Raw genomic sequence first — 100507 nt, 5'->3', positions numbered from 1 at the left:
GCCCCCCTTGAGGGGGGTGACGCGAAGCGGCGCAGGGGATGCCTCATTTACCCAGCACATCGGCCTTAACGATCTTGGACCAGCGAACGATTTCCGCGCGCACGAAGGCGTCGAACTCGGCCGGCGTGCCGGTCTGCACGACCATGCCCTCGCTCACCACCTTGGACTTGAAGATCTCGCTGCTGGCGGCCTTGCGCGTGGCGGCGTTCAGCTTGTCGATCACGGCCGCGGGCGTGCCGGCCGGCGCATAGAAGCCGTACCAGCCTTCGGTGGCGTAACCGGGCACACCGGCCTCGGACACGGTTGGCACACTGGGATATGCAGTGGAGCGCTCGGCCGAGGTGACGGCCAGTGCGCGCAGCTTGCCGCTGTCGATGAAGCCGCCCACCGAGCCGGAGGTGGCAAAGATCATGTCGGTCTGACCGCCGAGCAGGTCGGTGAGCGCAGGGCCCGACCCCTTGTAGGCGACGTGCTTGATCTGGACCTTGGCCATGTCGGCGAACAGCGCACCGGCCAGATGGGACGAGGTGCCGTTGCCGGGCGACGCATAGGTCAGCTTGTCCGGATCGGCCTTCGCGGCGGCGATGACGTCCTTGAGCGACTTGAAAGGGCTGTCGGCGCGGACCACCAGCACGTTGGGCGAACGCACGATCATGGACACGGGCGCAAAGTCCTTCTCGGTCGAGTAGGGCATCTTCGCCATCAGGCTGGGGTTGACCGCGTGCGCGATCGACGAAACCACCAGCGTGTAGCCATCGGGCGCACTCTTGGCCACCAGGTCGGTGCCGATGATGGTGCTGGCGCCCGGCTTGTTGTCCACCACCACGGGCTGCCCCAGCTCCTTGGCCATCTCCACCGCCAGCGTGCGGGCGATCAGGTCCGTGCCACCGGCCGGGGCGAACGGCACCACCAGCTTGATGGGTTTGTCGGGAAAAGCGTGGGCGCTGGACAGACCCACGATCAGTGCGGTGGTGAATGCCGTCGCGGCCTTGGCAAAGGCCTTGAAGCCGAGCTTGGGAAATGGGTTCATGAATGTCTCCGGTGTTTGTAGAAGGAACAGTGGTCACTCTAGAGGTCGGGCCTGATCGGCGCACCCTATCAATTCCACCCAATGGAAGAGGAAAAATCCCTCAAACCCTTTCCAGCACCACCGCAATGCCCTGCCCCACCCCGATGCACATGGTGCAGAGCGCGTAGCGGCCCCCGCTGCGGCGCAGCTGGTTGACGGCGGTGGTGGCCAGGCGGGCGCCGCTGGCGCCCAGCGGGTGGCCCAGGGCGATGGCGCCGCCGTTGGGGTTGACGCGGGCGTCGTCGTCGGCCAGCCTCAGGTCGCGCAGCACGGCCAGGCCTTGCGCGGCAAAGGCCTCGTTGAGCTCGATCACGTCCATCTGCGCCAGCGACAGGCCGGTGAGCGCCAGCACCTTGCGCGTGGCCGGTGCCGGGCCCATGCCCATGATGCGCGGCGGCACGCCGGCGGTGGCCATGCCGACCACGCGGGCCCGCGGCGTGAGGCCGTGGCGGGACGCGGCGGCTTCGCTGGCGAGCAGCAGCGCGGCGGCGCCGTCGTTCACGCCCGAGGCGTTGCCGGCGGTCACGCTGCCGTCGGGTCGCACCACGCCCTTGAGCTTGGCCAGGGCCTCCAGCGAGGTGGCGCGCGGGTGTTCGTCGCGGCTCACCACCAGGGCATCGCCCTTCTTCTGCGGCACCTGCACCGGCACGATCTCGGCGTCGAACACGCCGGCCTCCTGCGCCGCCAGGGCCTTGGTCTGCGAGGCCAGGGCCATGCGGTCCTGGTCGGCGCGCGAGACGTTGAACTCGGTCGCCACGTTCTCCGCCGTCTCGGGCATGCTGTCCACGCCGTACTGGGCCTTCATCAAATTGTTGACGAAGCGCCAGCCGATGGTGGTGTCCTCGACGCTGTTGGCGCGCGAGAACGCGCTGGTCGCCTTGGGCATCACGAAGGGTGCGCGGCTCATGCTCTCCACGCCACCGGCGATCATCAGTTGTGCCTCGCCGCTCTTGATGGCGCGCGCCGCCGTGCCCAGCGCATCCAGGCCTGAGCCGCAGAGGCGGTTCACGGTGGAGCCGGGCAGCGACACGGGCAAGCCCGCCAGCAACGCGCTCATGCGCGCCACGTTGCGGTTGTCTTCGCCGGCCTGGTTGGCGCAGCCGAAGATGACGTCGGCCACCGCCTCCCAGTCCAGTTGAGGGTGGCGTTCCAGCAAGGCCCGCAGAGGAACGGCGCCGAGATCGTCGGCGCGCACGCCGGAAAGGACACCGCCATAGCGGCCAAAGGGGGTGCGCACGGCGTCGCAGATGAAGGCGTGGGTCATGGTGTGTCTCTTCAGGGAAGGATTTCGCTCTGGTGCAGTTGCCAGATGCGGCCCAGCAGTGCATGGGCTTCGCCCTCACCGATCACCGGCGTGGCCAGCTCCATGAGCTTGCCCTCCAGGTCGGCGTCGGAAAGCGGCAGTTCCGGGTCGCCCTTGCGGTCGAGTTGCAACAGGGTCAGCTGGCGACCATCGCGCAGGGTGATCGTCACGCGCGCACCGCGCCGGCCCGGGAAGGCCGCGTCCACTTCGGGGTCCAGCGCCTTGTGGATGCGCTGCATGAGCGCACGCGTGGCCGGGTCGTTCAGCCGGTCCGGCTCGAAGGCCGAGAGGCGCACGCTGCCGTGCACCAGCGCCGTGGCCACCATGTAATGCAGGCTGAAGCGCGCCTGGTCGGCGTTCTGCGGGTCCACGTGGGGGGCGATGTCCAGCGTGGGCTGGTAGACGCCGAGCGCCACGCGTTCGATGTTGGCGTGGGTAAAGCCGTGTTGCTGCTGCAACGCCTGCGCACCGTCGATGGCCGCAAAGGTGTGGCCACAACCGATGTGGTTCTTGAAGGTCAGGCGAGTGATGTGAAAGTCGGTGCCCAGCGTGGCGCCCACGGCGGACCAGTCGGCCCCTTCGCTCATCGCTTTGCCCAGCCCGGATTCGCCTTCCAGCACATCGAGCGAGCTGCGCATGCCGCCCGCGGCCAGCTGCGCCGCCAGCACGCCCGCCTCGGCCGCGCGGCCCGCGTGCAGCGGTTTGGCCATGGCTTCCAGGCGGAAGGCCTGCTGCAGACCGGCCGAGAAGGTGGCAGCGATGGCGAGGGTGTTGGCAAAGGCCGCTTCGTCCAGCTTCAGCAGGCTCGCCGCCGCCGCTGCTGCGCCAAAGCTGCCCATGGTGCCGGTGTTGTGCCAGTACCTGTAGTGCGGGCGCCCCATCACCACGCCGATGCGGGTGGAGATTTCGTAGCCCAGCACCACGGCGCGCAGGAACGCGGGGCCGTCCGCTCCTGTGGATTGCGCCACAGCCAGCGCGGCAGCGATGGTGGCCGCCCCCGGGTGGTACATCGCATCGCGGAAGCTGTCGTCCACCTCAGCTGCGTGCGCGGCCGTGCCCTGGATCAGCGCGGCTGCGCGCGTGGTGGCTTGTCGCCCCTGCACCAGCTGGGCGGCGCCCCGGTCCAGGTCGTCGGCCATGGTCTGCATCAGCACCTGCACTGCGGGCGTGTCCAGGCCGGGGTAGATCGAGGCGTACCAGTCGATCACCGCGCGCTGGGCGTGGTGCGCCACTTCGGCCGTCAAGGGTGTCCGGGCAAAGCCGGTGGCGAAACGGGCCAACACTTCAACGGCGTTCATGTTCAGTTCTCCGGTGTGAGCAAGTGGCGCAGGTCGCCGGTCACAAAGCCCGGTCCGCTGAGCTGGGCCAGCCAAAGCATGTCTTCCTGCAAGGCGGCTGCCCCGCGCTCGCGTGCCCAGAACACCGGGCCTCCTTCCCAGCGCGGGAAGCCGTAGCCGTTGACCAGCACCACGTCCACGTCGGTGGCGCGTTCGGCCACGCCTTCGGCCAGCAGCAGCGCGGCCTCGTTGACGATGGCCAGCAGCGCGCGGCGCACGATCTCGTCGTCGCCCAGCTCGCGAGGCTGCAGGCCCTTGTCCGCACGGGCCTGCGCGATGAGTGCGTGCACCGCCTCGTCCACCTGCGGGCCCTGGTCGCCTTCCGGGTAGCGGTAGTAGCCCGCGCCGGTCTTGCGGCCCAGGCGCCCGGCTTCGCACAGGCGGTCGGGGATGTGCACGTAGCGAGCCTGCGGGTCGCGCGTGGCGGCCTGGGCCTGGCGCATGCGCCAGGCGATGTCCAGCCCCGAGAGGTCGGCCACCGCGAACGGCCCCATGGCAAAACCGAAGGCCCGCAGCGCGGCGTCCACCTGCTCGGGCCAGGCACCCTCTTCCACCATGCATTCGCATTGGCGGCGGTAGGCCGCGTACAGCCGGTTGCCGATGAAACCGAAGGCGTTGCCGGTCAGCACCGGCATCTTCTTCAGACGCTTGCCCACCGCCAGCCCCGTGGCCAGCGCGTCGGGCGCGGACGACTGGCCGCGCACCACTTCCATCAGCTTCATGACGTGGGCCGGGCTGAAGAAGTGCAGGCCGATCACGTCGTGCGGCCTGGAGGTGGCCGCTGCGATGGCATCGAGATCCAGGTACGAAGTGTTGGAGGCCAGCACGGCGCCCGGGCGTGCCAAGGCATCGATGCGCTGGAACACCTGCTGCTTCACTCCCAGTTCTTCGAACACCGCCTCGATGACCAGGTCGGCACTGGCCAGGTCGGCCCAGTCCAGGCTGGTCTGCAGGCGGGCTTCGCAGGCCGCGGCGGCACTGGCGCTGAGCTTGCCGCCCTGCACCCGCGAGGCGTAGTGCGCGTGGATGCGCCCGGTGCCGCGCTCCAGCGCAGCGGCGTCCTGCTCCAGCAGCAGCACGCGGTAGCCGGCGTCGAGTGCGGCGATGGCGATGCCCGAGCCCATGGTGCCGGCGCCGATCACCGCCACCCGCTCCACCGGGCGCGCTGTGGCTTCACCCAGCGATGGATGCTTGGCGCTCTCGCGCTCGGCAAAAAACTGATGACGCAGGGCAAAGGCCTCGCGCGAGACGCGCAGTCGCTGGAACACCGCACGCTCGTCGGCCAGACCGTCGTCGAAGCCGACCTGGGCCGTAGCCGTGATGGCGTCGATGGCCGCCTGCACCGCAGGCCGGCGCTTGCCGGCCTGCGGTGCCGCGGTGGTGGCCGTGGCCACGTCTGCGCTTGAAGCCGGCGGCACCTGCCGGTCGCGCACCAGCCGCTTCTGCCCCTTGAGCTGTCGGGCATGCGCCACCGCTGCGCTGCGCAGATTGCCGGTGGCGATCAGATCCACCAGCCCTGCCTCCAGGGCCGCCGCGGCCAGCACCCGTTCGCCTGAGCAGATCATCCGGATCGCGGGGGGAATGCCCACGATGCGCGGCAACCGCTGCGTGCCACCCGCGCCCGGGATGATGCCCAGCGTCACCTCTGGCAGGCCGACCACGGTGCCCGGTGCGGCCACGCGGGCGTCGCAGCCGAGCGCCAGCTCGAAGCCGCCACCCTGTGCCGCGCCGTGCAGCGCCGCCACCACCGGCTTGCCGCAGGCTTCGATGGCGGCGATCACGGCAGGCAGCTGAGGTTCGGTCAGTGGCTGGCCGAACTCGCGCAGGTCCGACCCGGCGATGAAGGTATTGCCAGCCCCGATCAGCACCGCGCCTTCCAGCGTGTCGTCATTGCGCAGGGTCTCGATGGCGGCCATCAGCCCCTGCCGCACGGCGGCCGAACCGGCGTTGATGGGCGGGTTGTCGATCACGATGACGGCGATCCCGCCATCCCGTTCCAGGTACACACGTGGCGTCATGCGAGTTCCTCAGGCCAGCACCACCACGCCGTCGGCGGCGCTCACGCCCTGGCCTTGTGCGCGCACGAACACGGGGTTGATCTCGGCCTCCACCAGGCGGTCGCCGAGCTGCGCCGCCATGCGGGAGAACGCCACGATGGCATCCACCAGCGCTTCCACGTCGGCCTTGGGCCGGCCCCGGAAGCCGTCGAGCAGCGGCCAGGTCTTGAGGTCCTTCGCCATGGCCAGCGCATCGGCGCGGCTCAGCGCGTGCAGGCCCTGCGCGTCCTGCGTCAGCAGGCGCATGGTGGTGTCCTTGAACAGCTCGGCCGTCACGCCCCCCATGCCCAGCAGCACGGCGGTGCCCAGCGCGTCGCGGTGCATGCCCAGGATCAGCTCGGTGCCACCGCCCACCATTTCCTGCACGAGGAAGCGGTCGGGACGCACGCCGGCTTTGGCCTGCACATCGGCGGTCATGCCGATCAGGCGCTCCCCCACCGTCTCGGGCGTGAGGCCGATGGCCACGCCACCGACGTCGCTCTTGTGCGTGATCTGCGACGAGAGGATCTTGAGCACCACACGGCCACCGAGCTCGCGCGCGGTGGCCTCGGCCTCGGTCGGGGTGGTGACGATGCGCTCGGCCGCACAGGGCACGTTGAAGCGCGTGAACAGCTGCTTGGCCTGGGCCTCGTCCAGCGAGCCCGAGGGCAGTTCACCCAGGTCGACGAAGCCGACTGCATCCGCTTCTTCGACCGGTGCGGCAAAGCTGCCGACCTTGAACATGGCGGCCAGCGCCGCGGTGCAGCTCTCGGCCGCGGCAAAGGCGGGCACGCCATGGCGCGTGAGCAAGGCGCCGACTTCGGGCGCGTGCGGACTCACGTAGGCCATCACCGGCTTGTCCGAATCGGGCAGGCAGTCGCGGATGGCGTTGGCCATCAGCTCGGGCATGGCCAGGCTGGACGATCCGACGATGATCACCAGCGCGTCGTAGCTCGGGCTGGCTAGCAGGGCGCGGATCGCGCCGCGCAGCAGGTCGGGCCGCAGGCCGGCCAACGTCACGTCGATCGGGTTGCGGTCCAGCACGGCCTCGCTGCCGGTCTGCAGCGCGCGCAGCGCCTCGGCCGTGGCGACATCCGGTGCCGGGGTCTCGAAACCGGCCACGCCCAGGTCGTCGGACACCAGCGTGCCCGCGCCGCCGGTGCTGGTGAGAATGGCCACACGTTTGCCACGCAGGTGGCGCCCGGTGGCCAGGGCCACGGGAATGTCCAGCAGGTCGTTGAAGGTCTGTGCGCGGATCACGCCCACCTGTTTGAACAGCGCGTCGTACATGCGGTCGGCACCCGCCATCGCACCGGTGTGCGACACGGCAGCCTGGGCGCCCGCTTCCGAGCGGCCGATCTTGAAGGCCACCACCGGTTTGCCCTTGCGCGCGGCCTTCAGGCAGGCGGCCCGGAACTTGGCCGGATCGCGCACGGTCTCGATGTAGAGCGCGATCACCTGGGTGGCCGGGTCGTCGGCCAGGTGGTGAATGAAGTCGGCCAGCTCCAGGTCCACCTCGTTGCTGGTGGAGATCAGCTTGGAGAGGCCAATGCCGCGCGCCGCGGCCCGCGAGAGCAGCGAGCCCAGGATGCCGCCGCTTTGCGACACCACGCCGATGCCGCCCACCGGGAACTCGTCCATCTCCAGCGCGCCGGTGGCCGAGAGCACGATGGCGTCGGTCAGGTTCACCAGTCCGATGGTGTTGGGCCCCAGGATGCGCATGGACCCGGCCGCGTCTACCAGCTGCTTCTGGCGGCGCGCGCCCTCTTCGCCGGTCTCGGTGTAGCCGCTGGCCAGCACGATGGCGGCCGCGCAACCGCGCGCCGACAGTTCCTTGACCGCGAGGTGGGCACGCTCGGCGCCGAGCAGCACGATGGCGACATCGGGCGTTTCCGGCAACGAGGCGATGTCGGCGTAACACGGCAGGTCGCCGATGCGGTCGGCCTTGGGGTTCACCGGCAGGATGCGGCCGGCAAAGCCGTGCTTCTGCAGGTAGGCCACCGGGCGGCCGGCGGTTTTCCCGGGGTCCGCCGAGGCGCCGATGATGGCGACGCTGCGCGGCTGCAGCAGGCGGGAGATCGCGTTGATGGGGGCGTCCATGGTCTTCACTCCTTGCCTGCGGCCTTGGCCAGAAAGGCTTCCACCGACGCACGGTGCTCGCTGCTGGTGTAGCAGATGCCCTGCGCCTGGCTGCCCTGCGCGAACACGTCGTGCGAAGTCAGTTCGAAGCTCTGGTTGAGGATGGTCTTGGTCAGTGCGATGGCCGTGCCCGACGCCTGGCTCAGCTCCGCGGCCCAGGCCTGCGCGTCGGCCAGCAGCGTGTCCGCGCTGGTCTTGCAGTCCACGATGCCCAGCGCCAGCGCCTCGTCCACCTTGACCTGTCTGCCGGTGAAGATGAGTTCCTTGGCCTTGGCCAGGCCCACGCGGCGCGGCAGGAAATACATGCCGCCGCCGTCCGGGACGATGCCGCGTAGCACATACGACCAGGCGAAGCTCGCCCACTCGCTGGCGATGATGAAGTCGCAGGCCAGCGCTGTATCGGCGCCCAGACCCGAGGCCGCGCCGTTCACGGCGGCGATCACCGGCTTGGGACAGGTGTGCAGCAGCGACTGCGTGTGGTGCACGCGCTGCTGGCGGTGCCAGCCGTTGAAGCCCACTTCGCCGGCCGGGGCGTTCATGCGCTTTTGCATGCCCGCAATGTCGCCCCCGGCGCAGAAGCCCTTGCCGGCGCCGGTGAGCACCAGGGCGCGGATCGCCTTGTCGGCCGTCACCGACTCCAGGGCGTGGATGAATTCCGAGCGCATGCCGTCGCTCATGGCGTTGCGCTTGTCGGGCCGGTTCAGCGTCAGCGTGGCGATGCCGCTGCTCACCTGCAGTTCGATCAGGGTGTGGTCCATGGTGTTGCTGGTTCGCTCCGGGTTCGGTCGCTCATTCGGCCTTGATGCCGTTTTCCTTGACGATCTTTCTCCAGCGGGCTTCTTCGGCCTTCACATAGCGGTCGAACTCGGCGGGATCGCTGGCGGTGACGATCAGGCCTTCGTGCTCCACTTTCTTCACGAACTCAGGGCTTTGTGCGGCCTTCTTGACCGCGGCATTGAGCTTGGCAATCACGGGGGCCGGTGTGCCGGCAGGCACAAAGAAGCCATACCAGCTTTCCACCGAGTAGCCGGGCACGGTGGCCGCGACCGTGGGGATGCCCTTGAACGCGGGCGATGGCTCGAGCGTCGTCACCGCGAGCGCGCGGAGTTTGCCCTGACCGACCATGCTGGACACGGCGGCTGCCGTGCCAAAGAACAGGTCCACCTGACCGCCCAAAAGGTCGGTCATGGCAGGGCCCGCGCCGCGGTAGGGGATATGCAGGATATCGGCCTTGGTCAGGTTGACGAGCATTTCACCGGCCAGGTGAGCCGACGTGCCGTTGCCCTGCGATGCGTAGGTCAGCTTCTTGCCTGACTTCACGGCGTCCAGGATGTCTTTCACGGTTTTGTACGGGCTGTCGGCGCGCACCACCAGCACGTTCGGACCCTTTCCGATCAGACTCACCGGCGCGAAGGCGGTCTCGTTGTTGTAGGGCAGTTTGGGCAGCAGACTGGGATTCACGGCGTGCGCCATCGTGGCGATCACCAGCGTGTAGCCGTCGGCAGGGCTCTTGGCGACGAGGTCGGTGCCGATCACGGTGCCCGCACCGGGCTTGTTCTCGACGATCACCGTCTGACCCAGTTCTTTGGACATGCCCTGACCCAGGGTGCGTGCGATCAGATCGGTTCCGCCCGCCGGGGCGAATGGCACGACGATGCGCACGGGCCTTTCGGGGTAGTCGGCGTAGGCGCCTCCAGCGATGGCCGCCAGGCTCAGGCACAGACCGCTGGCAAGGCGGCGCAGGGAAATGGGGAACGATGTCATGGGATGTCTCCGTGATGGAAGGTTTCGGGCACGGCCTTCGATGAGGCGCCGCATCGACCTGTTGGCCGAATCCAGAGCTTAGAACCGCAAGACGTTTTTGAGATCCATGTAATTCCATTGAGTGGAATTTAGAATGGGCCGCAGAAAGAGAAGAACCCCGCAGAAACACCGGGGCGAACCTTCGAAAGGCACGCCATGAACCCCCTTGAAGAAAACCCCGGCCGCTCAACCTCGAACCGCTCGCTGCTGCGCGGCGCCGACATCCTGCGCGCCTTTCGGCCGGGATCGGATCTGCTGGGCAACGGAGAGATCGCGGAGCGGACCGGCCTGTCCAACTCCACGGTGAGCCGCCTGACCCAGACCCTGGTGGCTGCGGGCCTGCTGCAGCAAGACCGCGCCCGCCGCGCCTACCGGCTCGCGCCGCTGGTGCTCAGCCTGGGGCACGCCATGCGATCGGGCTCACAGGTGCTGGCCATCGCCGCGCCGCGCATGCGCGCCTTGGCAGAGCGCGAGCGCATCAACGTCGGCCTGGCCTACCCTGATCGCGACGAAATGGTCTACCTGGAATCGATCCGCTACAACCGCCGCGTCGCCCTACGCAACGTGGTGTCCGGCCAGCGGGTTCCGATGGAACTCACGTCGTTGGGGCGCGCGTACCTCGCCACGGCACCCGTGGAACGCTACCGTGTGCTGGAGCCCATCTTCAAACGACGCAACGGCCGGCACTGGCCAGAGATCAAACTGGCGATCGAAGCGTCGATGGACAGCATGAAGTCCAAAGGCTATTGCTGGGCCAGCTGGCAGCCGGAGGTGGTGGCATTGGCCACGGCCTTCCCAACCGCCGAGGGCATTTGTGTCGTCAACGTCAGCGTGTCCACGCAGGAGCATGCCGACCGCTGGGTCAAGACCCTCGCGCCCCATTTGCTGCGCCTGAAAGAGGACATCTGTCTGGCCTTGTCGAAGCTTCCCGTGCCCTAGGGGAAGCCATGTTCGCGTGCCTGGTCGGCCGCCGCTTCAGAGGGTCCTGAGCCCCTCGCCGAACACGTCCAGCGCCTTGAACAGCAGCTTGCGCGGAATGGTCAGCGATGGCATCACGCGCATCACGTTGGTGTAGCGGCCGCAGGGCACCATCAGCACGCCGTGGCTGAGCACGTACCCCATCAGCTTGCCCAGCTTCTCGCCACTCAGCGGTTCCTTGGTGGCCTTGTCTTCGACCAGCTCGATGCCGATCATCAAGCCGCGGCCGCGCACCTCACCGACGTAGGGGTTGTTGAAGCCGCGGATGTATTCCTGCGCCTCCAGGCCCAGTTGGTGGGCGCGGTTCAGCAGGTCCAGCTCCGGGTCCTGTAGCAAGCCGATGTTGGTCAGCGCCACCGCGGCCGACAGCGAGTTGGCGGCGAAGGTGTTGGGCACCGAGCCGTCGGGAATCTTGGCCGCCAGGTCCGAGCGCATCACCAGGCCCGCCATGGGCACGTCACCGCCCATGCCCTTGCCGAAGGTGAGCATGTCGGGCTTCACGCCCGAGTGCTCGACCGCCCACATCTTGCCGGTGCGGCCCGCGCCCGCCTGGACCTCGTCCACGATCAGCAGCGCGCCGCTCTTGTCGCAGGCCTTGCGCAGCAGCTGCAGGAATTCGGGCGACGGCGGCACGTAGCCGCCCTCGCCTTGCACCGGCTCCACAATCACCGCGGCCACGTCGTCTGCGGCGGTGTAGGGCGTGTTGAGCAGGTAGTCCACGTACTCGCCGGCGATCTGCTCGGCGCTCTTGTGGGTGGTGTCGAAGGGGAAGCGGTAGGCGTAGGGATATGGCGCGTGGATCACACCGCCCATGAACGGTCCGTAGCCCTTGCGGTAGGCCGTGCCAGTGGTCAGCGCGTTCGAGGCGTTCCACACGCCGTGGTAGCCGCCGTGGAAGGCGATGATCTGGTGTCGGCCCGTCACGCGCTTGGCGAATTTCACCGCTGCCTCCAGCGCGTCGCTGCCGCTCTGCGCGAAGAAGGTGATGCAGTCGCCGCGCAGCCCCTCGGGCATGATTTCGGAGATCTTGGCCGCCAGCTCGGTGCGCTTGGTGCTGTTGACCTCCATGGCGTGCATCAGCACCCCGGACTGCTGGTGGATGGCCTCGACCACCTTGGGGTGGCAGCGCCCCACGCTGCTGACGCCCACGCCGGCCGAGAGGTCGATGAAGGTGTTGCCGTCCGGGTCTTTGATGGTGACACCAAAGGCGCGGTCCATCACGACCGGCATGCGGCCGCCGCCGCGCGCCATCGACTCCGTGCGTGCGGACAGCGCCAGCGCCTCTTGCGCCTTGGGGCCGGGGAAGGTGGCCGACACCATCTTGGGCGCATCGGCAAAGCTCAGGGATTCAAAGAGAAGTTCGTTCACGGAGACACCTTGGAGAAACTGTGGTCGGCGATGCTCCGCCACCATGGGCGGTTGCATCGAAGGACACAGAGCCGCGCGGCTCTGGTGAGGAGGATTCTGTGGGTGCCCCCGCGAGCGGGGTTAGCCCGAATCGGCAAGCTTTTGGTTGGCCTGCCTTCGGGCGAACGGCCAAGGGGGCCGGCGCGCAGCGCCGACAGGGGTCAGGCCGTGGCGGCGGCGGCCCGCACGGGTGGCGCGCTGACGGCGCGCTGCGTCTGCGAGGGCAGCTCCATGAACAGCTCCTGGTACTCCGACGCGAAGTGGCTCAGGTGGAAAAAGCCCCACTTCGCTGCCGCATCACCGATCGAGAGCTGCTGGGGCGTGGTGGACATCAGCTCACGCCGCACGCCGTTGAGGCGCACGCTGCGGATGTAGTACACCGGGTTGGTCTCGGTCACGCTCTGGAAGCTGTTCTGCACCGTGCGGCGGCTGACCCGCAGCCGCTTGCACAGGTCCACCACGCTGGGGGCATTGGCGGCGTCCGACACCGTCAGGCGGTGGCACTTCTCCACGATGAAGCTGCGTGACGAACTGCCGTGGCGCTGCGTGCGGTCGCATGCGGGGTCCGAGATCAGGCGCATCAGCTCGCCCAGCATGGCCTGTTCGACCTGCTGCTCCGCCTCGGGTGTGAACACCTGCTCGGGGGCGGCGATCACCTCGTTGAACAGCGCCAGCAGGCGCCTGCGGCTTTCCGCCAGACGGTGGCCGGGCACCTGCACCACGGGCTGTCTGAGCAACGCATCAATGCCGGTGGGCCAGGGCGCGCCCGACATCATGCGTTCGAAGGCCTCGCGCTCGAAGGTGATGGACAGCATGTCCATGTGCATGGGCATGTGGAACATGAACTCGTCGCCGCCCTGCAGCACGAAGATGCACTTGTCGTCCGCCGCCCGGCCCTGCACCCGCGCCGCACCGGGCACGACCAGTGGCACCGCGAAACAGATCTGGCCGCGCGGCGCCTCGCCGTGCTGGACCACGCGCTGGTTGATGTGCTCGCGGAACGCATGGATCCGAGCGTTGGAGAACTGGGACAGCGCGCATTGCGCGGCGCCAGCCGAGATCTGGCTGTAGGTCTGGCCCCAGCCGTGCACCGATGTGGCGTGCAGATGCACGTCGTTGAAGCGATCTGTTCGGGTGTTCATGAGACCTCTGGTCAACGTGGTCCGAATGCGGGCATCTGGCGGCCCGTGACGAAGTGATCCCTGGTGCCGCAAGAAGTGTGCCTCTGGTCCCTTGGGGGCAGGTACCCGTGCTAACCCGCAGTTGCGGGCGCCGGGCGCGACGACTTGCTGATTTGGGCTAATGAAACGCGGCAGGCCAGACCGACACTCGCCGCTCATTCGGGGGCCTCGTCCCTGTCGCCAACCCTCGAAGCCCACCCACCACACGAGCATTCACCATGCCCCAGCACCTCAAACACTTCATCGAAGGCGCGCACACCGACTCGTCGGACGACGGCCGCCTGGACCTGATCAACCCCGTGGACGAGCAGGTCTACGCCACCGTGGCCAGTGGCACCGCGCAGGACGTGGACCGCGCCGTTTCGGCTGCCCACGCCCAGCTGTACGGCGGGGCCTGGAGCAAGCTCAACGGCTCCCACCGCGCGGTGCTGCTGAACAACCTGGCCACCCTGGTCGAACGCGATCTGGAGATCCTCGCCGACATGGACGCCCGGGCCATCGGACGCTCGCGCATGGAGCCGCGCATGATGGACGTGCCCAATGCCGTGGCCCACCTGCGCGCTGCTGCGGGCTGGGCCAACCATCTGGAAGGACGGACCATCCCCAGCAGCGGCTACATGGGTGTGCGCACGCTGTCTTACACGGTGCGGGAGCCGGTGGGTGTGGTTGCGGCCATCGTGCCGTGGAACGCGCCCCTGATGATCACCACCTGGAAGCTGGCTGCACTGCTGGCGGCGGGTTGCACGGTGGTCATCAAGCCTTCAGAAGAGACGCCCCAGTCGGCCCTGCACCTGGCCGCCCTGTGCCAGGAAGCGGGCTTTCCGGACGGTGTGGTCAACGTGGTGATGGGCGTGGGCGAGGTGGTGGGCCGCGCACTGTGCGAACACCCGAAGGTGGCCAAGATCAGCTTCACCGGCAGCCCCGAGGCAGGTGCCGCCATCCAGCGCATCGCGGCGCCGCTGTTCAAGCGCGTGACCCTGGAACTGGGCGGCAAGAGCCCGCAGATCGTGTTCGACGATGCGCGCTTCGACGACGCGGTGCGTGGCTGTGCCATGGGGCTGTTCATCAACCAGGGACAGGTCTGCGCCGCGGGCTCGCGCATCCTGGTGCAGAAAGGTATCGCCTCGAAGTTCTCGGCCGCACTGGCGCAGGCGGCGAAGTCGGTCAGCGTGGGCGACCCTTCGCAGGAAGGTGTGCAGATGGGACCGGTGGCCAAGAAAGCCCAGTACGAGCGGGTGAACCGTTACATCCGGCAGGGCATCGACGAAGGCGCCGAGTTGCTGGCCGGTGGCGTGTCGGACTCGGCCAAGGGCTGGTTCGTCAGGCCCACCATCTTCGGCAAGGCCAGCAACCGGATGAGCATCGCGCGTGAGGAAATCTTCGGCCCGGTGGGCACGGTCATCGAATTCGAGACCGAAGAAGAAGCCATTGCGCTGGCCAACGACTCGGCCTACGGCCTCGCGGCCACGGTGTGGACCAGCAACCTCGAACGCGCACACAAGGTCGCCGGCGCGATGCGGGTGGGCGCGGTCGGGGTGAACTGCTGGAGCCCGCTCGACGCCAACCTGCCCTGGGGCGGCCTCAAGACCAGTGGCATCGGCCGCGAGGGCGGATTGCCCGGTGCGCTGGCCTACACCGAAGAAAAAGTCATCACCGTGCTGCTGCCCTGACCCGCAACGCTTTTCCACACCAACCTCCCCTGGAGAACACGACATGAAGCATCAAGACAAGTACCCGGCCAGCATGCGCGTGCTGCACTGGCTGATGGCCATCCTCATCCTGGGCCAGATCTTTGGCGGCTGGTTCATGACGCCCTACGACGAGGCCCGCGAGCCCCTCGTCGGGCAGCTCTACTGGTGGCACAAGTCCTTCGGTCTGCTGGCCTTCCTGTTCATCTTCATCCGCCTGAGCAACCGGCTGCGCTACGTGCCGCCCGAACTGCCGGCGGGCCTGCCCGCCTTCGACCGCAAGCTCGCGCACTTCGCCCACTGGGCCATCTACGCCCTCATCGTGATGCTCCCCATCACCGGCTACACCCTGTCGAGCACCTTCGAGTACAGCGACGGCGTCACCTTCTTCGGCATCCACGTGCCCGAGCTGTTCCCGAAGAACGAGGCCGTGTACGAAGCGGCCGACTGGTTGCACGGCATCCTGGCCTACACCCTGCTCGCGGTGGTGGCGCTGCACCTGGCCGGCGTGGTCAAGCACCGCTACTTCGACAAGAACCCCGACAACGATGTCCTCCAACGCATGCTCTGAGAAACCCATGTCCCTGCAACTCCCCTCTTGCCCCCAGGCGCTGGAACTGATCCGCGCGCGCGTCTCCACTGGCCACTTCAATCCGGCGTTCGAAATCGACGACGACGTCGTCGCCGACCTCATCGGCTACGCCTGCGAGGCACCCAGCGCCTACCACCTGCAGAACTGGCGCTTCATCGCAGTCCGCTCCGGCGCTGGCAAACAGAAGCTGTGCGAACGGGCCTACGGCCAGCACCAGGTGAAGGACGCTGCGGTGACGGTGATCGTGATCGGCACGCTCAACGGCCACGAGCGCATACGTGCCAACCTGCAGCCCCTGGTCGACGCCGGCCACATGAAGCCGGCGGATCTGGACGCCTGGGCCAACGACACCCACCGGGGCATGCACGACAGGCCGGTGAAGCAGCGCGACGAGGCCGTCCGCTCGGCCTCGCTGGCGGCCATGAACCTGATGACGGCGGCCCAGGCGCTGGGCCTGGCCAGCGCCCCCATGGGCGGGTTTGACGCAGCGGCCGTCAGCGCCGAATTCGGCCTGGCGCCGACCGAGCTGCCGGTGATGCTGGTGGCCATCGGCCGGCCCGCGCCGGGCAACTGGCCGCGCAAGCCGCGCCGGCCGGTGGGCGAGGTGCTGTCCTTCGTCTGAGGGCCCGGATTCAGCTGAACCGGATGGGCGCGAGCTTGGCGATCAGCTCCGAGCTGGAGCGCACACCCACCTTGGTATAGATGTTCTGCACATGGCTGCGCAGCGTGGGCAGCGAGATGCCCAGGTGCCGGCACAGCGCCTTGTTGCTGATGCCGGTGACCGCAATCTCCACCACGTCCAGCTCGCGCGCCGTCAGGTGGAACTGAGCCGAGAGGCTGGTGCGGCTGATGACGCGGCTGGCCACGTGGATGGCGCCCAGGCTGAACTCCACGAAGGGCTGGACCCTGTTGAGTTCCGCCACCTCGGCCTCGGTGAAGGGCTGCGCGGCGTCGCGCCGCACCAGCGAGAGCACCGCCACGATGCGGCCCTGCTGCCGGAAGAACACATCACAGTTGTGGAAGTAGCCGTTGGGCTGGTAGAAGCCGGTGTAGATGCCGCTCTGGCGCCACTCATCGTCGGACATCAGCATCGAGTTCGACACCACCGCCGTGTCCTGGTCCTCATAGCGCGAGGGGTGCATCGGGTCCTGCGCCCACCAGGTCTCCGAATACTGGCGCAGCATGGTGTCCAGCTGCGCGTGCGAGGCGCTGTCCTGCTGCAGCTGCGCCCAGGGCACGTAGATAAAAAACCGGATGCCGTCCACCGGCATCAGCCGGTGGACCAGGGCGAACAGGGCCCGTTTGAAATCGTCCGAGACATCCGTGTTGGTGCTCACCCCGTTGGCTCCGTGTTCAATGCGTCACCGGACCCGCAAGGCTTGGCGGCGCAGGTCGCGGCTTCAGAACTGGCTCTCGGGCAGGTGCACCGTCAGGCCGTCCAGATCCGCATTCAACGCGATTTGACAACACAAACGGCTGGCCGGGTGGTCGGCCGCGGCCGATTCCAGCATGGCGCTCTCCATGGCCTCGGGTGGCGGCAGCCGGCCCACCCAGGCCGCCTCGACCTGGCAGACGCAGGTGGCGCAGGAGCAGAAGCCCCCGCACTCGCCAACGATGCCGGTGATGTGGTTGTCCACGGCCGCCTGCATGAGCGAGCTGCCGGGTGCGGCCTGCACGGTGGTGGCCTGCTGCTGGTGGTCGATGAAGGTGATGGTGATCATGGTGTGGTGGTGAGGGGTGTGGTGATCCAGTGGCCGAGGTCCTGCGATTCGTCGGCCAGCGCGTCGGCGGGAATTTCGGCGGCGGCCGCGATCAGTTTTTTGCCGAGCATGAAGTCCCTGGGCCGGTTGACGCAGTCCACGGCCAGCAGGCGGCTGCCCGCCAGGTAGTACACCGAGAAGCTGCGGCCCTGGCGGCTGTCGCCGCGGACCACGGCCTGGTCGTGGCCCTGCGACAGGCCGGCCATCTGCAGCTTGAGGTCGTACTGGTCGGACCAGAACCAGGGCTGCGCCTGGTAGGCCACCGGCTTGCCGCACAGCGTGGCCGCCGCACAGCTGGCCTGGGCCATGGCGTGCGGCACCGACTCCAGCCGCATGGAGCGGCCATGGGCCTCGCTGAAGAACTCGGTGCAGTCGCCGGCCGCGACGATGAGCGGATCGCTGGTCTGAGCGAAGGCGTTGGCGCGGATGCCGTTGCCCACATTCAGCCCCGCCGCCGCGGCCAGCTCCACATTGGGCAGCACGCCGATGCCGACGATGACCAGGTCGGCCGGGAAGGTCTCTCCGTCCTCGCACTGCACCGCCGAGACCGCCGTCTCTCCCAAGATGGCCTGCACGCTCTTGCCGCAGCGGATGTCCACGCCCTCTTCGGTGTGCACGCGCTGGTAGAAGGCCGAGACTTCGGTGCTGGTCACGCGCTGCAGCAACCTTGGCATGGCTTCGAGCAGGGTCACCGCGAGGCCCAGCTGGCGCAGGCCGGCGGCGGTTTCCAGGCCGATGTAGCCCCCGCCCACGATGACGGCACGCCGTCCGGTGCTGGTGGCGACATGGGCCTTGATGCGGTCCAGGTCGGCCAGGGTGCGCAGGCAGAAGACACCGGGCAGAGTGGCGCCCGGCACCGCAAGCTCGCGCACGCGCGCCCCCAGCGTCAGGGCCAGGCCGCTGTAGTCCAGCACCTCGCCGGTGCTCAGGTGCACCTGCTGCTTCGCCCGGTCGATGCGCTCGGCCCGCACGCCCAGGCGCAGGTTCACACCGGCCCTTTCGTAGGCCGCGGCGTTCTTGATCAGCATCTGTTCGGCGCTCATCTGGCCCGCGAGGTAGGCCTTGGACAGCGGCGGGCGCTGGTAGGGCAGCACCGGCTCTTCACCCACCAGGGTGATGTCGCCCTGCCAGCCTTGCTGGCGCAGGCTGGTCACGAGCTGCGCCGCCGCGTGGCCGGCGCCCAGGATGACGGCATGGGGGGTGCGCATGGACACCTCAGGCCGGGGTGAAGGCCACGGGCAGGCGCTTGATGCCGTGCACGTGGTTGCTGCGCAGGCGGTCGGCCGGCCCGGTGAGCGACATGGAGGCGACGCGCTTGGCCATCTCTTCGAGCAGCACGCTCACCTGCAGCTTGGCCACGTGCGTGCCCAGGCAGAAGTGTGGCCCGCCGCGGCCAAAGGCCATGTGGTGGTTGGGCGTACGGTCGATGCGAAAGCTGTGCGGCGCGTCGAAATGCGCCTCGTCCCGGTTGCCCGAGGCGTAGTACATGGCCACCTTGTCGCCACGGGCGATCTGGGCGCCGCCCAGCTCGACGTCGGCGGTGGCGATGCGGCGCACAAAGTGCACCGGGCTGGCCCAGCGGAAGATCTCGTCGGCGGCGACCCGCGCATCGACACCACCCGCGCGAAAACGCGCCCACTGGTCGGGGAAGTCGCAGAAGGCCTTGATGCCGTGCGAGATGGAATGCCGCGTGGTCTCGTTGCCCGCCACCACCAGCATCAGGAAGTAGTTGCAGAACTCCCCGTCGGACAGCGGCCGGCCGTCAAAGCTGCCCAGCGCCAGCCGGGTGACGATGTCGTCCGTGCCCTGGTGGCGGCGCTCCTGCGCCAGCTGCAGACCCAGCTCGAAGGCCTGCAGCGAGGCCGGGTGGCCGAAGGGCAGCATCCGCCGCTCGGCCTCCGGCACCGCGGCCACGGCCGGGTCGACGAACTCCGGGTCGTCGGATCCGATCAGCTGATCGCTCCAGCGGATCATGTCGTCCCGCCGCTCTTCCGGAATGCCCAGCACGCGGCACAGCGTGACGATGGGCAGCTGTTTGGCCAGCACCTCCACCACGTCGACCTGCGGCGACTGCAGCACCTCGTCGAGCAGGCGCGCGGCGGTGCAACGCACCGACGCTTCCAGTGCCGCCACCGCGCGCGGCATGAAGCCGGGCACGGTGATCATGCGCATCTTGGGGTGCTGGGGCGCGTCCATCTCCAGCAGAGTGCGGCGCGCGTCGTTCTGCGCGTCGTCGAAGTCGTCCAGGCTGATCACGCCGTTGCGCGATGAGTACACCGCGGTGTTGCCCGAGACGGTGACGATGTCGTCGTAGCGCGTCACGGCCCAGAAGCCCTTCTGCCCGTCGGTGCGTTCATTCCAGGCCACTGGCGACTCGCGGCGCAGGCGCGTGAATTCTTCGGCGGGCACGGCCTGGTGCCAGACGCCGGGGTCGGTGAGGTCGACGCGGGTGGTCGGCCGGGTGGTGGTGAGCGATGTCATGGGGTGTTCCCTTCAGCGGGTTTGTGGGGTGGTGGCCGCGAGGCGGGCCAGGCGGTGGCGCACAAAGGCCAGCACCCAGTGCGCCGCGGGGCGGCTGTCGATGCGGGTCTGCAGGCTCTGCACGGCGGCGTCGGTGATCGCGTCGCCCTGTTCGGCACGCTGCGATTCGTAGATGTCCCGCGCCAGGCGGGTGGTCATCTCGGGGTGGGCCTGGATGGTCAGCACGTTCTCGCCGATGGTGGTGATGCCCAGCGGGCAGAAGCCGTTGCCCGCCAGCACGCGGGTGTCCGGGGCCGGCGTCGTCACCTGGTCCTGGTGCAGGGCGATCAGGTGGAAACGGTCGCCGTCCAGCGCGCCAGGCGGCGCCCAGTCGGGCACGGTCTGCAGCGGGTAAGCCTGCACGCCCACGCCCCAGCCCTTGCCGGAGCGCTGCACCACGCCCCCCAGCGCGTCGTGCAGCAGCTGGTGGCCAAAGCAGATGCCCACCACCGCCCGCTGCTGCGCCGCACCGACCAGAAACTGCGCGAGCGCGGGCTGCCAGGGCAGGCGCTCGTGCACGCTGGCCGGACTGCCGGTGACGAGCCAGGCGTCGCACTCGGTGGCCGTGGCCGGCAGCTCGTGCCGGTGCGCCTTGTAGACCTTGAATTCGAGCGCGGCGTCGGCGCTGCGCAGGAAGGGCGGGAACGGTGCGGCCATCTCACCGTGTTCTTCGATCCAGTCGGGACTGGTCTGGCCGCATTCGAGGATGCCAATGAGCATGCTGACCTCACCCCAGTTCAAAGAAGCGGCGGCGCTCGTCGATCAGCGACTTGCCGGCGAAGGACTTGCACTGCGCCTCGCGCGTGGCGCTGAAGGTCTCGACGAAGCGCTCACCCAGCCAGTCTTTCGCGCAGGCCGACTGGCGCAGCGCGTGCACGGCCGCCAGCATGTTCGGCTGCAGCGGTGGTCCCTGGCGCGCGTCGGACAGGTAGCCATTGCCCACGGTGGGCGCGCTGGGCTCCAGCTTCTGTTCGATGCCGGCCAGGCCCGCCGCGATGCTGGCGGCCGCCGTCAGGTAGTGGTTGGCGTCGGCACACGGCAGGCGGTTCTCCACCCGGATCGATGACGGGCTGTGCCCCACCACGCGCAGGCAGGTGGTGCGGTTCTCGATGCCCCAGGTGAAGGCCGGTGGCGCGAACGTGCCTTCGGCGAAACGGCGCCAGCTGTTCACCGTGGGCGCGAAGATCAGCATGAACTCCGGCAGGTAGCGCTGCACACCGGCGATGAAGTGGCGGAAGCGCCGGGACATGTGGTGCTCGGCCTCCGCGTCCCAGAAGCAGGGCCTGCCCTTGCCGTCCAGCAGCGAGATGTGGATGTGGCTGGACTGGCTGTCGGCCTGCTCCGACCAGCGCGGCATGAAGGAAATGGTCTGGCCGCGGCGCATGGCGAACACGCGCAGGAAGTTCTTCAGCAGCACCGCTTGGTCGGCCGCGGCCATGGCCTTGTTGGCGGCGATGCAGGCCTCCATGAAGCCGCCACCGATCTCCTCGTGCATCTTGGCCAGCTGGATGCCCAGCGGCTCGCAGAAATCGGCCACGCCGTTGTAGAACTCCGACTGCGCGGCCTGGTAGATCACCAGATCGTGGCTGGCGTGCGCAGTGGCCGTGCGCAACTGGTCGTACTGCTTGGCCTGCAGGGTCTCGGCGGTCTCGTTGAACAGCGTGAACTCCAGCTCGTAGCCGAGCTTGGGAAAGACGTCCATGGCCGCGGCACGGTCGAGCACCCGGCGCAGCACGCTGCGCGGGCAGAAGGCCTGGGCGTCGCCCGAAAACTCGGCCAGGTACAGCCCCTGGTCCGACGGCACCTCCCAGGGAATCTCGCGGCGGCTGCCGGTGTCCACCGTCAGTGCGCTGTCGTGGAAGTCGCCCGTGCCGTCGGTGACGCCGGGCATGCTCAGGAAAACATCGGTGGGGTCGAGGGCCAGTTGGGCCGGCGACATGCCCATGCCGCTGGCCAGGATGCCGGGCAACTCGCTGGCGGCCACCTTCTGGCCCCGCAGCAGGCCGTTGGTGTCGGCCACGGCAATGGTGAGGAATCGGTCCGCGTTTTCTTGTCTCATGGTCTTGTTCAGTGGGTGTGAATGGGATGGGTCTTGACATCGGTCAATGCGTTTTTCACGATGTCGTGCTAGGCAATCCAATGTAGGAAAAGCGGAACAAAACCACCATCGTCTGTTGAGATGAGGCGGGCGGCCCCTCGCGCGCAGACGAAAAAAAACCAGGGGGATCGCTCCCCCTGGAACCTCGGTTGAACCGAACGGGCCCTTGGGCCCCATGCTTCAGGTGCGGCTGGCACCCATGTTGGCAAACGCCTTCGGATTGGCCGCCTTGAGGCGGCTGGCCAGCAACCAGCCCACCAGCGCGGCCAGCGGGATCAGCGATGGCAGGATGACCCCCAGACCGCCGCCTTGCGTACCGGTCAGGTCGCCGAAGTTCAGGAAGATGTAAACGAACAGCACGGCCATCACCAGACCCGAGGCCACAGGCATCACCCAGGCGGTCAGCAGCGAAGCCTCGCCATGGCGGCGGAAGAAGCACACCACCGCCAGCGACGTGACCGCCATCATGCCCAGCACGCCCAGCACGCCGACCTGCGAGATCCAGGTGAACATGTTGAGCACCGGATCGAGCCCCAGGCCCGCGAACACCGCCAGCACGATCAGCGCGCCGATGGTCTGGGCCACCGAGCCAACGTGCGGGCTCTGGTGCGCCGCGTGCGTATGGCCGAAGGCCGCCGGTAGCAAGCCCTCGCGACCTGCGACGTAGCTGTAGCGCGCGATGTAGTTGTGGAAGGCCGAGAGCGCGGCGAACAGGCTGGACACGAGCAGCAGGCCGGCGATCATCGGCACCGGCCCACCCACGTAGCGGCCGGCCAGCTCGAAGAAGAAGGTGGTCGGGTCCTTGAGCCCCTGGATCGTCGGGATCAGTTCGGCGGCACCGACGCCGGCGATCATCAGCCAGGTGGTGAACACGAAGAACAGACCGATCAGCACGACCGACAGGTAGGTGGCACGCGGGATGGTGACGTCGGGGTCGCGCGCCTCTTCGGCGTAGATGGTGGTGGCCTCGAAGCCCATGAACGAACCCAGACAGAACAGCACCGCCACGGTGAACGAGCCCGAGCCGATGGCCGACATGTCGAACAGGTTCATCGACAGGCCGCTTGCGCCGCCCGTGCCGAGGATGGCGAAATCCACCAGCAGCACGATCAGGTACTCCAGCAACACCAGCAGCACCAGCACCTTGGCCGAGAGGTCAACCTGCCGGTAGCCCAGGATGCCCACCAGCATCACCGCCACCAGGCTGTAGATCCACCAGGGCATCTGCAGGCCGAATTCGGAGAACACACCCGCCGACACACCGCCCAGCAGACCAATGAGCCCGAACTGCAGGGCGTTGTAGGCCACCAGGGCCATCATCGCGGTGGCCCCGCCCCAGCGCCCGCCCAGCCCGCGCGCCGCGTAGGCGTAGAAGGCCCCGGCGTTGCGCACGTGGCGCGACATGGCCACGTAGCCGACCGAGAAGGCCAGCATGATCAGGGTCATGAACAGGAAGGTCGCGGGCACACCCGTGCCGTTGCCCAGCAGGAAGGCGATGGGCACCGCCCCGGCCACGCCGGTGAGCGGCGCCGCCGCCGAGATGACCATGAACGTCACCGAGATGAGGCCCAGCGAGTTCTTGCGGAGCTCGTGAGGCCCGCCGTGGGGTGGGTACGCAGGACTTTCCTGCTCTGACGCTTGATGGACTGCCATGTTGTTGTCACTGTCTGTGTGCTGCCGATAACAAAGCCCCGCGCCGGCACATGGGGTGTCGCGGAACCCCCGCAACTGTCGCGACTCTAGGGGCGCTCCCGGTGCGGCGGTTAGCCCGGATCGGCACCTTTTTGCGCACCGATGCGGTGCGGGTCTGTCGCCCGCCGGCCCATGCCGATTCGGGCTACTGGGCCTTGCCGGCCGGCCCCTAGCATGCGCCGACCCACAAGCAGACAGGAGAACCTCGGTGCGCCACGACCCCCACTTTTCGCCACATTCCCGCCCCACCGCAAGAGGGTGGACCCGACCTGTCTGGGCCCTGTGCCTGATGACCGCCGCCCTGCTCACGCATGCGGCCCACGCCGCCGAACTGGTGGTGGTACAGGTGGCACCGCAGAAGGGCGAGCTGGCGCACTACACGAACGAGCTGCGCACGGGCATGCTGGCCCACCTGGACCACGTCAACGCCACCGGCGGCGTCCGCGGCGACACCGTGCGCCTGGTCTCGCTGGACGATGCCGCGAACCCGGCGCAGGCGCTCAAGCAGATCGAACAGGCCGCCGCCAGCCTGAACCCGGTGGCCTTCCTGTACCTGATCGGTCCCGAAACCATCGTGGCCACGCTGGAGGCCAACATCTTCGGCCGGCTCGGCATTCCCCTGATCGGCACCTCGCCCGCGGCCGCGCAGCTGCGCACCCCCACCCGGTCGCACGTGTTCCACCTGACCCAGGGCGAGAACAGCGAGTACGAGAAGCTGGCCCAGCAGCTGCGCACCGTCGGGCTGCGCAAGGTGGCCCTGGTGCACTGGGACGACCCCGCCACCCTGGGCGAGGTGAGGTACTTCGAACAGTCCGCCGCGCGGGAGCCCGCCATCGAGGTACTCGCCCGGGCACCGGTGGCCGCCAGCAGCGGCCGGCTGGACAAACCATTCGAGCAAGTGGCGCAGGCGCGCGCCGACGCCATCGTCTCCATGCTGCCGGTGGAAGAAACCGCGAAGCTGCTCAAGCACCTGCGCAGCAAAGGCGTGTTCACCCCGGTGTATGGCGCGTCCTACAACGAGTCGGGCCGGCTGTTCGAGCACGCGGGGGAAGCGGCCTCGCGCGGCATGACGGTGACGCAGGTGGTGCCCAACCCCTTCGGCGGCGCCCTGCCCGCCGTGCGCGACTACCAGGTCCAAATGAAGCAGTACGCGCCCAAAGACGCGCGGCTCGGCACGCTGTCGCTCGAAGGCTTCCTGGCCGCGCACCTGCTGGTGGAGGCGCTGCGGCAGACGCCCCGCCCGGTGACGGCCGCGGGCCTGCGCGACGCGCTGGAGCAGCGCAGCCCGTTCGACCTCGGCGGCCTCAAGGCCAGCTTCTCGAAAACCGACCACGTCGGCCTGGACTTCCTGGACATCGGCATCGTCACCTTCGGCGGGCGCCTGCGCTACTGAGCGCAATGGCGGTCCGCGAAGCACTGCCATTTCGGGCTCACCGATTTCGAACCCAGCTTCCAGAATCCGGTCCGCCCCGTGCCGGCGGTCTGCGCAAGGCAAGGGGGATATCCCACCACTCCCAAAACAGAGACAACATGAACAGAGACAACATGAACAACTTCATCCGCCCCCTCGCCGCCGCCGTCGCGCTGGTGTGCATCGCCGCCCCGGCCGCCGCCGAAGGCGTCTCCTACAACATCGGCCTGACCTCGCTCTACAAGTTCAACGGCATCGACCAGGACGTTCGCGCCCCGAAGAACGCCCGCCCGGCCCTGCAGGGCGGCGCCGACTATGACTTCGGCAACGGCCTCTACGTGGGCAACTGGAACTCCACAGGAAAGTTCGGCGCGCAGGGCCAGGCCGACCTGGAGATCGACCTGTACGGCGGCTACCGCGGCGAATTCGGTCAGGGCTGGCGCTACGACATCGGCGCCATCCGCTTCGTCTACCCAAAAGACAACAGCTGGAACGCCAACGAGTGGTACGTTCGCCTGGGCCACGGCATCTTCTCGGCCCAGTACGGCCACGGCTTCGGCAACGGCAACAAGACGGCCCGTCTGGCGCTCTCGCTGGCGCAGCCACTGAGCGAGAAGCTGACCCTGGAGGCCAGTGTGGGATTCCGCAACCGCCACAACATGGACAGCGCCAAAGACGCCCACCTGGGTCTGGTCTACGACCTGGGTTCGGGCCTGATGGCTTCCGGCCGCATCAGCGGTGCCGAGACCGCCAAGACCGGCCCGGCGGGCAAGACCCGCCTGGTGGTCGGTCTGGTCAAGACCTTCTGAGCGCGCGGTGGTCTGACCAGGCCACCGTGGGCCGGCCATCCGCACGCAGGGTGTCGGAGGGCAGCTCGCCAAACAGCTCGCGGTAGTGGCGCGCGAAGTGGCTGAGGTGAAAGAACCCCATCTCGGCCGCGGCATCCCCCACCGGCAGCGCCTGCGCCGTCGTCTGGCCCAGCCGGCGGCGCACCGCGTTGAGCCGCAGGTTGCGCTGGTACTCCAGCGGGCCGATGCCGGCCTCGCTCTGGAAGCAGGCCTGCAGGGTGCGGCGACTGACCCGCAGCCGGGCGCAGAGGTCCAGCACACTCATCGCGCCGCCGCCGCCCTCCTCCATCAGCGCGCGGCTGCGCCGCACGATGTAGCTGCGCACCGCCCCGCCGCAGCGCGCCGGGGCCCGGGTGCCGTCCACCGCGTCGAACAGGTCAAGGAAGGCGTTGAGCACCAACTCGTCCAGTGCGCGGTCGAGCGCATCGGTCGGCACATCTCTCGGCGGCTGCCCGCAGGACAGGGCCAGCACCTGTTGCATCACCTGCCGCAAACGCAGCACCGCCGCGTCGGCCACCACCAGGCTGCGCGCGCCACGCGCCAGCGCCTTCTGCTCGTCCGACAGGTGCAGGTCGGCCAGTTGCAGGAAACGTTCGTGGTCCACATTGGCCGCCACCAGGACCAGCCCCTGCGGCGCGTGCAGCAGGAACTCTTCCCGGTTCCGCAGCAGTACCACCTGCGACAGCGGGTGCCGTGACCAACCGGTGGACGCCGCCTCCGGTGCGACCTCCGAGACGGCCAGGCACAGGCGCTGCTCGGGGCAGCTGCCGCACTGCACCACCTGCCGGTTGAAGACCTCCCGGAACACCAGGAAGCTGCCGGTGGACACCTGCTGCAGGCTGCTGCTGAGCGCGCCGCGCCCGAGCTGGTCGTAGTCCTGCGCCCAGCCGGGGATGGCCCGGGCGTGCAGGTTCACATCGTTGAAATGGCGCACATCGACGTTCATGGAACGACCCGGCGAAGGTCCCGAAGGACCGGTGGCAGACGCAGTGGCGGCGGCGCGGCTTACAGCGCGAGCGAGATCACTTTTTCTTCGAGGTAGGCGTCCAGCGCCTTGCGCGAGAGGTCGCGGCCGATGCCGCTGTCCTTGGTGCCGCCCCAGGGCAGGCGGGCGTCCAGCGGACTCCAGCAGTTGATGGCCACCGCGCCCACTTCGAGCTGCGCGGCCACGCGGTGCGCGGCCGACACGTCGCGCGTCCACACGCTGGCGGACAGACCGTAGCGGCTGTCGTTGGCCAGGGCGATGGCCTCGGCCTCGGTGTCGAACGGGATGATCGCGCCCACCGGCCCGAACACCTCCTCTTGGGCGATCTGCATGCCGGGAGTCACGTCGGTGAACACCGTCGGCCGCATGAAGAAGCCTTCGGCAGGCAGCTCGCCGCCGGCACCGCTCAGGCGCCGCGCGCCTTGGGAGATCGCGGTGTCGATGCAGGCCTGCACGCGCTCGCGGTGGCGCGCACTGATCAGTGCCCCCATCTGCGCGCCCTCGACCTGCGCCCCACCCAGCCGCACCGATTCGGCGGCCGCGGCCAGCGCCTGCTCCACCTGCGGCAGCAGGGAGCGGTGCACCAGGATGCGCGAGCCGGCGGCGCAGGTCTGGCCCTGGTTCACGAACAGGCCCATGGCGACGCCGGGAATGGCTTCGTCGAGGTTGGCATCCTGCAGCAGGATCTGGGCGGCCTTGCCGCCGAGTTCCAGGGTGACGCGCTTGAAAGAGGCCGCCGCCTCGCGGGCGATGATGCGGCCCACACCGGTGCTGCCGGTGAAGCTGATCTTGCTCACGTCGGGGTGCGCCGTGAGCGCCGCGCCCGCCTCCGCGCCCATGCCGTGCACGATGTTGACCACGCCCGGCGGAAAGCCGGCCTCGGCCACCAGGCGGCCGAGCTGGCCCACCGCCACCGGCGCGTCCTCCGAGGTCTTGATCACCACGGTGCAGCCGGCCGCCAGCGCGGGCGCGAGCTTCCAAACCGCGATCATCAGCGGCGCGTTCCAGGGCACGATCAGGGCCGCCACCCCCACCGGCTCCAGGCGCGTGTAGTGCAGCATCTGGCGGCCCATGAACCCGGCGGTGGGCACGGTGCGCCCTTCGAGCTTGTCGGCCCAGCCCGCGAAGTAGCGCAGGGTGTCGACCGACATCGGCAGGTCCATCACCGTCATGTCGAAGGCGGGGCGGCCCTGCTCTTCGGCCAGCGTGGCCACGAAGGCCGGGGCGTTGGCCTCCAGCAGGTCGGCCAGGCGGGACAGGCAGCGTCCGCGCTCCTGGCCCGGCATCGTGGCCCAGGGGCCCTGGCGCAGAGCCTGGCGGGCGGCGGCCACGGCGGTGTCGACGTCGTCGGCGTCCGAGGTGCTCACGGTCGCGCAGAGGCCGCCGGTGGCGGGAGCCAGCTTCTCAAAGGTTGCGCCCGAGCGGGCACCCTGGTACTGGCCGTTGATGAAGTTGTGCAGCGTGACCACTGTTTTCATATTCATGGAAGTCTCCTTTGTTGTGTTGATTCGCTCGCGGGTGGCTGCACCCGCGCAGTGGCTCAGATGCCGGCCATGTTGATGTACTTGACGACCAGGTAGTCGTCCATGCCGAGGTGCGAGCCCTCGCGCCCGATGCCGGACTGCTTGACGCCGCCGAAGGGCGCCACCTCGTTGGAAATCAGGCCGGTGTTCACACCCACCATGCCGTACTCCAGGCGCTCGGCCACACGCCAGACCCGGCCCAGGTCGCGCGCATAGAAGTAGCTGGCCAGGCCGAACTCGGTGTCGTTGGCCATGGCCACCACCTCGTCTTCGGTCTCGAAGCGGAACAGCGGGGCCAGCGGGCCGAAGGTTTCTTCGCGGGCCACCAGCATGTCCTGCGTCACATCGCCCAGGATGGTGGGTTCGAAAAAGCTCTGGCCCAGCGCGTGGCGCCGCCCGCCGCTGAGCACGCGCGCGCCCTTGGCCACGGCGTCCGCGATGTGCTGCTCGACCTTCAACACGGCCTTGTCATCGATCAGCGGACCGATGCGCACGTCGGCGCCGGTGCCCTCTCCCACCTTGAGCTGGGACACCGCCACGGCCAGCTTGGCGGCGAAGGCTTCATACACCTTGCTGTGCACGTACAGGCGGTTGGCGCAGACGCAGGTCTGGCCGGCGTTGCGGTACTTGGAGACAATGGCGCCCTCGACCGCGGCGTCCAGGTCGGCGTCCTCGAACACGATGAAGGGCGCGTTGCCGCCCAGCTCCATCGACACTTTTTTCACCGTGGCGGCCGTGCGCGCCATCAGCGAGCGGCCCACCTCGGTGGAGCCGGTGAACGAGAGCTTGCGCACCAGGGGGTTGTCGGCCAGTTCGTCGCCCACGTCGCGCGCCGAGCCGGTGACGACCGAGAACACGCCCGGCGGCACGCCCGCACGCTCGGCCAGCACGGCCAGCGCCAGGGCGGTCAGCGGGGTCTGGCTGGCAGGTTTGACCACCATGGTGCAACCGGCCGCCAGTGCGGGGCCGGCCTTGCGCGTGATCATCGCGGCAGGAAAGTTCCAGGGCGTGATGGCAGCGCAAACACCGATGGGCTCCTTGATGACCACGATGCGCTGCGAGGCCACCGGCGCGGGAATGGTGTCGCCGTACACGCGCTTGGCTTCTTCCGAGAACCACTGGATGAAGGACGCCGCGTAGGCGATTTCGCCGCGTGCCTCGGCCAGCGGCTTGCCCTGTTCGCTGGTCATGATCAGGGCCAGGTCGTCCTGGTTCGCCATGATCAGCGCGTACCACTGGGCCAGGACCGCTGACCGTTCCTTGGCGGTGCGCGCGCGCCAGGCCGGCCAGGCGCGGTTCGCGGCCTCGATGGCCTCGCGGGTCTCGGCGGCGCCCAGACGCGGCACGGTGGCGATGACCGCACCGGTCGCCGGGTTGCTCACTTCGATGTGCGCGGTGCCGGAGAACCACTGCCCGCCGACAAGGCACCGGCCGGGCAACAGGGAAGGATCTTTGAGTTCAAGCATGGGGGAACCGGTTGAGGGGAAAAGAAGACATCAGATCTGAGTGACCATCTTGGTCACCAGGAAGCCGTCGAAGGTCTCGGTGCCGCCTTCGCTGCCGATGCCGCTGTCCTTTACGCCGCCGAAGGGCAGCTCGGGGTGGGCCATGCCGGAGTGGTTGATGTTGACCATGCCCACTTCCAGCCCGTTCATCACCTGGGTGGCGGTCTTGTGCGACTCGGTGAACACGTAGGACGCCAGGCCATAGGGCACGCTGTTGGCCAAACGCAGCGCCAGTTCGGTGCTGTCGAACTTCACCACCGACGCCACCGGGCCAAAAGGCTCCTCGCTCATGATCCGCGCGTGGGCAGGCACATCGGCGATCACGGTGGGCGAAAAGAAGTGGCCGGCCTCACCCAGGCGCGCGCCACCGGTCAGCAGCCGGCCGCCGGAGCGCGTGGCATCGTCCACCAGCTCACGCACGGCCTGCAGGCGGCGGTCGTGGATCAGCGGCCCCATCTGCGAGCTGGGCTCCATGCCGTTGCCGACCTGTATCGACTCGATGCCGTCCACGAAACGCGCCACAAAACGGTCGTACACACCAGCCTGCACAAACAGGCGCGACGGTGAGACACACACCTGCCCCGCGTTGCGCGTCTTCATGCGCGCCAGCAGCGCGGCCGCGGCGTCCACGTCGGCATCATCAAACACCAGCACCGGCGAATGACCGCCGAGCTCCATGCAGACGCGCTTCATGTGCTGGCCGGCCAGCGCGGCGAGCTGCTTGCCCACCGGCACCGAGCCGGTGAAGGACACCTGCCGCACCACGGGCGATTCGATCAGGTGCTTCGATATTTCCGCAGGATGGCCAAACACCACGTTGAACACGCCGGGCGGCAGACCGGCGTCGTGGAAGGCGCGCGCCATTTCGACGATGGCGCTCGGCGACTCCTCGGGCCCTTTCAGAATCAGGGTGCAGCCCGCCCCGATGGCCGCGGACACCTTCTTGATCGCCTGCCCCAGCGGGAAATTCCAGGGGCTGAACGCGGCGCACACACCCACCGGCTCGCGGATCACCAGCTGGCGCACGCGCGGGTCGCGCGAAGGCACCACCCGACCGTAGATGCGGCGGCATTCTTCGGCATGCCACTCGACATGTTCCGCGCTGTTCAGCACCTCGGCCCGGGCATCGGCCAGGGGCTTTCCGTTGTCCCGCGTGATGCCGTGGGCGATGGCCTCGACACGGCTGCGCAGCAGCTCGGCGGTCTTGCGCAGGATGGCTGAACGGTCCATCGGCGAGGCGTGCCGCCATTGCGCGAAGGCCCGTTCAGCGGCCGACAGGGCCGCGTCCAGGTCCTGCGCGGTGGCGCAGGGCAGATCGCCCAGGCGTTCCAGCGTGGCGGGGTCGGTCACCGCGAGCGTCTGGCGGGCACCGGCCTCCATGAACTGGCCGTCGATGTAAAGGGTGAGCGTGGGGTACATGGGGTCTTTCGTTGGCTGCGCCGTCGTCATTCGATCCTGATGCCCGCCTCGCGGATGACCTGCTCGTACTTCACGGTCTCCTGCTTCATGGACGCCAGGGTGTCGGCCGGCTTCGAGGTACCGACCTCCAGCCCGCGCGCGGCGTAGTTGGCCTTCATCGGCGAACCGGCCACGGCCTGCACCACCGCCTGGTGGATCTGGGTGATGACGGCGTCGGGCACCTTGCCCGGGGCGAACAGCGCGAACACGGTGGACGGGATCGAACCGGCCTTGCCACCGGCTTCGGTGATGGTGGGCACCTCTGGCGCGAAGCCCGCGCGCTGCTCATCGCCGATGGCGAGCAGGCGCACGCGCTCGGACTTGGCCTGCGCCGCCAGCGCGACGCCGCCCGCGATCACCGCGTCCACCTCACCGCCGGCCAGGCCGGTGATGGCCGGACCGATGCCCTTGTAGGGCACATAGGTCTGGGTGTAGCCGTTTGCCTTGGCCAGCATCTCCATGCCGATATGCGTCACATGGCCGTTGCCGCCCGTGCCCACGTTGAGCTTGCCCGGGTTGGCCTTGGCGTAGGCCACCAGCTCGGTGAAGGTCTTGACCGGCAGGCCGGCGCGCACGCCGAGCATCAGGTTCACGCGGGCCAGATCGGTCACGGGTTTGACGGCCTCCTCCCACTTGTACGGCAGCTTGGAATACAGCATGGGGTTGGTCACCAGGGCCAGCCGGTCCACCATCAACAGCGTGGCGCCATCGGGCTCCGCCTTGGCCACCGCGTCGGTGCCGATGATCGAGTTGGCGCCGGGCTTGTTGTCGACCACGAAGGTCTTGCCGGTCTGCTTGGACAGGGCGTTGCCGATGTCGCGGGCCAGCACGTCGGGCTCGGTCCCGGCCGGGTACGGCACCACGATGCGCACGGTGGACGGGGTCCAGGCCTGTGCATGGGCGCCGCCCAGGCCCGCCACCAGCATCACACTGCCCAGCACGCACGATTTGAAGAGGTTCATGGGGATCGTCCTTTTGGTTGGTTGATGGAGAGGAAGGCGCGTCACACCGCCACCGGTGCTTCGGCGGTGGCGGGAGCCGGGGCGTTGCCCAGGGGTCGGGCCACGAGGGCGGACGCGGGCAGCACGAGGTCGCAGAAGCGGCGCAGCTGCGCAGGCGCGTCGGCGGCCAGCCCAGCGGCGGCCACAAAGCGATCCGGCCGCAGCAGCACCCAATCCACGTTCCGTTTCTGGAACCACAGCTGCAGTTCGTTCTCCAGGTCCTGCACCACGGTCACCTCGGCGCTGGCCGCCGACATGCCGGGTTCGCTGGCCCCGCTGCGGGCGCGCACGCCCACCAGGCGCGTGCAGCCCAGGGCCAGCAGTTGGTTCAGCAGTTCGGCGGGGGCCTGCGCCAGTGGATCGCCGCGCCAGGACAGCAGCGCGAAGCGGCCACCGATCACGTTGTCCAGCTTCTCGCTGGTGCCCAGGGTGCGCTCGACGTTGGGCTGGATGAACATGCGCCCCACCAACTCGTCCTGCGCGGCCTTGCCGCTGTTGAGCACCACGCCGGTGGAGAACCGGGGCATGGGCTTGAACTTCATCTGCAGCACGTAGTCCCGGAACTTGGGCACGTTGCGGATGGAGAGGAAGAACTTGTCGCGCATCCAGGCCACGAAGCGGTTGCGCTGCGACAGCACCGCGCCGAACAGGTCGGCCAGGTCGATCATGGCCTTGGTGTGGGCGTGGCGCTCGTCGTGGTAGCTCTGCAGCAACTCGGGCTTCATGCGGCCCTGGACGATCCAGGCCAGCTTCCACGACAGGTTGAACGCATCGCGCAGGCCGGCGTTGAGCCCCTGCCCGATCCACGGCGGCGTGATGTGGGCGGCATCGCCCGCGATGCAGACCCGACCGGCGACGAAGGACTTGGCCACGCGCGAGTTGTGCGTGTACACGCGGGCCCGGATCACGTTCAGACGGCTGGGGTCGGCCACGTGGTTGCGCAGCAGGTCCAGCACCTTGTCGGGCGCGAGCATCAACTCGCCGTCTTCACCCGGGAACAGCATGAACTCCCAGCGGCGCAGCCCGTACGGCAGACGGAGGCAGACGTAGGGGCGGCGCGGCTCGCAATGCAGCGCCGTGTAGGGCGCGTCCAGCGGGTCCTGGTCGCACTCGATCACCACCCACTTGTTGGGGTGGGTCTGGCCCTCGTAGGGAATCTTCAGCAGGCCTTCGCGCACCGTGCTGCGCGCGCCGTCGGCGCCCACCAGGTACTGCGCGCGCACGGTGGTGGTGCTGCCGTCCTCGGCCTGCAGCATCGCGGTCACGCCGTCGGTATCCTGCTCGATGGACTGCAGCGCCACGCCAAGCCGCGTGGTGACGTGGGGGTAGCGCTCCAGACCCTTGCGCAGCGTCTGTTCGCCCAAGGGTTGTGAGAACAGGTTGCGACGAAACCAGCCGAACTCGCGCGTGCTGGGCAGGATCTCGGCGAAGCAACGCTTGTCGGCCGTGTACATGCGCATGGGCACGTTCTGGATCATGTCGCGCAGCATGGTCTCGGCCAGGCCCACGGCCTGGAAGGTGCGCAGGGCCTCGTCGTCCAGCCCCACGGCGCGCGGAAAGTCCAGCACCTGGGGGCTGCGGTCCACCACCAGCGTCTTCACGCCGTAATGACCCAGCAGGTTGGCGATCGACACGCCGACCGGGCCTGCGCCGACGACCAGCACTTCGGTGCTTGTGGTTGTGTTCATCGTGTTGTCTCCCCCAAAGGGTGTTCAGGCCGGGATCAGCAGCTGGCTTTCCTGCTGCACCAGCAGGTGGCGCACCGACTTGCGGAAGGCCGTGAAGCGCTCGTCGGCCATCAGCCGTTCCCGGCGCTGGCGGCGGTCTTCGTAGTCGTCGAAGGCCCAGAGGTAGATCAGCTGGTTGAGGTCGCCGCTTTCGGGCTGCATCAGGCTGACCAGGCGGCCCAGCAGTTCGGTCTGCACGGCGCGGCCGGCCTCGTTGTAGAGACGCAGGTACTCGCGCACGCCGCCGGGCACCAGGGTGTAGGTTCTGAGTTCGTGAAGCATGGGTTCAGTGGGTGGGGAGCAGGAAGTCGCGCACCAGCGGATGGAACAGTGCGGGCTGGTCGTCGTGGATGTAGTGGCCCGCGCCGGGCACCACGGCGCTGCGGATGCGTGGGTTCAGGCGCTGCATCTCGTCGACCATCTCCGGCTGCAGGTAGTCGGAGTTCCCGCCCCGCACCACCAGGGTCTCGCAGGCCAGCGCCGCCACATGCGGACGCAGGTCCACCACCCGGGCCGGGTCGGGGTTCAGGCGCGTGGCGGCAATGCCCACGTGGTCGTACCGCCAGGTGAAGCCGCCGCCATCGGCCGGGCGCAACATGCTCTGCAGGCGCTGCTCGCGCGATTCTTCCGTCACGCTGGGGCGCAGCGCGCGCATGAAGTCGCGGGCCTCGTCCCAGGTGGCGAAGTGGCTGGGCGTGGTGGCCAGTTCGCGGCGGATGCGGATCGCGCCGGGGCTGGCCTCGAAAGCGCCGGGCCCCGCGTCTTCCACCAGCAGGCGGTTCACCTTCGACGGATACCTTGAGGCGTAGACGATGGCGTTGATGCCGCCCATGGAATGGCCCAGCAGGTCGAAGCGGTCCAAACCGAGCGCTTCCACCACGGCCGCCAGGTCGTTCACATAAGCATCGGTGTAGTAGTTGTGCTGCAGGTCCCAGTCGGAGCGGCCGCGTCCGCGCTGGTCGAAGGCGATCACGTGGAAGTCGGGCTGCAGGGCCGCGGCGACGCCGGCGAAGGTCTCGGCGTAGCCGCGGATGCCGTGCAGCATCACGACCGGGCGGGCCGTCGGAGCGCCCCACTGCGTCACCTGCAGACGCAGGCCGGCGCTGGTCACGGTGTGGTCGCGGCGTTCCATCGTGGTGCTCAGACCAGACCGTCCAGGCCCTTGGCGTCGGCGGCCTTGAGCCCGCCCAGGCGCGCATTCAGCCGGCCGCGCGTGGCAAAGGCCCAGCACACCAGCACCTCGTCGCGGTTGGGCGCGTCGTTGAAGCTGGCGCTCACCGTGTCGTAGTGGGAACGCACGTAGAGCGCGTCCTTGTAGGCCAGCGGGATGTCGAGCACCGTGCCGGGCACGCCGCGCTTGCCGGTGGACGGCACCCAGGCCTTGCCGCCGCCCAGGGCCACACGGATCGGGTCGGCCGCGGGGTTGGTGAGCAGCGCGTTGCCGTGTTCGTACTCGCCGTCCAGGCCCACCAGGATGGCCTTGCCGTAGCTCTCGATCTTCTGGGGGCCGGCGGCCTCCTGGATGCGGCGGCCGAACTCGCGGCCCAGCTCGGGCGAGCCTTCGATCCAGGCGCTCAGGTCCTGTTCGTAGCGGCCAGCGTAGGGGTTGTGGATGCAGGCGGCGATGACGATCTTGCGCAGCGGCGCGCCGTCGGCGGGGGCGCCGGTCTCGCCAGCCAGGCTGTCCTCCACCTGCAGGAACCACTTGCGGATGTGAAAGATGCCGAAATTCGGGGACTTCATGAGGGGTCTTCTGGTGAGGGAATGGATCAGAGGGGCTGCAGGTCGAAGGGGTCGCTGGGCGCGTTGTATTGGCCCAGCACCCGCTTGCCTTCTTCGTCGTCGTGCACGGTTTCGAGGAAGAACTCGAAGCGGTGGCCGTCGGGGTCGGTGAAGTACAGGCCGTAGCCCACCTTGTGGTCGGTGGTCTTGACCACGGGCACGTTCTTGGCCAGCAACATGCCGTAGAGGCGGCGCAGTTCGTCGAGGTCGCCGTCGATCTCCAGGCCGTAGTGCTGCATGTTGATTTCGCCGATCTGCATGGCGCGCAACACGGCCGGGTCGGCCTTGATCAGGGCGATGTCGTGGTGCTTCTTGCCGAACGACATGAAAACCCAGCGCGGCTCGCGTGCTGTGACCTCCATGTCCAGAACGTCCTCGTACCAGCGGGCGCTGGCCTCCGGGTCCTTGACGTAGAGCGCCAGGTGGGTGCGCAGGATGCGCGGCTTGACGTTGATCGATGAGGTGCTCATGCCCAGGTCCTTCAGTTGATGGATTGCGGGTGGGCCTTCACCGGCGCCACGAAGGGCGTCCAGGCGACCGAGGTGATTTCGCTGAAATCGCGCCACTCCTTGAACCAGCTCTTGCCGCCGTCCATGGAGCGCAGCAGGTGGCCGTATTTGGTGCCGGCGAACAGCAACGAGGGGTCGGACGGGTGGGCGCCAAAGGCCCACACGGTCGAGTTCGGCGTGGTGTGCAGCAGCGCGGGCGCCCAGGTCTCGCCGCGGTCTTCGGAGCGGTAGATGCGGGTGCGCGTGCCGGGCGTGCCGTCGCCGATGGCCAGCAGCAGGGTGCTGCCGGCGGCGTCCACCACCTGCACCGTGCGCGTGTAGTACATGCCGTCGAAGCGCTCCTTCGAGGCCTTGCCCGTCCAGGTCTGGCCGTCGTCGGTGCTGGTGTAGACCGAGTTCACCGTCAGCACGAGGTTCTTCTGCGGCACACCGTCCGCCGGTGGCAGCACCGCGATGGCGTGGATGTCGGAGTTGCTGATGGTGCCGCCGGGCGTGTCGACGCGTTCCCAGGTGTCGCCACAGTCGGCGCTGCGCCAGGCACCGCCCTCTTCCACGCCGAACCAGACCTCACCGCTGCGCACCGGGTTGACGCAGATGGTCAGGATGCGCGGGCGGTTCACGCCCTGGCAGAACTCGGGCAGCTCGATGTTCAGCTGCTCCCACGACAGGCCGCCGTCCTTCGAGCGGTACATCCGCGCCCGCGACGGCGCGCCGGTACCGGCGTAGACCATCTTCGGGTTCGTCGGGTCGAACGCGATCGCCCACACGGTCTGCTGGTTCATGGGCGAGTCCACCCGTTTGAAGTGCCCGCCGCCGTTCACGCTGATGCACAGGCCGGCGTCGGCCCCCGCCAGCACCCGCGACGGGTCGGAGGGGTCAACCGCAAGGCTGCGCACCACGCCGTCGAACTCGATCGCCTCTTTCAGGCCCAGGCGGTGCCAGGTGGCGCCATCGTCGATGCTGCGCAGGATGCCCTGGCCTGCGGTGCCCACCAGAATGGTTCCGTTCATGTTGCTGCTCCTGTGTGGTTGTGTCAGATGAAGATGCCGCGCGTGATGCCGCCGTCCACCGCGATGGACTCGCCGGTGATGGCGCCGGCGCGCTCGGAGGCGAGGAAGAGCACCGTGTCAGCGATCTCGTTGGGCTGCAGCACCCGGCGGATCGGCGTGACCTTGGCGTAGTTGGCTTCCACCTGCTCGGGGGTCAGCCCCTGCAGCTTGGCTTCCTTGGCGTAGAGCTCGTGGATGTGCGGCGTCTCGACGACGCCCGGGTGGATCACGTTGACCGTGATGCCTGACGGGCCCAACTGGTCGGACAGGGTCTTGGTCATGTGGCAGATCGCCACGTTGCGCATGCCCGAGAGCTGCTTGCTGCCGCGACCGGTTAGGCCACCGATGTTGATGATCCGGCCGAAGCCGTTCTTCTTCATGTGGGCGGCCGCCGCCTTGGCGCAGCGCATGTAGCCAACAACCTTGATGTTGATGTCTTCGAGCAGGCCTTCGGGGTCGGCGTTCTCGATCTCGCTGCGCACCAGGCCACCCGGGTGCGCGGCGCCGTTGACCAGGATGTCGATGCGGCCGAAGTGCTGGGCCACCCGGTCCATCATGGCCTGCACCTGGTCGGTCTTGCTGACGTCGGCGGAGGCGGCCAGGATCTCGACGCCGGTGGCGGCGGAGATGTCACGCGCCGCCTCTTCCAGCGCGCCTTTGCTGCGCGCCACGATGGCCACGCGCACGCCTTCGCGCGCCAACGCCTCTGTCACCGCCCGGCCGATGCCGAGGCTGCCACCGGTCACGACCGCGACCTTGCCTTTGAGATTCAGATCCACAACGTCTCCTTCAGGGGTTTGGGGAAGGCCGGCGCCTCGCCGGCCTCGGGTATTCAGGGGATGGGCCGCTCTACAGCGCCATCTCGATCAGCATCGGGCCTCGTTTCGCGAACGCCTGCCGCAGCAGGGCCGTCAGTTCGCTGCTGGTGGTGGCGCGCCCGCCGGGCACGCCGTAGGACTGGGCCAGGGTCACCCAGTCGATGCGGGGCTTGTCCAGGCTGGTGATCTCTGCGGCGCGGTTGCCGAGCACCGCGCCGCCGCGGCGCAGTTCGTTGCGCAAGATCGCGTACTGGTGGTTGGCGGCGATCAGCACCACGACGTCCAGGTCTTCATGCGCCAGCGACCACAGGGTCTGGATCGTGTATTGCGTGCTGCCGTCGGACAGCAGGGCCACCACCTGGCGGTTCGGGCAGGCAATGGCCGCACCCATGGCCACGGGCAGGCCCTGGCCGATGGCGCCGCCGGTGTTGGTGAGCGTGGTGTGCGGCCGGGCGGCGGCCGACACCGCGTAGAAGGGGTAGCCACAGGTGCCGCCTTCGACCGAGACGATGGCTCGCTCGGGCAGCTCGTTGGCCAGGGCCAGCGCGATGCGCGCCGGGGTCAGCGGCCCCTCTTCCGGCGGGCTTAGCACAGCGACGGGTATAGCCACCTCGACCGCGCCCAGCAGGTCGGCCACCTGCTCCAGGCGCGTGGCGGCGTCATCGCCCACCGCCGCCAGCTTCAGCAGGCGCTCGGCCGGCACCAGCAGGCTGGGATGGCCTTCGTAGCCGAAGTAGGTCACCGGCGGCAGCGCGCCGACCAGCACCACCAGATCGGCCGGGTCCAGCACCTCTCGGGCGGGCTCGGGGAAGTACGGCAGGCGGTCGAAGGCCGGCAGGCCCTGGCCGCGCTCCGAGCGCGAGGGGAAGGTCTCGGCGTAGGCCGTGGCACCCAGCGCGGCGCACAGGCGCTGCACCGCCTTCTGCGCGCGCACGCCCAGGCCGCTCAGCTCACCGCCACCGCCGAGCAGGAAGACGATCCTGTTCGCGGCCTTCAGCCGCTGCACGGCGGCCACGGGGTCGAACGCGGCCGGCACTTCGGCGCCCACATCGGCGGCCGGCTGCTGCAACGCCACCTGCTCGCCGCCGGTGTGGGCTTGGTGGTCGGCGGGAAAGATCAGGGTGGCGCCCTGGCCACCGCGGGCCAGGCTCTGCTTCACCGCTTCGCGGCCGGCCGCGTCGCTCTGCTCCACGGCGGCGATGCGGTGCACCCAGCCCGACACCGGGCGCGCCAGCGACTCGATGTCCGAGGTCAGCGGTGAGTCGTAGGGCAAGTGCCAGCTGGTGTGGTCGCCGATGAGGTTGACGATGGGCGTGTGGGCACGCCGGGCGTTGTGCAGGTTGGCGATGCCGTTGGCAAAGCCGGGGCCCAGGTGCAGCAGGGTCGCCGCGGGCCGGCCCGTCATGCGGCCGTAGCCGTCGGCGCCGCCGGTGCAGACGTTTTCCTGCAGACCGACCACGCAGCGCATGCGTTCCTCGCGTTCCAGCGAGCGCACCAGATCCAGCTCGGTGGTGCCCGGATTGGCGAAGCACACGGTCACGCCCTCGTCCGCGAGGGCCGCCAGTAGCGCGTCTGCGCCGGTCATGTCTTTGCGATTTGTCATGCTGCCATTTTATCAAATATTGATAAAACAGCAAAACTTGACGTGTGTCAGATGTTTTATACGTACTTGTTTATCTTTTAGATTAAATTGTGTATACGCGCGCAAAGCAGTCACTTACGCCAGACGGGCCGCAGGCCACCCGCATCAGGCGAGAATCCCGGCTCTGCTCGGATAAGCTTCACGCCACCCGAACACGCCTTCCCAGTCCATCCGCTGCTGCACGTCGCCTTCGATGCCGCGACCAAAGCAGTGCCACCGAAGCGCCAGAAGACCCCACCATGAACAGCCTCCGACGCATGCTCGACATCCTCAATCTGTTCAAGCCCGGGCAGCCGGTGATCGACGTCGAGACCATCTGCTCGCAGCTGGGCTATGCGCAGGCCAGCGCCTACCGCTACGTGCGGGAACTGAGCGATGTGGGCCTGTTGGTGCGCCTGCCCCGGGGCTATGCGGTGGGACCGCGCGTGATCGAACTCGACCGCCACATGACGGAATACGACCCGCTGATCACCTGCAGCCGCGATCTGCTGGACGAACTGGTCGCGCGCACCGGCATGCACGCCCTCATCAGCGAGCTCTACAGCTCCACCGTCATCAACATCCTGCAGAAACACGGCAGCGAAACCGAGCCCTTGAACTTCGGCCGCGGCCGTCCCATGGACCTGTTCCGAAGCGCCACGTCCCGGGTGATCCTGGCCTACCTGCTGCCCCGGCAGCTCAAGCGCGTCTACGAGAGCAATGCCGCAGAACCCAACCTGCAGCGGCTGGGGCCCACCTGGAAGGACTTTTCCCGGGCCATGCTGACCATCCGCAAGCAGGGCTATTGCGTGAGCGCGGGCGAGCTGGACCCAGGAAAAACGGGCCTGGCCGCGCCCATCTTCGATGAAAAATCAAGAATCCTGGGGGCGGTCACTTTGGTCGGGAGCAACGAACGTTTCGCTGCCTTCTCCCAGGACTACCTCGTCAAGCTGATCACCAACGCGGCGGCCACCATCACGGCGCGCATCGCAGCAGACCAGCCCACCAGCTGAGGGGCAGCGGTCGATCGCAGACCGCACACATCGCCTTGAGTTCTGCGCCAGGGCTGTGCTCCTGGCGACAGAGAAATCGCCACTGGCCGCAAGCCTACGGAAACAGGGACTTCAGAAAGACAAAAGGCCCCCACTTGCGTGGGAGCCTTGTCATACTGGCGGAGCGAGAGGGATTCGAACCCTCGATGAGGCTCTACACCCCATACTCCCTTAGCAGGGGAGCACCTTCGGCCACTCGGTCATCGCTCCGGAGCCTTCTATTATGCCTCAAGTTGCCGGCGGCTCAGCGAGCGCAGCATGCAACTTCGGCCCCGATCAGCCAGCGAGGCTGTCGTCGGCGCGGTCCAGGTCGAACTCGCGGTGCAAGGCGCGCACAGCCAGTTCCATGTACTTCTCGTCGATCACGACCGAGGTCTTGATTTCCGAGGTGGAGATCATCTGGATGTTGATGCCCTCGTCGCTCAGGCACTTGAACATGCGGCTGGCCACACCCACGTGGCTGCGCATGCCGATGCCCACGATGCTGACCTTGCAGATGCGCGCATCGCCCACCACGTCAGCGGCGCCGAGTTCGGGCACGACCTTGTTCTTGAGCAGGTCCATGGCCTTCTGGAATTCGCCGCGGTGCACCGTGAAGCTGAAGTCGGTCTTGCCGTCCTTGCTCAGGTTCTGGATGATCACGTCGACTTCGATGTTGGCCTCGGCCACCGCGCCCAGGATCTGGTACGCGATGCCGGGTTTGTCGGGCACGCCGAGCACGGAGATCTTGGCTTCGTCGCGGTTGAAGGCAATGCCGGAAACGACGGCTTGTTCCATTTCTTCGTCTTCCTCAAAAGTGATCAGGGTGCCGGAGGCGGCTTCTTCATTCAGGTCGATGTCCCAGGGCGTGAAGCTGGAGAGCACGCGCAGAGGCACCTTGTACTTGCCGGCGAATTCCACCGAGCGGATCTGCAGCACCTTGCTGCCCATGCTGGCCATCTCCAGCATCTCTTCAAAGCTCACGCGCAGCAAGCGGCGCGCTTCGGGCACCACACGCGGGTCGGTCGTGTACACACCATCCACGTCGGTGTAGATCAGGCACTCGGCGGCCTTGAGCGCGGCGGCCACGGCCACGGCCGAGGTGTCGCTACCACCACGGCCCAGGGTGGTGATGTTGCCCTCTGGGTCCACACCCTGGAAGCCGGTGACGATGACCACCTTGCCGGCGCCCAGATCGGCACGCACGCGGGCGTCGTCAATCGACTCGATGCGCGCCTTGGTGTAGGCGCTGTTGGTCTTGATGGGGACCTGCCAGCCGGCATAGCTCACCGCCTCCAGGCCTTCGGCCTGCAAGGCAATGGCCAGCAGGGCCGATGACGCCTGCTCGCCAGTGGCGGCCAGCATGTCGAGTTCGCGGCCATAGGCGCTGTCGGTCTTGGCCGGAGCCAGCTCTTTGGCCAGACCCAGCAGGCGGTTGGTCTCGCCGCTCATGGCGCTGGGCACCACCACCATCTGGTGGCCGGCCTTGTGCCACTTGGCCACGCGCCGGGCCACGTTACGGATGCGCTCGGTGGACCCCATGGAGGTGCCGCCGTACTTGTGAACAATCAAAGCCATCGGGTTGGATCGGGGTTGGGTGTGTATCTGTGGGAAGTCGGTGTGACCCGCAGCGGCCACGCGGTCTGTCGAGCCGTTGGGCCCAGGGCAAAACCGATCAATTATATCGGCGGGGTGTAACGCAGCCTCTCGCCGTCCCGGACCACGAACCCCGTGGCGACCTTGAGGCGGATCTGGTGGCCGCGTGTGTTGCAGTGGGCGATCTGCGCCAACAGCTCGTCGAGCTGCGCCGCGCTCGCCGCCGCCCCCGCGCTGCTGCGCAGCCAGTGGCGCAAGGCGTTGGCCTGGCGTTCGGGCGTCAGGCGCTGCAGCGACCGGATGAGTGGCGGTGAGCCCGTCTCGGCCAGGTCCAGCCGCGCCAGATCATCGAGCAGCACCTGTGCCTGGGCAGCGTGTCGGGCACTGCGCGCCAACATGGCCCGAAAACCCGGAAAACACGCCTCCCACGCGGGCATGAGCACGGCGCGGATGCGGTTGCGCGTGAAGCGCTGGTCGCTGTTGCTCGGGTCATCCACAAAGGCGTGGCCCGAGTCCCGAAGCCAATCGCGCAAAGACTGGCTCGTCAACGCCAGCAACGGGCGGCCAAACCACACACCGTGCCGCTCGAACCGCTCGGGCATGGCCGCCAGCCCCGGCAAACCCGCACCGCGGCTGAGGGCCAGCAGAAGGGTCTCGGCCTGGTCGTCGGCGTGCTGCCCCAGCAACACGCACGCGGCCTGCGCCTGCTGAGCCATGTTTGCCAGCGTCAGGTAGCGCATCACGCGTGCCGCGTCTTCGGGACTCTGGCCCGGGGCATGCGCCGCATCGACCCGGGTCACCCGCAATTCGATGCCATGCTGCAGACAGAAACCCCGGGCATGGGACTCGAAGCCATCGGCAGCGGCCTGCAGGCCGTGGTGCACATGCAGTGCCACGACCCGATCGGGCCAGCGCTGCCATGCGGCCAGCAGCAAGGCGGTGGAATCGGCCCCAGCGCTGTAAGCCACGGCCATCCGGGATGGCGCCGCCAGCGACGGTTCACATGCGCACCATTGGGCCAACGCCTGCTCGCAGGGGTTGGGCAGCGGTGCGGCCATGATCACCTCAGCGTTTGTCCTGCTTGCTGTCGGCCTTGGTGTCGGTGTAGCGGCCGTAGCTGTTGAGGCGCGCGTAGCGGCGGTCCACCAGCTCCTTGACCTTGAGATCGGCCACCTGGCGCCAGGCATCGGTCAGCGCGCGCTTGAGGAACGCGGCCATCTGCTTGTGGTCGCGGTGCGCGCCCCCCACCGGCTCGTTCACGATCTTGTCCACCAGGCCGAGCGCCTTGAGGCGGTGCGCGGTGATGCCCAGCGCATCGGCCGCATCGCTGGCACGGTCGCTGGTTTTCCAGAGGATCGAGGCACAACCCTCAGGGCTGATGACCGAATAGACCGAGTACTGCAGCATCAACACCTGATCGGCCACCGAGATGGCCAGCGCACCGCCGGAACCCCCTTCACCGATGATGGTGGAGATGATGGGCACCTCGAGCTGCGCCATCTCGAAAATGTTGCGGCCAATGGCTTCGGACTGGCCACGCTCCTCGGCATCGATGCCGGGGTAGGCGCCCGGCGTGTCCACGAAGGTGAACACCGGCAGCTTGAACTTCTCGGCCACCTTCATCAGGCGCAGCGCCTTGCGGTAACCCTCGGGTTTGGTCATGCCGAAGTTGCGCAGGCCGCGCTCCTTGGTGTCGCGTCCCTTCTGATGCCCGAGCACCATGCAGGGCTGGCCATTGAAACGGGCCAGACCGCCAACGATGGAGAGGTCATCCGAAAAGTGGCGATCGCCATGCAGCTCCTGGAAGTGCGTGAAGATCTCGCGCACATAGTCCAGCGTGTAAGGCCGGTCGGCGTGGCGCGCGATCTTGGTGATCTGCCAGGGCGTGAGGCTGCTGTAGATGTCCTTGGTCAGCTGCAGGCTTTTGCCCGACAGCTGTTCGATTTCCGCCGAGATGTCGACCGCGGACTCGGTCTGCACATAACGGAGCTCTTCGATTTTGGATTCGAGTTCGGCAATGGGTTGCTCGAAGTCGAGGAAGTTCTTTTTGGCCAAGAGTCGACTCCTCTGGTCTTTGACGAAATGCCTCTGGGGGGACACGGCGGAACCGGCTTGGCCGGGCCACTGATGCCGCCCCTGGAGGGGGATGCGGCTACACGAAGGGAGCTAGCAACGCGGGTGGGGGGGTCCTCAATAGGCCACGGGGGCCGGATCCAGCGAGCGCCAAATATACCAAGTCGCCACACTGCAGAATGGCGCCCAGGTCGCCGCCACTTCGCGTATCTCGCTTCGGCTCACGGGTTCACCAGAAAAATAGCAGTGGCTGATGCCATTTTGCAGGCCCAGATCGTCCAGTGGCAACACATTGGGTCGCATCAGGTGGAAGATCAGGAACATCTCGGCGGTCCAGCGGCCAATGCCGCGAATGGCCACCAGTTCGCTGATGATCGCCTCGTCATCCATCTCCGCCCAGGCGTCCACATGCACCTGGTTGTTGGCGAAGTGCAGCGCGAGATCAACGAGGTACTCCACCTTGCGGGCCGACAGGCCTGCCGCACGCATGTCGTCCACCTTGAGCTTCAGCACCTGCGATGGCAGCATTTTCTTCGGCAGCACGGCAAAACGGTCCCAGACCGACTGCGCGGCCTTGACCGATATCTGCTGGCCCACGATGCTGCGCGCCAGCGTGACAAAAGCATCCCCCCGCGACTGCAGACAGACGCCGCCATGCAGCGGAATCAGCTTCTTCATCACACGGTCGCGCTTCATCAGATGGCGGCAGGCTTCCACCCAGTATTCAGGCGCTGCGGGGCCGACATCAGGCAGGACGGACGCGGCCATCAGTGGCGCTCCCAGGTGGTGCCGGACGGACTGTCCTTGAGCACCACCCCCTGCGCCTGCAGGGCCTCTCGGATACGGTCGGCCTCGGCGAAATTGCGGGCCTGTTTGGCCGCGGACCGCTGGGCAATCAGGTCCAGGATGGCCGACTCATCCAGACCGCCCGTCGCCGCGCCGCCGCCCTGCAGATACCCCGCAGGATCGACCTGCAGCAGCCCGAGGGTGCCGCCCAACGCGCGCAACAGACCGGCCAACGACGCATCCCGGCTGCGGTTGACTTCGCCCGCCAGATCGAACAGCACGGCCATCGCCTCGGGGGTGCCGAAATCCTCGTCCATCGCGGCACGGAAGCGCTGGGCAAACGGCTGGTTCCAGTCGATCGGGGCATCCACGGCCGGCACCAGGCTGAGCGCGGTGTACAGGCGCTTGAGTGCAGCTCGCGCGTCGTCCAGATGCACGTCGCTGTAGTTCAGCGCGCTGCGGTAGTGGGCACGCAGGATGAAGAAACGCACCGTTTCCGGGTCGTACTTCTGCAGCACCTCACGGATGGTGAAAAAATTGCCCAGGCTCTTGGACATCTTTTCGTTGTCCACGCGCACGAATCCGTTGTGCATCCAGAACCGGGCCAGCGGCTGGCCGTTCGCCCCCTCCGACTGCGCGATCTCGTTTTCGTGGTGTGGGAACTGCAGATCGGCTCCCCCTCCGTGGATGTCGAAGGTTTCACCCAGGGTGGCGCAGCTCATGGCCGAGCATTCAATGTGCCATCCGGGACGGCCCGGGCCGAACGGGCTGTCCCACTTGGCCTCCGCCGGCTCCTCGGGCTTGGCCGACTTCCAGAGCACGAAGTCCAATGGATCATTTTTGTCGGCCGCCACCGCCACCCGCTCACCGGCCCGCAAGTCGTCCAGCGATTTGCCCGAGAGCTTGCCGTAGCCGTCGAACTTGCGCACGGCGAAGTTCACGTCGCCGTTGTCGGCTTGATACGCCAGCCCCTTGCCCTGCAGCGTGCCGATCAGCGACAGCATCTGGGGCACGTACTCGGTGGCGCGCGGTTCCAGGCTGGGGGGCTCGATGCCCAGCGCGCCGATGTCCTCGTGCATCGCCGCGGTCATTTCGTCGGTCAGTGCCCGCAGGGTGATGCCGCGCTCCAGTGCGCGCTTGATGATCTTGTCGTCGATGTCCGTGATGTTGCGCACGTAGGTGACGCGGTAACCGCTGACCTTGAGCCAGCGCTGCACCACGTCGAAGGCCATCATCATCCGGGCGTGCCCAATGTGGCACAGGTCGTAGATCGTCATGCCGCACACATACATGCGCACATGGCCTGGCTCCAGAGGCTCAAAGGCCTCCATGCGTCGGGACAGGGTATTGAAAATGCTCAAAGTCATGGGAAACGGACCACACGGGTTAAATGCGCCGCAACCGTTGAACCCACTGGCCATCGGCGCATCGGCTATGCCTTGGGAAAGCGCCGGTCGCGGCAATGGGTCGGGCCGGCCACCACACGGCGGGATGCAGGTCACACCCCTCGCGTCAGGAAGCCATTGGACTTACCCCCTCAGATACAATCTGCCAGTATAGCCAGCCCCAGGCAGCATGACCGCGCCCCGAGGGGCGCTATAGTGATGTTTTGCAGGTCCGTCCACCGTCTTTGGTCCGCCGCTTTCGCCATCTGAGGTCCCATGCCCCACCCCATGAAAACCCCGTCTTTCCTGCAAGCGCAATTTCGCAGCGGCACCCGTGCCAAGGTCGCCCAACCTCTGCGCCTGATGGCCCTTGCAGTCGCGCTCTCGGCGGCCTTGGGCGCTTCAGTGGCGGTGGCCCAATCCGATGACTACGCCGAGGTCAATCGCCTCATGCGTGCCGGCCAGTTCACCGAAGCCCTGACCAAAGCCGATCAGCACCTGGCCAACAAGCCACGCGATGCCCAGATGCGCTTCCTCAAGGGTGTGATCCAGACCGAAAGCGGCAAGCCCACCGATGCGATCGCAACGTTCACCAAGCTGACCGAAGACTACCCCGAGCTGCCCGAACCCTACAATAACCTGGCCGTGCTGTACGCCGGTCAGAGCCAGTTCGACAAGGCGCGCGCAGCGCTTGAAATGGCAATCCGCACCAACCCGAGTTACGCCACGGCCCACGAAAATCTGGGCGACGTGTATGCCAAGCTGGCCAGCCAGGCCTACAGCAAGGCGCTGCAATTGGATTCGGGCAACACCGGCGTCGCTCCCAAACTGAGTCTGATCCGCAGCCTCTTCTCAGCCGACACCAAAGGCGCTCGTGCCGCCGCCACAGCAGCGGTCACCGCCCCTGTGACTGCTCCGGCCGCAACTGCCGCCAAGCCAGCACCCGCGCCGACGGCCGCACCCGTCGCGATGGGCAGTGAAAAGAGCGATGTTGAAGCCGCGGTGCAAGCCTGGGCCAAGGCTTGGTCGAGCAAGAACATGCAAGACTATCTGGCGGCCTATGCACCCAACTTCGCACCACCCAAGGGGCAGTCGCGCAGTGCGTGGGAAGCCGACCGCAGAGCCCGCATCGTGCCGCGCACCCGCATCGACGTGGGCATCAGCGATCTGTCCGTTACTGTGCAGGGTGAGCGCGCCACCGCACAGTTCCAGCAAGCCTACAGTTCCGACAACATCAATGTCAGCGGCCGCAAGTCGCTCGACATGATCAAGAAAGGCGACCGCTGGCTGATCGTGCGCGAATCCACAGGTTCCTGATGGCCGGTCGGCGGTATTTCCAGAGAGGGCATGCCAGCGTCCCCGCCGCCCACCTGAGTTCAGGGTTCAGCGGTGTGCTGCGCCCGGTTGCCGGGCTGGCCACACTCGCCGCTTGTGCAATCCTGGTTTTCTTGTTTTCCTCCTGCGTGGCCCGCAACCCCACGGATGTGGCTGGGTTGGCGTCTGCTGCCGGCACTGTACAGGCGCCGAGCCCGTCAGCCATCACGCAACGGCCTTCGCTCTTCGACAGCGCGCTGGCCAAAGTGCAGGACGCGGCTCATCAGCTGTCGGGAAGTGAGTCGTCGGGCCTGCAAGCCAGACCGTTGTCCGGCGAAGCGCTCCTGGAAGTCCTGCCCCTGCTGGGCCAGGCCGAAGCGCGACTGATCGACATCTATCGACTGATCAGCCAGGGGCAGCACCGCGAGGCACTGCTCAAGGCATCCGTGCTGGTGGAAGACCACCCCAATTTCCACTTGGCCCATCTGGTCCATGGCGATCTTCTGAGCTTGCAGGCACGGCCGGTGCGCCAGTTGGGCGATGTACCCGACACCAAAGCGCAGGCCGCGGCGGAGCAACTGGCGGCACTGCGCGACGAGTCGGCCCGTCGCCTGCGCGCCCTCATCGAACGGCCTCCTCAGGGGAGCATCCCCACCCAGTTTCTCGCCCTGTCATCGCAAAGCCGGCACGCCATCGCCGTGGACGCCTCGCGCTCGCGCCTGTACCTGTTCGAAAACCTCACGCCCACCCGATCCGGGGCCAACGGTTTTGCCGCGCCCCGCCTGCGCCTGTTGGGCGACTTCTACATCTCGGTGGGCTTGCAGGGCATCGAAAAGGCTGTCGAGGGCGACAAGCGCACCCCACTGGGGGTCTACTACATCACCAGCAACCTGAACCCCGACAACCTGCCCGATCTGTACGGCGTGGGCGCCCTGCCGATCAACTACCCCAACCCACTGGACGTTCAGCGGGGCAAGACCGGCAGCGGCATCTGGCTGCACGGCACACCCCGTGAGCAGTTCGTGCGCGCGCCCCTGGCTTCGGACGGCTGCGTGGTGCTGTCCAACCCCGATCTGGAGCGCCTGCTGGCCACGGTGCAGATCCGCACCACGCCGGTGGTCATCGCCCCGTCGCTCGAATGGGTCATGCCCGAATCGCTGGACGCCGAACGACGGCCGTTCGAAGCGGCGCTCGAAGCCTGGCGCAGTGCCAAGAGCCGTGGTGAACTGGACGATCTCAAAGGGTTCTATTCCAGTCGGTTCCAGAACCAGGGGCGTGATCTGGCCCAGTGGTGGCCACGGGTGGAAGGCGAACTCCGCAGCGCCGGGGCGGCACGCGACCTGCAGCTCAAAGAGGTGTCGATGCTGCGCTGGCGCGACAGCCAGGACACCATGGTGGTCACCTTTGGCGAAGTGGCACAAGGCCAGACCCGCGGCGTGACCAAACGCCAGTACTGGGCCCGCGAGCGTGACCAGTGGAAGATTTTTTTTGAAGGAAACACCTGATGGACCGCCTCCCCTCCCTGGCCAGCCCGCTGCGCCGCCGACTGGCAACGATGTTGACCGCCAGCGCGCTGTGCGCCTTTGCTTTCCCTGCTGCGGCACAAGCGCCCAACGCGCTCCCCAAAGTGCGGCTGAGCACCTCCATGGGCGACATCGTGCTGGAGCTCTACCCCGACAAGGCGCCGAAGACGGTGGAGAACTTCCTGCAGTACGTGCAGGACAAGCACTACGATGGCACGGTCTTCCATCGGGTCATGGACAACTTCATGATCCAGGGCGGCGGCTTCGGCGCCGATCTCCAGCAAAAAACGACCCGTTCGCCCATTCCGCTCGAAGCCAGCAATGGCCTGAAGAACGACCGCGGCACCATCGCCATGGCCCGTACCAACAACCCCAACTCGGCCACCGCACAGTTTTTCATCAATGTGGTCAACAACGCCGCACTGAATGCCCCCAGCCCGGACGGCTATGGCTACGCCGTTTTTGGCAAAGTCACCGCCGGCATGGACGTGGTTGACAAAATCAAGCTCGTCCCGGTCGGCAATCAGGGCATGCACCAGAACGTGCCCAAGTCCCCCATCACCATCCTCAAAGCCACTCTGGAGAAATGACCATGGCCAACCCCCAAGTCGAACTGCACATCGCCAGCTTTGGTGTCATCACCCTCGAACTCGATGCCGAAAAGGCGCCGCTGTCGACCGCCAACTTCCTGTCCTACGTGAACAAGGGCCACTACAACAACACGGTGTTCCACCGCGTCATTCCCGGGTTCATGGTGCAAGGCGGCGGCTTTGAGCCCGGTATGAACCAGAAACCCACGGACCAGCCGATCAACAACGAAGCCAACAACGGCCTCAAGAACGACAGCTACACCGTGGCCATGGCCCGCACCAGCGACCCGCATTCGGCCACCGCGCAGTTCTTCATCAACGTCGCCAACAACGGCTTCCTCAACCACACCGCGCCCAGCGCGCAGGGTTGGGGCTATGCCGTGTTCGGCAAAGTGGTTTCGGGCACCGACATCGTCAAGAAAATCGAAGCCGTGACCACCGGCCGCAAGGGCTTCCACGACGATGTGCCCAAGGACGATGTGGTGATCGAAAAAGCGGTCGCCCTCTGACGCAGCGCGACCCAGGGGGCCGATGGGCCCCTTGTTCCATGGACAACGCCCCCACCGACCGCTTCGCCGAACTCCGCGCCCCTGCGCACTGGCAAGCGGTCGACTTCATTTCCGACCTGCACCTGCAGGCCTCGGAGCCAGCCACCTTCGACTGCTGGCTGCGCTACCTGCAGCGCCCTCCGGCTGAACGGGCCGATGCCTTGTTCATCCTGGGCGACCTGTTCGAAGTCTGGGTGGGCGACGATCTGCTTGAAGCCCCCCTGCCCTCCATCGACACACAGAGTTCCGCCGACCACCGTTTCTGGCGCCGCTGTGCCGATGCGCTGCATGCCCACAGCCAACACACCCCCGTGTACTTCATGCACGGCAACCGCGATTTCCTGCTGGGCCCGGCGGGCCTGAGCGCCTGCGGCATGCGTGGGCTGTCCGATCCCACGGTGCTGGATTTTCTGGGCCAACGCTGGCTGCTCAGCCACGGCGACGCGCTGTGCCTGGACGATACCGACTACATGCGTTTTCGCGCCATGGTGCGCCAGCCGGACTGGCAGCAGGCCTTCCTAGCCCAGCCCCTGACCGAACGCGAGGCCATCGCACGTGCGCTGCGCACCCAGAGCGAAACCCGCAAGCGTGGCTTGGCCGGCGATCCCACGCTGTGGGCCGATGTGGATGCCACCGCCGCCAAGGACTGGCTGCGGCGCGGCGCGGCCAGCACCCTGATCCACGGCCACACGCACCGACCGGCGCAGCACGAGCTGAGAGATGGCCTGCGCCGTGTGGTGCTCAGCGACTGGGACGCCATGGCCCACCCGCCGCGCGCCGAAGTGTTGAGACTTGACGCGCAGGGACTGCGCCGCTTGCCGCAGCCATTGAGCGGGCATGCACGGCAACCGCTCAGCCCCTGAGCCATGGCGCGCCGACAACCGGGGAGCCGCCTCCTGCCCACCTTCATCCAGCGCTGGCTACCGCGGCGTCTGCGCCGCCCCCCAGAGATTCCCGCCTCTCTGTGGAACACCACGCTGGCTCAACACCCCTTCCTGGCGGCACTCGACCCACAGGAGCAGCAACGGCTGCGCCTGTTGTGCCAGCACTTTCTGCTGGAGAAAGAATTCCACGGCGCCAATGGCCTGACCATCACCGACGCCATGGCACTGTCCATCGCGGCCCAGGCCTGCCTGCCCTTGCTGCACCTGGGTGGCATCGCCCAGGCCCCCACCGACGACCCCTTGCCCGCGCTCGACTGGTATGGCGACTTCGTGGGCATCGTGGTGCAGCCCGGCGCCGCGGTGGCCCAGCGCGAAATCACCGACGGCATGGGCGTGGTGCACCGCTACCGCGAGGTGCTTGCCGGCGAGGCCATGGACCGCGGCCCCTTGATGCTGAGCTGGGAAGACGTTGCCCACGCCGGTTCCGCGGCGGAACATGGCAGCAATGTCGTCATCCATGAGTTCGTGCACAAGATCGACATGCACGGCATGCGCGCAGGCGATGCACCCGACGGAGCGCCTCCGTTGACCAAGGGTTTTCTGGGCACGGCCAGTGCCGCGCAGGCCCGGGAGCGCTGGCGACAGACCATGCAGGCGGCGTACAACCGCTTTCGCGAGAGCTTGGCCCTGGCTGAGCGCTTCGGTGGCGAACAGCCTTGGTTGGACGACTATGCCGCCAAGGACCCGGCCGAATTCTTCGCCGTGACCTGCGAAGCGTATTTCGTCAGCCGTGAGCGCTTCGCTCTGGAGTTCCCCGAACTGATCCCGCTGTACGACGGATTCTTTCGATCCAGAGCCTGATCGCCTGCTGGCAAGGGCGCCGTCAGGTCGCCACTGAGCAAACCCGCCACCGCCGGGAGCCTTGCTCTCGCAAAGCTCCCGCACCTGCATCAACGCTTGAGCAACACCTTGAGCACGGTTTGCAGGCGCCGCGCCGCGGCTGCGTCGTAGGCCGAACCGAGCACCTTCACCACGTCTTCGCTCCAGGTCTCGGCCGGGCTGGCTGCGTTGCGGCGCGTCAACAACTGCAGTTGCAGCATGCGGCGATCGCTCAGGTGTTCGGCGGGCGTGGGCACCTCGGCGGCGATTTCGAGCCTCAGCAGCGTTTCGCCCGGCAGCGCCGCAGCGGTTTGCGACAGCGCCGCCGCCCAGGCAGACCGGCTGGCCGCATTCACGCGCGCCCCCAGGGCATGCGCCGCAGGCAATTGCTGTGCGTCGCGCTGCTCCCATGCCGACATCAGCTGGGTCAACACCTCGCCATGCGCCTGCGCGGCCAGCTTGCGCAGACTGGCCTGCGCCGACTCGATGGCCTGGCGCTGCGCACGGAAGGCGGCATCGCCCAGCCGGGGACCGCGGGGCTCACGCTCCTCACGCCAGTCGCGCTGATCCCGGAACGGCGCACCGCCGTCGCGCCCGCCCCGTGCGTCGGGCCGCCCGGGTGCACCATCACGGCGCCCCTCCGGGCGATCACCACGCCGGCCGTCCCGCCCGGCGGGCTCGGCCTTCTTCATGCCAGGACGGTCGTCCCCGCGCACCGCCACCACCTTTTTCGGTGGTGCGGCGGGAGCCGCCGCTTTGGCTGGGGGTGCATCAGACGCGCCCTCTGCCACGTCGCCAGCAGCCTCCTGCGCTTCGTTGGAGGTCATGGTGTCGCCGGACGCAGCCTCAACAGCTCCATTCCCGGGTTCGGTGGGTGCGACGACGTCTCGCCGGCTCGCCGGCGCTGCCTCGGGTTGGGCGCTCAGCGCAGCCTCCAACGCGGCCATGGCCTCACGGATCCGCTGCGCGTCGCCGCTGGCGCTTGCAGCCTCCAGGGCGCGCGATGCGTCCAGCACGCGCTGATCGTGCGCATTGAGCGCCGTGGAAGCCTTTTCGCGCTCGCTGCTCTTGCGGGCAAAGGCCTCATCGATCGGCTGGCGGAACGCTTCCCACAGTTTCTGTTCGTGCTTGCGCTCCAGAGGCACTGCATGGGCTTCGGCCTGCCAGCGCTGCTGCAGGGCCTTGACCGCATCGATGCGCAACACCGGCGCCGCACCCAGGGCGATGGCCTCGTCGATCAGTGCGCGTCGGCGCGCCGTGCTTTCGGCCTGCGCGGCCTCCAGACGCGCGTGCGCCGTGTGCATCACGTCTTTCCAGATCGGTTGGATTTCGGCAAATGCCTTTTCGCTCAGGTGCCCAGCTTCGCGCCAGCGCTCGGAGAACGCGTGCAACTCGCGCACCATGGCTTTCCAGTCGGTACTCTGTTCGTGAGCCAGGGTCCAGGCCTTGAGCTCCTCGATGATCCCCAGGCGCTGGGCCCGGTGGGCGTCGGCCTGCTGGCGCACCTGGCTCAACCAGGCCTCCACCAGTTTGTGGGCCTCGGTACAGGCTTCGTCAAACCGCTTCCAGAGCGCGTGATTGGGTTGCCCGCCCTGGTCGGTGCTCTTCCACTGATCGCGCAAACTGCGCAGAGTCTCCTGCATCTTGCGCCCACCCAGGCGCTGACCCTCGGGCGCCTGCAGAAGAGCCTCGGCCTTGGCGACCAGCTCTTCGCGCAGCTGGTCGGCACGCCAGCGTTGCCAGCCTTCGAGTTCGCCCGCCTGGGTCAATGCGGCATGGGCCCGTGCCTCCAGCTCGGCACCGATGTGCCGTGCATGGCTCTTGAGCACCGCGCGCACATCGGCGGCGGCCTTGGGCGTAGCCTTGCCATGGCCTTCGGCCAGCTCCCGCTCAAGCACACCCAGCACTTTGTCCAGCTCTGCGGCCACTCGGGCCCTTTTTTCCTGCGTCGCCTGCGCACTCTGGGCGGATTTCTCAGCTGGCGCCGCCACGTCGATGCCACGGGCGGTCCGCAGTTCGTCGGCCCACACGGGCACGGCCGGCAGCGGCGCCTGCGGATCGGCATCGGCTGCGACGGTCTGGGCCAGCGCGGCCTCGAACGCATCCCATACCAATTGCAGTTGGCTGCGTGAAGCCTCCAGCATGGGCGGGAACTTGGCCTCCACACTCGCCCACTGCGCATCGTTCTGAAGCGTGCTGGTCTGCTGCAACCAGTGAGCCACATCGGCGCGCAAGGTGTCGGCGCTGTGCTGGGCATCGCGCCAGGGCTTGGTCGACAGCACCTCGATGCGCTGCGCGATCAACACCGCGGCTTCGCGCTCCACCTGCACCCTGTGCTGCAGGTCTTCGATGGCCTTGACCCGCTCGGTCAGCGCCTGCTTCAGCGAGGCCAGCGGCTCGCGCGACAAAGGCGCGCCCGCCCGAGCCGCATCGCGCTGCCAGGCCAAGGCATCCGCCAAATTCAGCCGCGAGTGGTCCAGCAGGGCCTGCGCCTTCTGGGCCCACTCCACCGCGATCTGCTCCTGCGATTTCTGGCGCTTTTGTTCGTCCAGCTTTTCCTTCAGCGGCTTGGCAGCGCCCCGGTCGCGGTGTGACAACTCCTTGAACACCTCGTTCATCAACTCCACCGATGGCGCACTGCCCAGCCACTCGCGGATGCGCGCGGCGCGCTCGCCCGACGTGGGGGCGGAAAACGCGCCGCCGGTGAGGGCGTCCAGCGGATGCGGCGCGGAAGAGGCGGAGGGCTTGGTCGGGGTGGGGGTGTTCACGGCGGCGGCGGCGTTGGATGGGGTCGGCGACTTGCGCAGGGGAAACAGCGACATCAAACAGGAGACTCAGAAAAGGAAGGGTTCGACACCGTGCCGGCGTCGAGCAAGCGCGTATTGTCGCCGCTGTTCGCGCACGCACAGGAAGGGACACCCCAGAAACGAGAAACCCCGGTGGGCTAAGCCCACCGGGGCTGACAGCGGGCGTAATGCACTTGCCGTCGGGTTTGGCGGAGAGAGTTTGATGTCTCCCCAGCCTGGAAGCAACAGATTGCTCCCTTTGGAGCCGGCAGACGGTCAGACCGTGTTGTCGGCCAATGCCAGTCGCAATGACAGGCAGGCACAGGTTACCCCCGTTCGGTGGCGGCTTCAAGGGTTTCACCCCAGTCAAACCATGTGGATTTTCAATCACGGAACCACAGCCCATTCGTCTGCACCTCGAACACCTGTCAAGAACGAAAGGTAGCAACTGGCCGACGAGTGGTCAAAAGCAAGGCATCGGACGGAAACCCAGATTCCATCGGGCGGCGGCGCTAGGAATGTCTGCTCGCTGTGCTCCACACATTCTTTTAATACATTAAAGTTATAACAAACTTAATCATAAACATTGACTTGATATGTATAACCCCCTAGCATCCACCGGCTTTGCCCATCACGGGTAAACCCGACCCGCTGCCGAACCCGGCTAAGTCGATCGCCAGGCCCACGAAGTCTCGCCATCGATGGCGACCCAATCCAGTCGACCGGACCCACCCGTCAGGACGACACAGAACGGAGCGACAAGATGACAGCGCACAAAAATCAAGCAGACAAAGGCAAAGGCGCCGCTGGCGCCAAAACGGCCCTCACGACCGCATTGGGAGATGTGTCCCGCGGCTTTTTCGACATCACCCACAACGGCCTGGCACTGCTGGGCACCCTGCTGGCCGTCGGACTGATCACGCTGGCCGCACGCAGTGACCTGCGCACCAGCGCCGAACAACAACTGCTCGGCTGGCTGCTGGAGCGCCAGCAAGCGACGACCGAAGTCCTGGATGTGGCCGTGTTCAACCCAGAGCCCAGCGCCATCGAGCGCGTCACGGCCGCCCTGCCGACCGACCTGCCCAAACAGCAGGCCAACGTGGCTTTCTGGCTGAGCCGCAAGTACCGCGTGGCCCCCGAACCCCTGAGTGTTCTGGTGGCGGAAGCCTATGACGTCGGACAGAAGGCCCGGGTGGACCCCACGCTGATCCTGGCGGTCATGGCCATCGAGTCGCGCTTCAACCCGTTTGCGCAGAGTCCCGTCGGTGCACAAGGCCTGATGCAGGTATTGACCCGGGTCCACACCGACAAATACGAGGACTTTGGCGGACAACTGGCGGCCTTCGACCCGGTGTCGAACCTTCGCGTGGGCGCCAAGGTGCTGCAGGACTGCATCAAGCAGGCAGGCTCGATCGAAGGCGGTCTGCGGCTCTATGTGGGCGCGGTGTCATCCGATGGCAGTGACTACATCAACAAGGTGATGGCAGAACACCAACGTATCCAGAGCGTGGCCATGGGCAAACCCATGCCCCGCTACTTCCCGTCCATCCAACGTACCCAGGTGATCGCACCGGCGACCGTTGAGCCCACGCCCGAGCCAGATTCCGCAGCCGGTTTCGAGGCGGAAGCGCCTGCTGCCCCCGCCATCCCGCCCGAGACACCTCTGGCCAACTCGTGATCGATCTGTGGTGTGCAACACCCACCAGGGCCCGGTCTATCCTGTGGACAGCCCTTGCGCGCGCGGGCCTCGGCTAAACTAGCAAGGTACGCAACTGGCGATAGGCGCACCACCCGAAGGACACCCCTTCCGACTGTCTGCGCTGACGTGGCCCCCCGGCGCTGATAGTGATCAGAGGCCGGGACAACCACTGGGAAGCGTGCCGCCCGGCCTGTCCGGGTGTTCAGCCGTTCGCCTGGGCAGCCCCTGCCGATGTGATCCACATCGCGTCGGGATCCACGTTACCCAAGACTGCCACCATGTACGACCGCAACATCCTCATCGAGCAAACCGATCCCGAACTGTTTGCCGCCATCCAGGCCGAAAACGCGCGCCAGGAACACCACATCGAGCTGATCGCCAGCGAAAACTACGCTTCGCCTGCGGTCATGGCCGCCCAGGGCACCCAGCTCACCAACAAATACGCCGAAGGCTATCCAGGCCGCCGCTACTACGGCGGCTGCGAGTACGTCGACATCGCCGAGCAACTGGCGATTGACCGGGTGAAGCAGATCTTTGGCGCCGAGGCCGCCAACGTGCAAGCCCACTGCGGCGCATCCGCCAACGAAGCCGTCTTTCTCGCCTTCCTGAAACCCGGCGACACCATCATGGGCATGAGTCTGGCCGAAGGCGGCCACCTCACCCACGGCATGGCGCTCAATATGAGCGGCAAGTGGTTCAACGTCGTTTCCTACGGCCTGAACGAGCAGGAAGCGATCGATTACGACGCCATGGAGCGCAAGGCCCATGAGACCCGCCCGAAGCTCATCATTGCCGGCGCCTCGGCCTACAGCCTGCGCATCGATTTCGAACGATTCGCCAAAGTGGCGAAAGACGTCGGTGCCATCTTCATGGTCGACATGGCGCACTATGCCGGCCTGATCGCTGCTGGGGTGTACCCCAACCCGGTGCCGTATGCCGACGTGGTGACCTCCACCACCCACAAGAGCCTGCGCGGCCCGCGCGGGGGCATCATCCTGATGAAGGCCGAACACGAGAAGGCGATCAACAGCGCCATCTTCCCCGGCCTGCAGGGCGGCCCGCTGATGCACGTGATCGCGGCCAAGGCCGTGGCCTTCAAGGAAGCGCTGGCGCCCGAGTTCAAGGCCTACCAGCAGCAAGTGGTGAAGAATGCCCAGATCGTCGCCGAGACCCTGACCCAACGTGGTCTGCGCATCGTGAGCGGCCGCACCGAAAGCCATGTGATGCTCGTTGACCTGCGCGCCAAAGGCATCACCGGCAAGGAAGCCGAGGCCGTGCTGGGCAGCGCCCACATGACCATCAACAAGAACGCCATCCCCAACGACCCGGAAAAACCGATGGTCACGAGTGGCGTGCGCATCGGTACCCCGGCCATGACCACGCGCGGCTTCAAGGACGACGAGGCCCGCCTGACCGCCAATCTGATCGCCGACGTGCTGGACAACCCGCGCGACCCGGCCAACATCGAAGCCGTGCGCGCCAAGGTCAACGCGCTGACGGCCCGGTTCCCGGTCTATAAGTGATCCCAGGCGGCGCGGTGCCATGAAATGCCCTTTCTGCGGTCATCTGGAAACCCAGGTCGTCGAGACCCGGATCTCCGAAGACGCGGACTTCATTCGCCGCCGCCGCCAGTGCGGTCACTGCGAAAAACGCTTCACCACCTACGAACGGCCGGAAGTGAGCTTTCCGGCCGTGGTGAAAAAAGACGGTCGGCGCGTGGACTACGTGCCCGCCAAGCTCAGGGCCTCCTTCGCGCTGGCGCTGCGCAAACGCCCAGTCAGCACCGAGCAGGTCGACACGGCCATCGAGCGCATCGAAGAAAAGCTCCTCAACCTCGGCGTCCGCGAAGTTCCCGCCACCCGCCTGGGTGAAATGGTGATGCGCGAACTCAAGAAGCTCGACAAAGTTGCCTACATACGCTTCGCGAGCGTGTACCGCAGCTTCGACGATGTGAATGAGTTCATGGATGCGGTGAGGGAGACCTCGCGCGGCGGTGGCTGAGGCAACCGCATCTTCCGTACAGCCAGACAGACGCTCCGTCCATCGTTCTTCGTACATCCGGGCTAAACCCGACTGCTACGCTATGACAACTTTGCAGGCCAGGGGTTGCCCAGCCTCGTTACAAGTTGCTCTTTGTTCGGAGATCGATTGGACAAGTCCACATACCAACGCAACAGGTCGGCCCGACACCGCTCGGGTGGCTTTACGCTCATCGAGCTGGTGGTGACGCTCGCCGTGGCGGCGATCCTGCTGGGTATCGCCGTGCCAAGCTTCCAGGGCATGATGGAAAAAAATCGGGTTGCCGCGCAATCCAACGAATTGCTGGGCGGGCTTCAAACCGCTCGCAGTGAAGCCATCAGCAAGAACGCAACCCACCGCTTCTGCAGCTCGACCAGTGGCTGGATCGTTCGCACCCCTGCATCAGCCACAGCCATCCGCGAAGGCACCCTGCAGGGCAGCACCACGGTGACCGGCTATTGCGCAGACTTCAGGGCCGACGGCCTGCCTTACAGCTGTACCTGCTCGAGCACCACCGTTGGCACCGCCTTGATCACCGCCGGCCAAATCACCATCACCGCTGGCGCACAGACCCGCAACATCCGGATTCGCACAGGATCGATCCATGTCGAATAAATGCAGACACACCATCCGACCGGCCCCTGCCAGCCGAAGCTCCCAGCGAGGCGTCGGCCTCATCGAAGTGCTCGTGGCCGTGTTGGTGCTGGCCATTGGGTTGCTGGGCATTGCGGGCCTGCAGAGCAGCACGCTCAAAAACAACCAGAGCGCTTTCGAACGCAGCCAGGCCGTGACGCTGAGTTACCTGATGCTGGACGCGATGCGTGCCAACGCGAGTGCCGCCACCACCGGGAAATACAACCTGTCCAGAACCTGCAGTGTCAGTACTGGCAGCACGCTGATCGCCAGTGACCAGGCCTTGTGGATGAATGCGCTGAAGCAGACCCTCGGAAATCGCGATTCCACCTGCGGTGAAATTACCTGCAGTGCCAACAGCTGCACCATTCGCATCTACTGGGATGACACGCGAGGTATCGGCGGCGATTCCAATCAGATGGTCGAAACGATCAGTGTGCTGTGAGAACAACCATGCCCCAGCGTCCCAGAATTCCCAAGAACTTCCCCTCGCGCAGACAGATTCGCGGCTTCGGCATTGTCGAGCTCATGGTGGCGCTTGCACTGGGCTTGTTCTTGGTAGGAGGTGTCATCGGTGTGTTCGTCACCAACCAGCAGACCTATCGCACCACCGAGCAGTTGTCCCGCATGCAGGAAAGCGGACGGACCGCCGTGGAACTGATGGCGCGGCAGATGCGCGAAGCGGGCGGAAGCCCGTGCGGCCGAGGTATACCCACAGCAGATGTGATAAATCCTGATTCTGGCGGCAGTGCCTTCTGGTGGGCCAACTGGACCGACGGCATCCGGGGTTATGACAACAGTACGGCAGCCAACGGCATCACCATTGGCACCAGTGCGGGTCAACGGATCGACGGCACCGATGCCGTTTTCCTGGTGTTTGGCAACCTGAACACCGGCGTGCGGATCAATGGCCACGTTCCCAACTCTGCCCAGTTTGACGTAGGTACCAACAGCCATGGCCTGGTGGATGGCGACATCGTGCTGGTCTGCAACTACAAACAAGCCGCACTGCTGCAAGTGACCAATGCGAGTACATCCAATAGCACCGTGGTTCACAACACAGGGGTTGCGGGGGTTTCGCCTGGGAACTGCAGCAAAGGTTTGGGCTACCCCACCGATTGCTCCAGCGTCAACGGCAATCTGTACGATTTCAGTGGCGGCTACATGGTCAAGCTGACCAGCGAGATCTGGTACATCGGCGCCAACGACCGCGGCGGGAGGTCGCTGTACAGGGCCCGATTGGTGAACAACAGTGGAACCGTCAGCGCAACGCCTCTGGTCGAAGAGATTGCCGAAGGCGTCACCGACATGCAGCTGACCTATCTGGAGACAGACGCTACAGGTGCATTGCCGACGGACTACGTGTCCGCTGCCTCCGTCACCAGTTGGCCCCGGGTCAGTGCCGTCCGCGTCACGCTGACCCTCCAGAGCCTGCAGAAGGTGGGCACAGATGGCGCAGCTCTGCAGCGCCAGATGACGCACGTGGTCACTCTTCGCAACCGACTGCCATGAAGCCCTTGCCCTCCTCCAACATGTCCGTCCCGAAGCGGGAGCGCGGCGCCGTGCTCATCATCTCGCTCATCCTGCTGGTTCTCATCACCCTGATCGGCGTGGCCAGTCTACGCAACGTGGTGCTGGAAGCCAAGATGTCCTCCAACTACTACGACCGCAGCCTGGCTTTCCAGTCCGCCGAAGCGGGGTTGAGAGCCGGTGAGAAGATCGCCAAGGATCAGGCCGAGGCAACGCCCAAGCACACCCAAGCGTTGGCGCTGACCGTACCCACCGACGCATCTCAATGCAATGCCAGCACGGCCTGTTCTGGCGGACTGTGCTCCGCGCCAGGTCCTTACTGTGAGGGCCGCTGGACCATGACGGACGCCACCTGGACCAACGCCACCGCGGTCACGCTGAACGCGCAGGCGGGTTCTTCGCCGCAGTACTTCGTGGAATTCCTTGGCAACGCCTTCCCCTGCGACCCCAGCACGCCAACGGTGAATGCCACCTGTGCCCGCTACCGCATCACGGCGCGCAGCCAGTCAGGCACTGGGCGCGCGGCTGTGATGCTGCAGTCCGTCTACGCCACGGAATGACACAAAGAGTAGAAAAGAAGGAAGGTCATCATGAAGCTGTCAACCCTCGTCAACCGTACCGCCAAAGTGGCGCTGACCGCCCTGGCGGCCGGTGTTTATCTCAGTGCCAATGCCGTAACTTGGCCCAGCACCCCCCTGGGGTCCACCACCAACGCCACGCCCATGACCATGCTGGTCATGAGCAAAGACCACAAGTTGTTCTACGAAGCCTACAACGACGCCAGCGATGTCAATGGCGATGGCACGCTGGACGTCCGCTTCAATCCTTCGATCAACTACTACGGCTTGTTCGACTCCAGCTATTGCTACAACTACAGCTCGGACAACCGCCGTTTTGAGCCAGCCGGTACCACGGACAATCTGGGGCGCTGCACAGGTTCGGCCGAATGGTCTGGCCGCTGGCTCAATTACATGACCACCAGCCGCGTCGACGCGTTGCGCAAGGTGCTCTATGGTGGCCACCGCGAGGTCGACACCACCAGCGACACCGTGCTGCGCCGTGCCTACATTCCGCAAGACTCCCACAGCTGGGGCAAGGAGTACCACAGCGAAACGACCGACGGTTACAAGATCAGCGAATACACCCCATTCAGCGAACCCAAGGGCAAAGACACCCGGCACTTTTTCGGGAGTTTGACCAGCACCGATGGCATTGACTGTTCGACGTTGAGTAACTGCAGTGACAACAAGCGCCATCCACTGCTGCGCGTGCGAACGGGTGTCGGCAAAGGCCACCGGATCTGGGAATGGGCTTCCAAGGAGCGCCCGGTGCTCGGCAGCACGCTCTCCACCGGCGGCTTTCCGAAAGACACGGACGACGAAGTCAACTACCGTGTTCGGGTTCAGGTCTGCACCGCCAACTTCCATAATGGTTGCAGGCAATACACCAATGGTGGAAGCCCCATCTACAAACCGGTGGGCCTGCTGCACGACTATGGCGATAACGAGAGCATGTACTTCGGCCTGATGTCAGGCAGCTATGACAAATCCATGAGCGGCGGGCGGCTGCGCAAGGTCGTGTCGTCGTTTGCCGATGAAGTCAACAGCGAGACCGGGCAGTTCAATGCAGATGCCCCCATCGTCAATACCTTCAACAAGCTGCGCATCCGGGATTACAACAACACGCGAAGCGACAACGCCTATCGCGGGGGTTGGGTCGCGGATCGTTCTATGAAGGAAGGCGAGTTCCCCGACTGGGGCAACCCGGTCGGCGAAATGTTGTATGAGGCCACCCGCTATTTTGCGGGGAAAAAAGCCGCCACCTCTGCCTACGCAGATGGCACCACGATTGATGAGGAAGTGGGCCTGAGTTCTGCATCCTGGGACGACCCCTACGCGTCCGACAGCGCCGCCAGTGCCTCTTTCTGTGCAAGAGCCAACTTTCTCGCGATCTCGGACATCAACCCCTCATTCGACTCGGACCAGCTCCCTGGCGCCTACAGCACGTTTGGTTCGCTCACGGGTGACCTGACCGGACTGAATGTCGAGACCATCGCTAACGCCATCACCACGGCAGAGTCCAACATCGCCGACAAGAAGTTCTTCATCGGCCAGTCAGCTGCTGACTATGACACCGCGCCGACCCCCAAGACCGTCAAATCACTGGGGCAGATCCGGGGCCTGGCGCCCGAGGAGCCGACCAAGCAGGGCAGCTACTACAGCGCCTCGATGGCCCGCTACGCCAAGACCACCGATTTGCGCGGCGACTTGGAGAAAACCCAGTCCGTTGACACTTACGTGGTGGCATTGAGCTCGCCGCTGCCCAAGATCGAGGTCAAGACATCCTCAGGGCGGACCATCACCATCGTTCCGTTTGCCAAGACGGTGAGTGGCTTCGGCGTTTTGAACACCAAAGGGCAGTTCCAGCCCAGCAACCAGATTGTCGACTTCTATGTGGAGAAGATCGCCAACTCGGGGACCAAAGACGTTGACAGCAGCGTGAACAGTGGCCGCTATTACGCCGAGTTCCAGATCAACTTCGAGGACGTGGAGCAAGGCGCCGACCATGACATGGACGCCATCTCGAAGTACGTCGTCAAGGAAAACGCAACGGGTCAGGTCGAGGTAACGGTCACCCCCACCTATCAGGCGGGTGGCATGCAACAGAACATGGGCTACATCGTGTCGGGCTCCACCCAGGATGGTGTTTACCTGGTGGCCCGGGATGAAACGTCCAGCCCCATGTACTTCCTGAACGTCCCCGCCGGTCGGACACCCGGCTACTGTGACGGGACGTTGACGGCCGCCCAACAGACCGAGTGCCAAAGCATCCCCTCCATCGGGGAGACCGTGTCCACCTACACGTTCACGACCAGCACCACACCTGCCGCCACCCTGCTCAAGGACCCTCTGTGGTACGCCGCCAAGCACGGCGGCTATGTTGACGGCAACAAGAATGGCACCCTGGACCAGGATTCGGAGTGGGACAGTGACGGTGATACCGTACCGGACACCTATTTCTTTGTGCAGAACCCACTGAAGCTCAAGGAGTCCCTCAAGAAGGCGTTTGAGAACATCATCGAGCGCAGCGGCAGTGGTGGCAATGTGGTGGCCAACAGCAGCTCGCTCTCCACCGAGACCTTTGTCTACCAGGGCACCTTCAACAGCGAAAAATGGTCCGGAGACCTGGAGGCCTATTCGGCCGATGCCGACGGCGTCGATGATGCGCCCACCTGGAAAGCATCCAATAAGATTCCCGAGCATGAAAAGCGCGAGATCTACTACGGCTCCCTGAGCAGTGGGAGTCTGGATGGCAGCGAGTTCAAGTGGCCCACCTTGTCAACCGAGGAAAAGGCCCTGTTTAACAACTCATCGGACATCCTCGACTACATCCGCGGTGATCGTACCCATGAACAGAAAGGGGGCGGCTCCCTGCGCGACCGCAATCCGGACACGGTGCTGGGCGACATTGCGCACTCGTCGCCCGTCTACTCCAAGGACTCGAACACGGTATTCATTGGCGCCAACGATGGCATGTTGCATGCCTTCGACTCGCAAACGGGTGTCGAGAGCTTTGCCTACATCCCGAGCGTCGTGTTGGCCCGGCTGAAGAACCTGACCAGCACCAGCTACAACAGCAACCACGAATTTTTTGTTGACGGTGACATCGCCGTCTCGGCCAAGGTCCAGACAGCAGGCGTGAATTACTTGGTGGGGGCCCTCGGCCGTGGCGGCAAGGGTTTGTTTGGCCTGAATGTGAGCGACCCGGCCAATTTTGACGGGGACGATGTGCTGTGGGAGTATTTCTCCCCCACCGATGCTGACTTGGGCTACATGCTGGGTCGTCCATTGATTGCCCAACTGCAGGACGGTACCTGGGCGGTGATCATTGGCAATGGCTACAACAGCACCGACCAGAAGGCTGTTCTTTACATTTTCAAACTGGACGACGGTACCCTGATCAAAAAGATTGATACCGGCGCGGCGGGCGACAACGGTCTGTCCACACCGGGCCTTGTCCTGGACAACTCGGGCAAAGTGACCACGGCTTATGCGGGGGACCTCAAAGGCAACGTATGGAAGTTCGACTTGAGCAGCAGCGCGAAATCAGGGTGGTCGGTTGCCCTCGGTGGAAAGCCCCTGTTCACGGCCACAAACGCCGATGGGGACCCACAACCGATCACCGCGCCCATAACGGCCCACCAAAAGACGATAGCGGAATACGCCGGCGACCCGCATGTAAACAAGTGGTACATCCATTTCGGTACTGGCAGTGACTTCCAGGTTTCTGACCCCGGCAATACCGACAAGCAGTCCTGGTATGGGCTGATCGATGATGGCGTTGAAATCAAACGATCGGATCTGCTGCAGACCCCAGGTTTTGATAAAACCGAGGGCACGATTGCCGGCAGGGCGGCGCGCTCTTTCAAGGCGATTAGTGCGGATGCCATGAAGCTGAAGAAAGGCTGGGTCATCGACCTGATCGCCGAGGGTGAACGGATGGTCACGGCCTCTCGGGTTTATCAGTTCGTGGAACCTACCCTGCTCGCCAGCTCAGTGATTCCGGTGGACGACGTTTGCAAGCCGACCGGTCGAGGTTTCCTGAATGCTGTCAACCCGTACACCGGCGGTAGCCTGGTCAACCCCCTCTTCGACTTTGACGACGATAAAGGCTTCGCCGACGACGCATTCTCCGATGGCGACTATGCAGGCTCCATCGATCTGGACGTGGGCAAGCCCGGTGAACCCATCTTGGTCGGCGACCGCCTGGTGGTGGGCGGCTCCAAAGGCAAACTGGGAGATGTCCGCATCAACCAAGGCGCTAGCAGTGGTACGTCGTTCCGTGGTCGCATTTCCTGGCGGGAGATTGTCCGATGAGCAACCGGGAAAAGCAGATCAACCATTGGGCAGGCAATCGAATGAAGAACAAGCTCAAAATGCAAGGCTTCACCCTGATTGAGGTGATGATCGTGGTGGCGGTAATTGCCATCCTTGCGGCAGTGGCCTACCCGAGCTATCAGCAATCGATCGCGAAGACGCGTCGCTCTGCCGCTCAGGGCTGCCTGGTGGAAATGGCGCAATTCATGGAGCGCTTCTACACGACCAATATGCGCTACGACCAGACCGCCGCCGCTACACCAGTGGCCGTGGCGCTGCCTAGCCCGGCCTGCAGGGCCGACATGACCAGCTTCTACACGTTCAGTTTCCCATCAGGTCAACCGACCCAGTCGACGTACACCCTGCAGGCAGTCCCTCAAGGGGCCCAGTCGACGGTCGACGCAAAGTGCGGCACCTTGACCCTGACGCAAGCTGGGACCAAGGGCAAAACAGGCACCGCGTCCGTGGGAGAATGCTGGCAGTGAGTCGCCAGACCCGCACCCAAGATCATGGGCACCCACTGGGTGCCCATTTTTTCGACCCTCCTCATGGCGATCGGGTAACGCAATCCCTGTCGCGCCGCTCTTCGCGGATGCGCCCGGCCGCGTTCATGATCAGCGCCGTCACGCCCCGAGTCTCGGGAACGCACAGCTGCAAGGTGCCAGCGAGAAATCCGCCCCCTGTCTGGACCGGGCGCCCGTCGGGGTTGAAGAGTATGTAGCGACCCATGGTGCCGTTGCCCGCAATGCTGATCAGGGCGTCACCTTCGTGCTCCGCCAAGATGCTTTCGTCTGTGTCCCATTGACCATTGGGTTGGCTGTCCAGATAAACCCGCCACCCACCAGACCACCCCTGCCCCCGAGGCGATAGCGCCACCGATCGCCCGCGTGAAATGGCGGCGCTGCGAGCCAGCGCCAGGTGGGCGCTCAGCTGGCTGGCCACCGCCCAACGTCGCTGAGCATTTGACAGCTCCTGCCAGGACGGCAAAGCCAAGGCCGCCAGGATGGCAACCACCGACAAGACAACGATCAACTCCAGCGCAGTCACCCCGCGGGCTGCGTTCAGCTTCATGATTTCCCTCCCTTCACCTCCAGGGAGAGCCGGCCCGAGCTGACCTATGATGGCGTGTCTCTGAGGACACCATGACACCATCGACCCCATCCCTGTCCGGAGTCTATTCGAGCACGCCCACCCCTGAGAACCCCCATGCGGAGGACTCTTTGCACGCAAGCCCGATGCGCGCAGCACTGGATGCCAGCGCAGAGGTCCGTACCATCTGCCCACCCAATCCGGCCGTGGGCTGCGCGTTGATGACAGCCAGCGGACACCGGGTGACGGGCGGCACGCAGGCTGTGGGTGGACCGCACGCCGAAATCATGGCGTTGCGTGCGGCCGCTGAACAAGGACTGGACGTGCGCGGCGCCACAGCCTACGTGACGCTGGAACCCTGCTCCCACCACGGCCGCACCCCCCCCTGCTGCGACGCCCTGATCGCGGCGGGCATCTCCAAGGTGGTCGTGGCGACACGGGACCCCAACCCCCTGGTAGCGGGGCGCGGCGTGCAGCGCCTCCAGGCGGCCGGCATCGAGGTGGAGGTGCTGCCGCCTGATCACGAGGTGGCACGCGCCGTGCGCGAGCTCAACGTCGGGTTCTTCAGTCGCATGATCCGCCAGAAGCCCTGGGTGCGCATGAAGATGGCCGCTTCGCTCGACGGCACCACCGCGCTGGACAACGGCACGAGTCAATGGATCACCAGCGAAGCGGCGCGCGCCGACGGCCATGCCTGGCGTGCCCGCGCCTGTGCGGTGTTGACCGGCATTGGCACTGTGCTGGAAGACGACCCGATGCTCGACGTGCGCATGGTGGACACACCACGCCAACCGCACCTGGTGGTGGTCGACAGCCGGCTGGAGACGCCGCTGGACGCCCGGCTGTTCCAGCCTCCAGCCCAGGCGCTGACCCGGCGGATCTTCATCTACTGCGCCGTCGCAGACGCCCAGCGACAGGCCGCACTGGAAGCTCTCGGCGCCACCGTCATCCCCATGCCGGGTCAGTCGCCGGGCACAGAAGGCAAGGTCGATCTGGCCGCCATGCTGCGCGATCTGGCGCGCCGCGAGGTCAATGAACTGCACGTCGAAGCCGGTCACAAGCTCAACGGGTCGCTGATCCGCGAAGGCTTGGTGGATGAGTTTCTGCTCTACCTGGCCCCCAAACTCCTGGGCAAAGGCCGCGGCCTGGCGCACTTCGGCCCGCTGCAGAAACTGGAAGACGGCGTCGAGCTTGGCTTCCAGGCGGTGGATCGGGTGGGCGACGACCTGCGCATCCTGGCGCGTGTGGTGGGTCGTGACGATTTCCTGAACGCTTGAGAATGCAGCGGACCGCCGCCGCCAGCGCCGGTTTTCCGGCCTTCGGACCGGCATTTGTGACCCCGCCGCGCGCCCGGACCGGAATGGCGCTGCAAACCCTGCGAAAATACGCGCATGTTTACCGGCATCATCACCGGCGTGGGGCGTATCGCCGACCTCCACGCTCAGGGCAGCTCTTTGCACCACGGCAAGCGACTCACCATCGAGGCGCCGCCGGGCTATCTCGACGACGTGGCCCTGGGTGACAGCATCGCGCTGGACGGTGCCTGCATGACCGTCACCTCACTGGACCTGCCGCAGCAGCGGTTCAGCATCGACATTTCCGCCGAATCACTGGCCCGAACCACCGGGTTGGACCAGATCGGCCACCGCATCAACCTGGAAAAGGCCCTGCGCGCGCACGACCGCCTGGGCGGGCACATCGTCTCCGGCCACGTGGACGGCATCGGCACCGTGACCCGATTCGCTCAAGTGGGCGAGAGCTGGGAGCTGCGCGTGATGGCGCCGCCCGAGCTGGGCAAGTACCTGGCCTACAAGGGCTCGATCACCGTCAATGGCGTCAGCCTGACCGTCAACCAGGTGCACGACAGCGCCCAGGGCTGCGAGTTCAGCATCAACCTCATTCCCCACACCGTGCACGCCACCTCACTGGGCCAGTTGGCCGTGGGCAGTGGCGTGAATCTTGAAATCGACACCGTCGCGCGCTACGTGGAGCGCATGCTCAGCGCGGGCTTCACCCCATCCAAGGAAACCGCATGAGCGCAACCGACACCCTGGCTTCGGTCCAGATTTCCCCCGTTGAAGACATCGTGGCCGACATGCACGCCGGGCGCATCGTGATCCTGGTGGACGAGGAGGACCGCGAAAACGAAGGCGATCTCGTGCTCGCGGCCGACCACGTCACCCCCGAGGCCATCAACTTCATGGCCCGTTTCGGTCGCGGCCTGATCTGCCTCACGCTCACGCGTGAGCGCTGCGAGCGCCTGCGCCTGCCACCCATGGTGCCGCGCAACGGCACCAAGATGGGCACGGCCTTCACCGTGTCGATCGAGGCGGCGGAAGGCGTGACCACCGGTATCTCGGCCGCCGACCGAGCACGCACCGTGCAGGCCGCCGTGGCGGCCAACGCGCAGGCCGCCGACCTGGTGCAGCCCGGCCACATCTTCCCCTTGCAGGCGGTGGAGGGTGGCGTGCTCATGCGCGCGGGCCACACCGAAGCCGGCTGCGATCTGGCCGCCATGGCGGGCTGCAGTCCCGCCGCCGTGATCTGCGAGATCATGAAAGACGACGGCACCATGGCCCGCCTGCCCGATCTGCAGGTCTTCGCGGCCGAACACGGCCTGAAGATCGGCACCATCGCCGACCTGATCGAACACCGCAGCCGCCACGAATCGCTGGTGCAGAAACTCGGCACCCGCGCGCTCAACACCGCCTTTGGCGAGTTCAGCGCCACCGCCTTCCGCGACCAGCCCAGCGGCGCGCTGCACCTGGCCCTGGTGAAAGGCCAGTGGGCGCCCGAACACAGCGTGGCCGTGCGCGTGCACGAGCCGCTGTCGGTGTTCGATGCGCTCGAAGTCGGCCGCTCCATGCACAGCTGGAGCCTGGAGGCCAGCCTGCGCCACATCAGCGAAGCCGGTGCCGGCGTAGCCGTGTTGCTCAACTGCGGCGAAACCGCCGAACAGCTGCTGGCGCAGTTCGAAGGCACGGCCCGTTCGGCCCAGGCCCCCGAACGCGGGCGCATGGACCTGCGCACCTACGGCGTGGGCGCACAGATCCTGCGCGAATGCGGCGTGCACAAGATGCAGCTCATGGGCAACCCGCGGCGCATGCCCAGCATGGCCGGCTACGGCCTGGAAATCACCGGCTACCTCAGCCGCACCGCCTGACCCTTTACAACAACACACAGAAACGGAACCGCTCATGTTCGGCGCAGACAAAGGCACAGCCAACCTGCTGGATGGCAAAAAACTCAGCATTGGCATCGTCCAGGCCCGCTTCAACGAAAGCATCACCGACGCCCTCTACCAGGCCTGCCAGGCCGAGCTGCTGGCCCTGGGTGTACAGGAAAAAAACATCGCCCACGTGAAAGTGCCCGGCGCACTGGAGATTCCGGTGGCCCTGCAGGCCCTGGCCGAGCGCGACGACTTCGACGCCCTCATCGCACTGGGCTGCATCATCCGCGGCGAGACCTACCACTTCGAACTGGTGGCCAACGAGTCCGGTTCGGCCGTCACCCGCCTGGCGCTGGACTACCAGTTGCCCATTGCCAACGCCATCCTCACCACCGAAAACCTGGAACAGGCGGTGGCCCGCCAGGAAGAGAAAGGCCGTGACGCGGCGCGCGTGGCCGTGGAGATGGCCCATCTGCTCGAAGACATCGGCTGAACATGAACGACACCCCCACCAGCACCCCCAAAGCCCGCAAGGCCGCCGACAAATCGGCCCGCACCCGCGCGCGCGAATTCGCCTTGCAGGCGCTCTACCAGCATCTGGTGGGCCGCAACGACACGACCGACATCGACCTCTTCACGCGCGATCTCGCGGGCTTTCACAAAGCCGACAGCGTGCACTATGACGCCTTGCTGCACGGCTGCATCGCCGAGGCCGTGGCGCTGGACGGCCTGATCACCCCCCTGCTCGACCGCCCGCTGGTCGAGCTCTCGCCCATCGAGCGCGGCGTGTTGTGGATCGGCGTCTACGAATTCCAGCATTGCCTGGACGTGCCCTGGCGTGTGGTGCTCAACGAATGCATCGAACTGGCCAAATCGTTCGGCGGCACCGATGGCCACAAGTACGTCAACGGTGTGCTGCACCAGCTCGCCGCGCAGTTGCGCCCGCTCGAAGTGGCTTCGGCGCCGGCCAAGGCGGGTCAGCGCAAAGCCCCCCCTCCCCGCACGGTCGACGATGCGGTCTGAGCGATTGAACCGAGGCTGCCCCCTCAATGCCCCGCCGGCCGGGCTGTTCCATGCGGCCCGGCTCGCCCTCAGCGCGGTGGAACAACCGAGATGAAGATCGCCCAACGCGCACAGCGCGTCGAACCTTTTTACGTGATGGAGCTGGCCAAGGCCGCATCCGCCATGGCCGCGAAGGCCGGCCCGGGCGACCGCCCCATGCTCTACCTCAACATCGGCGAGCCGGACTTCACGGCGCCGCCGCTGGTGCAGGCCGCCGCCGAGCGCGCCGTCCACGCCGGGCGCAGCCAGTACACGCCGGCCACCGGTCTGCCCGCCTTGCGCGAAGCGATCAGCGGCTGGTACGCCTCCCGTTTCGGGCTCCACATCGACCCGGGGCGCATCGTGGTCACCGCCGGCGCTTCGGCCGCGTTGCAACTGGCCTGCCTCGCGCTCATCGAGGCGGGCGACGAAGTGCTCATGCCCGACCCGAGCTACCCCTGCAACCGGCAGTTCGTGCAGGCCGCCGAGGGCCGTGCGGTGCTGATCCCCTGCGGCCCCGGGCAGCGGTTCCAGCTGAGCGCGGCGCAGGTCGAAGAACACTGGCGGCCCGCCACCCGCGGGGTGCTGCTGGCCTCGCCGTCCAACCCCACGGGCACGTCGATCGCGCGCGATGAGCTGGAGCACATCGCCCGCTTCGTGCGCCGCCAGGGCGGCGTGACCCTGGTCGACGAAATCTACCTGGGCCTGAGCTTCGATGCCGACTACGGCCACAGCGCGCTCGGTCTGCCCGATGGTCTCGGCGACGAGGTCATCAGCATCAACAGCTTCTCCAAATACTTCAACATGACCGGTTGGCGCCTGGGCTGGCTGGTGCTGCCGCCTGCGCTGGTGCCGGTGGTGGAGCGGCTGGCGCAGAACCTGTTCATCTGCGCCAGCACCATCGCGCAACACGCCGCGCTGGCCTGCTTCGAGCCCGACAGCCTGGCCGAATACGAACGCCGCCGGGGCGAGTTCCAGGCCCGGCGCGATGTCTTCATTCCCGAACTCAACCGCCTGGGCCTGACGGTTCCTGTGATGCCCGATGGGGCGTTCTACGCCTGGGCCGACGTGGCGCCGCTGTGCGAACGCTGGGGCATTCCCCTGCGCGGCGAACACCCCGGCGATGGCGGCAGTTGGGCCCTGGCTTTTGAACTGATGCGCCGCTGCCAGATCGCCACCACACCGGGCCGCGACTTCGGCAACGCCGACCCTTGGCGCTACCTGCGCTTCTCCACCGCCAACTCGATGGCGCAGCTGCGCGAAGCCGTGGTCCGGCTGGAGCAGGCACTGTGAGCAAGCCGCCCGTCGCCACCCCGGTCCAGCCAGGGTCCATCTTCCACTGGCCGGTGCGCGTGTACTGGGAAGACACCGACGCGGGCGGCATCGTGTTCTACGCCAACTACCTCAAGTTCTTCGAGCGCGCGCGCACCGAATGGCTGCGCGCGCTGGGGCTCGAACAGCAGCGCCTGCGCCAGGACGTGGGCGGCATGTTCGTGGTCAGCGGCGTCCAGATGCGCTACCACCTTCCGGCCCGGCTCGACGATTTGCTTCTCGTTACAGCACGTGTGCTGGAAGCGGGCCGTGCTTCGCTGACAATGGAACAGACGGCCTGTCTGACACCCAGCCAGCCCGACGCCGCTACCATGCTGCTGTGCGAAGGCACCATCCGCATCGGATGGGTGGACGCCGCCAGCATGCGGCCCCAACGCATCCCAGCCTCCATACTGGATTCCCTGAGCGCCTGCGGTTGATCCGGCAGGCGAGATTCGATCGAACAACCGTTTCAGACCCATGACCCAAGATCTCTCCATCGTCCAGTTGCTGATCAATGCGAGCTGGGTGGTTCAAGCCGTGGTGGTGCTGCTGATGGTGATGTCCGTCATCAGCTGGGCCGCCATTTTCCGCAAGGTCTTCGCCCTGAAGCGCGTGAACACGCACAACGAAGCGTTCGAACGGGAGTTCTGGTCGGGCTCCAACCTGAACGATCTGTACGCGGCGGCCGCGCAGAGCGCCCGCCACGGCGGCCCGATGGAACGCATTTTCGCCAGCGGCATGCGCGAATACCAGAAGCTGCGCGAGCGCCGCATCACCGACAACGGCGCCCTGCTCGATGGCGCGCGCCGTGCCATGCGCGCGAGCTTCCAGCGCGAGCTCGACACGCTGGAGGTGAACCTCTCATTCCTGGGCACCGTGGGTTCCGTGGCGCCTTATGTGGGCCTGTTCGGCACCGTCTGGGGCATCATGCACGCCTTCACCGGCCTGGCCGCGCTGGCCCAGGTGACCCTGGCCACGGTGGCGCCCGGCATCGCCGAGGCCTTGGTGGCCACCGCCATCGGCCTGTTCGCCGCGATTCCCGCGGTGGTGGCCTATAACCGTTTCGCCCACGACATCGATCGTGTGGCCAACCAGCTGGAGACCTTCATGGAAGAGTTCTCCAACATCCTGCACCGCAATCTGGGCAACCAGTCGGCCTCGGGACACTGACATGGCCGCCACGTCCTCCCGCCGCGCGCGGCGCACCAAGAACGAGATCAACATGGTGCCCTTCATCGACGTGATGCTGGTGCTGCTGATCATCTTCATGGTGACCGCGCCCCTGATCTCGCCCAGCCAGATCGATCTGCCCAGCGTGGGCCAGGCCAGTGCGCCGCCCAAGGGCTATGTCCAGGTGCTGATCGACAAGGAAGAGCGCCTCCAGGTGCGCGAAGGCAGCTCCAGCAAGACGGCGCAAACCGTCAAGATGGCGCAACTGGCCGAGCAGGTCCGCCAGCTGCAGAGCGCCTCCAGCCCCTCCGAGGCGGCCAAGGTCCCGGTGGTGATCAGCGCCGACAAGACGATCAAGTACGAAACCGTGGTGAAGGTCATGGACACGCTGCAGCGCGCGGGTGTTGAACGCGTCGGCCTGTCCGTGCAAACTTCCCGCTGAGCCCGCGTTTCCCCCGAGCATGCAAGTCACCACCGACTCCCTGGACCTCAAGCCACCGCGCCCCGGCCGCTGGCTCGGCCCCATGGGCCTGGCCCTGATCGCGCACCTGCTGCTGATGGGCGCGCTGACCTGGGGCGTGCGCTGGCAGAGCGACACGCCGCCGGTGAGCTTCGAGGCCGAACTCTGGTCACGCCTGCCGCAGGAAGCGGCGCCCCGGGCCGTGGAGCCACCGCCTCCGCCACCACCACCCCCCGAGCCTGAGCCGAAGCCCCAACCCAAGCCGCAGCCCGCGCCGCCACCCGAACCGTCGCCACCGGCCGTGAAGCAGGCCGACATCGCGACAGAGCAGGCGAAGAAGAAGCGGCTTGAGGAAGAGCGGCGCGAGGCCGCCGAGCTGAAGGCCAAGCAGGCGGCCAAGGAAAAGGCCGAAGAAAAAGCGCGCGAGAAAAAGGAACTCGACAAGCAAAAGGCCGAAGAGGCCAAGAAGGATGCCCGGAAGAAGGCCGAAGAGAAAAAACTGGCCGACCAAAAGCGCGAAGCCCAGGAACGGCGGGAGGCCGAGCTGGCGAAAAAGGCACGGGATGATCAGATGCGACGCATTCTGGGCCAGGCGGGGGCCAGTGGTGGCCCTGAAGCCCGCGGTTCCGCACAGCGGTCGAGCGGGCCGTCGTCCGGCTATGGGGCGAAAGTTGCAGCAAAGATCAAGCCAAACATCATCCCAACGAGAGACTATCCGAGCAATCTGAAAACTGTCATTTATTTGGGGCTATTGCCTGATGGAACCATTGCAAGCCGCCGAATTTCTCAAAGCAGTGGGAACGCTGCTTGGGATGAAGAAGCGCTCAGGGCTATCGACCGAACGCGCACGGTTCCTCGCGATACAGATGGCTCGGTTCCTCCGTACGGCGAGGTCGTGTTAAGTCCAAACGACTAGGTCCGGACGAACCCAAAGCAGCAGCGAGCCCGGTGCCGGGTTCAGCTGGGCGCGAGCACCGTCTGCAAGGTCCGCTCCAGCTCGTTCGCGTCCACCGGCTTGTGCAGCACGGCGGCAAACAGCGTCTGCAGCAACTCCGATGGCACCTCGTTGGCGTGCCCGCTCATGAGCACGATGGGCGGGGGCGACTGGGTGGCCCGGATGCGCTGGGCCAGCCCCACGCCATCGAGCCTGGGCATCGACTGATCGGTGAGCACCAGATCCCAGCGTTTGCCGGTCTGCGTGAACTGCGCCCAGGCCTCTTCCCCGTCGCGTGAGCGCGTGACCTGCCAGCCCTTGCGCTCCAGCAGCGCGCTCCAGGCGTGGCGCACCGACTGATCGTCGTCCACGAACAGCAGTTGCCGCCCCTGGTCTGACCCGCCGCCGGGTGTGGTCAGCGGCGCCGCCGCCGAATCGTGTCGGCTCTCCGGCAGGTACAGCATGAAACAGGCACCCTCGCCCACCTCGCTGCGCAGTCCGATGGCTCCCTGGTGGCGCGCGATGATGCCCTGCGCCACCGACAAGCCCAGGCCGGTGCCGCGCCCTTTGGGTTTGGTGGTGAAGAAGGGCTCGAACAACCGATCCAGATGCTCCGGTGGGATGCCGGGGCCGTGGTCGCGCACCTGCAGTACCAGGTACCGCCCAGGTTCCAGGTCGGCCGCGCCGGGCGGCAACGCCTGCCCGGGTGGCAGCGGCAGCTCCAGTTGATCGAGCAGCAACTCGATGCGCCCCTTGCCCTTCATGGCATCGGCCGCGTTGATCAGCAGGTTCACCAACACCTGCTGCAGTTGGGTCGGGTCGGCCAGGACTTCGTCGTCGTCCACCCGGTAGTCCACCACGAGTTCGCACTCGCGCGTGAGGCCAGACGCCATCATCTGGCGTGTTTCCTCGATGAGGTTGGTGAGGCGCACCTGCTGCAGCTTGGGCGCCGACTGGCGGCCAAAGGCGAGCAACTGGCGCATCAGCCCGTCGGCGTAGCGGGTGGCCTTGAGCGCCTGCTGCAGCGCCTCGTGGCTGGGGTGTTCGGTGTCCAGATCCTCGGACGCCAGACGGACCCAGCCCGTGATGGCTGCCAGCGAATTGTTGAAATCGTGTGCAATGCCACCGGTCAGCCGTCCGAGTGCCTCGGTCTTCTGGCTTTGCATCAACTGCACCTGCAGCGCCTCGTGGCGCTCGTGCCCTTCGCGTTGGGCCTGGGCATCGCGTTGCACCCGCTCCAGCAACCGGTTGATCCCCTCTGCGAGCGCGCTCAGTTCGTCTTTTCCGGGTACCTGCACACGGTCGCTCGCCGTGGGGCCGCGCTCCGTGATGCCCTGCACATCCCGGTGCAGCCCTTGCAACCGGCGCAGCAACAGGCGGTTCAGCAGCACCACCAGCAACAGACTGGCCAGCAGGCCCGCCAAGGCGGACAAGGCCATGCCGGTCAGGCTCAAGGACTGTGCGGCCCGGTACAACTGGCGGTCCAGGCTGAGCACCAGTTCGGCCACGGGCTGGCCTTGCTGGTCCTTCAGCACGGCGTGCAGATTTTCGTGCTCGTCATCCACCGGCGCCAGGTGCGTCGGCTCACCCGTGTGGCCGGGGTCGTCGAACGACAGGCGCACCGGCATCATCAGCAGTTCGCTGAAACGCTGCAGTTCAGCTTCGTCAAAATGGCGCAGCATCAGGATGGCGCCATGGGAGGCCTCGTCCGGCCGGTCGGGATCGCGGATGGCCGATGCGGTCACCAGGTCGAGATGCCCGTCCTGGACCCGGTAGGTCTGCAGCATGGTGCGCCCACTCGGGTCGGCCAGCACCGGGTTCACCAGCTCACGCAGCACCGTGACGCGCTCGGGCGACACCGGGGTGAGCTCGGGCGATGGCCCCGTGGACAGGCTGAGGTTGGCCAGAATCTTGCCCTTGGCATCGACGATCAGCACCTCGGAGATCCGCAGGTAGCCCATGTTGCTGGTGTCGAAGTTGTCGTCCACGAAGCTGGGCTTTTTCCCTTGGGCAAAGGACACGGCATCGACCCACTGGGAGTAGTCGCGCACGGTGGCGCTCAGCCCCTGGACCTGCTGGCTCAGCAGGCGGCTGGCGCGATCGCCTTCACGCGCGGCGCGCTCACGCTCCAGCTGGGAAAACGAATCGCCCACCAGCCAGCGCATGCCGAACATGGCGGCCAGGGAGCAGAGCCCCACGGTGACGAGCACCAGCGCCCAGGCCTTGTGTTGTAGTTTCATGGTTGCCTTGACTATCGGCGCTGGCCGACCCGAATCAAGGCACAAACCTCGCCAGCCCGTGACAGAGGTCGCGCTGGCGTGGTTTTTACACGCCTGAAACCACAGCGGCGGGGTGCAAACCCGTCAGTCGAACACGATTTCGGCGCGCTGTTCGTGCGCCTGCGCCATCCAGCTGGCCAACGCGGCGTCGGTCGGGAAGAACAGGGCGCGGTCGTCCAGCTGCAGTTCGCACTGGGCCCCCTCGCGCAGCAAGGCCAGGCGCACCGGCAGGCCGCGCGTGAGCTCACCCTGGTCGGTGATCTCGCGTTTCGGTGGGAATTCGCGCACCAGCGCGGCCACCGCCGGCGCCTGGCGATTCACCGCCACACGCAGGTATTTGCCGAAACGGCAGCGCGCGGCGGCCAAGTCCCAGATCTGCTGGATCTTCAGGCGCAAACCGCCGGAAAAACGGTCCGGCTGCGCCAGCGCCTGCACGATGATGAGCTCGTCGTCCTTGAGCAGGTTGCGGTGCAGGTTGATCAGGTTCTCGTCGGCGCTCACCTCCAGCACCGCGGTCTTGTCGTCGAGCTTGAAGAGGGCGAGCTTGCCGCGCTGGCCGTTGATGACGCGGAAATCGGTCACGATGCCAGCCAGGATCACCGGATCGCGGCTCTCCTTCACGTCGGCCAGCTCGGTGCGCGCAAAGCGCCGCACCTCGCGCTGCACCTCGTCGAACAGATGGCCGGAGAAGTAGAAACCGATCGCGGTCTTCTCCAGCGTCAGCTGCTCCTTCACCCCCCAGGGCGTGGTGGCCACCAGATCCGGCTCCTGCGTGCTCGACCCGTGGTCGTCGCCACCCATCATGTCGAACAGGCCGCCCTGGTTGGCGTTGGCCTGCTGGGCCGCGGCGAAGTCGAACGCCCGCTCGACCGAAGCCAGCACTTCGGCACGGTTCAGGTGAAGGGAATCGAACGCCCCTGCCTTGATCAGCGCTTCCACCGTGCGCTTGTTCAGGCGTGTGCGGTCCACCCGGCGGCAGAAGTCGAACAGGCTCTTGAACGGGCCGGACTCGCCGCCGCTGGGGCCCTCGCCCCGGCCTTCGCGCGCGGCCACGATGGCGTCGATGGCCTGCTGGCCCGTGCCCTTGATCGCACCCAGGCCGTAGCGGATGGACTTGTCGGTGATGGGCTCGAAGCGGTGGAAGCCGCGGTTCACGTCGGGCGCCTCGAAGGCGATCCCCATCTTCTGCGCGTCTTCGAACAACACCCGGAGCTTGTCGGTGTCGTCCATTTCCACCGTCATGTTGGCGCAGAAGAACTCGGCTGTGTAGTGCACCTTGAGCCAGCCGGTGTGGTAGGCCAGCAGCGAGTAGGCGGCGGCGTGCGACTTGTTGAAGCCGTAGCCGGCGAACTTCTCCATCAGGTCGAAGACCTCGTCGGCCTTCTCTTCGCTGATGCCCTTTTCCGCCGCGCCCTTGCGGAAGATGGCCCGGTGCTCGGCCATCTCCTCGGCCTTCTTCTTGCCCATGGCGCGGCGCAACATGTCGGCGCCGCCCAGCGAATAACCGCCCAGCACCTGAGCGGTCTGCATCACCTGCTCCTGGTAGACCATGATGCCGTAGGTCTCGGAGAGCACCGATTCCACCAGCGGGTGCGGGTACTCCACCACCTCCTTGCCGTGCTTGCGGTTCACGAAGCTGGGGATCAGGTCCATCGGACCCGGTCGGTAGAGCGCGTTCAGGGCGATCAGGTCTTCGAGCCGGCTGGGCTTGGCGTCGCGCAGCATGCCTTGCATGCCGCGGCTTTCAAACTGGAACACGGCCTCGGTCTGGCCGCGTGAGAACAGCGCGTACACCGCCCGGTCGTCCAGCGGCACATCCTCGTAACGGAAGTTCTCCTGCCCGGGGTGTCGCTTCATGATGAACTCGCGCGCGATCTCCAGGATGGTCAGCGTGGCCAGGCCCAAGAAGTCGAACTTCACCAGGCCCACGGCCTCCACGTCGTCCTTGTCGTACTGGCTCACCGCCGACTCGCTGCCGGGCTGCTGGTAGAGCGGGCAGAAATCGGTGAGCTTGCCCGGCGCGATCAGCACGCCCCCGGCGTGCATGCCGATGTTGCGCGTCATGCCTTCGAGCTTCTGCGCCAGCTCGATCAGGGTCTTGACGTCATCTTCCTTCTGGATGCGCTCAGCCAGCACCGGCTCCATCTCGATGGCGTAGTTGTTCTTGTCGCCCTCTTTTTTGGGCACCGGCGGGTACTGCAGCGTGACCGACATGCCGGGCTTGTTCGGGATCAGCTTGGAGATGCCGTCGCAGAAGCCGTAGGAAAAGTCGAGCACGCGGCCCACGTCGCGGATGGCCGCGCGTGCGGCCATGGTGCCGAAAGTGGCGATCTGGCTCACGGCGTCCTTGCCGTAGCGCTCCTTCACGTAGTCGATCACCCGATCGCGGTTGGACTGGCAGAAGTCGATGTCGAAGTCGGGCATGGACACCCGCTCCGGGTTCAGGAAACGTTCGAACAGCAGGTTGTACTGCAGCGGGTCCAGGTCGGTGATCAGCAGCGCGTAGGCCACCAGCGAGCCGGCGCCCGAGCCCCGGCCCGGGCCCACCGGGCAGCCGTTTTCCTTGGCCCACTTGATGAAGTCCGACACGATGAGGAAGTAGCCCGGAAAACCCATCTTCAGGATGGTGTTGAGCTCGAACTCCAGGCGCTCCACATACCGCGGGCGCACTTCTTCGCGCTTGGCCTCGTTCGGGAACAGGTGGCGCAGGCGACCTTCCAGCCCTTCGTACGAGACGTGGCGGAAATAGTCCTCCACCGACATGACCACGCCATTGACCGGCGGGATCGGGAAGTTGGGCAGTTGCGGCTTGCCCAGCACCAGGCTCAGGTTGCAGCGCTTGGCGATCTCCAGCGTGTTGGCCACGGCGCTGGGCACGTCGGCGAACAGCGCCTCCATCTGCGCGGCGCTCTTGAAGTACTGCTCGCGCGTGAAGCGGCGCACGCGCCGGTTGTTGCTCAGAATCTCGCCGTCGGAAATGCAGACCCGCGCTTCGTGTGCCTCGTAGTCGTCGGGCTCCAGGAACTGCACCGGGTGCGTGGCCACCACCGGCAGGTGCAGCCGGGCGGCCAGTTGCACGGCCGCGGTCACATGACGCTCGTCGTCCACACGGCCTGCGCGCTGCAGCTCGATGTAGAAGCGGTGCGTGAACAGGCTGCCGAGCTGCAGCGCGATGTCGGCGGCTCGGTTCGCATCACCCTGGATCAGCGCCTGCCCCACCGGCCCGGCCTGCGCGCCCGAAAGCATGAGCAGACCGCCGTTGAGCTCTTCGAGCCATTCGCGCTGGACCAGCGCCCCGCCCCGCCCGTCGCTGCGTGTCCAGGCGCGCGCCAGCAGCTCGCTCAGGTTCAGATAGCCCTGTTTGTCCTGCACCAGCAGGATCACGCGCGGCGCGGCCGGCTGATGGCTGCCGGGCATGGCGCCCGGGGTTTCGTCGGTGAAGCCTTGCAGCATCACCTCGGCGCCCAGCAGCGGCTTGACGCCCGCGCCGCGCGCGGCCTTGTAGAACTTGACCGCACCAAACAGGTTGCTCAGGTCGGTGATGGCCAGGGCGGGCTGGCGGTCGGCCGCCGCTGCGGCCACCACGTCGTCGATGCGGTTGGTGCCGTCAACGACGGAAAATTCGGTGTGCAGACGCAGATGGATGAACATCTTTCGATCATGCCATCTTCTTTTCGCCTGACCAGCCTCGGAACGCCATCCGCAGGGCCTCCACCCTCTGGAAGCCCTGGGTCGAACGGGTAAGATCGCCCGCTGACACGTACCCCCTTCAAACACCCTTCGACAACGAAGGCTCCGGCGGAGAAAACCAATGAACACACAGGCACAGGGAATGGACGATCGGGCATGTGACGTGCTGGTGATTGGTGGCGGCCCTGCCGGCTCCACCGTCTCCAGCCTGCTGGCGGAGAAGGGCCACAACGTGGTCCTGCTGGAAAAGGCCCACCATCCCCGCTTCCACATCGGTGAATCGCTGCTGCCGGCCAACCTGCCCCTGTTTGAAAAAATGGGCATCGCCGAAGAGATCAAGGCGATCGGCATGCACAAACCGGGCGCAGAGTTCGTCTCGCCCCATCACGACTGGAAACAGACGTTTCATTTTGCAGACGCCTGGGACAAGTCCATGCCGCACGCCTACCAGGTCAAGCGCGCGGAGTTCGACGAAATCCTGATCCGCAACGCTGCCCGCAAAGGGGTGGACGTGCACGAAGGCTGCAAGGTGACGGCGGTCGATTTCCAGAACGACGAGGCCTCGGCCGTGCACGCCCAGTACGAGGACGGCCGCGAGGTGACATGGCACCCGCGCTTCGTGGTGGACGCCTCGGGGCGCGACACCTTCCTGGCCAACCGCTTCAAGATCAAGCAGCGCAACCCCAAGCACAACAGCTCGGCGGTGTACGGCCACTTCAGCCACGCCAAGCGCAACGAGGGCCAGGCCGAAGGCAACATCACCATCTTCTGGTTCGAGCATGGCTGGTTCTGGTTCATTCCCATGACCAACGACACCACCAGCGTGGGCATGGTGACCTGGCCGTACTACATGAAAACCAAGGGTCAGCGCAGCCTGCAGCAGTTCCTGATGGACAACATCGCCGGGACCCCCGAACTGGCCGCACGGCTGGGCGAGGCCACGCTGGTCAACAAAGTGGAAGCCACCGGCAATTTCTCCTATGTGTCGGAACGCAACCACGGCAAAAACCACCTGCTGCTGGGGGATGCCTTCGCTTTCATCGACCCGGTGTTCTCGTCCGGCGTGTGGCTGGCGATGCACAGCGGGGTGATCGGCGCAGAGACCATCGACACCTGCCTGCGGCGCCCGGCCCAGGCGCGCGCCGCCCTGAAGGAGTTCGACCGCGTGATGCGGCACGGGCCCAATGCCTTTTCCTGGTTCATCTACCGCGTGACGAACCCCATCATGCGCGACTTCTTCATGGCCCCGAGCAACATCTTCCGCTTCAAGGAAGCGCTGCTGTCGGTGCTGGCGGGCGACGTGTTCGGCAAGACCCCCATCTGGCGCTCGGTCTTCTTCTTCAAGGCGATGTACTACACCGCCAACATCCTGCAACCCCGTCGCGCCTTCCAGGCCTGGCGGCGCCGCCAGATCAACATCCGCGCGGTGGACGACGCCAGCCTGTACAACGCATGACGCCACCCCAGCACACGCCGGCCCTCGGGTCGCACGCCCGCCCGGCGATCGCATTGGCCTGCGCGGCCGTGACATGCCTGGGCGCATCAGCGACACGGGCCGCGGAGGAAAAGCCGCTCTGGGAGGCGGGCATGGGCGTGGCGGTCGTGACCTTCCCCGCCTACCGGGGATCGGATCAGACCAGCCAGTTCGTGCTGCCCTCCCCCTACTTCACCTACCACGGTGAATTCCTCAAGGCCGATCGCCACGGGGTGCGAGGCCAGTTGTTCGACTCGGACCGGGTCGAACTCACCGTGTCGGCAGCGCTGTCGCCGCCCGCCACCAGCGACAAGATCCGCGCCCGCGCGGGCATGCCCGATCTGGACGCGAACGTGGAATTCGGCCCGCGGCTCGACCTCGTGCTCTGGCAGACCGAGGGCCGCGCGCGCCTGCTCAAGCTGGAACTGCCGCTGCGCGCCGCCTACACCCTCAACAGCCATTCCCGCAGCATCGGCGCCGTGTTCCACCCCAAACTGAACCTGGACGTCACCGACGTGCCGGGCATGCCGGGCTGGAACCTGGGGCTGCAGGCCGGGCCGCTGTATGGCGACCGGCGCCAGCACGCCTATTTCTATGGCGTCGAGGCGCCCTATGCCACGGCCGAACGCCCCGCCTACCAGGCCCGGGCCGGGTTTGCCGGCATGCAGTACCTGCTGGCACTGTCCAAGCGCTACCCGCGCCATTGGGTCGGCGCGTTCCTGCGCTACGACAACCTGGGCGGGGCGAGCTTCGAGGACAGCCCGCTGGTGCGCAGCAAGCACTACGTCGCCGGCGGGGTGGCGGTGTCGTGGATCTTCGGCGAGTCGTCCACCCGTGTGCTGGTCGATGACTGAGCGGAGCCTGCAACGCAACCCGCTGTGGATCGCCTACGAGCATGTGGCCATGCTCATCGGCCTGGGCAGTCTGGCGGCGGTCTGCCTGAGCTGGTTGCCCTTCGCCATGCTGCTGCACCCGGTGTTGCCGCGGGAACTCGGGCAGACCCTGGGGCGGCGGGTCATCATGATCGGCTTTCGCCTCTACCTGCGCATCCTGGGCGGGCTGTGCGCCTGCCGGTTCGACCTCTCCGAACTCGACCACCTGCACAAAGAAGGCCCGATGATCATCGCGGCCAACCACCCCTCCCTGCTCGACGCGGTGCTGATCGTCTCGCGCCTGCCCAACGCCATCTGCGTGATGAAGGCCAGCCTGATGGACAACGTGCTGTTCGGCTCGGCCGCGCGGCTGGCCCGCTACATCCGCAACGACGGCGCGCTGCAGATCATCCGGCAAAGCCGCGCAGGGCTGGAGGAAGGCGCCCAAGTGGTGCTGTTCCCGGAAGGCAGCCGCACCCGGAACTTTCCGGTAGACCCGTTCACCCCCACGCTGGGCATGATCGCGCGGCGCTCGGGCGTGCCCGTGCAGACCCTGCTGATCGAATATTCCACCCCCTACCTGGGCAAGGCCTGGCCGCTGTTTCGCAGCCCCGTGCTGCCCCTGCACTGCCGCGTGCGCCTGGGTCGGCGTTTCCCGGCGCCGCTGGACTACGCGGCCTTCACCCACGAGCTGGAAGCCTATTTCCGCAACGAACCCAGCCTGCACGGGTCCGCCCGTTTCACCACCGATGAATGACGCCCCGACACCCCAGGCCTCCAGCACCCACCTGGTGCTGATCCCCAGCTACAACCCTGGCGCGGGGGTGCTGGAGACGGTCCGGCTCGCCCGCGCGCAATGGACGCCGGTCTGGGTGGTGGTGGACGGCAGCACCGACGGCACGGCCCAGCAGTTGCAGGACATGGCCAGCGGCGACGAGGGCCTGCGGGTCATCGTGCTGCCGGAAAACCGGGGCAAGGGCGCGGCCGTGCTCGAAGGCATCTCGCAGGCGGCCCGGGCCGGCTTCACGCACGCGCTCACCATGGATTCCGACGGCCAGCACCCGGCCGCACTGATCCCGACCTTCATGCAAGCCTCGCTGCGGCGGCCCGGCGCCATGGTGCTGGGCAAACCGGTGTTCGGCCCCGAGGCGCCGGCACTGCGCGTCAATGGCCGCAAGGTGTCCAATGGCTGGGCCAACCTGGAGACCCTGTGGATGGGCATCGGCGACTCCTTGTACGGTTTTCGCGTGTACCCGATCGCACCGCTCATGGCCATCATGCAAAGCCACCGCTTCATGCGCCGCTTCGACTTCGACCCCGAGGCCGTCGTGCGACTGTGCTGGGCGGGCGTGTGGCCGATCAACATCGACGCACCGGTGCGCTACCTCTCGGCCGAAGAAGGCGGTGTGTCGCATTTCAAATACCTGCGCGACAACACCCTGCTGACCTGGATGCACGCCCGCCTCCTGCTGGGGTTCGTGCTGCGCCTGCCCCTGCTGATCTGGCGCCGCCTGAGCGCCTCTGGACGTTGACATGACACCCACCCCATCACGCACCGCCGCGCTGAAATCCGATCCGCGCCTGAACCCCTATTTCAGCAGCGAGGACGAGCGCCGCAGCGTCACCCGCGCCATGTTCGACCAGGCCGCGCCCGGCTACGACAGCGCCGAGGCGCTCACAGCGCTGGGCAGCGGCGCCTGGTACCGGCGCGAGGTGCTGGTGCGCAACGGTCTCAAGCCGGGCATGACCCTGCTGGACGTGGCCGCCGGCACCGGCCTGGTCACCGTGGCGGGCCATGAACTGGTCGGGCCCGAAGGGCGCGTGCTGGCGCTCGACCCCTCGCCCGGCATGCTGGCCGAACTGCGCAAGAAGGTGGCGGTCGACACCATCGAGGCCTATGCCGAGGCCATCCCCCTGCCCGACGCCCAGGTGGACTTTGTTTCCATGGGCTACGCGCTGCGCCATGTGGGCGACCTCGACCTGGCGTTCGCCGAATACCTGCGCGTGCTGCGCCCGGGCGGCACGGTCTGCATCATGGAAATCAGCCGGCCCCGCAGCCGGCTGGCCCGCGGCCTGCTGCATTTCCACATCGCGGTGGTGGTGCCGGTGCTGGCCCGCCTGACGCGCCGGCACGCCGACGTGAAACGGCTGTGGGAGTACTACGGCGACACCATCGAGGCGGCGATCGAGCCCGAGCGCATCCTCGACGCCCTGCGCCGGGCCGGCTTCCAGGACGTGGACTGCCGCATCAGCCTGGGCGTGTTCCGCGAATACACGGGGCGCAAAGGGTGAGCACCACCGAGGTCTTTCTGGTCGCCATGGCGATCATCTTCACCGTGCCCTGGCTGATCTGGCGCCTGGGCCGCACCGACCACTACGCGCCACTGGTGGTGGTGCAGATCATCACCGGCATCCTGCTCGGGCCCGGGGTGCTGGGCAAGTGGTTCCCGGCCTACTACGACTTCGTTTTCACCCCCAGCGTGATCCAGTTGCTCAATGGCATCGCGTGGTGGTCGGTGATGCTGTTCGTGATGATCGCCGGTGTGGAGCTCGACCTGAAGAAGGCCTGGGAGCACCGGCGCGAGAGTGGCATCACGGCCGGCCTGGCGCTGGGCGCGCCCCTGCTCCTGGGCTGCGCCGCGGCGGCCGTGATGCTGGGCCTTGACGGCTGGATGGGCGCGCAGGCCATGTCCTGGCAGTTCGTGCTGGGCATCGGCATGGCCTGCGCGGTGACGGCACTGCCGATCCTGATCCTGCTGATGGAGAAGCTCGACATCCTGCGCCAGCCCCTGGGGCAGCGCATCCTGCGCTATGCGAGCCTGGACGACATCGCGATCTGGGGCGTGCTGGCCCTGATCCTGATGGACTGGGGCCGGATCGGCAAACAGTTCGCGTTCCTGATCGCCTTCGTGGCGCTGGGCCTGGCCTTTCGCCGGCTCATGGCCTGGTTGCCCGAGCGCGACCGCTGGTACATGTCCCTGATCTGGCTGGCCGTGTGCGGGCTGGGCGCCGACTGGGCCGGCCTGCACTACATGGTGGGCGCGTTCCTCGCGGGCGCCGTGATGGACGCGCACTGGTTCGACCAGGACAAGCTCGACCAGTTGCGCCACCACGTGCTGCTGGTGATGATGCCGGTGTTCTTCCTCTCCACCGGCCTGCGCACCAACTGGGCGGTGGGGGGCACGGCGGTGTTCGCGGCCGCCGCGCTGCTGCTGGTGGCCTCGGTGGTGGGCAAGCTGATCGGGGTGCGGCTGGCGGGCTACGTGCTGCGCTGGTCACCGGGTGAAGCGTCCATCATCGGCTGGCTGCTGCAGACCAAGGCGCTGATCATGATCATCTTCGCCAACATCCTGCTGGACAAGCAGATCATCACCAACGCGGCGTTCACCGCCCTGCTGCTGATGGCGGTGGCCAGCACCATGCTGACCGTGCCGATGGTCAAGCCGCTGATGCACCGCGCCGCGCAGCGCCTCCAGGCGGGCTTGCTGTCCAGGTGACTAGGCTGCGGGGCCGTTTCAGGCCCCGCCGCAGCCCACGCGCTCGACCTGGATCGAGCCCATGACCGTGACGCCCTTGGCGTCGTTGTCGGCGCTCATCACGGTCGCGCCGCCCGACGAGGACGCCAGCCGCGCGCTGCAGTGCAGCTTGATGTTCATGCCGCCCATGACGTTGACCGACGCCCGCAGGCAGTACCAGCCATTGGGGTTCAGCAGCTCGATCACCGAGCCACCCATCACGTTCACCCCGGGATTGACCAGCACCAGGGCCGGCTGGCTGGTCACCTCACGGTCGGCCGTGTCGGAGCCGATGCCGAACACCTTCACCGAGGTCGCCAGCGTGCGGTAGGCCGGGTTGGTGCCGAACGGGTGGGTGCCCCAGGCCTTCAGACAGGCCTGCACCGGCGAGCCATTCTCCGACGGCGCCGGCGCGACGGGCTGGGCCGCAACGGGCGGCTGCGCGGGCTGTGCAGGCGGTTGCGTGGACCCACTCTGTGCGTGCACCGCGGGCGAACCCGCGAGGGCTGCGACACACAGACAGGCCAGATAACGGTTCAGGGTGGGAAACACGGGGTTCTCCTTCAAAGAATGACGCTCATTCACACCAGCGGGCGGAATCGGGTGGGGTCGGGCGAGGATTTCAGATCATCGCACCGTTGATGGAGATCACCTGTCCCGAAATGTAGGCTGCGCGGTCCGAGGCCAGGAAGGCCACCAGGTCCGCCACCTCTTCCGGGCGGCCCACGCGCTGCATGGGCACGAGCTTCTTGACGGCATCGGCGTCGAAACTGCCGTCGATCATGTCCGTGGCGATCAGGCCCGGCGCGACCGCATTCACCGTGACGCCGCGGCTGGCCAGCTCCAGCGCCAGCGACTTGCTCGCCGCATGCAGCGCGCCCTTGGCGGCGGAGTAGTTGACCTGGCCGCGGTTGCCCGCGATCGCGGCCACCGACGAGATGCTGACGATGCGGCCCCAGCGCGTGCGCATCATGGGCATGGTCAGCGGTTGCGTGACGTTGAAAAACCCGTTGAGCGACACGTCCAGCACGCGGTCCCACTGTTCGCCGCTCATGCCCGGGAACACCGCGTCGTCGTGGATGCCGGCGTTGTTCACCAGGATCTGGATCGCGCCCTCTTCCACCAGGCGCTCCAGGGCGGCTGCCGTGGCCTGGCGGTCGGTGACGTCGAACGCCACCGCCTGTGCACTGCCGCCCGCCGCCTGTATCTGCGCGACCAGCGCCTGCGCTTTGTCCAGCCCGCGGTTGGCGTGCACGATGACGTGGTGGCCGTCGGCGGCCAGCCTGCTGCAAATGGCGGCGCCGATGCCACCGCTGCCACCTGTGACCAGGGCTCGCTTCATGGGGTTGCTTCCTTCAAAGGGCTTGGGCGTCGAGCACCACGGAGGCCCGGCCGTCGAGCAGACAGCGGCCTTCGTGGAGCACCTGAAAACGGTAGAGGATGAGCGTGGCGTCGCCGCTCAGGCGCTCGGCCCGCACCTCCAGCGCGCCGGCCAGATCGTCCAGCCGCGCGGCGTGCATCTGCACGCCGCGCACGCTGGTGAGGTAGCCCAGGCGCGGGGGCTGCGTCGGCGGTGCGAGCAGCACACCGTGCACAGCCATGGCCTGCGCGGCGTATTCGATGCCTGCGGCGATGCCCAGCCGGCCGTCCGCGCGCAGCGGGTGGTCGGCGGCGGTGTGGCTGTCGGCGCGGCACACGATGGTGCTGTCCGACCAGTCCAGCACCGCGTCGAGCAGGCACATGCGGCCCTGGTGCGGGATGTGGGCCGCGATCCAGTCGTGGTCTAACACGGCTGCAGGTCCACCATCAGCTGCATCGGTGCCAGGTAGTCCAGACAGACCGGACCCGCCACCCCGGTGGCCAGGCGCTGCAGCAGCGGCAAGGCCCGCAGCGCGGGGATCTGCTGGCGCAGGCTCTCCAGCCCGGCATCGGCCAGCGTGTCGGCGGCGTCGGTGGTCGGTGTGACGCGAAGGGAGGCCAGGGAGCGCTCGCTGCGCGTGGGAGAGAGCAGCAAGGCCACACCGCCGCAGTCGGGCGTGTCGCGCTTGCTGTGCAGGGGTTCGGGGTATTCGCTGTCGTAGGCGACCAGCAGCACCGGCTGCTGATCGCAAACCACCTGGGCCAGCGCGTCGAGCAGGCCCGCGCCCATGCTGGCGTCGTAGGCGCAGATCACCTGGCACGGCGCCATGCTGTGGGTGGCGATGCCCCAATACCCGGCGGCCGCGTTGTGCACCGAGTTGTGAAAGCGCGTGGGCGAGATCTGCCGGTCTTCGGTGGCCAGCTGCTCACACAGGGCGTGGCAGTTGTGGCCGTCGGCCCCGGAGGCGCAGAACACCGTGGTCAGCGAGGCGACATCGGCACCGGCCTGCGCCGCGGCCTCCAGGCCAATGCCCAGGCTCAGCTTGACGACGCGGCTGGCGCGCCGGCGTTCGGCCGCGGGCAGCAGCGTGGGCACCGGCAACAGCGAGGCCGCCCGGACGAAGGCCTGTTCGCCGCGCAACACCTCGCGCGCCGTGGGCCAGTCCGGCAAACCGGGTGTGATCACGCCGACGCCGTCGATCCAGGCGCTCAGCGAGGGCACGCCGTTCGTTTTGTGCTCGTTCATGCCGCCACCCCCAGCACCAGGCTGCAGTTGCTGCCGCCGAAACCGAAGGAGTTGGACAGCGCGCGCCGCACCGGCGCGGCCACGCTGTGGATCTGGTAGCGCAGGGGAATGGCCGGGTCCAGCACCTGCGTGCCCGGGCTGCCCGGCAACCGGCCATCGGCCAGCGCCAGCGCGCAGATCACCGCTCCCACGGCGCCCGCCGCGCCCAGGGTGTGGCCGGTGGCGCCCTTGGTGGAGTTGCAAGGCACCCGGTCGCCAAACAGGGCCGCCACCGCCTGCCCTTCGGCGGTGTCGTTGGCCGGGGTGGCGGTGCCGTGCAGATTGATGTAGTCCACCGCGTCGGCGCCGATGCCCGCCGAACGCAGCGCGGCCTCCATGGCCATCCGGGCGCCCAGCCCCTGCGGGTGCGGCGCGGACATGTGGTACGCGTCGCTCGACTCACCCACCCCCATGAGCAGCACCGCGCCGGGCTCGGGCTGCGGGGCGCGCTCCAGCAGCGCAAAGGCCGCGCCCTCCCCGATGGAGATGCCGTCGCGCGAGGCATCGTAGGGTCGGCAGGGTTGGGACGAGGTCAGTTGCAGCGAGGCAAAGCCGTAGAGCGTGGTGAGGCACAGGGTGTCCACCCCGCCCACGATGGCGGCGTCGATGGTGCCGAGCGCGAGCTGCCGCGCGGCGGCGGCGAACACCTTGGCGCTGGACGAGCAGGCGGTGGAAATCGCCATGGCCATGCCTTCGAGCCCGAAGTAGTCGCGCGTGAACTCGGCCAGAGAAAAGGCGTTGTGCGTGTGCCGGTAGACGAAGTCGTCGGGCAAGGCGCCCGTGACCGGGTCGCGGCGCCGGTAAGCCAGTTCGGTCTGCAGGATGCCAGCGGTGCTGGTGCCCAGGAACACGCCGACGCGGGCGCGGTCGTGGCGTGCCACCGCCTCGCGCACGCGGTCCGCGAAACCATCGGTTTCGAGTCCCATCTGGGTCAGGCGGTTGTTGCGGCAGTCGTAGCTCGCCAGCGCGGCGGGCAGGCGCTGCGCGTCCACGTCGGCCACCTCGCCGATCCAGGTGTCGAGTTCAACGGTCTCGAAGCGGCAGGGCTTCAGACCGGAGCGGTTGCTGCGCAAGGCATCGCGCGTGGCGTGCAGACCCCTGCCCAGGCAGGTGGTCGCGGTGTAGGCGGAGAGCAGCAAAGGCGTCACAGAGAGCTTCAGAAAGGGAAACCACGATTTTATGGGGTCCACCCGGCCGCCCGTAGGGCCCCACGCCACACCCGGATCCGGTGGGCCAAGGGTTTTCCCGCTGGCGAGCCGTGCCGCTTCACCCCGAAACCGGGGTGCCGGTCTCAGGACAACGCGGCTTGTAGGGTGACGGGCCGGAGCGCCCGCTCGTTCAGGGTCTGCAACAACGCGGGCAGGCTGGCCAGCATCACCGCCTGGCCATCGGGCGTGCGGGCGGAATGCCCGTCGTGCATCAGCAGGATGTCGCCCGCGGCCAGCCCGCGCGTGAGCCGCGCCAGCACCCGCTGCGGATCGCCGGTGCGGGTGTCGTAGGGGCGTCGCGTCCAGGCCGCCAGCCGCAGGTCCAGCGCGGCCAGCACCGGCTCCAGGAACGGGTTGCGCAAACCGGCGGTGGGACGAAAGAACAGCGGGGCCTGCCCGGTGATGTCGGCCAGCGTGCCCTGCGCCGCCGCGATGTCGGCCTTCATGCGCGCCGGCCCGAACACCGAGAACGCGTTGGAATGGCTATCACCGTGGTTTTCCACCCGGTGCCCGCGCGCAACGATCTCGCGGCACACACCCGGGTGTTGCCGGGCGCGCCGGCCAATGCAGAAAAAACTGGCCTTCGCCTGCGCGGCGTCCAGCAGATCGAGCACGCGCGGCGTGACCTCGGGATCGGGCCCGTCGTCGATGGTCAGGGCGATTTCACGCCGGGCCACCGCGTCGGCCGGCAAGCGGGTGATGTTGGGCCCGAGCAGGGCGCAACGCGGCAGCAGACCGGCCGCCGTCAGCACGGCGTGGTTGGCCACCAGCGCGCCCAGCGCCCAGGGCCAGGCGGCGGGCACGGCCAGCGTGCCCAGCGCGGCGGCGCCGTGCACCACCAGGCTGGCTTTCAGTGTGGGGGAAGCGGTCCAGGGGCGGGGCATGGGTCAGGCGGGGAAATGGCCCCGGTCGAGAAAGTCCGCCCACAGCGTGCGCCAGAGCGGCCAGTCGTGGCCCCCGTCCGGGGTGCAGGTGGCGCCGCCGGGCAGGCGCTCGGCCATCTGGCGCATGCCGTCGGCGAACCGGTCCTGCAGGCCGTAACCGAAGAACACCGGCACGTCGATCCCGGGCTTCTTGAGCCAGCGCCAGGCACGGAATTCCGGGTCATCCAGCTGTTCGTCGCTCGGTTGCCAGGCGTCAAGCCCGCCGGCGCGGGCGATTGTGTTGGTGGTGATGCGGCTGCCCGGATACGGCGACAGCAGGCACAGCCCGTCCACCCGGCCCGCGCCTTCGGCCTGGTGGCACACGGCGAGCAGGCCGCCCAGGGAAATGCCGCCCAGCCAGACACGCTGGTAGCGCTCGCGCGCCGGGGCCAGCACGCCGTTTTCCAGCCGGTCCAGCGCCGAGTGGCCACACGCGGCTTCGTGCCGCAGGTCCATCACCAGCAGGTCCAGCGCCAGACCGCGCTGGCGCACGGCGTCGAAAAGACCAGCATCCTCGATCTCCTGCGGCCGCATCTGTGCGCCGGGCAGCAGCACCATCAGGGTCGACGCACCGCGGTGCAGGTGCACAGCGCCGTCCACCGCTACCTCGCCCGGGCTGGGTACACCAGCACCGCCGACAACAGGATCGCCAGCAGGGCGCCCGGCCCCACCGTGACCCCGACCGCGTTCAGCACCGGCACGCTGGACAGCGCCAGCGCACCAAAGCCGATCACGGTGGTCAACGCGGCCACGGCCATGGACAACAGGATCTCGGCGTCCAGCGCTTCGCCAGCGGCTGCGCGGTCGAAGAACAGCGCGTAGTTGGAGCCCACAGCCACGATCAGCAGCATGCCGACCAGGTGCAGCAGGTGCAGGCGCTCGCCGATCAGGTGCAGCCCCGCGATCACGATGGCCACCGTCAGCACCAGCGCGAGCAGCACCCGCGCCAGCCGCCGCGCGGAGCGCAGGCTGAACGCCAGCAGGCCCACGATGGCCACCAGACCGGCCAGCGACAGGCTCACCGCCTCGCTCAGGTAGCCCTGGTAGAGCGTGTCGAATTCGGACTTCATGTCCACGAACACGGCCCCGCTGCCCGCCAGCGCGGCACGCACCTGCTCCACCGGTATCTCGCCATCCTGCGCCTCGCTCGACGGGCGCAGCGGCAGCATCGCGTTCCAACCGTCCGGCCCGTGCGAGAGCAAGGAGTCGACCGCCAGCGCGAGGTCCGTGCCGTCCAGGTCCTTGCGCTGCAGAACGCCGCCGCGCCGCGCCGCCTCGACGTCTTCGATGAAGCCCCCGAGCTTGCCCGCGGACAGCGGTGAATCGCTCAGGGCCTGCGACACCCGCGCCTGCAGCTCGCTGGCCGGGGGCAGGCTGGCCAGCCGCGCGGTCTGGCGCTGCACGCTGGGCAGGAAACGCGCCGGGCTGTCGTAGCCGCCGATGCGGCCATCGGCCACCAGCCGGTCGAGCTGCTCGCCGGCCCGCTCGGCGGCCTGCAAGGCGCTCTCTTGGTCGGGCGCGGTGACGGTGACCATGTAGCGCGCATCGGGTGCGCCCAGGTCGGCGCGCAAGCGCCCGTCGTTGGCCGCGTCCACCTCGTTGACGGTGGACAGCGCCGACAGGTTGGAATCCCAGAGCCCATCGCGCTCGACGAACAGGAACACGCAGGCCGCCAGGGCCAGCAGCGCCACCGGCAGGCGCAACCGGTGCGCCTGGCCCAGCGCCGTGAAAAGCCCATTCACGAAACGCCCCGGCACCGGCACGCGCGTATGCCCACCCGCCAGCGTGGGCAAGACAAAGCGGGTGACCAGCGCCGCGGTGACCACGCCGGACAGGGCGTACAGGCCCAGTTGAGCCAGGCCCGGGAAGCCCGAGAACAGCAGTGCGCCGAACCCGAGCGCCGAGGTCAACACACCCAGCCGGATCGTGGGCCAGAACACCTCGCGCCAGCTCTTGAGCCCCTGGCGGCCGGATTGCACGAAAAAGTAGATGGCGTAGTCCACCGCCTCGCCGATCAGGGCCGAGCCAAAGCCCACGGTGATGCCGAAGACCGTGCCGTGCACCAGGCTCACCACCACCACCCCAGCCAGCGCGCCGCTGGCCACCGGCAGCAGGCTCAGCGCGAGCAGGCGCCCCGAGCGGTACACCGCCAGCAGCACCACGATGATGCCCAGGCTGCTGAACAGGAACAGGCGCGACACCTCGGCCTTGATGGTCGCGCGCGACTTCACGGCGAACTGGCCCGGCCCCGACAGGCTCAGCGTCAGCCCGCTCGCACCGGCCTCCCCGGCCACGCGTGCAAACGTGTCTTTCACCTGGGCGATGGCCGCTTCCTGGCCATCGGTGTCGGAGCCCAGCGCCCGCGTCTGCAGCAGCAGCATGGCGCGCTCGCCATCGCGCGACGCCCAGACCCCGGCCCGGGTCTCGGGCTGGTCACCGGGGTTGAGCTGGTCCAGCACGGCCAGCAGCTCGCCCGTGGGGTCGCGCGTCAGGTAGGGTTTGAACAGCATCCCCACCGGCGAGGAAAGCGTGTCGATGGCGTCGCCCACGGCGGCCCGCAGGCCTTCGACCGTGAAGCGCTCCGGCGTCACCGCCGGGCTCAGCTGGTAGCGGTAGCGCACCAGGAAGTCGCGCTCGGCGCCCAGGCCTTCGGCCTCACCGTTCTGAACCGAGACGAACGCGGGCTGGCTGGCGAGCTGGCCGCGCAGTGCGCGCGACACCTTGGCCCGCGCCGCGGCGTCGCCCCCTTCGATGGCCACCATCAGCAGGCGGGACACCGTGCCGTCCTTGAGCTGGCCGACCAGCACCTTCTGCTCGGCGCTCGGCTTGGACGGCAGGAAGAACGACATGTCCGCCGAAAAATGGCTGTTCCAGACCACCGCCGCCCCGGCGGCCATGGCCAGCAGCCACAGCCCGAAAACACGCAACGCCGGACTCATGGCGCTTCGATCGGTTCAATCGTGAGTTCGGAGCGATCGCCATCGGTCTGCAGGTACTCGATCTTGCGAACCTGGCTCTGGGTCCCGCTGACGGTGATGCGCTGGAGCAAGGCGGCGATGCCCTGTTCGCTGGGCACGAGCACCAGCACCCACTGGCGGCTGTCGCCCGTGAGCTGCAGCGCGTAGTTCTGCTCCAGCGAGCGCTGGTTGCCCGAGAGCGTGCTGCGGATGCTGTCGATGAAGGCCAGCGCTTCGGGCCGGCTGGCCAGGTTGATCGTCATGCGGCGCTTGTCGCGCTCCAGGATGAGCCGGTCCCCGTCGAGCACCATGGTCTCGGGCTTGGGCAGGAGGGTGCGCTTTTCCAGCCGGTCGGGCGGGGTGTAGCTCATCTCGCCCGAGGCCTGCAGGGGCTTGTCCAGCAGCGCCACGAAACGCTTTTCCACGAAGCGCACCCGCCCGCCCTTGTTCTGGGCCAGTTCGGCCATCAGTTGCTGCACGTCGAAGGCGGCCTGCGCCAGCCCGGTCAGGCCCAGCAGTGCGACGCCGAAAAACCACCGTTTGATCATTTTTTCTGCCAGAAATCGAAGAAGTTGAACCAGTTGTAGGGAGCCTGCCTGCAGAAGCGCGTGAGCAGATCGGCGTAGCGCCGCACCGCTTGCTCAATGGCTGGACCGCGTTCGTCGCGTGAAGTTTCGGAAAAATCGGCCAGGGGTTCCAGGTGGATCTGGTAGCGGTTGCCCCCCAGGTACAGCCCGGTCATGAAAAACACCGGCCGGCGCAGCATCGCCGCCATGCGCCAGGGCCCCAGGGGAAACGCGGCCGGCTCACCGAGAAAGGGCACCTCCAACTGGGCATCGCCCCCGAGCGAGCGGTCCGACAGTATGCCCACCAGATAACCGTCGTCCAGTTTGTCCCGGACTTCCAGCAGGGATTCGGGGCGGCCCAGGCGGATGATATCTTGCACCGCCTTGGGGTTGATCGCGGCCAGCGCGGCATTGATCTTGCGCGCGTTTTCCTCGTACATCAGCATGGCCACGTGCAACCCGGTGTGGCTGCGCCCCACGGAGCGCAGCACCTCGAAGCTGCCCAGGTGCGCACCCATCAGCAGTGCCCCTTTCTGCTGGAGCAAGGCCTGCTCCAGGTGGTGGGCGCCGGACACCTCGATGTCGAACGCGTCGAAGCGGTCGTTGAGCAGGTACACCCGGTCGTGGATGGTGCTGGCGAAACTGAAGACATGCCGGTAGCCATCGCGCCAGCGCGCGGGCCGCCCGAGCGCGCGCGTCAGATAGGCCTTGCTGGCCCGGCGCGCCTGGGGGGAGAAGAGGGAGAAATAGAGCGCGATGCCATGCAGCACCAGACGGCCCAGACTGCGGCCGAAGGTCAGCGAAATCCAGACCATCAGCTTGAGGATGGCGGTGTTGCTGCGCTCCTGCTGACGCATCCACCCGGGCCTGACGCGGGTGTTCATCTGGGCGGTGGCACCAGGCTGCCGGAAGCGACGGCGCGGCCCTCGCAACTCACCCGGAAGGCGATGGCGCCGCGCGCCGACACCTCCAGCGCGAAATGCAGCGTTTCCCCCGGCCCGCAGGGGCTGAGGAATTTGGCCTGGTCCACCCGCCACCCGTCGACAGACCCGCCGTGCAGGCCCTGGGCCAGCAGGATCGCGTGGTCGAGCAGCACGACGCCCGGGACGATGGGGCGCGCGGGAAAATGCCCGGCAAAAGCGGGGTGGTCTGGCGGGACGCGCCAGACGGACTCAGCGCTGCCCATCGGACACCCGGTTCTGGTACAGCGCCTGCAGGCCGCTGCGCGGCAGTTTGCCCGTGCTGTTGCGTGGCAATCCGTCCACCAGCACCAGCGGGCGAGGCATGAAGATGGCGTCGATGCGCTGGCGCAGCGCGGCCACCAGATCGGCGCGGGCCAGCCCCGGCGCCACCACAAAGGCGGTCAGGCGGGTCACACCGTCCCGGGCGTCGTCGTCCGGCAGGAAGAAGGCGCCGTCCTGCACGCCCTCGATCGCGCACAGCTGGTGGTTGAGGTAGGCCAGCGAGGTGCGCTTGCCCGCGATGTTGACCAGGTCCGCATGGCGCCCATGCAGCAGAAAGCGGCCGTCCGGCAGCAGCTCGATGATGTCGGACAGGGGCACACGCCCTTCCACGTGGCCGGCCCGGGCGAAAGTGGTGTCTCCCTCCTGCTCCAGCACCACGCCGGGCAGCAGCTGCCAGGCCGCGCCATCGGTGGTGCGCCGGCTGGCGAGCTGGGACGACTCGGTGGATCCGTAGATTTCGTGCACCGGCGCGCCGCTCTGGCGCTCCGCCTGCTCGGCCAGCTCGTTGCTCAGCGGCGCCGTGGCCGAGAGCCACTTGTCCACCGCTGGCAAGGCCAGGCCCGAGGACAGCAGCGCCGAGAGGTGGTATGGCGTGGTCACCAGCATGCGCGGGCCGGGCACGGCCTGCAGCGCCCCGACCACGTCCTGCGGGTAAAACGGCTTGCCGCTCCAGAAACAGCAGCCCCCGTGCAGCGCCAGCAAGAAGGTGGACTCGAAGCCGTAGCTGTGCTGCACCGGCACGGTGCCGATGAGCACATGCGGGGTCTGCTCCAGCCCCAGACCACGCGCCTCGGCACGGCCGTTCAACACCAGCTTGCCCCAGGTCTTGCCCTGGGGTTGCGGCAGCCCGGTGGACCCCGAGGTGAACAGGATGGCCACCACCCGGTCGGCGGCGATCATGGGCATGTGGTCCACCACAGGCCGCTCCAATGCCGACAGATCGGGGAAGTCCAGCCGGGGCAGCTCGAGCCCGGGCGCCTCGAAGGCCCCGTCCGTCACACAGAAAACCCCGGGGTAGTCCCGGACGATCTGGCGCAGCGTCTCGACCGACTGCGACGAGGGCTGCAGGCTGGTCTTGCCGGTCAGCAGACAGGCCGCGAACACCACGGCGAACCGGTAGCGGTCCTCGCACAGGTTGAGCACACCGCTGCCCTCGGGCAGGCAGGCGGCCACGGCACTGGCGTCCGACAGGAAGTCCCGCACCGACACCGGGCCTTCGGGCCGCCAGGCCAGGATGTCGTCCAGCTGTCGGCCGCTGACCAGGGGATATTCGTTCATGGACGGGAAGCTGGTTCGCCGCTGGCGGCCTGGCCGGTGCGCTGGCGGTAGGCGCGCACCACACTGACGATGCTGGGCCGCTCATGCACGGGCAGCATGCGCTTTCTGACCAGGTGCTCGCCCAGGAACATCAGCGCGATCAGGGGGCCGGTGAGCAGGTTCGCATGGATCGACCAGACCTCCAGCGGCGCCCACAGGAACAGCCCGGTCGAGACCAGCGCATTGGCAAAGAAATACACCGCCCAGGCAGCGGTCACCTGCCGGGTGTACCGGACCTTGCGCTCGGAAATCCCGTTGCCGAAAATGTGGCGGGCCATGCCCGTGATCAGGGCGTCGCCCGGACCCCACAGCGTTTTGCCGAACAACACCCCCAGCGCCAGATGGCTGCCCAGGTGCTGCAGGTAGTACAGCCCGGGAACGTTGTCCCGCAACTGGGGCCAGGCCCAGACCACCGCGGCCAGGGCCACCGCCAGGCCGCCGAGCAGCACGGCCAGGCTGCGCGCCTGCCACAGCAGCGCACCCAAAGCCACGAACAGCGGAATCACCGCGACCCCCGCGTTGAACCCGGCACTGCCCACCCCCGCGCTGCCCAGGTGCGCCGCGATCGCCCAGGCGACGAACAGCGCGCCCGTCGCGACGATGCGCCACACCTGGACCGGCGTCTGGCTCATTTGGTGCGCTGGCTGGCGATGTGCGTGCACAGGGCCCGCAAGGACGAAAAGATCTGCTCGTTGTTCTCGTTGTCCGAGCGCAACTGGAAACCAAAACGCTTGGAGATCACCAGGGCGATCTCCAGCATGTCGATCGAGTCCAGACCCAGACCATCACCATAGAGCGGGTCGTCGGGCTGCACCTCGTGGGGCTGGACGTCCAGGTTCAGGGCCTCGACGATCAGGCCCGCGACCTCGCTCATGAGGTCGTCGAAGGAAGCGGAAACAGGGGTATCAGACATGGCAACTCTTCACAGAATGTGTTGCGGTACGGCACGAAACGCCAGCACGGCGTTGCTGCCACCGAAGGCAAATGAATTGGAGATCGCGGCCTTGAGCCGCAACCCGCGGCGCCCCTCCAGCACATGATCCACCCCTTCGCAGGCCGGATCCAGCCGGCCCCTCAGGTGGGCGGTGGGCGGAATGGCCTGCTCGCGCAGGGCGAGCACGGTGGTCACGGCCTCAATGGCGCCGGCGGCGCCCAGCAGATGACCGTGCATGGACTTGGTGGCGCTGACCGGCAACGCGGCGGCCTGCTCGGCGAACACCGCCTTGAGCGCAGCGATTTCCACCGGATCGCCTTCGAGCGTGGCCGTGCCGTGGGCGTTGATGTAGCCGATATCGGTCGTCTCCAGCCTGGCGTCGGCCAGCGCGGCGCGCAGCGCCCGCACCTGGCCGCGGGACTCGGGCCGGACCAGGTGGCTGTGGTCACAACTGGTGCCGTACCCCACGATCTCGCCCTGGATGCGCGCGCCCCGCGCCACCGCGTGGTCCCAGTCTTCCAGCACCAGGGCCGCACCACCCTCGCCCAGCACCAGGCCGCGGCGGTCCTGCGCGAACGGGCGGCAGGCAAACGCAGCGGTATCGCCATCTCCCGGCGCCATGACGCGCATGGCTTCCCAGGCACGCGCCACGCCGTAGGCCTGCGACACATCGGAGCCGCCGGCCAGCATGACCGTGGCCTCCCCCGAGCGCACGCGCCGGAACGCCTCACCGATCGCGATGGTGGACGACGCGCAGGCGGCAGCGTGGCTGGTGCTGACACCGCCCAGCCCCAACTGAATGGAAATGTGCGCATTGACCGCGTTGTTCATGCCCAGCACCACGGCCAGCGGCGACAGGCGCTCGCGGCCCTTGATCCACATGTCGCGGTAGCCCTTTTCGTAGGCCAGGATGCCGCCCAGTGCGGTACCCCAGATGCAGCCCCAGTTGTCGCGTTGGCCATCTTCGACGGCTTCGCGCAGCAAGCCCGCGTGCTCCCAGGCGGCGAAAGCCGCGGCCACACCGAGTTGCGAGAACCGTTCCATCATCAGGGCCAGGGGCTTGCCCAGTGCCTTTTCTGCGTCAAAACCCGGACAGCCGACAAAGGGGATGGACAGGGGACGAGGAACGTCGTCGGTCACCAGGTGGCGAACCGCGGACTCACCGGCCAGCAGGCGCTGGAAAAAATCGTCGAGCCCACCGCCGTAGGGACTGACAATGCCCAGGCCCGTGATGGCCACACGCCGGGCACTCATGATGCCGAGGCTTTGGAGGCGAGCAGCGTGTCGATCAGGGCCGTCATGTCGCCAACCGTGTTGGGCAGTTGCAGGTCGGAGGGGATCGAGATCGCGAACCGATCCTCGGCCTCGAACATCAGCTCGGCCAGCATCAAGGAGTCCAGACCCAGATCGGCCAGCCGTGCGCCGGGAACGATGCTTTCAGGCGCGGTGCCCAGGCGGTCCTGGAGGAATTTTTGTATCAGTTCAGTCGAGTCCATTGCACACATGTCATGCGAGGCACTGCCGCCTCTGTCCCTGGCAACGCACGGCCCGCTGTCGCTCAGCCCGCCTTGCAACGGTCTTCCGGCGTGCAGCACACCGCGACGCCCGAGCGCGTTTATCCTCGGGTGATTGTACATCCCGGAAATATTCGACCGCCCGGGCAGTTATGATGCATTTCCAATGCCGCGTGATAGCGCAATGGATCATGAACACC

General features: G+C 67.0%; 92 protein-coding genes and 1 tRNA gene. 38 read left to right on the top strand and 55 right to left on the bottom strand.

Annotated elements, in window-relative coordinates; genetic code table 11:
• Positions 1 to 43: 43 nt before the first annotated feature.
• The 7 genes from HTA01S_RS19120 to HTA01S_RS19090 form a co-directional block, all read right to left on the bottom strand.
• Entirely contained in the window at positions 44 to 1030 is a 987-nt protein-coding gene (locus HTA01S_RS19120) for a tripartite tricarboxylate transporter substrate binding protein (RefSeq protein WP_084236283.1), read from the bottom strand.
• 100 nt (positions 1031 to 1130) lie between these two features.
• A complete protein-coding gene (gene pcaF, locus HTA01S_RS19115) occupies positions 1131 to 2333 on the bottom strand; it encodes a 3-oxoadipyl-CoA thiolase (RefSeq protein WP_068174328.1) in 1203 nt (400 codons plus the stop codon).
• Between the two features lie 11 nt (positions 2334 to 2344).
• On the bottom strand, positions 2345 to 3670 hold the full coding sequence (locus HTA01S_RS19110; protein WP_068174327.1) for an MmgE/PrpD family protein: 1326 nt from the start codon (positions 3668 to 3670) through the stop codon (positions 2345 to 2347).
• A 2-nt stretch (positions 3671 to 3672) separates the two neighbouring features.
• The gene (locus HTA01S_RS19105) at positions 3673 to 5727 is read right to left on the bottom strand and encodes an FAD-dependent oxidoreductase (protein ID WP_068174326.1); all 2055 of its coding nucleotides are present in this window, start codon (positions 5725 to 5727) and stop codon (positions 3673 to 3675) included.
• A 9-nt stretch (positions 5728 to 5736) separates the two neighbouring features.
• Positions 5737 to 7845: an acetate--CoA ligase family protein gene (locus tag HTA01S_RS19100; protein WP_068174349.1), complete on the bottom strand. Its 2109-nt coding sequence runs from the start codon at positions 7843 to 7845 to the stop codon at positions 5737 to 5739.
• A 5-nt stretch (positions 7846 to 7850) separates the two neighbouring features.
• Entirely contained in the window at positions 7851 to 8642 is a 792-nt protein-coding gene (locus HTA01S_RS19095; protein ID WP_068174325.1) for an enoyl-CoA hydratase/isomerase family protein, read from the bottom strand.
• A 31-nt stretch (positions 8643 to 8673) separates the two neighbouring features.
• Entirely contained in the window at positions 8674 to 9648 is a 975-nt protein-coding gene (locus HTA01S_RS19090) for a tripartite tricarboxylate transporter substrate binding protein (RefSeq protein ID WP_068174324.1), read from the bottom strand.
• Positions 9649 to 9843: 195 nt separating this feature from the next.
• On the opposite strand from HTA01S_RS19090, the gene HTA01S_RS19085 reads away from it, so the two are divergent.
• A complete protein-coding gene (locus HTA01S_RS19085) occupies positions 9844 to 10626 on the top strand; it encodes an IclR family transcriptional regulator (protein ID WP_068174323.1) in 783 nt (260 codons plus the stop codon).
• A 36-nt stretch (positions 10627 to 10662) separates the two neighbouring features.
• Here the strand turns inward: HTA01S_RS19085 and HTA01S_RS19080 are convergent, their stop codons facing one another.
• Both HTA01S_RS19080 and HTA01S_RS19075 read right to left on the bottom strand, forming a co-directional pair.
• Positions 10663 to 12033 carry an aspartate aminotransferase family protein gene (locus HTA01S_RS19080; RefSeq protein WP_174545208.1) on the bottom strand — a complete coding sequence of 457 codons (1371 nt, stop codon included), beginning with the start codon at positions 12031 to 12033 and terminating at the stop codon, positions 10663 to 10665.
• Positions 12034 to 12233: 200 nt separating this feature from the next.
• Positions 12234 to 13214 (bottom strand): helix-turn-helix domain-containing protein, encoded by a 981-nt coding sequence (locus HTA01S_RS19075; RefSeq protein WP_068174322.1) that lies wholly within the window; start codon positions 13212 to 13214, stop codon positions 12234 to 12236.
• Positions 13215 to 13471: 257 nt separating this feature from the next.
• Between HTA01S_RS19075 and HTA01S_RS19070 the strand changes: the two genes are divergently transcribed.
• From HTA01S_RS19070 to HTA01S_RS19060, 3 genes are read left to right on the top strand one after another with little or no spacing between them, the layout of a single operon-like run.
• Complete coding sequence (locus HTA01S_RS19070) at positions 13472 to 14923, top strand: aldehyde dehydrogenase family protein (RefSeq protein ID WP_068174321.1); 1452 nt, start codon at positions 13472 to 13474, stop codon at positions 14921 to 14923.
• 43 nt (positions 14924 to 14966) lie between these two features.
• Entirely contained in the window at positions 14967 to 15512 is a 546-nt protein-coding gene (locus HTA01S_RS19065) for a cytochrome b (RefSeq protein WP_068174320.1), read from the top strand.
• A 7-nt stretch (positions 15513 to 15519) separates the two neighbouring features.
• Positions 15520 to 16155, top strand: coding sequence for a nitroreductase family protein (locus HTA01S_RS19060; RefSeq protein ID WP_068174319.1), 636 nt, complete (start codon positions 15520 to 15522; stop codon positions 16153 to 16155).
• A 10-nt stretch (positions 16156 to 16165) separates the two neighbouring features.
• Here HTA01S_RS19060 and HTA01S_RS19055 read toward each other — a convergent pair whose 3' ends face one another.
• The 7 genes from HTA01S_RS19055 to HTA01S_RS19025 form a co-directional block, all read right to left on the bottom strand.
• Positions 16166 to 16870 (bottom strand): helix-turn-helix transcriptional regulator, encoded by a 705-nt coding sequence (locus tag HTA01S_RS19055; protein ID WP_068174318.1) that lies wholly within the window; start codon positions 16868 to 16870, stop codon positions 16166 to 16168.
• 63 nt (positions 16871 to 16933) lie between these two features.
• Complete coding sequence (locus HTA01S_RS19050; protein ID WP_068174317.1) at positions 16934 to 17254, bottom strand: 2Fe-2S iron-sulfur cluster-binding protein; 321 nt, start codon at positions 17252 to 17254, stop codon at positions 16934 to 16936.
• The gene (locus tag HTA01S_RS19045) at positions 17251 to 18501 is read right to left on the bottom strand and encodes an NAD(P)/FAD-dependent oxidoreductase (RefSeq protein WP_068174316.1); all 1251 of its coding nucleotides are present in this window, start codon (positions 18499 to 18501) and stop codon (positions 17251 to 17253) included. The genes HTA01S_RS19050 and HTA01S_RS19045 overlap by 4 nt, the downstream gene beginning before the upstream one ends.
• Before the next feature lie 7 nt (positions 18502 to 18508).
• The gene (locus HTA01S_RS19040) at positions 18509 to 19774 is read right to left on the bottom strand and encodes a cytochrome P450 (RefSeq protein ID WP_068174315.1); all 1266 of its coding nucleotides are present in this window, start codon (positions 19772 to 19774) and stop codon (positions 18509 to 18511) included.
• 12 nt (positions 19775 to 19786) lie between these two features.
• Positions 19787 to 20533, bottom strand: a complete 747-nt coding sequence (locus HTA01S_RS19035; protein WP_068174314.1) for a glutamine amidotransferase-related protein — start codon at positions 20531 to 20533, stop codon at positions 19787 to 19789.
• A 7-nt stretch (positions 20534 to 20540) separates the two neighbouring features.
• A complete protein-coding gene (locus HTA01S_RS19030) occupies positions 20541 to 21872 on the bottom strand; it encodes a type I glutamate--ammonia ligase (protein WP_068174313.1) in 1332 nt (443 codons plus the stop codon).
• Between the two features lie 219 nt (positions 21873 to 22091).
• The gene (locus HTA01S_RS19025; RefSeq protein ID WP_068174312.1) at positions 22092 to 23564 is read right to left on the bottom strand and encodes an APC family permease; all 1473 of its coding nucleotides are present in this window, start codon (positions 23562 to 23564) and stop codon (positions 22092 to 22094) included.
• A 328-nt stretch (positions 23565 to 23892) separates the two neighbouring features.
• On the opposite strand from HTA01S_RS19025, the gene HTA01S_RS19020 reads away from it, so the two are divergent.
• Together HTA01S_RS19020 and HTA01S_RS19015 are read left to right on the top strand one after the other, a co-directional pair.
• On the top strand, positions 23893 to 24996 hold the full coding sequence (locus HTA01S_RS19020) for an ABC transporter substrate-binding protein (protein ID WP_068174311.1): 1104 nt from the start codon (positions 23893 to 23895) through the stop codon (positions 24994 to 24996).
• A gap of 137 nt (positions 24997 to 25133) precedes the next feature.
• Positions 25134 to 25823, top strand: a complete 690-nt coding sequence (locus tag HTA01S_RS19015; RefSeq protein ID WP_169804794.1) for a TorF family putative porin — start codon at positions 25134 to 25136, stop codon at positions 25821 to 25823.
• Here the strand turns inward: HTA01S_RS19015 and HTA01S_RS19010 are convergent.
• From HTA01S_RS19010 to HTA01S_RS18950, 13 genes are all read right to left on the bottom strand, one after another.
• The gene (locus HTA01S_RS19010; protein ID WP_084236278.1) at positions 25810 to 26808 is read right to left on the bottom strand and encodes a helix-turn-helix domain-containing protein; all 999 of its coding nucleotides are present in this window, start codon (positions 26806 to 26808) and stop codon (positions 25810 to 25812) included. The genes HTA01S_RS19015 and HTA01S_RS19010 overlap by 14 nt on opposite strands.
• Before the next feature lie 59 nt (positions 26809 to 26867).
• On the bottom strand, positions 26868 to 28325 hold the full coding sequence (locus HTA01S_RS19005) for an aldehyde dehydrogenase family protein (protein WP_068174308.1): 1458 nt from the start codon (positions 28323 to 28325) through the stop codon (positions 26868 to 26870).
• 62 nt (positions 28326 to 28387) lie between these two features.
• Positions 28388 to 29836, bottom strand: a complete 1449-nt coding sequence (locus HTA01S_RS19000; protein WP_068174307.1) for an NAD-dependent succinate-semialdehyde dehydrogenase — start codon at positions 29834 to 29836, stop codon at positions 28388 to 28390.
• Positions 29837 to 29866: 30 nt separating this feature from the next.
• Positions 29867 to 31294 (bottom strand): NAD-dependent succinate-semialdehyde dehydrogenase, encoded by a 1428-nt coding sequence (locus HTA01S_RS18995; RefSeq protein WP_068174306.1) that lies wholly within the window; start codon positions 31292 to 31294, stop codon positions 29867 to 29869.
• Positions 31295 to 31320: 26 nt separating this feature from the next.
• Positions 31321 to 32295 carry a Bug family tripartite tricarboxylate transporter substrate binding protein gene (locus tag HTA01S_RS18990; RefSeq protein WP_068174305.1) on the bottom strand — a complete coding sequence of 325 codons (975 nt, stop codon included), beginning with the start codon at positions 32293 to 32295 and terminating at the stop codon, positions 31321 to 31323.
• 41 nt (positions 32296 to 32336) lie between these two features.
• Complete coding sequence (locus HTA01S_RS18985) at positions 32337 to 34022, bottom strand: bifunctional 3-(3-hydroxy-phenyl)propionate/3-hydroxycinnamic acid hydroxylase (protein ID WP_084236276.1); 1686 nt, start codon at positions 34020 to 34022, stop codon at positions 32337 to 32339.
• 24 nt (positions 34023 to 34046) lie between these two features.
• Positions 34047 to 34343: an NIPSNAP family protein gene (locus HTA01S_RS18980; protein ID WP_068174304.1), complete on the bottom strand. Its 297-nt coding sequence runs from the start codon at positions 34341 to 34343 to the stop codon at positions 34047 to 34049.
• A gap of 4 nt (positions 34344 to 34347) precedes the next feature.
• Positions 34348 to 35193 carry an alpha/beta fold hydrolase gene (locus HTA01S_RS18975; RefSeq protein WP_068174303.1) on the bottom strand — a complete coding sequence of 282 codons (846 nt, stop codon included), beginning with the start codon at positions 35191 to 35193 and terminating at the stop codon, positions 34348 to 34350.
• A gap of 8 nt (positions 35194 to 35201) precedes the next feature.
• Positions 35202 to 35804: an amino acid synthesis family protein gene (locus HTA01S_RS18970; protein WP_068174302.1), complete on the bottom strand. Its 603-nt coding sequence runs from the start codon at positions 35802 to 35804 to the stop codon at positions 35202 to 35204.
• Between the two features lie 26 nt (positions 35805 to 35830).
• Positions 35831 to 36313 (bottom strand): VOC family protein, encoded by a 483-nt coding sequence (locus HTA01S_RS18965; protein WP_068174301.1) that lies wholly within the window; start codon positions 36311 to 36313, stop codon positions 35831 to 35833.
• 11 nt (positions 36314 to 36324) lie between these two features.
• Positions 36325 to 37362, bottom strand: a complete 1038-nt coding sequence (locus HTA01S_RS18960) for a WD40/YVTN/BNR-like repeat-containing protein (protein WP_068174300.1) — start codon at positions 37360 to 37362, stop codon at positions 36325 to 36327.
• Between the two features lie 23 nt (positions 37363 to 37385).
• Complete coding sequence (locus HTA01S_RS18955; protein ID WP_068174299.1) at positions 37386 to 38180, bottom strand: SDR family NAD(P)-dependent oxidoreductase; 795 nt, start codon at positions 38178 to 38180, stop codon at positions 37386 to 37388.
• A gap of 70 nt (positions 38181 to 38250) precedes the next feature.
• Positions 38251 to 39822 carry an acetolactate synthase large subunit gene (locus HTA01S_RS18950; protein ID WP_068174298.1) on the bottom strand — a complete coding sequence of 524 codons (1572 nt, stop codon included), beginning with the start codon at positions 39820 to 39822 and terminating at the stop codon, positions 38251 to 38253.
• A 278-nt stretch (positions 39823 to 40100) separates the two neighbouring features.
• On the opposite strand from HTA01S_RS18950, the gene HTA01S_RS18945 reads away from it, so the two are divergent.
• Positions 40101 to 40853, top strand: a complete 753-nt coding sequence (locus tag HTA01S_RS18945) for an IclR family transcriptional regulator (protein WP_068174297.1) — start codon at positions 40101 to 40103, stop codon at positions 40851 to 40853.
• Between the two features lie 156 nt (positions 40854 to 41009).
• Here HTA01S_RS18945 and HTA01S_RS18940 read toward each other — a convergent pair.
• From HTA01S_RS18940 to cysS, 6 genes are all read right to left on the bottom strand, one after another.
• A tRNA-Ser gene (locus HTA01S_RS18940) sits at positions 41010 to 41102 on the bottom strand.
• A gap of 66 nt (positions 41103 to 41168) precedes the next feature.
• The gene (locus tag HTA01S_RS18935; RefSeq protein ID WP_068174296.1) at positions 41169 to 42449 is read right to left on the bottom strand and encodes an aspartate kinase; all 1281 of its coding nucleotides are present in this window, start codon (positions 42447 to 42449) and stop codon (positions 41169 to 41171) included.
• 101 nt (positions 42450 to 42550) lie between these two features.
• Positions 42551 to 43525 (bottom strand): tRNA lysidine(34) synthetase TilS, encoded by a 975-nt coding sequence (tilS, locus tag HTA01S_RS18930; RefSeq protein ID WP_084236293.1) that lies wholly within the window; start codon positions 43523 to 43525, stop codon positions 42551 to 42553.
• A 7-nt stretch (positions 43526 to 43532) separates the two neighbouring features.
• Complete coding sequence (locus tag HTA01S_RS18925; RefSeq protein WP_068174295.1) at positions 43533 to 44522, bottom strand: acetyl-CoA carboxylase carboxyltransferase subunit alpha; 990 nt, start codon at positions 44520 to 44522, stop codon at positions 43533 to 43535.
• A 135-nt stretch (positions 44523 to 44657) separates the two neighbouring features.
• Positions 44658 to 45308, bottom strand: coding sequence for a DNA-3-methyladenine glycosylase family protein (locus HTA01S_RS18920; RefSeq protein ID WP_068174294.1), 651 nt, complete (start codon positions 45306 to 45308; stop codon positions 44658 to 44660).
• On the bottom strand, positions 45308 to 46693 hold the full coding sequence (gene cysS / locus HTA01S_RS18915) for a cysteine--tRNA ligase (protein ID WP_068174293.1): 1386 nt from the start codon (positions 46691 to 46693) through the stop codon (positions 45308 to 45310). Before cysS ends, HTA01S_RS18920 begins: the two co-directional genes overlap by 1 nt.
• Positions 46694 to 46999: 306 nt before the next feature.
• Between cysS and HTA01S_RS18910 the strand changes: the two genes are divergently transcribed.
• The 6 genes from HTA01S_RS18910 (at position 47000) to HTA01S_RS18885 (ending at position 52431) form a co-directional block, all read left to right on the top strand.
• On the top strand, positions 47000 to 48028 hold the full coding sequence (locus HTA01S_RS18910) for a nuclear transport factor 2 family protein (protein ID WP_084236291.1): 1029 nt from the start codon (positions 47000 to 47002) through the stop codon (positions 48026 to 48028).
• Between the two features lie 176 nt (positions 48029 to 48204).
• A complete protein-coding gene (locus tag HTA01S_RS18905; RefSeq protein ID WP_245638141.1) occupies positions 48205 to 49530 on the top strand; it encodes a L,D-transpeptidase family protein in 1326 nt (441 codons plus the stop codon).
• Positions 49530 to 50138 carry a peptidylprolyl isomerase gene (locus HTA01S_RS18900; protein ID WP_084236274.1) on the top strand — a complete coding sequence of 203 codons (609 nt, stop codon included), beginning with the start codon at positions 49530 to 49532 and terminating at the stop codon, positions 50136 to 50138. Before HTA01S_RS18905 ends, HTA01S_RS18900 begins: the two co-directional genes overlap by 1 nt.
• Before the next feature lie 2 nt (positions 50139 to 50140).
• Positions 50141 to 50647 carry a peptidylprolyl isomerase gene (locus tag HTA01S_RS18895; RefSeq protein ID WP_068174292.1) on the top strand — a complete coding sequence of 169 codons (507 nt, stop codon included), beginning with the start codon at positions 50141 to 50143 and terminating at the stop codon, positions 50645 to 50647.
• A gap of 38 nt (positions 50648 to 50685) precedes the next feature.
• Positions 50686 to 51549, top strand: a complete 864-nt coding sequence (locus HTA01S_RS18890; protein ID WP_068174291.1) for a UDP-2,3-diacylglucosamine diphosphatase — start codon at positions 50686 to 50688, stop codon at positions 51547 to 51549.
• A 3-nt stretch (positions 51550 to 51552) separates the two neighbouring features.
• Positions 51553 to 52431 carry a M90 family metallopeptidase gene (locus tag HTA01S_RS18885; RefSeq protein WP_174545207.1) on the top strand — a complete coding sequence of 293 codons (879 nt, stop codon included), beginning with the start codon at positions 51553 to 51555 and terminating at the stop codon, positions 52429 to 52431.
• Between the two features lie 89 nt (positions 52432 to 52520).
• On the opposite strand, the gene HTA01S_RS18880 is transcribed toward HTA01S_RS18885, so the two are convergent.
• Positions 52521 to 55271 (bottom strand): DUF349 domain-containing protein, encoded by a 2751-nt coding sequence (locus HTA01S_RS18880; protein WP_068174290.1) that lies wholly within the window; start codon positions 55269 to 55271, stop codon positions 52521 to 52523.
• A 727-nt stretch (positions 55272 to 55998) separates the two neighbouring features.
• Between HTA01S_RS18880 and HTA01S_RS18875 the strand changes: the two genes are divergently transcribed.
• The 9 genes from HTA01S_RS18875 (at position 55999) to HTA01S_RS18835 (ending at position 66478) form a co-directional block, all read left to right on the top strand.
• A complete protein-coding gene (locus HTA01S_RS18875; protein ID WP_084236272.1) occupies positions 55999 to 56913 on the top strand; it encodes a lytic transglycosylase domain-containing protein in 915 nt (304 codons plus the stop codon).
• A 299-nt stretch (positions 56914 to 57212) separates the two neighbouring features.
• On the top strand, positions 57213 to 58457 hold the full coding sequence (gene glyA, locus HTA01S_RS18870; RefSeq protein ID WP_068174289.1) for a serine hydroxymethyltransferase: 1245 nt from the start codon (positions 57213 to 57215) through the stop codon (positions 58455 to 58457).
• Positions 58458 to 58476: 19 nt separating this feature from the next.
• Complete coding sequence (nrdR, locus tag HTA01S_RS18865; protein WP_068174288.1) at positions 58477 to 58935, top strand: transcriptional regulator NrdR; 459 nt, start codon at positions 58477 to 58479, stop codon at positions 58933 to 58935.
• Positions 58936 to 59082: 147 nt separating this feature from the next.
• Positions 59083 to 59568 (top strand): GspH/FimT family pseudopilin, encoded by a 486-nt coding sequence (locus HTA01S_RS18860; RefSeq protein ID WP_068174287.1) that lies wholly within the window; start codon positions 59083 to 59085, stop codon positions 59566 to 59568.
• Positions 59558 to 60031: a type IV pilus modification protein PilV gene (gene pilV / locus HTA01S_RS18855; RefSeq protein WP_068174286.1), complete on the top strand. Its 474-nt coding sequence runs from the start codon at positions 59558 to 59560 to the stop codon at positions 60029 to 60031. The genes HTA01S_RS18860 and pilV overlap by 11 nt, the downstream gene beginning before the upstream one ends.
• Before the next feature lie 8 nt (positions 60032 to 60039).
• Positions 60040 to 61098: a PilW family protein gene (locus HTA01S_RS18850; protein ID WP_068174285.1), complete on the top strand. Its 1059-nt coding sequence runs from the start codon at positions 60040 to 60042 to the stop codon at positions 61096 to 61098.
• A gap of 20 nt (positions 61099 to 61118) precedes the next feature.
• On the top strand, positions 61119 to 61676 hold the full coding sequence (locus HTA01S_RS18845) for a pilus assembly PilX family protein (protein ID WP_068174284.1): 558 nt from the start codon (positions 61119 to 61121) through the stop codon (positions 61674 to 61676).
• Positions 61677 to 61706: 30 nt separating this feature from the next.
• Positions 61707 to 65993: a pilus assembly protein gene (locus tag HTA01S_RS18840; protein ID WP_068174283.1), complete on the top strand. Its 4287-nt coding sequence runs from the start codon at positions 61707 to 61709 to the stop codon at positions 65991 to 65993.
• Positions 65990 to 66478 carry a type IV pilin protein gene (locus HTA01S_RS18835; RefSeq protein ID WP_218017368.1) on the top strand — a complete coding sequence of 163 codons (489 nt, stop codon included), beginning with the start codon at positions 65990 to 65992 and terminating at the stop codon, positions 66476 to 66478. Before HTA01S_RS18840 ends, HTA01S_RS18835 begins: the two co-directional genes overlap by 4 nt.
• 61 nt (positions 66479 to 66539) lie before the next feature.
• Here HTA01S_RS18835 and HTA01S_RS25775 read toward each other — a convergent pair whose 3' ends face one another.
• Positions 66540 to 67064 carry a GspH/FimT family pseudopilin gene (locus HTA01S_RS25775; protein ID WP_068174281.1) on the bottom strand — a complete coding sequence of 175 codons (525 nt, stop codon included), beginning with the start codon at positions 67062 to 67064 and terminating at the stop codon, positions 66540 to 66542.
• A gap of 164 nt (positions 67065 to 67228) precedes the next feature.
• Here HTA01S_RS25775 and ribD point away from each other — a divergent pair, with 164 nt between their 5' ends.
• The 10 genes from ribD (at position 67229) to tolA (ending at position 75152) form a co-directional block, all read left to right on the top strand.
• Positions 67229 to 68359 carry a bifunctional diaminohydroxyphosphoribosylaminopyrimidine deaminase/5-amino-6-(5-phosphoribosylamino)uracil reductase RibD gene (ribD, locus tag HTA01S_RS18825; protein ID WP_068174280.1) on the top strand — a complete coding sequence of 377 codons (1131 nt, stop codon included), beginning with the start codon at positions 67229 to 67231 and terminating at the stop codon, positions 68357 to 68359.
• A 114-nt stretch (positions 68360 to 68473) separates the two neighbouring features.
• A complete protein-coding gene (locus HTA01S_RS18820; RefSeq protein WP_068174279.1) occupies positions 68474 to 69118 on the top strand; it encodes a riboflavin synthase in 645 nt (214 codons plus the stop codon).
• Positions 69115 to 70245: a bifunctional 3,4-dihydroxy-2-butanone-4-phosphate synthase/GTP cyclohydrolase II gene (ribBA, locus tag HTA01S_RS18815; RefSeq protein WP_068174278.1), complete on the top strand. Its 1131-nt coding sequence runs from the start codon at positions 69115 to 69117 to the stop codon at positions 70243 to 70245. The genes HTA01S_RS18820 and ribBA overlap by 4 nt, the downstream gene beginning before the upstream one ends.
• 34 nt (positions 70246 to 70279) lie before the next feature.
• A complete protein-coding gene (ribH, locus tag HTA01S_RS18810) occupies positions 70280 to 70744 on the top strand; it encodes a 6,7-dimethyl-8-ribityllumazine synthase (RefSeq protein WP_068174277.1) in 465 nt (154 codons plus the stop codon).
• Positions 70745 to 70746: 2 nt separating this feature from the next.
• Positions 70747 to 71274 (top strand): transcription antitermination factor NusB, encoded by a 528-nt coding sequence (gene nusB / locus HTA01S_RS18805; RefSeq protein ID WP_068174276.1) that lies wholly within the window; start codon positions 70747 to 70749, stop codon positions 71272 to 71274.
• Positions 71275 to 71364: 90 nt separating this feature from the next.
• Positions 71365 to 72585 carry a pyridoxal phosphate-dependent aminotransferase gene (locus HTA01S_RS18800; RefSeq protein ID WP_068174275.1) on the top strand — a complete coding sequence of 407 codons (1221 nt, stop codon included), beginning with the start codon at positions 71365 to 71367 and terminating at the stop codon, positions 72583 to 72585.
• The gene (gene ybgC, locus HTA01S_RS18795) at positions 72582 to 73043 is read left to right on the top strand and encodes a tol-pal system-associated acyl-CoA thioesterase (RefSeq protein WP_407656122.1); all 462 of its coding nucleotides are present in this window, start codon (positions 72582 to 72584) and stop codon (positions 73041 to 73043) included. The genes HTA01S_RS18800 and ybgC overlap by 4 nt, the downstream gene beginning before the upstream one ends.
• Positions 73044 to 73083: 40 nt before the next feature.
• Positions 73084 to 73776 carry a protein TolQ gene (gene tolQ / locus HTA01S_RS18790; protein ID WP_068174274.1) on the top strand — a complete coding sequence of 231 codons (693 nt, stop codon included), beginning with the start codon at positions 73084 to 73086 and terminating at the stop codon, positions 73774 to 73776.
• A 1-nt stretch (position 73777) separates the two neighbouring features.
• Positions 73778 to 74218 carry an ExbD/TolR family protein gene (locus tag HTA01S_RS18785; protein ID WP_068174273.1) on the top strand — a complete coding sequence of 147 codons (441 nt, stop codon included), beginning with the start codon at positions 73778 to 73780 and terminating at the stop codon, positions 74216 to 74218.
• 19 nt (positions 74219 to 74237) lie between these two features.
• Positions 74238 to 75152, top strand: a complete 915-nt coding sequence (gene tolA / locus HTA01S_RS18780; RefSeq protein WP_068174272.1) for a cell envelope integrity protein TolA — start codon at positions 74238 to 74240, stop codon at positions 75150 to 75152.
• A gap of 41 nt (positions 75153 to 75193) precedes the next feature.
• Here tolA and HTA01S_RS18775 read toward each other — a convergent pair whose 3' ends face one another.
• The gene (locus HTA01S_RS18775) at positions 75194 to 77410 is read right to left on the bottom strand and encodes an ATP-binding protein (protein WP_068174271.1); all 2217 of its coding nucleotides are present in this window, start codon (positions 77408 to 77410) and stop codon (positions 75194 to 75196) included.
• Positions 77411 to 77533: 123 nt separating this feature from the next.
• Positions 77534 to 81100, bottom strand: coding sequence for a DNA polymerase III subunit alpha (gene dnaE / locus HTA01S_RS18770; protein ID WP_068174270.1), 3567 nt, complete (start codon positions 81098 to 81100; stop codon positions 77534 to 77536).
• Positions 81101 to 81260: 160 nt separating this feature from the next.
• Here dnaE and HTA01S_RS18765 point away from each other — a divergent pair, with 160 nt between their 5' ends.
• The 6 genes from HTA01S_RS18765 to HTA01S_RS18740 are packed head-to-tail and all read left to right on the top strand — an operon-like array spanning position 81261 to position 86982.
• Positions 81261 to 82595 (top strand): NAD(P)/FAD-dependent oxidoreductase, encoded by a 1335-nt coding sequence (locus HTA01S_RS18765; RefSeq protein ID WP_068174269.1) that lies wholly within the window; start codon positions 81261 to 81263, stop codon positions 82593 to 82595.
• Positions 82592 to 83467, top strand: coding sequence for a MipA/OmpV family protein (locus HTA01S_RS18760; protein WP_068174268.1), 876 nt, complete (start codon positions 82592 to 82594; stop codon positions 83465 to 83467). Before HTA01S_RS18765 ends, HTA01S_RS18760 begins: the two co-directional genes overlap by 4 nt.
• Entirely contained in the window at positions 83460 to 84242 is a 783-nt protein-coding gene (locus HTA01S_RS18755; protein WP_068174267.1) for a lysophospholipid acyltransferase family protein, read from the top strand. Before HTA01S_RS18760 ends, HTA01S_RS18755 begins: the two co-directional genes overlap by 8 nt.
• Positions 84235 to 85017, top strand: a complete 783-nt coding sequence (locus tag HTA01S_RS18750; protein WP_068174266.1) for a glycosyltransferase family 2 protein — start codon at positions 84235 to 84237, stop codon at positions 85015 to 85017. Before HTA01S_RS18755 ends, HTA01S_RS18750 begins: the two co-directional genes overlap by 8 nt.
• 1 nt (position 85018) lies before the next feature.
• Positions 85019 to 85777, top strand: coding sequence for a class I SAM-dependent methyltransferase (locus tag HTA01S_RS18745; protein ID WP_068174265.1), 759 nt, complete (start codon positions 85019 to 85021; stop codon positions 85775 to 85777).
• Positions 85774 to 86982, top strand: a complete 1209-nt coding sequence (locus HTA01S_RS18740) for a cation:proton antiporter (protein ID WP_245638140.1) — start codon at positions 85774 to 85776, stop codon at positions 86980 to 86982. Before HTA01S_RS18745 ends, HTA01S_RS18740 begins: the two co-directional genes overlap by 4 nt.
• A gap of 18 nt (positions 86983 to 87000) precedes the next feature.
• Here HTA01S_RS18740 and HTA01S_RS18735 read toward each other — a convergent pair whose 3' ends face one another.
• From HTA01S_RS18735 to HTA01S_RS18660, 16 genes are all read right to left on the bottom strand, one after another.
• Positions 87001 to 87552 (bottom strand): hypothetical protein, encoded by a 552-nt coding sequence (locus tag HTA01S_RS18735; RefSeq protein WP_157572182.1) that lies wholly within the window; start codon positions 87550 to 87552, stop codon positions 87001 to 87003.
• A gap of 70 nt (positions 87553 to 87622) precedes the next feature.
• Positions 87623 to 88342, bottom strand: a complete 720-nt coding sequence (fabG, locus tag HTA01S_RS18730; RefSeq protein WP_068174263.1) for a 3-oxoacyl-ACP reductase FabG — start codon at positions 88340 to 88342, stop codon at positions 87623 to 87625.
• Positions 88343 to 88355: 13 nt separating this feature from the next.
• Positions 88356 to 88790 (bottom strand): 3-hydroxylacyl-ACP dehydratase, encoded by a 435-nt coding sequence (locus HTA01S_RS18725; protein ID WP_245638139.1) that lies wholly within the window; start codon positions 88788 to 88790, stop codon positions 88356 to 88358.
• The gene (locus tag HTA01S_RS18720; RefSeq protein WP_068174262.1) at positions 88784 to 89605 is read right to left on the bottom strand and encodes a beta-ketoacyl synthase chain length factor; all 822 of its coding nucleotides are present in this window, start codon (positions 89603 to 89605) and stop codon (positions 88784 to 88786) included. The genes HTA01S_RS18725 and HTA01S_RS18720 overlap by 7 nt, the downstream gene beginning before the upstream one ends.
• Positions 89602 to 90792 (bottom strand): beta-ketoacyl-[acyl-carrier-protein] synthase family protein, encoded by a 1191-nt coding sequence (locus tag HTA01S_RS18715; protein WP_068174261.1) that lies wholly within the window; start codon positions 90790 to 90792, stop codon positions 89602 to 89604. The genes HTA01S_RS18720 and HTA01S_RS18715 overlap by 4 nt, the downstream gene beginning before the upstream one ends.
• Before the next feature lie 143 nt (positions 90793 to 90935).
• Positions 90936 to 91736 carry a polysaccharide deacetylase family protein gene (locus HTA01S_RS18710; RefSeq protein WP_068174260.1) on the bottom strand — a complete coding sequence of 267 codons (801 nt, stop codon included), beginning with the start codon at positions 91734 to 91736 and terminating at the stop codon, positions 90936 to 90938.
• A 3-nt stretch (positions 91737 to 91739) separates the two neighbouring features.
• Complete coding sequence (locus HTA01S_RS18705) at positions 91740 to 92363, bottom strand: alpha/beta hydrolase (RefSeq protein WP_218017367.1); 624 nt, start codon at positions 92361 to 92363, stop codon at positions 91740 to 91742.
• Positions 92364 to 92377: 14 nt separating this feature from the next.
• A complete protein-coding gene (locus HTA01S_RS18700; RefSeq protein WP_068174259.1) occupies positions 92378 to 94714 on the bottom strand; it encodes an MMPL family transporter in 2337 nt (778 codons plus the stop codon).
• The gene (locus HTA01S_RS18695; protein ID WP_068174258.1) at positions 94711 to 95280 is read right to left on the bottom strand and encodes a LolA family protein; all 570 of its coding nucleotides are present in this window, start codon (positions 95278 to 95280) and stop codon (positions 94711 to 94713) included. The genes HTA01S_RS18700 and HTA01S_RS18695 overlap by 4 nt, the downstream gene beginning before the upstream one ends.
• Positions 95277 to 96182, bottom strand: coding sequence for an LpxL/LpxP family acyltransferase (locus HTA01S_RS18690; RefSeq protein WP_068174257.1), 906 nt, complete (start codon positions 96180 to 96182; stop codon positions 95277 to 95279). The genes HTA01S_RS18695 and HTA01S_RS18690 overlap by 4 nt, the downstream gene beginning before the upstream one ends.
• Positions 96179 to 96484 (bottom strand): 3-hydroxyacyl-ACP dehydratase FabZ family protein, encoded by a 306-nt coding sequence (locus HTA01S_RS26045; RefSeq protein WP_068174256.1) that lies wholly within the window; start codon positions 96482 to 96484, stop codon positions 96179 to 96181. The genes HTA01S_RS18690 and HTA01S_RS26045 overlap by 4 nt, the downstream gene beginning before the upstream one ends.
• Positions 96471 to 97820: an AMP-binding protein gene (locus tag HTA01S_RS18680; protein ID WP_068174255.1), complete on the bottom strand. Its 1350-nt coding sequence runs from the start codon at positions 97818 to 97820 to the stop codon at positions 96471 to 96473. The genes HTA01S_RS26045 and HTA01S_RS18680 overlap by 14 nt, the downstream gene beginning before the upstream one ends.
• Positions 97817 to 98491, bottom strand: coding sequence for a COG4648 family protein (locus HTA01S_RS18675; RefSeq protein WP_068174254.1), 675 nt, complete (start codon positions 98489 to 98491; stop codon positions 97817 to 97819). The genes HTA01S_RS18680 and HTA01S_RS18675 overlap by 4 nt, the downstream gene beginning before the upstream one ends.
• Positions 98488 to 98772, bottom strand: coding sequence for a phosphopantetheine-binding protein (locus HTA01S_RS18670; RefSeq protein WP_068174253.1), 285 nt, complete (start codon positions 98770 to 98772; stop codon positions 98488 to 98490). Before HTA01S_RS18670 ends, HTA01S_RS18675 begins: the two co-directional genes overlap by 4 nt.
• 9 nt (positions 98773 to 98781) lie before the next feature.
• Positions 98782 to 100047: a beta-ketoacyl-[acyl-carrier-protein] synthase family protein gene (locus tag HTA01S_RS18665; protein WP_068174252.1), complete on the bottom strand. Its 1266-nt coding sequence runs from the start codon at positions 100045 to 100047 to the stop codon at positions 98782 to 98784.
• Entirely contained in the window at positions 100044 to 100289 is a 246-nt protein-coding gene (locus tag HTA01S_RS18660) for an acyl carrier protein (RefSeq protein WP_068174251.1), read from the bottom strand. The genes HTA01S_RS18665 and HTA01S_RS18660 overlap by 4 nt, the downstream gene beginning before the upstream one ends.
• Positions 100290 to 100507 lie beyond the last annotated feature (218 nt).

It is taken from the genome of Hydrogenophaga taeniospiralis CCUG 15921 (assembly GCF_001592305.1).
Classification (GTDB): Bacteria; Pseudomonadota; Gammaproteobacteria; order Burkholderiales; family Burkholderiaceae_C; genus Hydrogenophaga; species Hydrogenophaga taeniospiralis.
This window is presented reverse-complemented; position numbering and strand designations above follow the sequence as displayed.

What these genes read in the sequence shown, in the direction of transcription:
- HTA01S_RS19000 (WP_068174307.1), bottom strand. Translation starts at nt 29,836, where the DNA reads ATGCTTGAACTCAAAGATCCTTCCCTGTTGCCCGGCCGGTGCCTTGTC.
- HTA01S_RS19105 (WP_068174326.1), bottom strand. Translation starts at nt 5,727, where the DNA reads ATGACGCCACGTGTGTACCTGGAACGGGATGGCGGGATCGCCGTCATC.
- HTA01S_RS18720 (WP_068174262.1), bottom strand. Translation starts at nt 89,605, where the DNA reads ATGAACGAGCACAAAACGAACGGCGTGCCCTCGCTGAGCGCCTGGATC.
- pilV (WP_068174286.1), top strand. Translation starts at nt 59,558, where the DNA reads ATGTCGAATAAATGCAGACACACCATCCGACCGGCCCCTGCCAGCCGA.
- HTA01S_RS18900 (WP_084236274.1), top strand. Translation starts at nt 49,530, where the DNA reads ATGGACCGCCTCCCCTCCCTGGCCAGCCCGCTGCGCCGCCGACTGGCA.
- HTA01S_RS18850 (WP_068174285.1), top strand. Translation starts at nt 60,040, where the DNA reads ATGCCCCAGCGTCCCAGAATTCCCAAGAACTTCCCCTCGCGCAGACAG.
- HTA01S_RS19065 (WP_068174320.1), top strand. Translation starts at nt 14,967, where the DNA reads ATGAAGCATCAAGACAAGTACCCGGCCAGCATGCGCGTGCTGCACTGG.
- cysS (WP_068174293.1), bottom strand. Translation starts at nt 46,693, where the DNA reads ATGACTTTGAGCATTTTCAATACCCTGTCCCGACGCATGGAGGCCTTT.
- HTA01S_RS18975 (WP_068174303.1), bottom strand. Translation starts at nt 35,193, where the DNA reads ATGGAACGCCGCGACCACACCGTGACCAGCGCCGGCCTGCGTCTGCAG.
- HTA01S_RS19120 (WP_084236283.1), bottom strand. Translation starts at nt 1,030, where the DNA reads ATGAACCCATTTCCCAAGCTCGGCTTCAAGGCCTTTGCCAAGGCCGCG.
- HTA01S_RS18680 (WP_068174255.1), bottom strand. Translation starts at nt 97,820, where the DNA reads ATGAACGAATATCCCCTGGTCAGCGGCCGACAGCTGGACGACATCCTG.
- HTA01S_RS18660 (WP_068174251.1), bottom strand. Translation starts at nt 100,289, where the DNA reads ATGGACTCGACTGAACTGATACAAAAATTCCTCCAGGACCGCCTGGGC.
- HTA01S_RS18980 (WP_068174304.1), bottom strand. Translation starts at nt 34,343, where the DNA reads ATGCTTCACGAACTCAGAACCTACACCCTGGTGCCCGGCGGCGTGCGC.
- tolQ (WP_068174274.1), top strand. Translation starts at nt 73,084, where the DNA reads ATGACCCAAGATCTCTCCATCGTCCAGTTGCTGATCAATGCGAGCTGG.
- HTA01S_RS18920 (WP_068174294.1), bottom strand. Translation starts at nt 45,308, where the DNA reads ATGGCCGCGTCCGTCCTGCCTGATGTCGGCCCCGCAGCGCCTGAATAC.
- tolA (WP_068174272.1), top strand. Translation starts at nt 74,238, where the DNA reads ATGCAAGTCACCACCGACTCCCTGGACCTCAAGCCACCGCGCCCCGGC.
- HTA01S_RS18995 (WP_068174306.1), bottom strand. Translation starts at nt 31,294, where the DNA reads ATGTACCCCACGCTCACCCTTTACATCGACGGCCAGTTCATGGAGGCC.
- HTA01S_RS18710 (WP_068174260.1), bottom strand. Translation starts at nt 91,736, where the DNA reads ATGCCCCGCCCCTGGACCGCTTCCCCCACACTGAAAGCCAGCCTGGTG.
- HTA01S_RS18755 (WP_068174267.1), top strand. Translation starts at nt 83,460, where the DNA reads ATGACTGAGCGGAGCCTGCAACGCAACCCGCTGTGGATCGCCTACGAG.
- HTA01S_RS18665 (WP_068174252.1), bottom strand. Translation starts at nt 100,047, where the DNA reads ATGAGTGCCCGGCGTGTGGCCATCACGGGCCTGGGCATTGTCAGTCCC.
- nrdR (WP_068174288.1), top strand. Translation starts at nt 58,477, where the DNA reads ATGAAATGCCCTTTCTGCGGTCATCTGGAAACCCAGGTCGTCGAGACC.
- HTA01S_RS19090 (WP_068174324.1), bottom strand. Translation starts at nt 9,648, where the DNA reads ATGACATCGTTCCCCATTTCCCTGCGCCGCCTTGCCAGCGGTCTGTGC.
- HTA01S_RS26045 (WP_068174256.1), bottom strand. Translation starts at nt 96,484, where the DNA reads ATGGGCAGCGCTGAGTCCGTCTGGCGCGTCCCGCCAGACCACCCCGCT.
- HTA01S_RS18965 (WP_068174301.1), bottom strand. Translation starts at nt 36,313, where the DNA reads ATGAGCACCTCATCGATCAACGTCAAGCCGCGCATCCTGCGCACCCAC.
- HTA01S_RS18785 (WP_068174273.1), top strand. Translation starts at nt 73,778, where the DNA reads ATGGCCGCCACGTCCTCCCGCCGCGCGCGGCGCACCAAGAACGAGATC.
- HTA01S_RS18670 (WP_068174253.1), bottom strand. Translation starts at nt 98,772, where the DNA reads ATGTCTGATACCCCTGTTTCCGCTTCCTTCGACGACCTCATGAGCGAG.
- HTA01S_RS18845 (WP_068174284.1), top strand. Translation starts at nt 61,119, where the DNA reads ATGTCCGTCCCGAAGCGGGAGCGCGGCGCCGTGCTCATCATCTCGCTC.
- HTA01S_RS18990 (WP_068174305.1), bottom strand. Translation starts at nt 32,295, where the DNA reads ATGAACCTCTTCAAATCGTGCGTGCTGGGCAGTGTGATGCTGGTGGCG.
- HTA01S_RS18910 (WP_084236291.1), top strand. Translation starts at nt 47,000, where the DNA reads ATGAAAACCCCGTCTTTCCTGCAAGCGCAATTTCGCAGCGGCACCCGT.
- dnaE (WP_068174270.1), bottom strand. Translation starts at nt 81,100, where the DNA reads ATGTTCATCCATCTGCGTCTGCACACCGAATTTTCCGTCGTTGACGGC.
- HTA01S_RS18875 (WP_084236272.1), top strand. Translation starts at nt 55,999, where the DNA reads ATGACAGCGCACAAAAATCAAGCAGACAAAGGCAAAGGCGCCGCTGGC.
- HTA01S_RS18895 (WP_068174292.1), top strand. Translation starts at nt 50,141, where the DNA reads ATGGCCAACCCCCAAGTCGAACTGCACATCGCCAGCTTTGGTGTCATC.
- HTA01S_RS18935 (WP_068174296.1), bottom strand. Translation starts at nt 42,449, where the DNA reads ATGGCTTTGATTGTTCACAAGTACGGCGGCACCTCCATGGGGTCCACC.
- HTA01S_RS18675 (WP_068174254.1), bottom strand. Translation starts at nt 98,491, where the DNA reads ATGAGCCAGACGCCGGTCCAGGTGTGGCGCATCGTCGCGACGGGCGCG.
- HTA01S_RS19060 (WP_068174319.1), top strand. Translation starts at nt 15,520, where the DNA reads ATGTCCCTGCAACTCCCCTCTTGCCCCCAGGCGCTGGAACTGATCCGC.
- glyA (WP_068174289.1), top strand. Translation starts at nt 57,213, where the DNA reads ATGTACGACCGCAACATCCTCATCGAGCAAACCGATCCCGAACTGTTT.
- fabG (WP_068174263.1), bottom strand. Translation starts at nt 88,342, where the DNA reads ATGAAGCGAGCCCTGGTCACAGGTGGCAGCGGTGGCATCGGCGCCGCC.
- HTA01S_RS18745 (WP_068174265.1), top strand. Translation starts at nt 85,019, where the DNA reads ATGACACCCACCCCATCACGCACCGCCGCGCTGAAATCCGATCCGCGC.
- HTA01S_RS19100 (WP_068174349.1), bottom strand. Translation starts at nt 7,845, where the DNA reads ATGGACGCCCCCATCAACGCGATCTCCCGCCTGCTGCAGCCGCGCAGC.
- HTA01S_RS19005 (WP_068174308.1), bottom strand. Translation starts at nt 28,325, where the DNA reads ATGAAAACAGTGGTCACGCTGCACAACTTCATCAACGGCCAGTACCAG.
- tilS (WP_084236293.1), bottom strand. Translation starts at nt 43,525, where the DNA reads ATGGCCGCACCGCTGCCCAACCCCTGCGAGCAGGCGTTGGCCCAATGG.
- HTA01S_RS19050 (WP_068174317.1), bottom strand. Translation starts at nt 17,254, where the DNA reads ATGATCACCATCACCTTCATCGACCACCAGCAGCAGGCCACCACCGTG.
- ribH (WP_068174277.1), top strand. Translation starts at nt 70,280, where the DNA reads ATGTTCGGCGCAGACAAAGGCACAGCCAACCTGCTGGATGGCAAAAAA.
- HTA01S_RS19015 (WP_169804794.1), top strand. Translation starts at nt 25,134, where the DNA reads ATGAACAGAGACAACATGAACAACTTCATCCGCCCCCTCGCCGCCGCC.
- pcaF (WP_068174328.1), bottom strand. Translation starts at nt 2,333, where the DNA reads ATGACCCACGCCTTCATCTGCGACGCCGTGCGCACCCCCTTTGGCCGC.
- HTA01S_RS19045 (WP_068174316.1), bottom strand. Translation starts at nt 18,501, where the DNA reads ATGCGCACCCCCCATGCCGTCATCCTGGGCGCCGGCCACGCGGCGGCG.
- HTA01S_RS19025 (WP_068174312.1), bottom strand. Translation starts at nt 23,564, where the DNA reads ATGGCAGTCCATCAAGCGTCAGAGCAGGAAAGTCCTGCGTACCCACCC.
- HTA01S_RS19110 (WP_068174327.1), bottom strand. Translation starts at nt 3,670, where the DNA reads ATGAACGCCGTTGAAGTGTTGGCCCGTTTCGCCACCGGCTTTGCCCGG.
- HTA01S_RS18970 (WP_068174302.1), bottom strand. Translation starts at nt 35,804, where the DNA reads ATGAAGTCCCCGAATTTCGGCATCTTTCACATCCGCAAGTGGTTCCTG.
- HTA01S_RS18760 (WP_068174268.1), top strand. Translation starts at nt 82,592, where the DNA reads ATGACGCCACCCCAGCACACGCCGGCCCTCGGGTCGCACGCCCGCCCG.
- HTA01S_RS18765 (WP_068174269.1), top strand. Translation starts at nt 81,261, where the DNA reads ATGAACACACAGGCACAGGGAATGGACGATCGGGCATGTGACGTGCTG.
- ribBA (WP_068174278.1), top strand. Translation starts at nt 69,115, where the DNA reads ATGAGCGCAACCGACACCCTGGCTTCGGTCCAGATTTCCCCCGTTGAA.
- HTA01S_RS19095 (WP_068174325.1), bottom strand. Translation starts at nt 8,642, where the DNA reads ATGGACCACACCCTGATCGAACTGCAGGTGAGCAGCGGCATCGCCACG.
- HTA01S_RS18985 (WP_084236276.1), bottom strand. Translation starts at nt 34,022, where the DNA reads ATGAACACAACCACAAGCACCGAAGTGCTGGTCGTCGGCGCAGGCCCG.
- HTA01S_RS18840 (WP_068174283.1), top strand. Translation starts at nt 61,707, where the DNA reads ATGAAGCTGTCAACCCTCGTCAACCGTACCGCCAAAGTGGCGCTGACC.
- HTA01S_RS18885 (WP_174545207.1), top strand. Translation starts at nt 51,553, where the DNA reads ATGGCGCGCCGACAACCGGGGAGCCGCCTCCTGCCCACCTTCATCCAG.
- HTA01S_RS18800 (WP_068174275.1), top strand. Translation starts at nt 71,365, where the DNA reads ATGAAGATCGCCCAACGCGCACAGCGCGTCGAACCTTTTTACGTGATG.
- nusB (WP_068174276.1), top strand. Translation starts at nt 70,747, where the DNA reads ATGAACGACACCCCCACCAGCACCCCCAAAGCCCGCAAGGCCGCCGAC.
- HTA01S_RS19040 (WP_068174315.1), bottom strand. Translation starts at nt 19,774, where the DNA reads ATGACATCGCTCACCACCACCCGGCCGACCACCCGCGTCGACCTCACC.
- HTA01S_RS25775 (WP_068174281.1), bottom strand. Translation starts at nt 67,064, where the DNA reads ATGAAGCTGAACGCAGCCCGCGGGGTGACTGCGCTGGAGTTGATCGTT.
- HTA01S_RS18890 (WP_068174291.1), top strand. Translation starts at nt 50,686, where the DNA reads ATGGACAACGCCCCCACCGACCGCTTCGCCGAACTCCGCGCCCCTGCG.
- HTA01S_RS19010 (WP_084236278.1), bottom strand. Translation starts at nt 26,808, where the DNA reads ATGAACGTCGATGTGCGCCATTTCAACGATGTGAACCTGCACGCCCGG.
- HTA01S_RS19030 (WP_068174313.1), bottom strand. Translation starts at nt 21,872, where the DNA reads ATGAGACAAGAAAACGCGGACCGATTCCTCACCATTGCCGTGGCCGAC.
- HTA01S_RS18950 (WP_068174298.1), bottom strand. Translation starts at nt 39,822, where the DNA reads ATGACAAATCGCAAAGACATGACCGGCGCAGACGCGCTACTGGCGGCC.
- ribD (WP_068174280.1), top strand. Translation starts at nt 67,229, where the DNA reads ATGCGCGCAGCACTGGATGCCAGCGCAGAGGTCCGTACCATCTGCCCA.
- HTA01S_RS18750 (WP_068174266.1), top strand. Translation starts at nt 84,235, where the DNA reads ATGAATGACGCCCCGACACCCCAGGCCTCCAGCACCCACCTGGTGCTG.
- HTA01S_RS18695 (WP_068174258.1), bottom strand. Translation starts at nt 95,280, where the DNA reads ATGATCAAACGGTGGTTTTTCGGCGTCGCACTGCTGGGCCTGACCGGG.
- HTA01S_RS18820 (WP_068174279.1), top strand. Translation starts at nt 68,474, where the DNA reads ATGTTTACCGGCATCATCACCGGCGTGGGGCGTATCGCCGACCTCCAC.
- HTA01S_RS19020 (WP_068174311.1), top strand. Translation starts at nt 23,893, where the DNA reads ATGACCGCCGCCCTGCTCACGCATGCGGCCCACGCCGCCGAACTGGTG.
- HTA01S_RS19085 (WP_068174323.1), top strand. Translation starts at nt 9,844, where the DNA reads ATGAACCCCCTTGAAGAAAACCCCGGCCGCTCAACCTCGAACCGCTCG.
- HTA01S_RS19035 (WP_068174314.1), bottom strand. Translation starts at nt 20,533, where the DNA reads ATGCTCATTGGCATCCTCGAATGCGGCCAGACCAGTCCCGACTGGATC.
- HTA01S_RS18945 (WP_068174297.1), top strand. Translation starts at nt 40,101, where the DNA reads ATGAACAGCCTCCGACGCATGCTCGACATCCTCAATCTGTTCAAGCCC.
- HTA01S_RS18835 (WP_218017368.1), top strand. Translation starts at nt 65,990, where the DNA reads ATGAGCAACCGGGAAAAGCAGATCAACCATTGGGCAGGCAATCGAATG.
- HTA01S_RS18960 (WP_068174300.1), bottom strand. Translation starts at nt 37,362, where the DNA reads ATGAACGGAACCATTCTGGTGGGCACCGCAGGCCAGGGCATCCTGCGC.
- HTA01S_RS18775 (WP_068174271.1), bottom strand. Translation starts at nt 77,410, where the DNA reads ATGAAACTACAACACAAGGCCTGGGCGCTGGTGCTCGTCACCGTGGGG.
- HTA01S_RS18700 (WP_068174259.1), bottom strand. Translation starts at nt 94,714, where the DNA reads ATGAGTCCGGCGTTGCGTGTTTTCGGGCTGTGGCTGCTGGCCATGGCC.
- HTA01S_RS19075 (WP_068174322.1), bottom strand. Translation starts at nt 13,214, where the DNA reads ATGAACACCCGAACAGATCGCTTCAACGACGTGCATCTGCACGCCACA.
- HTA01S_RS18690 (WP_068174257.1), bottom strand. Translation starts at nt 96,182, where the DNA reads ATGAACACCCGCGTCAGGCCCGGGTGGATGCGTCAGCAGGAGCGCAGC.
- HTA01S_RS18880 (WP_068174290.1), bottom strand. Translation starts at nt 55,271, where the DNA reads ATGTCGCTGTTTCCCCTGCGCAAGTCGCCGACCCCATCCAACGCCGCC.
- HTA01S_RS19070 (WP_068174321.1), top strand. Translation starts at nt 13,472, where the DNA reads ATGCCCCAGCACCTCAAACACTTCATCGAAGGCGCGCACACCGACTCG.